Source organism: Nonomuraea sp. JJY05, from assembly GCF_043496855.1.
Lineage (GTDB): Bacteria > Actinomycetota > Actinomycetes > Streptosporangiales > Streptosporangiaceae > Nonomuraea.
On the sequence record NZ_JBIEIS010000044.1, the window covers coordinates 1 to 108,734 of the forward strand.

The following is a 108,734-nucleotide window of genomic DNA, read 5'->3' on the forward strand; positions in this document are numbered from 1 at the left end:
TCACCGGCTTCCACGGACCCCGCACCCCCGAGCAGGGCGCAGCCATCGCGATCCGGCTCGCCACGCTTCCCGACGGCGGCCCGACCGGTTCGTTCTTCGAGGACGACGGCGTCATCCCCTGGTAACCGCGAACCTGTCGCCCCCGCCTGGGGGCGCGGCGGTGACAGCGGCCAGGTGCAGGGTCATCGACAGCGCGCGGGCGTCACCCGGTGCTCCTGGCCGCCCCGGTCGGCGTGGTGCTCGATCGCCCAGGTTCGGGTGGTCTACTTGATCACATGGCACTGAAGGAGTTCTATCCGCCGATCGAACCGTACGACTCCGGCCTGCTCGACGTCGGAGACGGCAACGAGATCTACTGGGAGACCTGCGGAAACCCGGCCGGCAAGCCCGCGGTCTTCCTGCACGGCGGACCCGGCGGCGGCATCCTGCCCGGCTTCCGCCGGTTCTTCGACCCGGCCGCGTATCGGATCGTGCTGTTCGACCAGCGCAACTGCGGCGCCAGCCGGCCGAGCGCCGCGGACCCGGGGGTGTCGCTGCAGCACAACACCACCTCGCACCTGGTCGCTGACATGGAGCGGCTCCGCGAGCACCTGTCCGTCGACCGCTGGCTGGTCTTCGGCGGAAGCTGGGGCAGCACCCTCGCTCTGTCGTACGCCCAGGCCCACCCCGACCGTGTCGCCGAACTCGTGCTCCGCGGCATCTACCTCGTCCGGCCCTCCGACGAGGACTGGACGTTCACCTCCACCGGCGCGGCCCGCCTCTTTCCCGCCGAGTGGGCCGCGTTCCGCGACGCGATCCCCGCCGCCGAACGATACGACCTGGTCGCCGCGTACGGCCGCCGCATCGGCGACCCCGACCCTGCCGTCCATCTCCCGGCGGCCCGTGCCTGGATGGACTGGGAGTTCTCGGCCAACACCCTGCTGCCTGTCGACCCGCCGGAGCTCGACGACGGCGCCATCCTCCTTTTCGCCCGCATCACCCACCACTACATCAGCAACGGCGGTTTCCTCCCCGAAGAGGGCCTCCTGGCGGGCGTCGACCGCATCCGGCACATCCCCACCGTGATCGTCAACGGCCGCTACGACATGAAGACGCCGCCCGACCAGGCATGGGATCTGCACCAGGCCTGGCCCGAGGCCGAGTTCCACCTCGTCGAGGACGCGGGCCACGGCGGTTCCGAACCCGGCACCCGGCACCGCCTGATCGACGCCACCGACCGCTTCCGCCGGCGTTGACGGTCCGTCGACGGCTCCTTGCCGCTCCGGGCTCCGCGGGGTCTTCGACACCAGCTCATCGGGGGACGGTTGCATGAGCGTCCTTTGATCGGGTACGGCAGGCGCCATGTCGGTTTCGCGATATGAGGGCTGGTTGCTGGCCGGGCGCTACCGGCTCCAGGTCGAACTGGGGCGCGGTGGCATGGGCCGGGTCTGGCGCGGCCACGACGAGTTGCTGGACCGCCCGGTCGCCGTCAAGGAGGTCACCCTCGACGAGCGGCCGCCGTCCGAACGTGAAGCGCTGCTCGGCCGCACCATGAGCGAGGCCCGTCTGGCCGCCCGGCTGTCCCACCCGCACATCGCCACCGTCTACGACGTGGTGGAAGCCGACGAGCGGCCGTGGATCGTGCTCCAGCTCGTTTCGGCCCCCACCCTGGCCGACGTTCTCGCCGGGAGCGGGCCGCTGCCGCCCGCCGTGGTCGCCCGGATCGGCCTGCAGGTGCTGGACGCCCTGCGGGCCGCGCACGCGGCCGGGATCGTGCACCGCGACGTCAAACCCGCCAACATCCTGCTGGACGCCGGCCAGAGCCACGCCGTCCTCACCGACTTCGGCCTGGCCACCAGCCTGGAGCAGCCGGTGGATCACACCGGGGCGGGCCTCGTGGTCGGCACGCCCGCCTACATCGCCCCCGAACGCGCGCGCGGCGGCCCGCCGACACCGCAGACCGACCTGTGGTCGCTGGGCGTGACACTGTACGCGGCAGTGGAGGGGCACTCGCCTTTCGAACAAGGTGGCGCGCTGGCCACGGTCAGCGCCGTGCTGACCGCGGAACCACCCCCGTTCGAGCGCGCCGGACCGCTGGCTCCCCTTCTCACGGGCCTGCTGCAAAAAGACCCGGAGTGCCGCATGAGCATCGGCACCGCCCGCCGGCATCTAGAGCAGATCTCCGCCCCGCCCCCTGACGGCCTGCCACAAACCGGGGATCTCATGCCCGCCGCCGTACCGGCAGCCGGTGCGCCTACTCTGCCGTCCTCCTCCCCCGGCTTGCCCGCGGCGAGCGGTCGCGCCCTGCCTGACGTGGGCCGCGGCCGGTCCCGGCGCGCCCGCCCGGCCGGCCAGGAGCGGCGCGCGCAGGTACGGCACGTGGCCGTAGCGGCCGCGCTCACGATCGGCGCGCTGGCCGCCGGCTTCTGGCCGGACGCCTCACCCGGGCCACCCACGGGCGCACAGCAACCCGGCGACCGGCTCCGGTCCACGCCCGCGACGACACCGGCGCCCGAACCCACCACCCCGGTGGCGACGGCATCCCACCCCGGAGCGTTGCAAGCTCGGCAGGTCTCGATACGGCGCCGCGTCGCGAAGGCCGAGCACGACGGCGCACCCGCGGCGTCCTCGTCCGAAGCCTCGTTGCCGCCGGGCCAGGCCAAGAAGGCGACCACCGCCGACGGCCACCTCCCGCCCGGTCACAGCGCCGGGCACCCCGGCGAAGGCAAGGCCAAGGGGCGTCACTGACGCGAGGTGAGACGCCCGGCTCGGAGCTTCGCGGTTGGCCATGGCGTGGTCACTCACCGACTGGCACGATCAGCCTTTGTGGATCGCGCACGACGCTCAGGGCGCCACGGCCGCCGGCGTCGGCGTCGGCGCCTTACCGGGTGGGGGCCCGCCTCGTGGGCGGCCAGGATCAGACCGTCGGCCGCGACCGGGGCCAGCCGGGCCACCACGCCGGATTCGCGCTGCAGCCGCACGAGCCCGCCGGGAGTCGTGATCACGTGGCCGGAAAAGGATTGGACGGGATGACGCTCGGGCTTGTAGCTTGCAGGTGATCGTGACACCGCCCGAGGAGGTGAGACCCATGAACGCTGTATCGATGTGGGTGCTCCCCCTTCCCGTCACGGCCAGGCGATTGACGTAGGTGTCGCCGGGAGCGCCTCCCCAAACAAGGCACTCCCGAAAGGCAACACCTATGCACTCTCCGCAGGTCACCGCCGAGCCGCCGTCGAACGACAGGGTCGAGCGTGACTCCACGGTGGGCGACGTCCCCGGAGCTCTCCGGTCGCCGGCCTCCGGCGCCGGTCGCGCGCCCCTCATGTTCGACGTGATCATTGCCGGGTGCGGGCCGACCGGTTCGATGCTGGCCGCCGAACTGCGGCTGCACGACGTACGGGTACTCGTTCTGGAGAAGGAAACCGAGCCCGTGTCGTTCGTCCGCATAGTCGGTCTGCATATTCGCAGCCTCGAGCTGATGGCGATGCGCGGGCTGCTGGATCGCATTCGCCGGCATGGAAGACAGCGTCCGGCCGCCGGTTTCTTCGCCGCCATCCCCAAACCCGTCCCCAAGGGCCTGGATTCCGCGTACGCCTATCTGCTGGGCATCCCGCAGCCGGTCATCGAACGTCTGCTCGAAGAACATGCGATCGAACTCGGTGCGCAGGTCCGGCGCGGTTGCGCGGTCGCCGGTTTCGAGCAGGACGACGAGGGCGTGACCGTCGAGCTGGCCAACGGGGAACAGCTGCGTTCGCGCTACCTCGTCGGCTGTGACGGCGGGCGCAGCACGGTGCGCAAACGGCTCGGCGTCGGCTTCCCCGGCGAGCCCTCACGGAATGACACGCTGATGGGCGAGATGGAAGTGGGTGTGCCGCAGGAGGAGATCGCCGCCAAGATGACCGAGCTCGGCGAGACCCACCGGCCATTCTGGCTCCGGCCCTTCGGCAGAGGGATCTACAGCGTCGTGGTCCCCGCCGCGGGAGTCAGCGACCGCGCGGAACCGCCCACCCTCGAGGATTTCCAACAACAGTTGCGCACCGTCGCCGGAACCGATTTCGGCGTGCACTCCCCGCGCTGGTTGTCCCGCTTCGGGGATGCCACCCGGCTGGCCGAACGTTATCGGGTCGGGCGGGTGCTGCTGGCCGGCGATGCCGCGCACATCCATCCACCCATCGGCGGGCAGGGCCTCAACCTGGGCGTTCAGGACGCGTTCAACCTCGGCTGGAAACTGGCCGCACAGATCCGCGGCTGGGCGCCGGAAACACTGCTGGACACCTACCAGGCCGAACGTCATCCGGTCGCCGAGGACGTGCTGGACAACACCCGCGCCCAGACGGAACTGCTGTCCAGCGAACCGGGCCCGCAGGCCGTGCGCAGGCTGCTCACCGAACTGATGGACTTCGACGAGGTGAACCGCCATCTGATCGAGAAGATCACCGCGATCGGCATCCGCTACGACTTCGGCCAAGGCCCCGACCTGCTCGGCCGCCGACTGCGCGACCTCGACGTGAAACAGGGCCACCTCTACGATCTGCTGCATCGCGGCCGCGGCCTGCTGCTGGACCGCACCGAACGCCTGACCGTCGGCGGCTGGTCAGACCGGGTCGACTACCTCGCGGATCCCACCGCGGCACTGGACGTTCCGTCCGTCCTGCTACGCCCCGACGGCCACGTCGCCTGGATCGGCGAAGATCAGCAGGACCTGGACGACCACCTCTCCCGCTGGTTCGGCAAGCCCGCCCACTGATCTCGCCTGAGCAGTGGTCATCCACGTCGCCCGCGGATATTCTCTGCGGGCGACGTCAGCCCAGGTCGGCAAGGAGCCGCGCGCTCTGACCGGCCCAGTGGTCCAGCCCGTGGCGCAGGTGCGTCTCGTGCGCCTGCCGGGCGTGGACGCGCGCCTGCTCCACCTCCCCCATGGTCCTGGCCAGCTCGGCCAGGACCAGGTGCATGGAGCCCCAGCCCGCCGCACCCATGCCGCTGACGACCAGCCGCCCCGAGTACGGCGCGAGCCTGGCGTACAGGTCCGCCGGCTCGGGGACGCCGAGCCGGGCAGCCACGTACCCCCACACGACGGTCAGGAACTCCGTGGACCAGTCATGGCGGATTTCGGTGCCCCAGCGGGCGACCAGTTCACGCGCCAGAGCGCGGTCGCCCGCGTCGAGCGCGGCCAGCACCGCCACGGGCCGCAGCGGCACCATGCCGGGATGCTCGGCCCTCGCCACCAGCTCGCCGAGCAGCTCGCCCGTCCTTCCCCGCGCCCAGCGGCAGGTGAACAGGGTGATCAGGCCTGGGAAGTCGGGCGCCCACATGCTGGAGCCGTCCAGCAGCGCGGTGAACTCCCCGGCGAGCCGTTCGGCCTCCTCCCACCGGCCCTGGAGGGTACGGCCGGCGGCCGCGGCGATGCGCACCATCGCCTCCTGCTCGGGGCGGCGTACCTCACCCAGCAGGCGCTCGCAGCGCGCGAGGTCCCGCTCCCACTCCGCCAGCTCACCGTCCCTCAGCAGATGCGCCATGCGGAACACGCGCGCCACGACCTCCGCCCCCGCCGGCAGGCCGGGCATGGCCAGCATCTCCTCAGTGGCCCTCCTGCGCTCGCGCTCCCGCTCGGGCACCCAGGCGGCGATCACGTAATTGTTCAGCACGCGCGTCAGCAGGGCGGGATCCGCGACCCGGCGGGCGACTGCGACGGCCTCGGCGGCCAGCCGCTCGCCCTCGCTCCGCCGCGTGCCCGTGTAGTACAGCTCGACGCCGAGCGTGCCGAGCAGGGCGGCGCGGTCACGGTCGTCGAGCGGCTCAGCGAGGAGATCCTCCAGCAGGGCCGCCATGCGCTCGTCGGACTCCCCGTAGGCGCGCCAGTTCCACACCGCGACCTCGCCGAAGACGACGATCGCCGAGACCAGCGCCGCCCTGTCACCGAGGTCGGCGGCGATCCGGACGGCCTCGTCCAGCGCCGTCCGCGCCCCCTCCACGTCGCCCACGGCCCGCAACGCCCGCCCGAGCCCGATGAGCAGCTCATGGCGGCGGCGCACGTCGGCCACGTCCAGCACGTCGAGCGCCCTGCGCCAGAAGCCGACCGCCTCGTCGTAGGCGTGCTGGTCGGCCGAGCGGCGCGCGGCCCTGACCGCGTAGCCGACCGCCTTGGCCGCCCCTCCCACCCGGGAGGCCGCGCCGAAGTGGTGGGCCAGCACGGACGCCTCCACGCCGGGGAACGACTCCAGCGCCTCACCGGCCCGCAGGTGCAGCCGGGTCCTGCCCAGCCGGCCCAGCTCGGCGTACAGGGCGTCCCTGACCAGGGGATGGGAGAAGCGGTAGTCGAAACCGTCGGGCAGCTCCATCAGCAGCCCGCTCGCCACGGCCGGTTCGAGCAGCGACATGACCTCCTCGGGCGGCAGGGCGCCCACCGCCACCAGCACGTCGAAGCCCACGTCGCGGCCGAGGACGGCGGCGCGGCGCAGCAGGTCCTGGGTCGGCTCGGGCAGGCGCGCGACCCGGCGTCCGATCACCTCGCGCACCCCGGCCGGGACGCCCAGGGACGCGGCGTCCAGCCGGTGTTCGCTGTCCAGCAGGCGAAGCAGCTCGTTCAGGAAGAACGGGTTGCCGCCGGTCCTGTCGTGCAGCACGGCGGCCAGCGCGGGGTCGGTGAGGTCGCGCCGGGAGAGATAGGCCGAGACCTCCTCCCGGGTGAAGGGCGCCGGCGCCAGGCGCTCGGTGCCGGGCTCCCGCACCAGCCGGCCGAGGGTGTCACGCAGCTGCTCGGGATCGCCTCCCGGCTCGGGCCGCAGCGTCGCCAGGATCAGGACGGGGGCACGGTGCAGGTGGGCGGCCAGGAAGGAGAGCAGCCGCAGCGAGGAGGCGTCGGCCCAGTGCAGGTCGTCCAGCACGACCAGCCGGGGCTCGCCGGACGCGGTCAGCTCCTCCAGGACCCGCTCGTGCAGCCCGAACAGCGCCGTGTCGGGGTCGCCGCCGGCCGTCCGCGCCTCGCCGCTCAGCAGGCGCAGCGCGCCGGCCGTGTCCCGGCCGAACGAGCCCAGCACCTGCAGCCACGGCCAGAACGCGGGCGCGCCGGTGTCCTCGGCGCAGCGCCCCCACGCGGTGGCCAGCCCCCGGGCCTCGGCCTCGTCGGCGGCGGCCTGGGCGAGGCGGGTCTTGCCGATCCCCGCCTCCCCCGTGACCAGCAGGACACCGCCCCGGCCGCGCCGGGTCCCCGCGAGGCGCTCAGCGATGAGGCGCAGCATCTCCTCCCGGGCGATGAGGCCGTCCGTCGCCTGCGGCGGCGAGACGGCCGGCTCTCGCACCTCCACGCGGGCCGGTCCGGGCACGGCCGCGGCCAGCTCGGGAGACTGGGCGAACACCGCCTGCTCCAGCGCGCGCAGCGCCTCGCCGGGTTCGAGGCCGAGCTCGTCGGCGAGCAGGGCCCGGACCCTGCGCAGCGCCGCGAGCGCGTCAGCCTGGCGTCCGGCACGGTAGAGGGCGAGCACCAGAAGCCGCCACAGCCGTTCCCGGAACGGCTGCGCCTCCACCAGACGCTCCAGGTCTGGGACGCACGCCGCGTCCTCGCCGAGCGCGAGCCGCGCCTCGAACCGGTCCTCCATCGCCGTGGCGCGCAGCTCGCCCAGGCGCGCCGCGACCGGCTGGGCGAACCCGTACCCGGCGAACTCGGCGAGCGGCTCGCCGCGCCAGGTGGCCAGGGCCCGGTCGAGATGGCGCAGCGCCATGGCGTGCTCACCGAGGCCGAGCGCCCGGCTGCCGTCCTCGGCCCACGTGCTGAACCGGATGAGGTCCACCTGTCCCGGCGGGACGGACAGCAGGTAGCCGGGCTCGCGGGTCACGAGGACGGCCGCCGGCGTGCGGGGCGGCCGGTCAGGCTCCAGCGCCTTGCGCAGCTTGGCGATGTAGACCTGGAGCGACCCCATGGCGCTGGACGGCGGCTCGCCCGACCACAGCTCGTCGATCAGCCGGTCGAGCGACACGATCCGGCCCGGTTCGAGCGCCAGCATCGCGAGCACCGCACGCTGTTTGCGCGTGCCGAGCTCGACGGGCCGCCCTTGCGCGTCGAGGACTTCCAGCGGGCCGAGCAGGCGAAAGTCCATGGCTCCTCATCGCTCACGTTCATCCGGCGCACCAGGGTAAGGGGAGGTCCGGCCGAGAGGAAACGAACCGTCTGTCCGGAATGAAGCAGGCCGCCTGCGCGGGATGGGACAAGCCCGCGACAAGTCGCGGACAGCTCCTCCCCAAGTGTCGCGCCGCATCGTGGAGCGGCGACGACAACAGGAGGAACTGTGACATCTCACGAGACGGGTCTTCGGCGCGCGGTACGCGGTCAGGTGCTGATGCCGGGCGACGACGGCTTCGACGCGGCCCGGCTGCCCTGGAACCGGGCCGTCGAGCAGAAGGTGAGCGCGGTGGTACGGGTCGAGGACGCGGCCGACGCGGCGGCCGTGGTCAGCTACGCCAAGTTGGCCGGGCTGGGCGTGGCCGTCCAGCCCGGCGGTCACGGCGCCGGTGACGGGCTCGACGGCCAGATCCTCGTACGGACCGGCCGGATGCGCGGCGTGGACATCCGGCCGGGCGAGCGGGTGGCACGCGTCGAAGCCGGCGTCCAGTGGGGCGAGCTGCTGGCCGCGGCGGCCGAACACGGCCTCACCGGCCCGGCCGGCAGCTCCCCGTTGGTGAGCGTAGCCGGGTACACCCTCGGCGGCGGGATCAGCTGGTTCGGCCGCTCCTACGGCCTGGCGGCCAACGGCGTACGCGCCTTCGAGGTGGTCGACGCCGACGGCGCCCGAGCGAGGGTCACCGCCGGGTCCGACCCGGAGCTGTTCTGGGCGCTGCGCGGCGGGGGCGGGGACTTCGCGCTGGTGACGGCCATGGAGATCGGGCTGGTCCCCGCTCCGCACCTGTACGGCGGGGCCGTCATCTGGCCCGTCGCCCGCGCGGAGCAGGTCCTGGCGGCCTTCCGTGAGATCACGGCGACGGCTCCCGAGGAGCTCACCCTGTGGTTCACGCTCATGCGCTTCCCGCCGCTGCCCGAGCTGCCCGAACCGTTGCGCGGGCTGTCGGCGGTGGCGGTGCACGCCGCCTACCTCGGTGCGGAGGCGGCGGGCCGGGCCCTGCTCGCCCCGCTCGGCCGGGCCGGGGCTCCGCTCCTCGACACCCGCGGCCCGCTGCCGGCGCACGCGCTGGGCGCCATCGCCGCCGAGCCGACCGAGCCCAAGGCCGGTCTGCTGCGCGCGGAGCTCGTCACCGACCTCGACGACGCCTGCGCCGCCGCGCTGCTCGACACGGCGGCGGACGGGTCCGTCGCCCCGCTGACCGCCGTACAGGTGCGGCACCTCGGCGGGGCGCTGAGCCGTCCCGTCCCGGACGGCGGCGCCTGCGGGCACCTCGCCGAGCCGTACGCGCTGAGCATGCTGGGGGCCGCCGACACGCCGCAGCTCGCCGCCGCCGTCAAGGAGCGGCAGGTCGCGATCTCCAAGGCCATGGTCCCTCACACGAGCGGCCGCAAGCCGTACACGCTGCTCGGCCACGGGGAGAAGGCCGCGGCGGCGTTCCCTGGCGACGTGCTGGCGCGGCTGCGCGACGTCAAGCGCCGTCGCGACCCGCACGGCGTCTTCCGCAGCAACTTCCCCGTCCAGGGCTGACGCCGCCCTCCTGCTCCGCGTCCAGAACGCGCTGCGCTCGTCGATGGGGTCAGCGCCTCCTGAGCAGGGTCACAACCAGCAGAGCGATCGCGGCCATGAGCACGGCGCTGACGCACGCCGCCACGTGGAACCCGTCGATGAACGCGGCGCGGGCGGCGCCGAGCAGTTCCGCCGCGGATTCCGTGGGCAGGCCGGGCGCCAGCGCCACCGCAGCGCTGAGGCTGTCGCGGGCGCCGTCGTCAGGAACGGCTGCGGTGGACAGCTCCGCCCGGTAGGTCGCGGTGATCACGCTGCCGAGCAGCGCGATGCCGAGTGCGCCGCCGAGCTGGGGCGCGGTCGAGGAGATGGCCGCAGCCGCTCCGGCTCGCTCCGCGGGCGCCGAGCCCACGACCATGTCCGTGGCCAGCGCCATCATCGGCCCCAGCCCGGCCGAGACCACGACGGCCCCGGTGATCAGTACGGACAGCCCGCCGGTCTGCGTGAGCACCACGTACCCCACGGCGGACACGCCCAGGCCGACCCCGATCACCAGCGGCGGGCGCACCAGGCGGGCCACCCGGGGAGCCAGCGTCGAGCCGACGATGACGCCCACTGCGGGCGGGGCCGTCCACAGGCCCGCTTCCAGCGGCGACATGCCGTGCACGAGCTGGAGGTACTGAGCGATCGCGTAGTTCGAGCCCCACAACACGAAAATGCCGAGCGCCAGAGTGGCCGCCGCGACGCTGAACGTCCGGTCGCTGAACAGCCTCAGGTCGACGAAGGGATCGGCCAGTCTGCGCTGCCTGCCTATGAACACCCAGGCCAACGCCGCCCCCACCACGATCGCCGCGACGGACGGCGCCGTCAGGCCGTCGGCCGCGAGCTGCTTGAGCCCGTAGACGACCGGCAGCACCGCCGCCAACGACAGCAGCGCGCTGACCAGGTCGAGCCGCCCGGCGCCCACGTCGCGGTGCTCGGGCAGCAGCCACGGCCCCAGCGCCAGCAGCACGACCATCACCGGTACGGCCGGCAGGAACGCCGAGCCCCACCAAAAGCGGTCCAGCAGCCAGCCGCCCACCAGCGGCCCGATCGCCGTGCCGCCCGAGACGCTGGCCACGATGACCCCGATGGCCACCGCCCGCTGCCTGGCGTCGGTGAACATGGACGTGGCCAGCGAGAGCGTGGACGGCATCAGCGTCGCCCCTGCCATCCCCATCAACGCCCTGGCCACGATCAGGCTCCCCGCGTCGGGCGCGTACGCAGCCATCACCGAGACCAGACCGTACGCGGCCGCTCCGATCAGCAGCAACCGGCGGCGGCCGATCCGATCGCCCCACGCCCCCATAGTGATGAGCGAGCCGGAAAGCAGGAAGGCGTAAATGTCGACGATCCACAGTAGCTGCGTGCTGCTCGCCCCAAGATCCTTCCCGATGGCGGGCACCGCCAGGTTCGTGACCGTGAGTTCCAAGGACGCGAGCAGCGCGGGCAGCGCCAATACGGCCAAGCCGGTCCACTCACGTCTTCCGGCTTTGATCGTTGAAGTCGTCATGGATCAAGGATCAAACCTCAAGCACTCTTGAGGTCAAGACCGTCTGTCGGACCGCGTATTCCGTCGTCCAAGAGTTCAAGGACACCTTCCCGGGAGCCAGCGGGCTGCCTTCGCGCCGGGCCTTCCGGAAGGGAGAGGGTCTTGGAACTTTCCGGACCGGTCTACACGCACGCGCGTGTCACCAGGACCCCACGGCTGGGCGCCTGCCGTGGTCGCAGGCGCCCCTCATGCCATGGTCAGGCGCACCACCAGCGGATGCCCTGGCACTGGCGGGCCGTAGCGCTGCCACCACGAGGTCCTGCTCGAGTGCGCGGGCACGATCAGGCGGTCGGAGTCCGGCCCGCGCCGCTTGTTAGGTTTCCCGGGCCCGCCCGCGAACTGGTGAGCAGCGCCCTGGCGGACTTGCGGAACGCCGGCACCAGGCGGTTGCGGTCGCCGGTCCGGGTCGCCAGCACGACGTGACTCGGCTCGACGCCCTCCAGGGGAATCGAGGTGAGGTCCGGGCGGAGGTTGACGAAGATCGGGCCGGCCGCGATGGCCACCGCCTCCCCGGCGGCGATCAGCTCGAACTTGTCCTCGATGCCGGCGATGATCGGGCCGCCGGGGGCCGGGCGGCCGTCGGGCCTGGGATCGATGCGCCAGTACGCCTCCCAGGCCGGGTCCGGGTCGGCCAGCCGGGGCAGCGGCTCGTCGGCGATGTCGTCCAGCGTCACGGACGCCCTGCCCGCCAGGCGGTGGTCGCGCGAGAGCAGCAGCATGCGCGGCTCGTCGTACAGGATCGTCACGTCGAGCCCGTCGGTCGCGAACGGCAGCCGGGTCACCACCGCGTCCACACGGTAGTCGAGCAGGGCGGGGCGCGGCTCGTTCCAGGCCACGTGTGAGGTGCGTACGTCGGCGTCCGGGTGCAGGCGGCGCAGCTCGCGCACGGCCGGCGTGACGATGAGGCCCGTCGTGTACCCGATCGTGATCCGGCTGGGCCGAGCGGCGGCGCGGGTCTGCGCCGCCGCCTGGGCGGCCGAGCGCAGCAGCGTCTTGGCGCGGGGCAGGAAGACCTCGCCCGCCTCGGTGAGCCGCGTGCCCTGCGGGGTACGGTCGAGCAGGCGGGCGCCCAGTTGCCGCTCGAGGCCGCGGATCTGCCGGCTCAGCGACGGCTGGGTGATGTGCAGGGCCTCGGCGGCGCGGCCGAAGTGCCGGTGCTCGGCGACGGCCGCGAAGTAGCGCACGAGCCGCAGATCGAGGTCGGGCGAGTCGGGCATGCCCGCAGCCTACTGCGGTGATGCCTGAAACGTATTGCCCGTTGAGGAACAGGCTTTGGACGCCGTACGGCACCGGCTCCGACGATGGGAACACCGCTGAAGAAGGAGATCATCATGCGTGTTTTCGTCACCGGTGCCACGGGTTTCGTGGGTTCCGCCGTCGTTCGTGAGCTCGTCGAGGCCGGGCACCAGGTGGTCGGTCTGGCCCGTACGGACGAGGCAGCCGCCGCGTTGAGGGCCGCGGGAGCCGAGCCCCACCCCGGCTCGCTCGACGACCTCGCCGGCCTGCGCGACGGAGCCGCCGCCGCGGACGGCATCATTCACCTGGCCTTCGTGCACGACTTCGCGAACTTCGAGGCCGCCAACCAGACCGACCGGCGGGCCATCGCGGCGCTCGGCGAGGCGCTGGCGGGGTCCGGCCGGCCGTTCGTGATCACCTCGGGCACCGGCCTGCTCCCGCCCGGCCGCGTCGGCACCGAGGCGGACGAGCCGGGGACGCATTCGCCCCGGGGGGCCGCCGAGCAGGTGGCGCTGTCGTTCGTGGAGCGCGGGGTGCGGGTCTCGGTGTTGCGGCTGCCGCTGGTGCATGGGGAGGGCGACCCGGGGTTCGTCGCGACCGCGATCGGCGTCGCCCACGCGAAGGGCGTATCCGCGTACGTGGGCGACGGCGACCACCGCTGGTCGAGCGTGCACCGGCTGGACGCCGCCCGCCTGTACCGGCTGGCCCTGGAGGAGGCTCCCGCGGGCGCGCGGCTGCACGCCGTCGCCGAGGAGGGCGTGCCGGTACGCGACGTCGCCGGCGTCATCGGGCGCCGGATCGGCGTGCCGGTGACCGCGATCACCGCGCGGGAGGCGGGCGAGCACTTCGGCTGGCTGGCCTCCTTCGTCACGCTGGACATGCCGGCCTCCTCCGCCCTGACCCGGAAGCTGCTGGACTGGCGTCCCAGCCGCCCCGGGCTCATCGCCGATCTGAACGCGGGACACTACTTCGAGGGCTGAGCCCGCAGCTCCGCTCGGTGACCCCCGGGCAGCCGCAGGCCGCGCCGGACCGTCTCCCCCGCCGACGCCCACGGCCATCGCCGTACCCAGAGTCAGCATGACCAGTCGCCAGGATGGGGGCGGTTCCGGCGAAATTCGGTGGCTCCCGCGCGGTGTTCGTCGTTAGCGTGGCGCGGTGATCTACGAGCATCCTCTGGCGTACGTGCTCGGCCTGGAGGGCATCGCCCTGATGCGGGCCCACACCGGCGGGCACGACCGCGCGTTCGTCGAGGCGCGCCTGGCCGAGATCCGCAAGTTCCTCGATGACGACTCCCTGGCCGGCGCTGCCGTCGAGGTGGTTTCCGTGGACACCGTGGAGGGTTACCGGATCTGGTCGCAGACCTACGACGGGCACAACACCGCGTTCGACCTCGACGAGCCCTTCATCAGGGAGATCGTCGACGCGCTGCCGGCCGGAGACGCGCTGGACGCGGCGTGCGGCACCGGCAGGATGGCGGCTTACCTGGCCGGTCGCGGCCATCGGGTGCGCGGCGTGGACAGCTCGCCCGACATGCTGGAGCGGGCGCGTCAGCGGGTGCCGCAGGCGGAGTTCCGGCTGGGCGAGCTGTCTTCCCTGCCGGTCCCTGCCGAGTCCGTCGACGTGGTGGTCTGCTCGCTGGCGTTGACGCATGTGCCCGTGCTCGACCCGGTGCTGGCCGAGTTCGCCCGGGTGTTGCGGCCCGGCGGGCATGTGGTGCTCGCCGACATCCATCCCGAGGGCGTGGCGCGGGGGGTGGTCCCGCCCGTACGGCTGCCGGACGGGCGGCCGGGGAGGGTGGCCACCTATCGCCACCTGGTCGGGGACTACGTACGAGCCGCGCTGGCAGCGGGGCTGCAGCTGCGGCGCTGCGAGGAGCCACTGCACCCGCCAGGTGAGCCGCGCGAACGGACCGACGTCCTGCATCCGTGGGACGTGTGGCCGTGGGCCCTGTGGGACCTGGCGCCCGAGGCGGCGCACGCGGCCATCGCCGGGACGCCGTCAATGCTGTTCTGGCACTTTCAGCGCTAGCCAGTTCTCCACGGCCGCCCCATACCCAGTTCCGAGGCCAATCGCGTCGGCTACGGCGCGATGCGGCTGACCGCGATGCCCTGCTCCCGGCAGAGGTCCACCAACCCGCTCTCGTCGGCACGGCGGCCTTCGTCCCCTGCCTTCGCTCTGTCCGGCCTCCAGCGCGAGGCTGCCGCGGCGCAGGAGCAGGACGCGCGCGTCCACACGGTCGCCCGCGCCACGGCGCCACGCCCGCGCGGGTCCGCCTCGCCTGGACTCTGCTCCGAGGACCGCACGTACTGCCGGCCGGTGCCGGCGGTGGCACCGGCCGGTGAGGGAGGAGCGTCAGGTGGCGAGGGTGGCAACCGGCTCCAGGTCGTAGGTGCGGGCGTAGCCGTTCTCCATGCCCACGAGCAGGTCCACAACGTCGAAGTAGCGGTCCCAGAAGGGAGTTTCGCGCAGCGCGTCGATCAGCAGCCGGTAGGCGTCGTGGTCGTCCGCCTCCCAGACCCAGATGTCGGTGACCCGCGCCGAGTAGAACTCCGTGTCGTAGAAGCGGGAACGGACGCCGCGGGTGCGGGCCTCGATCACCGGTACGACTTGGGTGGTGAAGGCCTGGACGCGTTCGGCCACGGTCATCGCGAGCCACTCGGGCGTGGTCTTGACCAGCATGAACGCGGTGACCGGCGGCTCGGTTCGGTCAGTGGACATCGACTGCCTCCGGTGTGGCGAGGACGGCGGGCTTGAGAGTCTGCGCGCACCACTGCGCGAATCCGGTGGCCGGGCCCGCCTGCGGCGCGCGGTCGACGCCCGCGTCCAGGCCCTGGTCCTTGGCGCGCTTCATGTCGACGAGGCCCTCGACGAACGCCTCGTTGAGGCCGTAGCCGAGCAGGGTGGACCGCAGCTCGGCGAGCGGCTGGCGCCGGTAGCGGACCGGACGGCCCAGTACCTCGGTCATGATGCGGGCCAGGTCGTCGGGCGACAGGTCCTGCGGGCCGAGCACCGGAACGCTGCCGACGCCGGTCCAGGAGCGGTCCAGCAGCAGCCCGGCCGCCGTCGCGGCGATGTCGGCGACGGCCACCAGCGGGGCCGGACGGTCCGCGGCGACGGTGTCGGTGAAGACGCCGTTCTCGCGGATCGAGTCGGCCTCCTCCAGCAGGTTCTCGAAGAAGGACGGGCTGGCCAGGGCGCGGTAGGCGACGCCGGAGCCGGCGATCAGGTCGTCCATGGCCAGGGAGGCGGTGACCAGCCCGGCCCGCGCGGCCTGCGGGGTGCCGCGGCCGAGCGCCGAGACGCCGACGACATGGCCGACGCCGTGGGCGGCGAACGCCCGCGCGGCCGGGCGGGTGAAGCCGCTGAACGCCTCGTCGGGCGTGGCCGAGGCGTCCGGCGGCACCAGCCAGAAAACGGCGTCGGCCCCGGTGAAGGCGCGCTCGACGGTCGCGGCGTCGCCGTGCGAGCCGGTGACCACCTCGACCCGTCCGCGCACGGCCTCGGGAAGCCGGGCAGGATCGCGGACCACGACGCGCAACTCCTCTCCGCGTGCGGGCGCGGCCTCGACCAGCAGCGACAGCAGCCGCCGGCCGATGTTCCCGGTGGGGGCGGTAATGACGATCATGAAAACCTCGCGGTCTTTATCGGATCGGTACGACCCCTTGATCGTGCAGACCCGAACCGCATTGCCACAATGGGAACTTCAGCATCCAATCATTGCCCGAAACGGAATGATGCCGGTGAGCAGCCCAGCCCCGAACCTCGACGCCAACCTCGCCGTCGCCCTCGACGCCCTGCTGACCGAGCAGAGCGTCACCCGTGCCGCCGCGCGGCTGCGCACCTCCCCCGCGGCGATGAGCCGTACCCTGGCCCGGCTGCGCCGGGTGCTCCAGGATCCGCTACTGGTGCGGGCCGGACAGGCGATGGTGCCTACGCCCCGCGCCGAGGCGCTGCGGGACGAGGCCGCCGCGGTGGTGCGCCGGCTGGAGGCATTGCTCACCCCGAGCGGCAGGGTCGACCCCGCCGCGCTGCGGCGCACCTTCACCGTCCAGGCCTCCGACCTGGTCGGCGTGGCGCTGGCGCCGGGTCTGCTCGGGCTGGCCCGGCGCCGGGCGCCGGGCGTCTCGCTGCGGGTGCTGGCCGAGGAGTGGGAGGCGGGCCCCGCGCTGCGCGAGGGCCGGATCGATCTGGAGATCGGGGCCATCGGCCACGTCGACCCGGAGACCCGGGTCGAAGAGCTGGTCACGCTGCGGATGGCGGCCGGCGTCAGGGCCGGGCACCCGCTCGCCGAAGGAACCCTGACGCCCGCCAGGCTGGCCGCGGCCGAGCACGTGGCGGTCAGTCGCCGCGGACGCTTCATCGGCCCGCTGGACGCGGCCTTGGCCGAGCAAGGGCTCAGCCGGCGGGTCAGCGCCGTCCTGCCCGGACATCTGGCGGCGATGGCGCTGGCCGCAGTCGGCGACGTGGTCTGCCTGGTGCCGACCGCGCTGCCTGGCGAGCCCCCTTCACCGCTCAGCGACGCGGCGCACGCGCTGGGACTACGCCTGCTGGAAATCCCGCTGCCGATGCCACCACTGACGATCGGCATGGCCTGGCACCCGCGCCACACCGCCGACGGGGCCCACCAGTGGCTGCGTGGCGCCGTGCGCCGGCTCCTCCGTCCGGCCCGGGAGGAATAGCCCACGGCGCGGGTCCTGGGCGGTGAAGCAGCGGCAGCGGCTTTCCCGCGCCGATCGGGCGGCGGCCGGCCCCGCCCGGGCTCCGAGTTGTACGACGAGGCTGCCCTGGATGCTCGGCGAGTCCGGGTGCCCGCGCAGCCGACGCCGTACGAGGCCGATCTGTTGCGGCAGTGATCGTCTCGGCTGGGAGGGGATGCCGCTGAGAGGTAACAGCGCTCGGGGGGCTTGCGATGGGAGCATTGACGTGCTTCGCGGGATGAGGTGGCGCCGGTGCAGCTCAAATCCAAGGTCGGGGTGGTACGCGGTGCTTCTCGAGCGGGGCTGGCCGTCCAGAGCAACCACCCGCAGATCCGATCAGAGGATGCCCGGGCGCCGACGGAGGTCCTTTCCTCATGGAGAACACGCGCGAGAGCCGCGCCCGGATGGAGAGCCGAGGGCAGCCAGTGGTGACCGACGAACAGCATGGTGAGCTCTTCGCCGACCTCCTGACCCGCGCGCTGGGAGAGGCGGAAGTGCGGGCGAGCCTGGCGGATACCGCCGCGCCTTCGGCCGGAGAGCTGCGTACCGCGGCCATGGCCTACCGCGTCCCCATCATGAGCCAGGCACGCGGCGCCGAGGAGCAGTACCACCGAGCCGCCGCCGCACAACGGGCTCAGAACCGGACGCACCGGCGGTGGACGGTCGCCGCACTGATGTCCGGGTGCCTGATGACGCTGGTCTTCGTGGCCGCGGCCGGAGCGAGCGGCTGGGAGTCGGAGCTGCGAAGCGCGCTCACCGAACGCCGCGCCGTCTCTCTCGGCGGCATCTTGGCCTCCGGCGCGTCCTCAGCCGCGCTCTACCTGGTCACAAGCGCGTTCTGGGGTGGAATGATCTGGTTGTTGTTCTACGTGTTCTCGCCACGCCTTCGGGCGAAGGATCCGCGCGCTCGCGCCGCCCGGCGTGCCGTGAGCATCCTCGGGTCGGCGGCGTTCGCGGTGCTGACATCCTCGATCTTTCTCAGCTTCAACGCCGGGGCCATCACCTGGATCTACGCCCACGAGCGGTTACCCGCACCGGGGGAACGCTCCTACGGGTGGGAGGTGCCGCTCTTCGTCGGGACGAACTTCGTCCTGCTGCTGGCCGGCGTTACCTTCATCGTCTGGTACAACAGCCGCGCCGCCAGAGCCTCGCTCGGCGTCCATGTCGATCAGTTGCGGGGCCAATGGCACGACTCTCTGCACGAAAGCCTGCTGGGGTTCCTGCGCGCCAGGATCAGCGACGAGCTGAGCGAGCAATCGGCCCGCAGATACGCCACCACGCTCCAACTCGGCCCGGCCCCCGGCTTGCGCCGCGTCCGCGGCCTCGACTGGCACGTCGCCACACCTGCTGAAGAGCAGCTGGAGATGATCAGCGGCGGGATGGACGGCGGCAGCATCGCGCTGGCCGGACCCCGCGGAGTGGGCAAGACGGAGCTGCTCAGATCCTTCTGCGCCGGCGGCGAGGGCACCAGATTGGCCGTCGAGGTGAGCGCGCCCGTCAGCTACGACCGCCGCGAGTTCATGCTGCACCTGTTCGCCATGCTCTGCGAGCGGGTGATGGTCGCCGACCTCAAGGCCGCTCCCGAGGGCAGGGCCCATCTGGAGCACCTCCGCTACCTGCGTACCACCTCCAGAGAGGTGAACGCGGGCGGAGATTGGGGCGGATGGGGTTTGTCGGTCACCCGCGGCACCAGCCGGACCCGCCAGCCTCTCTCCTATCCGGAGATCGTGCGCACGCTCAGCGACTTCCTGGCCGTGGTGGCGAAAGAACTCGATGCCGCCGAACCCCGCCGGCGCCTGGTGATCGCCATCGACGAACTCGATCGGATCATCCCCGCCACCAGCGCCCGTGACTTCCTCAACGAACTGAAGGTCGTCTTCGACGTACCCCATTGCCTGTTCGTGCTGTCGGTCTCCGACGAGGCCCTGAAGGAGGCCGACCTGGCCGCCACGGGACGCCGCGACGCCTTCGACAGCGCCATCGACGAGGTCATCAGAGTCGAGCCACTCGACTACCGGACCGCGGTGAGACTCCTGAACACCAGGGTAATCGGGCTCCCGGAGCCGTTCGCGGCACTGTTCTACTGCCTGTCCGGCGGCATGCCACGCGAACTGCTCCGCACCGCCAGGGCGGCGGTCGCGCTGATCCCCCCGAACGGATCGCGCGAACTGGCCGAGATCACTGCGGCACTCGTGAAACGCGAACTCGCGCGCATCGCCAACAGCGCGGGCAACGGCACAGCGGCACCCGAGGAACTCCTGCAGTTCTTCCGCGTGGAGCAGGTCACGGAGCAGGGAGGGCTGCGCGCGCTGGGCGATCGGATCACCGAGCACGCCGTCTCGGTTCCGGACGGCGAACGGCTGGGCGCCACGCTCGCGAACCGCGCCTACTACCTCGACACCGTGCTGGCGATCTTCTCGGCGGCGCTGTCCGAGGAGCTCACCAAGAGGGCCTCGCGCCCCGGCCACCCTGGCTCCTTTCCCGCGTTGGCGCGCGCACAGCACGAGATCGGTACGGCCGACGGGCTGAGCCGGTCCACCCTTTCGGAGGTCAGGTCGGCTTGGAAGCTCGATCCTCTGCCACCGCTCACCCCACCCCACCCCACTGAAGCAAGCGTCCAACAACGGGATCGCTGGGTGGCTGGTCATCAGTCCGCTCAAGCAACCTGATCCGGCCCGGCGGGTAGGCGTCGGGACCGAAGCCGGCCGCCACCGCCGAAGGGATCGTGATTCGATCGCCGATCGGGGGCCCTGGTAGCGTGCCGCCGTGACGCCTGGCAACATCAGCGCCTCTGTTCCCCAGTACGTGGCCGAGGCGGTGCTGCGCGAACACGGCGTGGATCTCGCCGACGCCGAACGCGGGCGGGGCTGGACCAATGCCACGTGGCTGACCGATGAGTTCGTCGTGCGGGTGGCGAAGAGGCCGGGAGCCGCCGACTTGCTCCGCGAGGAGCGGCTGTTGAAGCTGCTTCCCGCGGAAGTCGGTTGTCCTCCTGTCGTCGCCGCGGGCGTCCGGCAAGGTCACGAGTGGGTGCTGTCGCGGCGGGTGGCCGGAGATAACCTGGAAGAGGTCTGGCCGTCGCTTGACGACGCGGCCCGGTCCCGCGCGATTGAGCAAATGTGGGAACGAGCCCGTCATGTCCATGGCGTCGACGTGGCCGCCGCCGTGGAGCACGCCCGGCCGCGATCGCCGTTCTTCCCGCCGGGTCGTGAGGAGGCGACGGCCGCTCTCGACCGGCTGGTGTCGTCCGGTGGGCTGTCCGACTCCCAGGCCAAGGGGCTCAGCCGGGGGCTCGACCGGTTCTGGGCCGTGCTGCCCGAGGCGCCCAGGGCGCTGAACCACGGCGACTTCTGCACGCCGAACACTCTCTGGCACGACGGCGGTGTCATCGCGCTGCTCGACTTCGAATTCGCCGTCGTCGCCCCCATCGCGATCGACCTGAACGAAGTCGTCAAGATGGCCTACGGACCGGGAGATCCCCGCGAACGCGCGCCGCTGCAGCCCACGGTCCGCCGCATTGCCGCATCGGCGCTGGAGGCGGCGGGCGGCGCCGATGTGCTTGTCGGCTACTCCATCATGCTCGAGATGTGGGTGCTGGAGCACGAGCTGGCGGCAGACGACCCCGACGAAAGCGACCGGGCCAACGCCACTGCGATGCTCGCCGCCTTCGCCGAGGGAGACGGCGGCTACTTCGCCCCACTTCTCACCGGCAGCTGACAGGTGGGGTGTCGAAGTCGCACCGACTCCGCAGGGATGTCCCGGGCCAAGATCGTCGTCCTCGGCGCTGCCGCGCGCGCTGGCTGTCCGCCGCAACAGCACCCCGAACACGCCTGCGTGCAGCGCCTCAGCCGGCGGTGAGCCAGGCGCGGATCTCGTCCATGAGCGGGACGGGGGCGTCGAGGTGGACCAGGTGACCGGCGGCGTCGATCAGCGAGAGCTCCGCGGCGGGGATCAGGCTCTGCAGCCGCCGGGCGATATCGGTGGGGATCCACGCGTCGCTGGAGCCCCACAGGATCCGAACCGGGATGCTGATGCGGCCTAGCGCTTCCTCGTTCTCTTCCAGGAAACGTTCGTCGTAGTGAGCGATCTGGCGGTAGAAGGCGGGCTGGCCGTCCTCCCCCGTCCACGGCTGCACCAGGGTGTCAAGATCGTCGTCGCGCAGGCCGCGATGGCTCGCGCCCTGGATGTAGGCCCGCACGATGGCGGTGTGGATGTAGGCCGGTAGCTGTGCCAGGACGTCAGGATGGTCCTGAACGAACGTGAAGAAGGGCGAGCCGCTGGGCGGGATGGCCACGACGTCGACGAGCATGAGCGAGGCGTAGTCGACGCCCAGGATCAGGTGCGTACGCAGGGACACCGCACCGCCGAAGTCGTGCGCGATCACGTGCGGCCGTTCCAACCCCCAGTGCGTGAGCAACGCCGCGAACGCATCGGCCTGCGCCCCGAAATCCACGGGATGCTCGGCCTGCTTGGACGAACGGCCATATCCGGGCATGTCCCACAGGTAGACGGTGAAGTCGCGGCTCAACGCCTCCGCGAACGGCTGCCACAACACCGACGAGAACGGCGTGCCATGACAGAACACCACCGCCGGACCGGCACCCGCGCGCCCCCAGGCGATCTGCCTCCCACGCCACTCGAATCGCTCCGTCAACTTCATGCCTACCCATGGTAGTAAGTCGCGCTCGGCTTCCCGGGGGACCTTACGACCGGCGCCCTCGACGACATGCCGATCATGGGCGGCGAACAAGGCCTGCGGCACCAGGTTGCCCCTCAACGGGGGGCAGGTCCTTCAGGCCGTTGGCGAACGCCAATCGGATGCGCCCCGGCCGTCATCGTCGCGGCTGACGGTGATGACAGGCGTCGAGGCAGGAAGTGGCGAAAAGCTCACCTACTCCCAGCCCTTGAGATGAGCAGTGGTGGTACGGCTGTGTCGGACCGCTGCCTGCGCTGCGGGCAGACAATTCAGGGCGGCCCGAGCACCTCGGGGGTGACCAAGGCCCGAGCGGCGGCGGCGAAATAATCCGCGGGGGCGGTGTCGGCGAGGCCGAGGATGACACCCTGGCTCAGGCCGACCAGGAGCGCGCGCAGCGCCGTGGCCAGGCGTTGTGCCTGGCCAGGTGTGAGTGCGTTCCCGTGGTGGGGTCTGCCGGACAGCAGCGTGGTCAGGCGTTGTTCGTGTGCCCGGACGGAGGCGGCGAGTTTGGGTGCCAGTTCGGGGTCGCGCAGGGCCAGGTCCTGCAGGCTGATCTCGAACGACAGGTGGCGCAGCGCGTCGGGGTCGTCGCACAGGCGGCGGTAGTGGCGGGCGAAGACCTCCACCGCCTCGATGAGGTCCATCCCGGCGGGGACGGCCTCCTCGATGCCGTCGTAGTGCGGGGCGAGGTAGTCGGTGACCAGGGAGACGAGCAGCCCGTTCTTGCTGCCGAACAACGAGTGGTTCAGATCGAGGGGCACGCAGAAGTCCTTTCACCAGACGTCGGGCTTGATGCCGAGGCCCTCAAGAACCTGCACGGTGCGCTCAGCGACGAATATCCCGACTGGGAGGTGTTCCTATCAAACATCCACGCTGAAGGACGCGTCGTCATCCGCTTCGTCATCGAGCACGCCGGCGGCGTCACGCACCTATAAGGCATCTCCACGGCCCGGTCGCCGCACGCGAGGCCCAGGCTCATGGACGGGGGCTGGCCCTCTTCATCGACGTCAACCACCTGAATCAGGAGTCTTGGTGCAAGACGCTGCCGGACGGCGAGACCGTAGCGCCCAGGGGTCACCTGTCATGCCATGGTGCCGGACCCTAGGATCCGAGGGTGGCCAGATACTTCGATCTTCATCCGGACAATCCCCAGCCTCGCCTGATCAGCCAGATCGCCGAGATCCTGCGGGCGGACGGACTCATCGCCTACCCCACCGACTCCTGCTACGCCCTCGGATGCCGACCGGGCAACAAGGAGGGCCTCGACCGGATCAGGGAGATCCGCGGCCTTGGCAGTGATCACCACTTCACCCTGGTATGCCGTGACTTCGCCCAGTTCGGTCAGTTCGTTCACCTGAGCAATGCGCTGTTCCGCCAGGTCAAGGCGGCGACTCCGGGCGGTTACACGTTCATTCTGCCCGCGACCAAGGAGGTGCCCAGGCGGCTGCTGCATCCCCGGAAGAAGACGGTCGGCGTCCGCATTCCTGATCACGTCGTCACCCAGGCGCTGCTGGCCGAGCTCGGCGAGCCGCTGGTGTCCAGCACCCTCCTGCTGCCTGACGAGACCGAACCTTCGACGCAGGGCTGGGAGATCAAGGAGCGGCTCGACCACGTGGTGGACGCGGTCATCGACTCCGGCGAATGCGGCGCCACTCCGACGACCGTCGTCGACTTCTCGCAGGAGGAACCCGAGATTCTCCGCCGGGGCACGGGAGACACGTCCCTGTTCGAATAGGCGGCGGCAGTGGTCTCGCCGACCGCATCTCGAGGCCGGAGTTCGATGCCTGAGGGGCCGGCTCCCAGGGCGCCCTGGGAGTGTCGCCTCGACAGTCGATTCGACGTTCACTAGAAAAGGACCAGGTCCGGCACCTGGGGGAATGGCGTGCAACGACCACCAGAAGACGTCACGCGGCCTTCCCCATGCTCGTCGAGCAGAGGTCGATCGGCTGCGGGATCGGGGGGCTGATGAACCCACTCTCCACGAGGTGGCCCCGGTACGTCTCCTTCATGCCGGCCGCCATGATCGCCATCGGCGCCGTCTTCAACCTGCTGTCCCCGCGCTACTACTGGGGCGACTACCTGCTGGGCGCCGCGGTCGTGGTGGCAGGGGCGCTGCTGTCGGGACGGCACACGATCGCGGCAGCCGCGGCCATTGTTCTGGTCCAGCTGGGATTGTTGATCAAGGATGGTTACTTCGGTCATGCCGTCGGCACCCTCTCGTTGATCAGCGCGGTGTTCACCGCGCTCGTGGGCCTCGGGGTGAACCGCGTGGTCGCCGGCCACAGCCACCGGCTGCAAGTGGTGCGTTCCGTCGCCGAGGCCGTCCAGCGCGCCGTGCTGCCCGCACCACCGGCACAGGTTGGTCGGCTGGCCATCGCCGCGGTCTACAAGGCTGCGCAGATCGAGGCCTTGATCGGCGGAGACGCCTACGCCGTCCAGGACACGCCGTACGGCACGAGATTGCTGATCGCGGACGTGCGGGGCAAGGGCCTGGACGCGGTCGGTACGGTGGCCGTCCTGCTCGGCACGTTCCGAGAGGCGGCAGACCAGGCAGCCGACCTCGTGGTGCTGGCCGAGCGTATGGAGCGCGCACTGATCAGAGAAGCCTCCTCGCGGGAGGAAAGCGTCCGGATGGAGGGGTTCGTCACCGCGGTGCTCGGCGAGATCACCTCGGACGCCGACCGGGTGCGCCTGCTGAACTGCGGCCACCCCTCGCCGTTCCTCCTTCAGGGTGACACGGTGACCTGTCTGGATCCCGGGGAGCCGAGCCTTCCCCTGGGCATGAACCTCCTGGGCCTACCGCGGGCACGACCCGACCACTGGCCCTTCCCAACCGGGAGCACGCTCCTGCTCGTCACCGACGGGGTGACGGAGGCCAGAGGGCGTTGCGGAACGTTCTACGACCCGGTAAGCGGGCTCGGCGGCCGAGGACCGTTCCGGCAGCCGGAGGAGGTGATCGAGGTGCTGGTGCGAGATGTCGAACGCTGGGCCGGCGGTCCGCGCGATGACGACATGGCGATTCTGGCGATCACCCGGCGCGCTGACGAACCGGCCCCCTGAAGGCTGGGTGAACAATCCCGGCTCGGTCTCGGCGAGACCGCACTCTGAGACGGCCCGTCCGAACGCGCCATCGGTGAGGCGTCGGAGCGTGCGTTGTTCCGTCGCTCCGATGCTCGGTGGCGCGCTGGTGAGCGTCACTCAGGGCGGTGCGGTTTGTCCGGTCAGGCAGTGCTGCACGAGCGGTCCGAACCGGCTGACCAGTTCGTCGACGGACGATGACGCGATCGGTTCGATCCGTACGATGTAGCGCGCCACGGTGAGGCCCAAGAGCTGGACGTTGACCATGCCGGCCCGGAATGCGGCGTCCGGTGTGCCGAGCAGTGTCGCCACTCGGCTGGTGATTTCCCGGTCGATGTATTCGCGAATCAGCGTTTCGGACTGGTCGTCGGTTCGGGCCGACCGGGTGAGCATCGCGAGCGGGGTGCGGCCTGATGCGTCGATGGTCTCCACGAGCGTCCGGATGATGCGCTCACCGATGCCGTCGAGGCCGTCGGCGAAGATCGATTCGATGGCCGGCGGGAGCTGGGCGGACATCTCGACAGCGGCGGCGAACAGGCCCTGCTTGCTGCCGAAGAAGTAGAACACCATCGCTGAATCGACGCCCGCGTCGGCGGCGACTGCGCGCACCGTGGTGCCGCCGTAGCCGTGCTCGCGGAACAGCGCACGTGCCGCGTCCAAGATCCGCTGCTTGCTCTCCGCGCCCGTTCGCCAGCGCCCGGGGCGAGCGGGGGAACTGTGTTCTGTCATGACCGGACGAGTCTATCGGGAGTTTCTTCATCCCCGATGGACTTTCGTGTCACACCCCGCTAGCTTGAACTTCATCAGCGATGAAGAAAGCGGGGCGCGATGAAGGTGATCGTGGTTGGCGCCGGTCTGGGCGGGTTGACGCTGGCACAGGGCTTACGTCGGGCGGGGATCGATGTCGTCGTGTACGAGCGAGACGGCGCGGGGGGACGTGCGCAGGGCGTCAGCCTGCATGTCGACGACCGAGGCGCCAAGGCGCTGCGAGCGTGCCTGCCTTCGGCGCACGCCGCGATGGCCGAGGCCACGATGGGCGGGCCGCGCGAGCGGACGCTGACGTTGTCCGAAGTGGATGGAGCGCTCACCATCGTGGGCGCCCAGCCGTCCGACGGCGCGGCGGGCCGGCCGCGGCCTGGGCGACAGGTTCATCGTCCGTTGCTGCGTGCGGTGTTGCTGACGGGGCTGGAGGACGTGGTTCGGTTCGGGGCGGAGTTCACGCGGTTCGAGCAGCGAGCCGACGGCACGGTCCAGGCGTGGTTTGCCGATGGCGGCACGGACACGGCGGACGTACTGGTCGGCGCGGACGGGATCGGTTCGGCGGTCCGCCGTCAGTACCTGCCGCACGCGCGGGTGGTCGATTCGGGACGGCGCATGCTCATGGGCGCGACCGCGCTGCGGGCGATTGCCGACACCGGGCTGCCCGGGCTGATCGGCGACAGCCCCGCCGGCGTGCGGGTGCACGGCACGATGATGGTGCTGGGCGTGCTGCGTTTCACCGAGTCGCCGGTGGCCGCGCGGCAGCGGTGGCTGCCTGCCTTGCCCCTCAGTGCGGTCGCCACGGTCGAGGACTATGCGATGTGGGCTTTGCCGATCACGCGGGAGCAGCTCGGCTCGGCCGGATCACCGGCTGCGATGTGGCGCCAGGCCAAGGAGCTGATCGTGAACCTGCCCTCGGCCCTGCGGTTGGTCGTCGCCGAGGCGTGGCCGGACATCACGGTCGCACTGCGCATCGGGACGATCCCGCCGATACCCGCCTGGCCCGCCGGCCCGGTGACGGTCATCGGTGACGCCATCCACCTGGCCCCGGGTTTCGGCGGCAACCTGGCGATGCAGGATGCGCACCGCCTCTGCGAGGCCCTGGTCGAGACGTACCGCGGCCGGCTTGACCTGATCGACGCGATCGACGCCTACGAAGACACGATGCGCCGGAACAGCTTCTCCGCGCCTGCCGCGGCGAAGGCGGGCACATGAGTCTCAACGTACTGACCCAGAAGTCGCTGTCCTTGTTCGCCGCGGTGGGCGGTTGGCGCACGGTCGCCGAAGGAGCCGCGTCCCGGGTGCTGTTCCTGGTCGCCTATCTGGTGACCGATCAGGTATTGACCTCCGCTCTGGTGGCGGTCGGTGGCGTGGTGGTGTTCGCCGTGGCTCGGGTGTTCACCGACCGAAAGTACTGGCAGGCAGCGGTCGGGCTGATCGTCGTGGGGGTCTCTGCGTTGCTGGCCGGGAGTACCGGGCACGCGGTCGACTTCTACCTTCCGACCGTGCTCATGCAGGCGGCTGGGGGTGCGGTGTTCCTGGTATCCATTCTGGTGCGGTGGCCCGTGATCGGATTGGCGGTGGGGGCGGCACGCGGTGAACGGTTCGGCTGGCGGCGAGACCCTGCACGGCGACGGCGTTATCAGGTGTGCACGGCGGTCTTCCTGGCGAAGTACGGCATTGCCACAATGGTGCTGGTACCTCTGTACCTGGCCGGGAAGGTGACTCCGCTCGGCATCGCCGCCACACTGCTGGGCGGTGCGCCCATGATGGGCGTCTGCATCTATCTGTGCTGGCGGATCCTGCGCCTCCAAGCGGACCCGACAAACCCGGCCCCGGCTCCGGCTGTCATCGGGCCGAACCGTTGAGAGGGCGTTCCGCGAGCTGACCTCCGGGGTCCTCCGGCACGTCGGCACGTGCCGTTGCGGTCCTGCCAGGCGCTGCATCTCCTCGTCGCTCAGGTCCGTCCCGTCCAGAACGACCGCGACCGGATTGCCGGATCAGGAGCTCGTGCGGGCGTGCCGGCTTGCGGAAGATGTGCTCAGGCTGCCGTCCTCGTTCCAGTCCGGCACGCGCCGCCCCTGCACCGGCCGCCCATCATCACCTGATCCAAGGCATCCTTGCCCCGGGACCACGACCCGCCGTCCTGCCCCTCCGGAACCGAGCGTCACGCCGGCGGGCGGTCGAGTTTGGCGGCCACGGCGTCGAGGACCCACTCCAGGCCGGTCGCGAAGGATGCCTCGGCGTCCACGTCGGTGCCGTCGTACACGGCCTTGGCCAGCGCCGGGAAGCGGCCCGTGGCCAACATTCTCGTCACGTGCGGGCCGGAGGCGCGCTGCCAGTCGCGCTTGGACAGGCCCGTGGCGCGCTCGGCCCGCAGGTTCGCTATCTCGCGCCTGATCGCACCAGTGAAGTAGGCGCTGACAGTCTCCACGGCGCGCACGACGGTGTCGATGTCGGCAAGACCGTCGAGGGCGGCCAGCTTGGCATCGGTCACGGCCAGACCGTTCGGACCCAGGGACGGGCGGCCGCCGAGCAGGTCGGCCAGCCATTCGTGACGGAGAGCGGCCTGCCTGGTGCGGTGGGCGAGGACGCGCAGCGCCTCCCGCCAGTCACCGGGCTGCTCCTCGGGGAGAATCTCGGCGTGGACCTCGTCCACCATGAGGTCGAACAGCTCCTCCTTGGTGGAGATGTATCCGTACAGCCGCATCGGGCCGGCGTCCAGCCGGGCGGCGACCTTGCGCAACGACACCGCCTCCAGCCCGCCCTCGTCGGCCAGAGCGATGGCGGCGGTGACGATCCGCTCCCGGTCGAGCGGCACGGGGCGAGTCGGCGGCTCAGGCCGATCCCACACAGTCATGGTCACACTGTACTGTTGCGATACATCGTCATGCGACAATACAGTGTATCGATATGAGACAACGCATCGCAGTGGTCGGAGGCGGCCCCGGCGGCCTTACCTTCGCCCGCGTCCTGCACCGCCATGATCACCCCGTCACCATCCTTGAACGCGATCCGGCCCCCGACGCCCGCCCCCCGGGCGGCACGCTGGACCTGCACAAAGGACTGGGCCAGCTCGCGCTGGACAAAGCGGGGCTGCTGGCGGAGTTCCAGGCGCTGTCTCGCCCCGAGGGGCAGGCCATGCGCATCCTGGACCCGGCCGGGACCGTACTGCGCGACTGGCGGCCCCATCCAGATGATCGGGCCAATCCCGAGATCGACCGCGGTCAACTCCGTGACCTGCTGCTCGGCCCCCTCGACGTCCGTTGGGGGCAGGGCGTGACACGGGTGGTGCCGGGGACCCGCGATGGCGTACTGGTGCATTTCGCCGACGGCCGACAGGAGGCCTTCGACTTCGTCGTCGGCGCCGACGGCGCCTGGTCCCGGACCCGCCCCGCAGTCTCGCCGGTGGCGCCGCACTACACCGGCATCACCGTGGTCGAGACCTGCCTGGACGACGTCGACACCCGCCACCCCGACCTCGCCCGGTTGATCGGCGACGGTTCCGTGGCCGTGTACGGCGTGAACCGAACTCTCGTCGCCCAGCGCAACAGCGGCGGCCACGTCAAGGTGTACGCCCGGTTCCGCGCGCCGCTGGACTGGCACACGAACCTGGACCTGGCCGACGCCGAGGCCGTGCGATCGAGCCTGCTGACTCTGTTCAACGGCTGGGCCGCACCCGTCCTCGACCTCCTCCACCACGGCACCGCTTTCGTCCACCGCCCCCTCTACGTCCTGCCCGTGCCCCACACCTGGCCCCATGTCTCCGGGGTGACGCTCCTGGGCGACGCCGCCCATCTGATGCCCCCGTTGGGGGTGGGCGCGAACCTCGCGATGCTGGAAGGCGCCGAACTCGCCGAGTCCATCGCCACCGGCCCTGCGGACCTCGACGAGGCCGTCCGCGCCTTCGAGGAACAGATGTGGGCACGGGCCGGCAGATGGGCGAAGATCACGATGGCCGGTCTGGAACGCCTCGTCAGCCCGGACCCCGCCCAAGCCCTCGCCCACTTCGAGCAAGTCCAGCCATCCTGACTGTCGAGCGCCGGCACCAGCTGGTCCGCCACGGCTTCACCGAGCATTCGGCACCGTCGCGGCCCCTTCCGGCATCGCTCGCCATACGGCGTTCGCCAGCCAGGGCGGGCGGGGTTACCGCCACCTGGCGGTATCTCTCCCGAAAGCAGCCCGCTGAAATTCCCCCACGGCTGAACGCCGACGCGGTGATGACCGGCCGGGGCCTGAGACCGTAACTGCTTGACCTACGCGTCTTGTGGACGACGCCGACCGAGACTTTGACGCCGGCGGCGATGGTGGGGATTGATTCTCCGCGCTCTCGCCGGGCCAGGATGGCGGCGCGCTTGTCGTCATCGACCGCCAGGCGCCGCCCTTCGACCCGGCCGCGGCGACGGGCTGCCTCCAGACCGTTTCTTGGCCTTGCAGACGATGTCGCGGCGCCGACCCTCCGACAGCAGTTCGGTCGGCCGGGGTATCTACGGTGATGGAGTCCTTGAGCTGGGCTTTGAGCGGTTGGGCGGCCTGGCCGGGACAACCGTAGGGCCGACTGGGGTTCTGCCAGTACCTGGCACACGCGCGTGACCTGCTGTTTCCTCGATATCGGTGGTACGTGGACAGCCACGGTTCGGGAACTGTCCGCGGCCGCGGGACAGGCCCGCCGCACGGGCGGTGCGAGCGCCTCACCCCTCGGCCTTGACCACCTGCTTACGTCACCCCGTGATGATGAAGGAGCACCCAAAAGTGAGTCCCACCTACGACTTCTCCGGGCAGGTGGCCCTGGTCACCGGCGCCGCCTCCGGCATGGGCCTGGCCGCCGCCAGTGCCTTCGCCGACTCCGGCGCCGCCGTGGTTCTGGCCGACCTCGACCACGATGCCGTACACAACGCAGCCGAGGAGATCACCGGCCGCGGGCGACGGGCGATCGGTGTCGTCTGCGACGTCACCGACGAACAGCAAGTGGAAGCGGCAGTGCGGCGCGCGGTGACGGAGTACGGCCGCCTGGACATGGCGTTCAACAACGCCGGCATCCAGGTGCCACCGACCGACGCGGCCGACGAGACGGCCGACTCCTTCGACCGGGTCAACGCCGTCAACCTGCGCGGCGTCTGGGCGGCGATGAAGCACGAACTGCGACAGATGCGAGGGCAGGGCAGCGGCGCCATCGTCAACTGCTCATCCCTGGGCGGGCTCGTCGGGCTGCCCGAGCGTGCGGCCTACCACGCCTCCAAGCACGGTGTCATCGGCCTGACCCGCAGCGCCGCAGTCGAGTACGCGCCCCGGGGCATCCGCATCAACGCCGTGTGCCCCGGCGTCATCGACACCCCGATGGTCGCCGACATGGTCGAGAACCAGGCCGAGGCCATGGCCGGGATCCTCAAGGAACAGCCCATCGGCCGACTGGGGAGAGCGGACGAGGTCGCAGCAGCCGTCCTGTGGCTGTGCAGCCCTGGCGCCAGCTTCGTCACCGGAACAGCTCTCCCCGTCGACGGTGGCTTCACCGCTCACTGATGTGAGTCTTGTTCATAGCCTAGAGGCGTGGCGGCAGGGGAAATCGGGGCTCATGTCGAAGGAGGCAGCAGTACGACCGGGATGTGTGTGAGGGGCTATACGGCGTCGGGCAGGCACTCGTCGTCGACATGCTGTCCCTGGTGGCTGAGGACAACGAGGTGGGTACCGCGCTCAAGCGTGACCCGGGCGCGGTCGGCCTGGACTCCCTGCTGACGCTGCGCCCAACACGGCGAAACCAGATCTGAGCTGCTCTAGCGCAATCGCGTGTACCGAGTGACAGCCACCTCAACTCCGAAAGGCCCTCGGCCCAAGGTGAGAACCTCGCACTACGACGACGCCTCGACCGCTACGAGCCCTCATGACCCCGTCATCAAGTTGGCACTAGGCGGGGGCGTGTGGAGCCTTGTCATCGGTTGAAGTGTCGTCTCCGGCCGTGGAGGCTTCTCCGGTGAAGTGGCGCAACTCTGGGCTGAGCGCGGCTACAGCGGCGGTCAGACCGAGCAGGCCGCCTAGCACGATGAGTGCCGCCGCGCCGCCCAGTGCCGCAGCCACTGCCCCGCCGAGGACTGGCCCGAGGGGCTTGAGCGCCATCCCGCTCATGCTCAGGACCGCGCCCATCCGGCCGAGCATCGCTTCCGGCACCATTCGTGCGATTACTACGTTCATCACCACGTTCAGTGAGGGCGTCGACAAGGTGATGAACACCAACGGGATCATCGGCCACCACGCCCCCCAGGGCAGTGCCGTGGCCGCCAGCGCGGCGCCGAAGACCGTCATGACGGCCAGCAGTAGTCTGCCGGGAGGCAGGAGCCTGCTGATGCGGCCCGACAGCAGCGCACCGATCAGTCCGCCGATACCGAGACCGGCCAGGGCCGTGCCGGTGATGCGCGCACCACCGCCGCGTTCGCCGACGAGCACGATCAGCGGGATCAGGAACGCTCCGCCCAGCAGGTTGAGGACCATCACCGCCGCGGTGACCTCTCGCAGGCCATGCCGGCGCCACAGCCATGCGATGGCCTCAGTCGCTTCCCGGCGCATGCTACGCCGGATTGGCCGCCGCTCCTCGCCATCATCTCGTCCAGAGGTTTGCGGCTCGTCCGCCGGGCGGCGCGGCACTTTCGCAAAAACGTAGAAAAGCGTGGCGGCAAGGAAAGTGATGGTGTCGACGACGAAGGGCACTGCCCGCCCCAGGCCGTACAGCAGGCCACCGAGCGGAGGGCCGATCAGCCCGGCCGCGTGGGTACGGGCCTCCTCCTGCGCATAGGCACTGTGCAGTTGGCCCGAGGGGACGATGCCGCGGATCGCCGTCTCTTGAACGGGACCGATGAACGCGGCGCACAGCCCATCCAGCACTGCCAGCGTGACGAACTGCCAGACCTGTACATGACCGGTGACGATCAGCGCCGTCAGCAGCGCGGAGACAACCGCCTGGAGGCCCTGAGCGGTGATGAGCGTGCGGCGGCGGTCCCACCGGTCCACCCAGACGCCGGCTGGCATCTGGACCGCAAGGAAGGCGACGGTCCGGGCTCCGGCGACGACGCCCGCCAATCCAGGCGAGCCGGTGAGCGCCAGCACCAGCAGCGGCATGGCGAGCCTGGTGAGCTCCGAGCCCAACTGGGAGATCGCGCTGCCGACCCACAGCAGTTGAAAACGCACATTCTTGCGCAGCGGGACGATGTCGGTCACGAAGCGTCTTCCTTTGGCCTGAGGTGCCACTTTCGGAGGCGAAGGCTGCGCCGGTTCCGGCTTCGGACAGGCACGGGCGGGACCCGGAGAAGATACCTACCGGAGATGACGCTGTCTACTGAAATAGAGCGGTCCGCCTACCCCGTGCTCGTCGACCGGTGCGGCTCGACCACCGTTCTCTTCGAGTGGGGTTATCTCGGGGCAAGCCCCGCCGTGCTCCGGCGGCTCAGTGAGGGAGCGCGCGTCTACAGCGCCTGGTGGAACGTCAACGCCAACAATCTGCTGAGCTTCGCGGTCGGAGGCGAACTCATCCTGACGATCGACGCGCTCTTCCCCGGGCGGCAGGAACACCATGCCGGCCTGACTCGATGGCCCGAGCTGCAGGCGATGACGGACTTCTTCGCCGAGCCCGCCTCCGAGGACCTCGACGAGGACGAGGATGAGGACGACCTCGATGACCGCGCCGACTACGACTGGAGAGCCGCCTGCCTCGCAGTCATCGACCACACCACCGGGGCACGGCTGGCCGGCGAGTGGCTGGAGCAGCCGCATCCCTACATGACGGTCCCCATGCCCGACGCGACCCGCTGACCCCTGAACAGTCAGCGCCCGGGCCGCGTACGCGGGAAGCGGTCATTCTCTTCTCGGGAAGCGATCTTCTCAGCCCCTCTTGCGCCCCAGGCCAGCCCTAATCGTGAACACCCCTCAATTGCCTGCCCGGTACGTCCGCGGTCGAGGGCTTCGCCACGCGCCGGCGCAGGCTGTGGCCCACGTACGGCCCCCGCACCTGGAGAGTCCGGGAAGTGCTTTCCCGCCCGACCCTCAACCCTGGAGATCTACATGCAGGACCGAAGCCGTCAGTCGGTGGGTTCGACGCCAGGCCGCGCGTCCTCCTCACCGGCGTCATGGGCCACCTCCCGCTGCTCCTTCTCCACCTTCTGCTCCGGGTCGGGTGGGGGTTCGACCGGTTCTGCCGGGATCGGGCGTGGCGTGTCCCGCACTTCGACGCCGGCGCGCTCGGCCAGCGTGTCGGACTCGCCGTTGACCCGGCCGACCGCGGGCGGCATGTCCTCGGGGCGTTTCTCGGCCTCGTTCATGACCGACAACTGCCCGAACGTTAACCCCCAAACCAGCCCTCAACTCCTGGAAAACCGACTCTCCGCCTCCCGGGAACCAAGCAGGTGCCGAGCACGGCACCCACCATCGGCTGATCCTCGAATACCGCGACTTCGAACTGCACGCCCTGTGGACTCAGAGCGGGGACGCCGCAACCGGCCCGATGTCGCTGGCGAAGACGCGCAAGTGGCTCGTCGAGAACGGCTACTACGACAGCCTGGGAAAGATCGCGGACCGTCTCGGGCTCCCCGCAATAAGGCTGACCCATCGCCATTGTGCGAGCTGCAAGTTGAGGTCCGCCGAGAAGTAGCAGCCCCCGAAGGCTTGCGGTGGCTCCCGGCGTACCCGTCAAGGGTGACGAGCGGGCCGTCCAGATGCAGCAACGCCAGTCAGGCCGCAGGTCCCGCGAGCGTTTTGATCGTGAAGTCGATAGCCGTGGCCAGCCGTTGGGCATCGTGTCCGGCGCGTTCGCGCACGCGGAGCCCGAGCACCGTCGTGAAGAGCGACTCCACTGCAGCGTCGACGTCCAACGTGGTGGGCAGGTCGCCGTCGCGGATGCCGCGGCGCAGGAGCGACGCGAGGGTCTTCCGGGTGCCTTCGAACGCGGCCTCGGTCCTTTGCCGGACCGCGGGGTCGGTGGCACCGAGCTCGGTGGCCGTGTTGACCACGAAGCAGCCACGACCGGCCTCGTGGTCGACCATCCAGATCAGCCAATCCCGCAGGGTCTGGAGGCTGGAGCCGGGGACGCTCAGCTGCTCTTCGGCTTGAGCGGACTCGGTAGCCCGATAGTGGTCCAGTGCCCGCAGGAACAGCGTGCGCTTGTCGGTGAAGGTCCGATACAGGCTGCTCTGCTTGAGGTCGAGCTCGGCGCCCAGGTCGCGGACGGACGTGGCGTTGTAGCCGCGGCACCAGAACAGGTGGGTCGCCTTGGCGACCACGTCCTGCTCATCGAACTCCCTGGGGCGTGCCATGGTCCCACCCTACCAATGTTGTGGAGCGAGCGCTCCCGTATTAGGGTGTGCCGCCATATGGGAGCGATCGCTCCCAAATGAGAGAGAGGATTCAACGTGACGGCAACGGACCCAACCCTGAGCGAGCGAGACACGTCACAGAAAAGTCATTGGATCGCCGTCTCCGCCGTAGCGTTCGGCACATTCCTCCTGGTCACGGCAGAGCAGCTCCCCATCGGACTGCTCACCCCCGTCGGATCGGCGCTGTCGGTGTCGGAGGGCGCGGCGGGGTTGATGGTCACGGTCCCCAGCATCGTCGCTGCCGTCGCGGCGCCGGCGGTCCCGCTGCTCGTCGGCAGGATGGACCGCAGGCTCTTGCTCGTCACCCTGATGGGACTCATGACGCTCGCCAACCTGGCATCCGCCCTGGCCCCTGGCTATCCGCTCCTGATCGCTGCCCGGGTGCTGGTCGGGGTGGCCATCGGCGGGTTCTGGGCCATCGCCGGAGCCTTGGCCGTCCGGCTCGTCCCAGCCTCACACGTGCCGCGGGCCACTGCGATCATCTTCGGCGGCGTCGGGGCCGCGAACGTCTTCGGCGTCCCCATCGGCACGGTGATCGGCGGGCTGGCGAACTGGCGGATCGCGTTCGGCGCGCTGAGCACCCTCGCGCTTGCCGTGCTGGTCGCCTTGCTGGCCGTGCTGCCACCGCTGGCGGCGGCTCAGCCCGTCGGCCTGCGGCGACTGGCCGGCCAGTTCCACAACCAGGGTGTCCGGGTCGGCATCCTGGCGACCTTCCTGATCGTGACCGGCCACTTCTCGGCCTACACGTTCATCAGCCCTGTGCTGCGGGACCTGTCCGCCATCGACGAACGACTTGTCGGGCCGCTGCTGTTCGGATTCGGCGTGGCGGGCATCGTGGGAAACTTCATCGCGGGCGCCGCCGTGGCCAAGAGACTCCATCGCACCGTCCTGTCCATATCCGCCGCCTTGGGCGTGACCGTACTGCTCTACCCCGTGGCAGGACTTACCGGCGCGGGCGGGGTGACGCTGCTCGTGGTCTGGGGCCTGGTGTACGGCGGGGTCTCCACGAGCCTCCAGACATGGATGATCAAGGCCGCGCCACAAGCGATCGAGGAAGCCTCCGCACTGTGGGTGGCGGTGTTCAACCTCTCGATCGGTCTCGGCGCGCTGGCCGGCGGCGCAGTCGTCGACACCCTGCCGCTCCAGGGCATCCTATGGCTCGCCGGGGGTCTCGTCTTGGCCGCTGGGCTGGTCGTGTGGAGTGCACGCCGAAACGAGAGCCTGCGATGACCTCAGGTGATCTCTGATCGCCTGAGTGCTGTTGCTGCTCACCGACGTTGCAGCGCCCGACCGCTGTCCGAACCGACCGGCAGCAAGATCAGACCACACATGGGTGCACTTGCTGAAGGAGCGCGTCCTGCTGCCGGGCATCAGCGTGCTGGTACGGCTGGCCGGCGAGGTACGGCGGGGGGAGAGCGAGCGGCTTCACGCGCTGGCGCCGGGCCGGCTGTCGGACGACATGCACCGGGCACGGGAGGGGCTGCCGGCCGTACCGGAAGGCAAGAGGTGTTCGGAGCTTGACCGGGAGATTGATCTCGGTGTAGCAGCCGTCAACCTTGGTCAGGTCGAAGTCCTCTTCCCTTCCTCCGGCTTGGGCCAGTTGACGGGCGGGTTGACTCGCAAATGGCCGTACTCCCAACCCGGCTACGCCTCGTCAAGGCAAGCGTGACCACATATGCGGACGGCCACCTAGGTCGTGCCGCAGTCGACCGTTTTCGGGACGGGTCCTTCAAGGAGCTCAGCGTCCGACTTCGCCAAAGGGCGGGACGGGCCTCCAGCCAGTCGCGCGGGCTGAACCCGCCCACCTCGCCGTCGCAGCCCAGAGTAATGATCTTGCCTCTCGCGACCCCGAAGCCCCCAGACCAGGACATCGGCGTGCACCGCAACTCGGCCATCGCCGCCTCGATCCAGCTTGTTCGGCGCGTACGGCCGGGCCGCCCTTGTAAAAGATTGTTGACATCATGTCTGCGCTGCTTTACCTTTGGCCATGTCAAACTTTTTATACATGGGAGTAGGGCATGTCCTCCGAAGAGAAACGTTCGTGGATCTACGTCGTGGTCGGCGTCGGCGTCGCCGCGGTCTACTTCATCACCGTCCTGTCGAAGGTGCCGGGCTCGGACGTCGCGCGGATCGCCTATGTGTGGCCGATGCTCATTGCCATCGGCGCCGGGATCGGCCTGAACATCGTCGCCGGCATCGCAGCCGCCATCGCCTCGCCGAGGGAAGCCGGCCGGACCGACGAGCGCGACCGGCAGATCCACCGGCTGGGCGAGTACGTCGGGTTCTACGTCATGAGCATCGCCGCGATCGTCCCGCTCGCCCTGGCCATGGCGGAGGCCGCCCACTTCTGGATCGCCAACACGCTGTACCTGGCGTTCGTCCTGGCCATGCTCGCCTCGTCGATCGTGAAGATCGTCTTGTACCGCCGGGGTTTCTAGCCATGGTCAAGCCCACGAAGGTCACGAACTCGATCCGAGCCCTGCGGTTCGCGCACGGCGAGATGACGCAGGCGCAGCTGGCCGACCGCCTCGGCGTAACCCGGCAGACCGTCATCGCCATCGAGCAGGGCCGCTACTCACCGTCGCTGGAGATGGCCTTCCAGATAGCCCGCGTCTTCAACGTGCCGCTCGACGACGTCTTCAGCTACCCCGACACCGACGCCTGACCCACCCCCAACCCGGCCCGGCGCGCGAGCCACCGCCTCGCGGGCCCGGCAAGCCACACCCTGCAAACCACCCGCCACCCCACGAAACCGGCTCGTGCTCACCGCCGCCCGAGCCGGGCGCGACCCACATCATCCGAGAGGACCACTCCCCATGACCAACCCGAAGATCACCCCCGCCATCGTCCGCCCGAGCACCCCGACCAGGATCGAGACGACCATGACGAAGACGACGATGATCGCGATCGCCCGCGACACCTACTGCGCACCGGCGCAGCTCGAGCTGCGCGACATGGCCGTCCCGACCATCGGCGCCGACGACGTGCTCGTCCGCGTCGAGGCCGCCGGCGTCGACCAGGGGGTGTGGCACGTCATCACCGGCCTGCCCTACGTGGTGCGCGCCGCCGGTTTCGGGCTGCGCCGGCCCAAGAACCCCGTCCCGGGCATGGACGTCGCCGGCCGCGTCGCAGCCGTCGGCGCCAACGTCACTCGGTTCCGTCCCGGCGACGAGGTCTACGGCACCTGCGAAGGTGCATACGCCGAGTACGCCCGCGCCCACCAGGACAAGCTCGCCCCCAAACCGGCCACCCTCACGTTTGCCCAGGCCGCCACCGTGCCCGTCTCCGGCTGCGCCGCCCTCCAGGGACTGCGCGACGCCGGCCGGCTCACCGCCGGGCAGAGGGTCCTCGTCACCGGCGCAGGCGGCGGCGTGGGCAGCTTCGCCGTCCAGCTCGCCAAGGCCTACGACGCCCAAGTCACCGGCGTGTGCCGCACCGCGAAGACCGACCTGGTCCGCTCCCTCGGCGCCGACCACGTCATCGACCACACCCACGAGGACTTCACCACAGGCACCGACCGGTACGACCTCATCCTCGACACGGCCGGCAACCGCTCCCTGACCCAATTACGCCGCGCCCTCTCCCCCCGTGGCACGCTCGTCATCGTCGGCGGCCCCGGAGAGGGACGCGTGCTCCAGGGCGCCGACCGCCAGATCCGGGCGATGCTGCTGTCCCCCTTCGTCGGCCAGCGCCTGACCGGCCTCATGTCCACCGAGCCCGCCGCCGACCTGCATATCCTGACCGACCTGATCGACTCCGGTGCCCTCACCCCGGTCCTCGACCGCACGTACCCCCTCGCCCAAACCCCCGACGCCATCGACTACCTCAAAACCGGCCGGCCCGCCGGCAAAATCGCCATCACCATCTGACCTCGGCCACCCGCCCGGCCCCGCGGCCCACCCACCGCGGGGCCGGCCCATCACAACACCGCAAACAGAGCCGAGCGCGGTACGTCTCCAGCGTCTTCACCCGGATGGCCAGGTCGTCGGCGAACAGCTGCAGCGATTCCAAGACCCCGACCGGCGTCTCGCCCCCAACAAGCAGCATCTCCTTCGCCCGGGCCGAAGGTCTGCGGCAGCTAGGCGAGATCCCCAAACGAGCCGCAGCTCCAATGACGCCCGTGCGGTCGCGGTGATCAGGTGGCCGGGCCGCGGGCGATGTAGAGGTTCATGTCGGTGAAGTCGAGGGTGAGGTTGTTCGGCTTGTGGAAGCTGCGGAAGAAGGCGGCCGGCACGTCGAACCCGTTGGGGGCGAGCACGGACTTCGGGTTCGTGTAGCAGTAGATGTCCTTGCGGACCTGCAACTGCTTGGCCGTTTCCCCTTACGATCCCGGCGACCTGGCTGTCTCCTCCGCAGAGCACGCCCACCACCCCGGTGCCGGAGCCGGCGACGCCGGCGACGCTGCCCCTGCTGTGGCACCCGTGCTCACGGGCCAGCCACAGCGGCAGGGGTGCTACGCCCACCCGTTCGGCGGCGGCGCGTACCTTTCTGGCCGTTTCGGGGGTGCTGCGGCGAAGGATCAGCTGCCGGCCCGCGTAGTCGAAGGTGGTCAGCAAGTGGTAGAAGACCCACGTGCCGAGCATGCCGTCGCTGTCAGTGTCGACATCTCCGCCCGACTCCCACTCCGACCAGCTCACGGGGAGGTTGCGCAGTTCGATGCCGCCCAGCTTGAAGGATTCCAGCACGCCGTAGTACGCCCATACGATGCCGTTCAAGAACTCCATCTTCTGACTGGTGACGGGGCGCAGCCCAGCCTCCTTGGCCACCGTCGCCGACACCGTCAGCGATCCGGTGCCGGTGTAGAACGTGAAGCTCTTCGCCGGTCCGCCGTTGACCGAGACCCCCTCTACCAGCGCCGCCTGACAGCGGCGCCGTCGCGGCCGCACCGGCCGGCACCGCAGCGCCTCGCAGCAGCGAACGCCGGCCCCATTGCCTGTCATCAACCATGTCTCCCCCTTACGCGATCATCTTCGCCGGAAGTTTCGTCCGACGGACGGTCACAGCAACCCCGGCCGGCTCATCTCGCCCTGCTTGCTGAGCGCGACGCCGGAGTCGGCCCGAGGCCACCCGGGCCCGCACAACATCGACCCGATGCGGACGGCCCAGCTCGGTGGTCTCGCGCCGGGCCGGGCCACCTTGACGGCCGGCCCGTCCGGCCTCGACCACTCGACCGGTACGGTCACCTGTGCCGTAATCCAGCTGCGGCTTGCCCGGGACACGGACGGTTCGGTCCGGGTCGGCTCAAAGCCCTCCCGCCCGGCCGGGTCATCCCCGATCGACAACACTCACGACAGGTCGCCGGGTTTCGCCGCACGTTCGGTGACTCACCCGCGGTTCGCCCGCGACCCCATCCACTGTCGGCCGGCCGTGTCCCCGCCTCGTCCGCGGCCTGTCATGGTCGTGTCACGGCCGCCACCGAGGGTGGCAGCCGTCAAGAAACCGCGGCATACGGGATTCCCCGTTATGGGCCCGATGAGTTTCGGGGCCGCGCGTGGTCAGAATTGGCGACATTCGTTTACCCCGAGGGAGACCGCGATGAGCAACGACCCCGCACTGCAGGCCCTGGCCCGGCTCGTCGGCACGTGGAAGATCACCGGCGGTCATGAGGGAATCGTCACCTACCGCTGGATGAACGACCACTTCCTCCAGCAGGACATCCAGCTCGGTGACACCTTCGGCATCGAGATCATCGGCCGGGAGCGCAAGCTGATGGCCGAACCCGGCGCCGACATCACCTCCCGCTACTACGGCAATGACGGCAGCACCCTGGACTACACCTACGAAATCCTCGGCGACACCCTCACCATCTGGGCCGGCGAGCGCGGTTCACCCGCCTACTATCAGGGCACCTTCAGCGCCGATGACACGACCCTCAACGGCGCCTGGGTCTACCCGGGCGGAGGCGGCTACATCTCCAACGCCGAACGCGTCTCCTAGGCATAGGCTCCATCCCCGAACAGCCGAGGCCCCGGGCCGGCGCCTGCGGGGGTCCAGCCCGGTGCCGAGGGAACTGGCGGAAGTCCCGCTCCACAGCTCCTGACGAGCACGGGCCAGGCCGGGTCATCGAGTGGCCAGTCCACCTTCCAGCTGAACGCAGGCGGCCTTGCCTCGGAGTTCAGGAGAAGTTGCCGGGGCCGAACGGTGGCAGACTGCACGCTGCCGCCTGCGCCATCGTCCGCCAGGTCGGGGTCTTCTCGATCGACCTGGTCCACGAGCATGTACGCACTGGGCGCGATCGAGGAGGTGGAGCGCAGTCGCCGCGAAACTGTCGTGCTGTCGGATCGCTGACGACCGGCGTCCCGGAAAATTCTGCAAAGAAGTCCGGGAGGAAGTGTCGGATCGGGGCGGTGGTGTTCGTAGCAGGGGTGAGGCCGCCCGCCGGTCGACTCGAAGGGCGTGACGATCCAGGTCTACCGGCCGGCCGGGCGCCCGCTGTATGCAGAGGCCTGAAGTCCCCACCACCGAACCACGCTGTCTTGACACCACAGGAGATGATTTTCGGATGCAGTATCTGATTTCCGTGATCGATGACAAGAGCAATCCCGGCAGCACGGACAGGCTGCCTGCCATCAGCGCGTTCAACGAACGACTGATCGCCGAGGGCTACTGGGTGTTCGCGGGCGGACTCGCGGACACCGACGCGGCCACGGTCATCGACAACCGGGGCGAGCAGGCGGTGTTCAGCGACGGGCCTTTCGTGGAGTCGAAGGAGTACCTCGCCGGCGTCTGGGTGTGGGAGGCCCCCGATCTGGATGTGGCGCTCAGGCTCGCCGCCGAGGCGTCGAAGGTCTGCGACCGGAAGATCGAGGTACGGCCGTTCCAGTGAGCGACGTCGAGGAGGCGATCACCCGCGCCCGCCACGACGAGTGGGCGCGGGTGGTGGCCGCCTGACCAGGCGCTTCGATGACCTCCACATCGCCGGGGAGGCAGCGGCCGAGGCGTTCGCGGCCGCCGTCGAGCGGTGGCCGGCCGACGGCGTACCGCCCGATCCGGGCGCGTGGCTGACCACCACCGCCAACCGCAAGGCCATCGGCCGGATCCAGCGCGACGACAAGCACAAGGAGGCCCAGATGCTGCACGACAACCCCCCACCCGAGCCGCTGGGCGCCATCGACGACGACCGGCTCCGGCTGATCTTCACCTGCTGTCACCCGGCGCTGGCGATGGAAGCGCGCGTGGCGTTGACGCTGCGCATGGTCGGCGGTCTGACCGTGTCCGAGATCGCCCGTGCTTTCCTGGTGCAGAGGACCCCGATGGAGCAGCGCATCACCCGCGCGAAGGCCAAGATCAAGGCGGCGCGCATCCCCTATCGGGTGCCGTCCGCCGACGATCTGCCGGCTCGTGTCTCCGGCGTCCTGGCCGTCCTGTTCCTCGTCTTCAACGAGGGCTACCTGGCCAGCGGCGCCGACACCGATCCCGTACGGCACGAGCTGACCGCCGAGGCGATCCGGCTCACCCGCCTGATCCGCGCGCTCCTGCCGCAGGACGGAGAAGTGGCCGGGCTGCTGGCGCTGATGCTGCTCATCGAGGCCCGCCGCGCCGCCCGGGTCTCGGCCGGCGGCGAACTGGTCCCCCTGGCCGAGCAGGACCGTGGAGCCTGGGACGCGGCACTGATCGCCGAAGGGCACCAGCTGGTGCGCGAGCGCCTCGCCGCTGCCGCCGCCGGGGTGACCCCGGGGCGCTACCAGATCCTCGCCGCGATCAACGCCGTACACGCCTCCGCCCGCGACATCCGCGACACCGACTGGTCGCAGGTCCTCGCCCTCTACGACCAGCTCGTCCGCCTCGACCCCTCGCCGATCATCACCCTCAACCGGGCCATCGCCGTGGCCGAGCTCGACGGGCCGGAGGTAGCGCTGGCCATCGTTGACCGCCTCGCCGAGGCGTTGGCCGGCTACCACGTCTACCACGCCACCCGCGCCGACCTGCTGCGCCGGCTGGGCCAGAGTCAGCAGTCCCGCGCGGCCTACGACCGGGCCATCGAACTGGCCGGCAACACCGGCGAGACCGCCTACCTCACCCGCCGCCGCGACCAACTTGCGCCCACGTTTGAAGAGCGCACTTGATACAGCGATGAAAGGCGACCGTAGAGACGCGGCCTGGTGCCGACCGGCCGCGACTCACGCGGTACTGCTCGGCGGGCTGGCGGCCGGAGCCGTCGGTGCCGGCTTCCTCCTCTGCGACAAAGCCCTCACCGCTCCATGCCGGAGATCCCGGAAAGTCGCACGCCGACGCCAATGCCGCTTGCTCCGAGCCACACGACCGCATCGGCCAGGCTCCTGCTCACAGGTGGGCAGCGGCGATCATCATACCGGGCCTGACGTGGGCGACCCGGAGAGCGCCGCGGCATCTCTGGCTGTCCCACGCGGCTGAGAGGCGTGCGTAGGTGCCTCCACACCACCGTGGTCGGTTCGCTGACGACACACGCGCCCGAAGATCTCGGCGAAATCTTTTGTGGGCGGTGTCGGATCGGGTCGGAGGTGTTCGTAGTGGGGGTGAGAGGCCGCCCAGGAGTGGCGCCCCGGTAAGGGAAGGACGTTCGTTCCTCATGACTACCTTGACGGAGCCGAGCACAGTCACCACACGCCGCTCCAGCCGCCTGATGTGGGCGATCCTGGGGCTGGTGCTGCTTGCCGACGCCCTCGACGTGATCGATGCAACCGTCACGAACATCGCCGCCCCCACCATCGCCCGCGAGCTCCACGGCGGTGAGAGTCTGATCAAGTGGTTGGGAACGGCGTACATGCTCGCCATGGGCGTCCTGCTCGTGGTCGGCGGACGGCTGGGCGACAAGTTCGGCCAGCGAAGGCTTTTCCTGATCGGCATGGGCGGGTTCACCCTGGCGTCGGCGATCGCCGGGTTCTCACCTGACCCGGCCCTGCTCATCGTCGCCCGGGTCGCTCAGGGAGCGTTCGGGGCCCTGCTCATCCCGCAAGGCATGGCGATCATGACGAAGGCATTCGACCGCGACATGCTCGCCAAGGCGTTCGGGCTGTTCGGCCCGGTTCTCGCTCTCTCCAGTGTCGGCGGCCCGGTCCTGGCCGGTTTCCTCATCAGCGCCGACGTGTTCGGTCTGTCCTGGCGCCCGATCTTCCTCATCAACATCATCCTTGGCGTTGTCGGGCTGATCATGGCCGTCAAGATCCTGCCGCGTGACGACGACGCCGACCGGTCCACCGTCGTCGACGGCTGGGCCTCCGGCCTGCTCGGGGTTGCCATGCTCGGGCTGCTGTACGGCCTGATCGAGGGCTCGACCAACGGCTGGGGCGTCGTCCCGATCGTCTCGACCGTCGTCGGCGTCCTGTTCTTCGCCGCCTTCGCCTACCGTCAGCGCACCGCGACCCACCCGCTCATCAAGCCCTCGCTCATGAAGAAGCGGGGTTTCACTTCCGGATTGCTCGTGTGCCTGGTCGCCGTCGCCGCCGGCGGCGGCCTGCTCCTCGTGCTGTCGCTGTTCCTGCAGGAGGGGCTGCACACGAGCCCGGGGGAAACCTCGCTCGGTCTGGTGCCGCTCACCCTGGGGCTCGTCGCCGCCGGGTTCGCCGCCATGGGTGGCCTGGTCGCCAGGCTCGGTCGCACCCTCGTCTTCCTCGGCCTCGCCGTCGTCCTCGTCGGTTGCGGTTGGGTCCTGGCCCTCGTCGATCACTCCGGGACGAACGTCAGCCTCTGGGCGCTGGCCCCGGCGTTGTTCGTCACCGGTATCGGCATCAGCCTCAGCTTCGCCACGATCCCCGTCGTCGCTCTCGACGACGCGAGCCCTGAGGAAGCCGGCAGCGCCAGCGGCTCGTTCAGCTCGATCCAGCAACTCGCATCAGCGATCGGCTCGGCCGCGGTCACCTCGATCTTCTTCCAGGCCGCGACCTCAGGACTGGGCCACGCGATGAAAGTCAGTCTCATCGTCGTTCTGGCCGTGACCGCCCTCAGCCTCCCGGTCGTCGCCCTGATGCCCCGCAAGGCACCAGATCATGGGCTTTTTGAGTAGGGCGAACGGTTACCGTGCGGGTCCACACCCGGGGCGGCCCGCAGCCCGGCGAGGGCCAGGGCGAAGACGCGCTCGCGCTGGGCGTCGTCGACGTACTCGATGGTGCTGACGCCGGAGAACATCCGCAGCGGGTCGTCGATCGTCGGCTCGGGACGCGCGCCGCCCGCGCGCTGTGCCCGCTCCAGCAGCGGACCGCCGGCATCGCGCATCGCCTTGCGGCAGGCCTGGAAGCTGTCGGTGGCGCGGTTGAGCGCGTCGGCGAAGGCCAGCTTGGTGCCGATGTAGTCGGCAAAGCGGCGCAGCCAGGCGGCCAGCGCCTCCCATGGGTCGAGGTCGCCGAACTCGGTGGCGGCGCGGCACAACTTCTCCACCTCCTCGCGGTGCACCTCCTCGACCAGATCTTCGCGGGTGGGGAAATTGCGGTAGAGGGTGGCGATGCTCACGCCGGCTCGCCGGGCGACGTCCTCCAGCGACGCCTGCGCCCCCTTCTCGGCGAACGCGTCGCGGGCTGCGGCGAGCAGGGCGCCGAAGTTGCGGGCGGCGTCGGCGCGCTTGGGACGCCGCGACGGAAGTACGGGCTGTATCTGGCCTTTCCAGTCGGCCCGTCAGCTGGCCGAGCGCGGCCTCACTGTGCTCCTCGGCAGCCGCGACGCCGGGCGCGGGGCGCAGGCCGCCGCCGACCTCGCCGCCGACCTCGCCGCCGACGGAATCACGGTGCGGCCCGTACGGATCGACATAACCGACGACGACTCCGTCAGGCAGGCGGCCGTGTTCATCGAGCGCGAATACGGTCGACTCGACGTCCTGGTCAACAACGCCGGCGTGCTCCGGCGCAGGGCCGCTGACGGCTCTCTGGGGGAGCGGGGGGCTGCCTGCGTCTTGTTCATCGAGGCGCTGTCGGGCCGGGACCGTCCGGTACAAGAGGATCCGCCGCTTGGCCGGGGTGACCGTGCTGGAGCGGCTGGTGGGCAGCGCGCGGGACGGTCAGGAGGGGTTGGACGGGCCGAGTGCACTCCTCGATGAGGGGGTGCTCCTCACCCCACACCAGCATGGCGTACAGGATGCCGCTGAGACTCCGGCCCTGTTCCGTGAGCTCGTAGACGACTCGGGGAGGTACCTCCGCGTACACCGTGCGAGTGAGGATCTGCTGGTTCTCCAGCATCCGTAGCCGCTCGGTGAGCGTCTTGGCGCTGGGGTCGCCCAGTGCCGAGCGCAGTTCGCCGAACCGCTTGGCGCCGGTCAACAGCTCACGGATGATCAGCGTGGACCACTTGCCGTCAAGGACCTTGAGCGTCCGCTCGACGCCGCACCCGCGCTGGGGCGCGGCGGCCAGGCGGGCGGCGACGTCCGGCCCATTAGTTCCCATTGGGAAACTATATTCCGTTCTAGGGACTACTTTTCCGTTGAAACTAATGTGCCGGTTCATGAACGCATCCATCATTGTCGTCCATGGAGCGACCGGCGCCCAGGGAGCCCCCGTCGTCCGACGGCTGCTCTCCGCGGGTCACCGCGTCCGCGCCGCCGTCCGCGACATCTCCACGCCCGGCCTGCCCACGGGTACCGAACCCGTCTTCGCCGACCTGTCCGTGCCCGAGTCCCTGACACATGCCTACGCGGGGGCCGACGCGGTCATCGTGCAACTGCCGCTGGTCTTCGCCGCCGACGCGGCCGTGCCGCAGGCCGAGGCGGTACTCGCCGCGCTCAAGGGCGGTGCGGTGCCCAGAGCGGTGCTCAACACCGGCGGCCCGACGCCCAGCGCGCCCATCGGCGTGCCCTTCGTGGACGCCCGAGTCCTGCTGGCCGCCGAACTGCCGGGCGTCGTGGACGCCGCAACCGTCGTCGCGCCGGCGTTCACGTACATGGAGAATCTGGCTGCGCCCTGGTCGCTCCCACGCGTGGCCGCAGGCGAGGCCGCCTACCCGCTGCCGGCGCACCTTCCGGTGCCCTGGCTGGCGCTCGACGACCTGGCCGACGTCGTCGCCGGGCTCGTCACCGACCCCGCTCCCCCGCCGGTACGGATCGTCGCCGGCCCGCAGGCCCTGACCGGCCACCAGGTCGCCGCGGAACTCGCCGCGGCACTGGGCCACGAGATACGGTGGCGGACGGTCGAGCCGAAGGAGTATGAGCGGATGCTCGCCCCGTTCACCGGTGCCGAGGCAGCCGCGGGCATCGCCGCCGCCTATACCCCGCCCCCGCCGGGATCACCGCCGCCTCCGGCGCCGGACTCAGCGGTGATCACGACCGGCACGACGACCCTGCGTGAATGGGCCACGCGGCAGGACTGGCAGCTCTGAGTGCCGTCGGGGACGCCGACGTCGGCCCCGATGTCGGCCAGCACCCCGATGGGCGGGAGACCCGTACGGCGGCCTCACATACTGCCGAAGAAGGCCCGTACGTCCTCGGCCAGCAGTTTCGGCTGCTCCAGCGCCATGTACGCGCCGCCGCGCTCCACCTCGGTCCACCGCACCACGTTGGCGTCGCGCTCAGCGAAGCGGCGGATCGTCACGTCGCCGGGCCCGACGAGAACGGCCGTGGGCGTCGTCGCGTACGCCTTCGGCCCCCACGCGCCCGGATCGTGCGCGCTGTCGTAGTAGAGCTGGGCGATGGACCCGGACGTACCGGTGAACCAGGTGAGGCTGACATCGGTCAGCGCCCGGTCGCGGGAGAAGGCGTCCTCGGGCAGCTCGGCGGCCGGATCCGTCCATTCCTTGAACTTCTCGACGATCCAGGCGAGCTGCGCGACCGGCGAGTCGTGCAGCCCGTACGCGATGGTCTGGGGGCGGGTGGACATCATGGCGTTGAAGCCGAACCCGTCCTTCATGAACCATTCGATCGCCGCCAGCCGCTTGCGCTCGGCCTCGTCCAGGCCCTCCTGGTCGTCGTCGGGGAAGGCGACGTAGGCGTTGACGTGGATGCCGGCCAGCCGGTCCGGCACCTGGCGGGCCAGCTCGACGGACAGGTTGGCGCCGCCGCCGCCTCCGTGGGCGCCGTACCGGTCGTACCCGAGGCGCGACATCAGCTCGGCGAAGGCGGTGGCGGTGCGCGGTACGGTCCAGCCGGTGCTGGTCAGCGGGCTGGAGAAGCCGACGCCCGGGTTGGTGGGCACGACCAGGTGGAAGTCGCGGGCCAGGAGGTCGATGACGTCGAGCAGGCCGATGTTGCCGCCCGGATTGTCGTGCATGAGGAGTAATGGCAGGGCGTCGTCGCGGTCCGCGCGTACGTGGCGGAAGTGCACGCGCTGGCCGTCGATCTCGGTGACGTACTGGGGCCAGCGGTTGAGCTCCGCCTCGACGGCTCGCCAGTCGTAGTCGTGCGCCCAGTAGTCGGCCAGACCCTTGAGGTAGTCGGCGGGCACGCCCCGGCTCCAGCCGGCGCCCGGGATCTCGGGGGTCCAGCGGGTACGGACGAGGCGTTCCCGCAGGTCATCGAGGTCGGCTTGAGGGATTCGTACGCTGAAAGGCTCCATGACTGGCAGCGTAGGAAATATCGATGCATGTCCGAATGAGTCATCGCATAGGTAATACGATTAGGGCGATGGTACCGACGCTGCGCGGCCGCGCCGAGGAGCAGGCCCGCCTGGAGCGGCTGCTGGCGCAGGCCCGGGAGGGCGCCAGCGGTGTCCTCGTGGTACGCGGCGAGCCCGGCATCGGCAAGACCGCCCTCCTGGACCACGCCGCCTCTTCCCCGCACGGGATGCGGGTGATTCGCGGCACGGCCGTGGAGTCGGAGGCGGAGCTGCCCTTTGCCGGGCTGCATCTGCTGTTCGGAGCCGCGCTCGACGTGCTGCCCGCGCTGCCGGGTCCACAGGCGGCGGCGTTGCGCGGCGCGTTCGGGCTCGGGCCGGCGACCGGCGACCGGTTCCTGATCGGGCTGGGCGTACTGTCGCTGCTGGCCGAGCTGGCCGGGGACGGCTCCCTGGTCTGCCTGGTGGACGACGCGCACTGGCTCGACCACGCCTCGGCCGACGCGCTGCTGATCGCGGCGCGGCGGCTGGAGGCCGAGGGGGTGGCCCTGATCTTCGCCGCCCGCAGTCCCGGCTTCCCCGCTCCCGGGCTCGCCGAGACGGTCCTGGACCGCCTGGACGACGCCGCCGCCTCCGCGCTGCTCGCCCACGTTCCCCTGCCGGACGAGGTGCGGCGCAGGGTGCTGACCTCGGCGGCGGGCAACCCGCTGGCGCTCATCGAGCTCTCCCACGCGGACTGGGAGCCGGATCCGGTCGAGGTGCCGCTGACCGACCGGTTGCAGCGGGCCTTTCTGCACCGGGCCGCCGCGCTGCCCGAGAACGGGCGTACGCTGCTCGCCGCCGCTGCCGCGGAACGAGCGGCCGACCTGCCGACGCTGCTCGACGCCACGAAAGGGCTCGGCGTGACCGCCGCGGACGTCGAGCCGGCGTGCGGCAGCGGGCTGGTCGTGCAGTCCGCCGGACGGCTGGAATTCCGGCACCCACTCATGCGCGCCGCCGTCTACCAGGGGACACCCCTGCCGCTGCGACTGGCCGTACACGCGGCACTGGCCGAGTCGCTGCCCGGCCCGGGCAACGCCGACCGCCGGGCCTGGCACCGGGCCGCCGCCGCGACCGCCCCGGACGAGCGGCTGGCGGACGAGCTGGAGCACACGGCCGTACGCGCCTCGAACCGCAACGGCTTCGCCGCCGCCGCGGCCGCGTACAAACGGGCCGCCGAGCTGGGCACCGACCTCGGCGCCCGGGCACGACGGCTCACGCTGGCCGCCGAGGCCACCGAGTACAGCGGCCGCTTCGACGAGGCCCGCCGCATCGCCGAACAGGCCGGCGGCCAGTGCACCGACCCGGGGCTGATCTCCCGGCTGGTCCGCGTGCGCGCCTGCTCCGACTACGGCCAGGGCCTGCTCCCCAGCGCCCACGCCCTGCTGTGCGTGGGCGTCTCCCACGTCATCGACTCCAACCCGCAGGACGCGGCCGGGCTGCTGCTGGACGCCTCGTCCCTGATCTGGCTGGACGGCGACAGGGACATGGCCGTACGCACGGCCGCCCAACTCGCCGAGCTGCGGCTACCGCCGGGCGACCCGATGACGGCCGTGTACCACCTGTGCCGCTGGTTCGCCGCCCTGGCCCTGCGCAAGCCCGTCACCGGCCTGCCTCCGCTGCCCGGCGTCGTGGCCCATGCCCGTGAGCCGGCCGGCATCGACCGCAGAGGACTCCTCCTCCTGGCCGGCCTCGGCCTGGCCGAACCCGACGCGAACACCCACGACCTGGCCGTATCGGCGGTCGCCGCCATTCGCGAGGAGAACCGCATCGGCCTGCTCCCCCAGGCCCTGACCTACCTTGCCGCGGTACAGCTCTCACTCGGCTGGCACGCCGACGCCCGGGCCCACGCGAACGAAGCCGCCCACATCGCCGCCGGCACCGCCCAGCCCCAATGGACCCGCCAGGCCCAGGCACTGCTGGCCCAATTGGCCGCCATCGAGGGCGACTCGGCCGGCTGCGCGGACTTCCCTGAGGCCAGGGCCCTCCTCGACCTCGGACTCGGCCGTACCGAAACGGCCCTGGTGGCCCTGGAGAACCTCGTCTACGGCCGCGCCCACAACCAGATCCCCGCCATGCGCCGCGTCCCCGACCTGGTGGAATCGGCGGTCCGCTGCGGCCGTCCGGCACGGGCCGGCGAGCCGCTGGCCCGGTTCGAGGAATGGGCCGCCCTCCTGGACCAGCGCTGGGCCCACGCCCTCACCGCCCGCTGCCGCGCCCTCCTCACCCCAGGTGACGAGGCCTTCACCACCGCACTCGACCTCCACGAACCGTCCCGCCCCTTCGAACGAGCACGCACGGAGCTCCTGTACGGCGAGTGGCTACGCCGCGCCCGCCGCCGCGTGGACGCCCGAGCCAGGCTCACCGCCGCCCTGGAGACCTTCACCCGCCTCGGCTCCACCCCTTGGGCCACCCGCGCCCGCACCGAACTGGGCGCCGCCGGCGTCTCCCCCTCCCCCATCGACGGCCACGACCCCCTGTCCGGCCTGACCCCTCAGGAGCGCCAGATCATCCAACTCGCCGCCCGGGGCCTGACCAACAAGGACATCGCGGCCCAACTGTTTCTGAGCCCGCGTACGGTGGGGCAACACCTGTACAAGGCCTTCCCGAAACTCGGCGTGACATCCCGCGCCGAACTCCCGGCCCTGACCTCCTGAAACCCCTCGACCACCGGGAGCCGACACCCGGGTGGCTGTAGCCGCCGACGCGGTCACAGCGTCGTCCTCCAGGCCCGCCGCCCTCATCGCCCGGCGAGCCGTCCCTCCGCCCACCCGGTGAAGGCGTGGGGCGAAGCCGGGTGTGACAGGTACGGTGGTCGCCGTGAGCCGACCCCGAGGGGACAATCCGTACGATCAGGCAGGTGCGCCCATGACGCCGGCCGGACTGGCCCGCCACCGCGCCGGCGCTGCCGGCCTGGGCAACGCGCAGCCGGCCGCGTTTGCCGGCGCCGCCGAGGTGGTCGGCTGGTTCGGCGCGCTGCAGTCGCAGGATTACCACCCGGCGAAGTGGGCGATCGGACAGCGGCTCGGCCCCGGCGTCACCGACGCGGACCTTGATCGCGCGTTCGACGACGGCGTCATCCTGCGTACGCACGTGCTGCGCCCGACATGGCACTTCGTGGCCCCCGCCGACCTGCGCTGGCTGCTGGAGCTGACGGCGCCTCGGGTGCACGCGCTCAACGCCTACGCCTACCGGCGCGGCGAGCTCGACGGCCCGCTGCTGGGCCGTACCACGGACCTGATCGCCGGCGCCGTCGCCGGCGGGAACCACCTGACCCGCGCTGAGATCGCGGAGCTGCTCGCCCGGCACGGCATCGTCGCGGAGGGGTTCCGGCTCGGCTACCTCCTCATCCACGCCGAACTGGAGCGAGTGATCTGCAGCGGCCCACTGCGCGGCCGGCATCACACGTACGCGCTGCTCGACGAGCGCGTCCCCCGGGCGGTGAGCCAGGAGCGCGAGGCGGCGCTGGCCGAGCTGGTCCGCCGGTTCTTCACCAGCCACGGTCCGGCGACGGTGAAGGACCTGGCGTGGTGGTCCAGCCTCACGCGCCCCGACATCGCCGCCGGGCTGTCACTCGCCGGCGACGCGCTGGAGAGCACCGACGTCGACGGCGTCACCTACTGGTCCGCGCCGGGGAACGCCCTCGCTCCGGCCCCGTCCCCGTCGGTGCGGCTGCTGCAGGCGTACGACGAGTACATCGTCGGCTACCGCCAGAGCAAGCACCTGCTCGACCTCGGCGGCCTGGCGGCGGCGGCGCCGGGCAAGCTCGCCCTGCCGAACGGCGTCATCGTGGTCGACACGCAGGTGGCCGGCCGCTGGAGGCGCCTGGTCCGGGCCGACGTCGTCGTGGTCGAGGCGGTGCTGTTCCGGCCGTTCGACGCCGCCGAGACCGCCGCGCTGCACGCCTCAGCCGACGAACTGGGCGCGTTCCTGGGCGCGCCGGCCGTCGTCGCGGCCAGCCTGATGGGCGCCGCACCAGCGGGGGCGGCCTGACGAGCTTGGTCGTACCTGTTGTCCACCGTCAGGTGGACAACAGGTACAACCGGACGATGCTCTCGGTGACACCTTCCATTCCGCAACGCTCTTCGTATGAGCGAACTAGCTGTGCGCGCCGCGCGCTGGAGCGCCCGCCACCCTTGGCGTGCCTTTGTTTCCTGGTTGGTGTTCGTGGTCCTGTGCCTGAGCATCGGCATGGCGGCCGGCACCAACAGCGCCGCCACCGAGGACTACCGGGTCGGCGAGGCGGGGCGTGCCGAGGCCATGGCGGCCGAAGGAGGGCTGCAGCGTAAGCCCGAGGAGCAGGTGCTGATCTCCCGGCGGGACGGGGAGCTTGCCGGTTCGGCCGGGCAGGCGGCCGCGGACGAGGTCAAGGTACGGATGGAGCGGCTGCCCGGGGTGGAGAGCGTGGCGGCGCCCGTGCGGTCCGCGGATGGCAAGGCGATCGTGGTCAGGGTGACCATGCGCGGGCCTGAGCTGGGCGCGCAGAAGCAGGTGGATCCGCTGATCGCGCAAACTGCGGCGGTGCAGGCGCGCCACCCGGATCTGCGTGTCGAGGAGACCGGTGCTCCCTCCATCGGCAAGGGGGTCAACGCCCAGCGTGGCGCGGACCTGGCGCGTTCGGAGGCGATCGCGTTGCCCGTCACCCTGGTGGTTCTGCTCTTGGTCTGCGGGTCGGTGGTCGCCGCTGCGATACCGCTGCTGCTCGCGCTGTCCTCGATCGCGGCGGCGATGGGCCTGGCGATGGTGGCCTCACATGTCTTTCCCGACGCCGGGGTGGGCACCAACGTGATCATTTTGATCGGCATGGCGGTCGGCGTCGACTACTCGCTGTTCTACCTCAAGCGGGAGCGCGAGGAACTCGCCCGATCCGGGGGCCGGGTCAGGCCTCAGGCGCTGGTGGAGGTGGCCGCGGCGACTTCCGGGCGGGCGGTCGCCGGCTCGGGACTGGCCGTCGCCGTCTGTGGCGCGACGCTCTATCTCGCCTCGGATGTCATCTTCTCCTCGCTGGCCACCGCCACGATCGTGGTCACGCTGGTGGCGGTGGCCAGTTCGCTGACCGTGCTGCCGGCGGTGCTGGTGCTGGTCGGGCGGCAGCGCGAGCGGCGCCGCGCGCGCCGCGCAGGCCGGGCCGGCGGGGGCGAGCTCGTGCGGGCCGGAAAGGAACCGGGCCGGGTGTGGGAGGTGCTGATGAGGCCCGCCAGCCGGCATCCCGCGATCACGCTGGCCGTATCGGTCCTGGTGCTGCTCGCCCTGGCCGCCCCGACGACGGGCCTGAAACTGACGGAGATCAGCCTGGAGACGTATTCGCGGCAGATCCCGGCCATGCAAGTTCGCGATCGGCTCGCCGCCGCGTTCCCCGAGATGAGGGTCACGCATCAGGTCGTGGTACGGGCCGAGGCCGCCCTGGCGGGTCAGGTGCGCAGAGGCCTCGCAGAGGTGATCCGGCGGACGCGGGCGGATCCCTCGTTCGCGGGCACACCACGCGTGCGCACGTCGGCCGATGCGCGTGTCAGCACCCTCGCGCTGTCGGTTCCGTATCGCAACGACTCGCCCCAGGCGCTCGCCTCGCTCGCACACCTCAGGAACGGCTACCTGCCGGCGGCCATCGGCGGCATACCGGGCGCCGAGTGGGCGGTCTCCGGCGACGTGGCCCGCTTCACGGACTACCCCGCCCATCAACGGGACCGGATCCCGCTGGTGCTCGGGGCCCTGCTGCTGGCCACGTTCGTGATGACGGTCCTGGTCTTCCGCTCGGTGGTGCTGGGCCTGCTCGGCGTCGTGCTGAACCTGCTGTCCACCGCTTCCGCGGTCGGCGTTCTCGTCCTGGTCTTTCAGGGAAGCTGGGCCGAGGGGCTGCTCGGCTTCACCTCCACCGGCTCGATCGGGTCGCGCGTACCGCTGTTCCTGATCGTGATCCTCTTCGGGCTGTCCATGGACTACCAGGTCTTCGTGGTGAGCCGGGTCCGAGAGGCGGCGATGAGCGGCCTGCCCGCGCGCCGGGCGGTCCTGGACGGCGTAACCGCTTCGGCGAGCGTGGTCACGAGCGCCGCCGTGGTGATGGTGACCGTGTTCGTCAGCTTCATCTTCGTCGACCTGATCGAGTTGAAGCAGATGGGCTTCGTGCTGGCGGCCGGCGTGCTGCTGGACGCGTTCGTCGTCCGCGTCCTGGTGCTGCCGTCGGCGCTGCTTCTGCTGGGACGCCTGAGCTGGTGGCCGTCACGGGGCGTGGCGCGGGACGGCCGAACCGGTGCAGGCACCGGCGACAAGTCTGAGAGCCGGGCCGCCGAAGTAGGTTGAGCCACATGACGTCGTGGCCGAGCGCCGGTGACCAGCAGACGCCGCCCGTCTGGGGCAGGGTGACCGGCACGTTCTGGGAAAAGACCCTCCAGCGGTGGAACGCTGTCTCCTGGCTGCTGTACGGGCTGTTCACGGCGGTCGTCGTGGCCCTCGATCCGCCCGGTGAAGGCAAGACCTGGTCCCTGGTCCTGCTGGGTGTCCTGGCCGCCTGCTATGCGGTCGTCATGAGGTGTCCGGGCAACCGGATGCTGCGGCCGTACGCGTACCTGTGGGTGCTCGTCCTGTCGTTGAGCGGCCTGTCCTATCTCCGTGACGGGTACGCGGCCCTGTTCATAGTGACGTTGCCGCACTTCTGGGTGCTGGCCAGATCGTGGCGGGAGTCGGTCGGCTTCAGCGCTGTGGGCGCCGTGGGCACGCTGGCCGGCAGCACGCTGCGGGCGGGCTGGAGCGCGGACTTCTTCAGCTCCAACGTGATCTCCACATTGATCGTCTACTCGGCGAGCGTGCTGATCGGGACCTGGGTGCACCAAGTGGTGGAGGAGAGCCACGAACGGGCTCGGCTGATCGGCGAGCTGGAGCGGGCCCAGGCGCAACTGTCGCAGGCGCACCAGCGCCAGGGCGCGGCCGACGAACGGGAACGGATGGCCCGCGACATCCACGACACCCTGGCGCAGGGCTTCGCCTCGATCATCGTGCTCGCCGAGGCCGCGCGCTCCGGGCTCGACTCCGCGCCGCACCGCAGCGAGCAGCAACTGCGCTCGATCGAGGCGACCGCGCGTGAGAACCTCACCGAGGCACGGGAACTCGTCGGCTCGGCACGCGAACCCGGACGGCCGGCCGTGGGCACGGTGGCTCAGACATTGAGGCGCACCCTGGACCGCTTCACCGAGGACACCGGGCTCGCCGTCATCGCCGAACTCGCCGACGTGGACTGCGACCAGCAGACCCGCATCGCGCTCCTGCGTTGCACCCAGGAGTCTCTGGCCAACGTCCGCAAGCACGCGCGGGCGTCCACGGTGGGCGTGGTGCTGGCGCGGCACGCGTACGAGGTCGAGCTGGAGATCACCGACGACGGCGTCGGCTTCGACGTGGGGCGTCCACCGGGGTTCGGGCTGGACGGGATGCGTAAACGCCTGGCCGAGCTGGGCGGCGAACTGACCGTCACCAGCTCTCCAGGAGACGGAACGAGGGTTCTGGCGATGATTCCCCTGGAGAGCGAGGTGCCGGTATGACCCGCGTGATCGTGGTCGATGATCACACCGTGATGCGGGCCGGGGTCATCGCCCTGCTGGCCGGTGAGCACAGCATCGACATCGTCGGCGAGGCCGGCGACGGCCGGGCGGCCCTCGCCCTGGTCGAGCGGCACGATCCGGACGTCGCGCTGGTCGACCTGCGCATGCCGATCCTGGACGGCGTCGCGACCACCGCCGAGATCGTCACCCGGCATCCGCGCACCCGCGTGCTGATCCTCACCACGTACGACACCGACGCCGACATCGAGCGCGGCGTCGAAGCGGGCGCCATCGGCTACCTGCTGAAGGACACCACCCGTGAGCAACTCGTGGACGCCATCCACGCGGCGGCACGCGGCGAGACCGTACTGGCTCCGCGCGTGGCGGAAAAGCTGATCGCCAAGCTGCGACGACCCGCTCAGGCGGCGCTGACGCCACGCGAACTCGATGTGCTCAACGCGGTGGCCGACGGCCTCACCAACGCCGAGATCGGCAGCCGGCTCGTCATCGCGGAGGCGACGGTGAAGACCTACCTGCTGCGGCTGTTCGCCAAGCTGGAGGTCAACGATCGCACGCATGCCGTCGTCACGGCCATGGAACGAGGGCTGCTGCGCCGGCCATGAGCGTGGGCGCTGCCTCACCACCGTTCCGTGCCGCAGACCTGCCTGTGCCCAGACCGTCAGCCGGCCGCTGGTACCGGCCGGGCTGAGCCACGTGAGGGCGGTCCGGAGAGCGTCCAGGTCTCGCCGCTCGCCGGCGCGGGTGACCCAGGCGACATGTCCGTCGGGACGGACGAGTACGGCGTCCGCGCCGAGCTCGGAGCCCTCGGCCGGACGGGAGCGAACGAGATCGACTCGGGCCGCCCAGCCGGCCACGACGGCGTCGAGCGGCGGGAGACCACCAAGATCCAGCAGAATCGCACGGGCACGGCGCAGAAGCTCGTAAACTCGGCCGCGGTTGAGGCCGAGATCCGGAACCCGCCGGCCGAGGAGGTCGTCCGTCCCCTCCATCGGATACCTGATGTCCGTCGCCGTGATCATTCCGGCCAGGCGCAACCGTACCTCATCGATGCCGATGAGATCGCCCAGCACCTCGCGAAGCGCGAAGGTGTGATCGTCCACCCGCCAGAGTGCGGTCTGGGCGCGGGTGTTGTGCAGGACGCGGGCGGCGACCGGGTGGCGTTCAGCCTGGTAGGTGTCGAGCAACAGGTCCGGAGCCTGGCCACGGACGACGGCGGCGAGCTTCCAGCCGAGGTTGACCGCGTCCTGCACGCCGGTGTTCAGGCCCTGACCGCCCGCCGGGAAGTGGACGTGCGCGGCGTCGCCGGCGAGGAGAACCCGGCCCGCGCGGTAACGGTCGGCCTGGCGCGCCGCGTCGCCGTGCCGGGAGAGCCAGCGCGGCGAGTGCATCCCGTAATCCGCCCCAGCGATCTTGAGCAGGGCCGTGCGGAGGATCTCCAGGGTCGCCGGTTCGCCCCGGTCGGCGACGTGATCGAACTCGTTGGTCAGCACCCGGTACCAGCCTGGCCGGTAGGCCAGCACCGAGAAAGGGTTGCCCGGGCGGCCCGTTGAACGACGGTTGTCCAGATGTTTCCGTTGAAGACCCGGCGCGTTGTCCAGCGAGGCATCCGGCTATCGTTTCTTGGAAAGAAGCCGTGGATCCTGAGCGTGTCCGCACCGTTCGCCCCACGTCCGTGAAAGGGCGTTCATGACAGCCGACCAGCCGGACATCTGCCCGACGTGCCAAGGCGTGACCCCCGCCACGCACCCCGCTGCCTACACCGCCGCCCGGGGACGGCTGATCGTCGCCAACGGGTACTGTCAAGGCCATGCCTCCGCCACAGCGCGCGATTCCGGGCATCCCGAGCCGACCGAGAGTGCAAGATCCTCACGCCGGTCGATGCCTGCGGTTTCCACGTCTGGAGGAGAGGTGAACGACCAGCTGTGTGGTCTGGGCATCAGGTTGCCGGCGCGCTCGTGTGCCTCTTCCGCCAGCCGATGTCGACCCGGCATCGGCCTGGCCCGGCTGTCCGGCCGGCACTCCGGCGAGCTGCTCGAGTTCACAACCGCCGAGCTGCCCGGCAGGCAGCGGACGCTGCACCAGTTACGCAGCGGCACTCGAGCCGAAAGCGCCCGCCTACGGCTGCTGATACGAACCGCGGCTGGTGCCGAGGCGGCCGACGCCGTCCACCCCGTCTGGCAGGTGCGTCACGGCATGTAAGGCTGCGCAGCCTGGAGTGTGAACCTGCGTGACGATCACCCCGTTATCCACCCAAAGCACCACGGCCATGCTTTCGGCGTTCCTGGGCGTCGCCTTGCAGGAGAAACACCAGCGCCTTTCCGTCTGGGGCCGATCAGCAGTCACGGCCACCGCCACCATGCGCGATCCGGAATATCACGTCCCCACGCTACGATCACCACGCCCATGCTCGGACCCGTTAGTGCTGCGGCCCTGCGATCGCGGCTTTGCGGCGTGTTGGCTCATCGGGAATGGGACGGAAATTGGCGCGTCAGAGACGCGTGGGCGTTTCAGGGTCGGGTAGGGCTCCGCTCGTGCGATGCCCAGCGTGCGGCTGGGCGCTTCCTTCGTGCGGGCCGGCCGCCCTGACGACGGCAGGGCGGCCTTCACATCCTCCAGCTGCGATAGCTGCACATGTCAGCGGGCCGGTTGGGAGCTGGTCTCAGCGCAGCAGGGGCTCGACTCCCATACGGCACGGGCTTCGCCCGTATGTCCTTCCAAAGGGTGGCCGCGACGTACCACCTCGACGATAGAGGAGACCACCGATAACGCGTCTACGGCCGAATCGCGCGGATCTTGCCATTCCGAACGGTGATCAGGTAAGCGGCGCCGTTGACGGTGACGATCGCCGCGTCCTGATTCGCGTCCGGCACCTCCACGGAGGCGTCCTCGACGGTGAGTCCGGCCTGCTCGGCGGCCGTCGTCCACTGTGAGGTGGCGGCCTCTGCCCAGTTCCACCCGCCGTCTTCGCCAGTGCGGTCGAGGTCGACAACGATGGCGGTCGGGTCGATGGGCGTTTGGCTCTCCGAACGTAGCGGAGCTGGCTGACAAGCGACGGGCTCCTGTGCGCGCGGTGGTCAGATCCACACCATTACCGACTCCGAGGCCAGCACAGCAAGGGAAGGCGTCTACACCGACGGCACAGCTGACGCGCTGGCCGCCGACTGCGCCCTGGCTCCTACGGATTGCCGGTCTCCCTGACAGGTCCCCAGCGCCCGGAGTCGGAAGGTTCGTTGTGGATTCGTGCGGGCACGAATGGAATCTCCCGGCGGGTCGGGCACAAGACAGGCGGCCCCGCGAAGACATTGAGATGAGGCGGACGAACACCATGGCGACCGACTACGACAGCCCACGTAAGATCGACGACGACTCCGGGGAGGAGAGCCTTCAAGAACTCCAGACTCGCCGCGCCGACACGTCGTCCGGCAGCATCGACGTCGACGAGACCGACCTGGCTGAGTCGATCGAACTGCCTGGCGCGGATCTGTCGAATGAAGAGCTGTCCGTGCGGGTGATCCCGCCTCAGGCGGACGAGTTCACCTGCTCGAGCTGCTTCCTGGTGCACCACCGTAGCCAGCGCGCCTCTGAGCGGAACGGTCAGCAGGTCTGCCTGGAGTGCGCCGCCTGACCGGGACGACGATGAGGCCACGGCCGCGCCGCCCATGGCCGCTTCCGGATCCACTCCAACGGCGATCGTGTGGACACCGAGGCGGCCGTCGGCACGTCACCGGCCCAACGTGCTGCCGCCCGATGAGGTGATCTTCAAGGTGCCTTCTTCATCCCTTGCGCCCTCGGTGGCGGATGCTGCGCCGTCGCCACTCCGTCGCCCGCCTATCGCTGGCAACGCCCGAAGTCGACAACGTACGTCCCGCCGCCTGCGGCCCCCGCGCCGGCCGGATCTGCCGGCCCGGCCGCGACCCCGATGCCGAGATCTGTCAGCGTCGGGCTCAGGACGATCTGGCGGTGGCCGTACGTGCTGACGTTCACCCACCAGTTGACGGCGGCCCGCGGGGTGCCGTAGCCGGTGCCCCAGCCCGTGTAGGTGGTCTCGGAGTAGGCCCACGACACCGGGTTCGGGCAGTAACCCGCGCCGGTGATACGGCTGTACGGCGTAGAGCCGGTCTGCGGGTTGGTGTGCGAGTCGGCGCCGGGCCGCCACCACTTCAGGCTCGCCGCCGCAGCGGCGTGCGACGTCGCCGCCGAGTCGAGCGAGTTGTTGCGAGTGAGCGCGGCCAGCCCGACCTTGGCGCGTCTGGCGTCGATGAGGCAGTGCACCGCCTGGCCGACCATGGCGAGGTTGCTGCTGGTCGGAGCCGCGTCGTAGTACGCTGCCGCGGCGGCGCACCCCTGCGCGGCCGCGTACGCCGGGGCGGCGCTCACAAACGGGACGGCCGTTAAGAGCCGACGTGGATGTAGGCGGCCCATAGGGTGGGGCTGGTGCGGTAGTCGGCGCGTAGCAGCCTGGTGGCATGGTGCAGGGCGTGAGCGGCGCGTTCGGTGCGGGGTGCGCGCGTCCCCCCTTCGGTGAGAAAGCTGTAAACGCCGTCGGCCATGCGGACGGCCGCCGCGTCGTTGATCGGCCACAGCGTGCCGATCACTCGCCGGTAGCCGGCGAGCTGGAAGGCCGCGGTGATGTGCACTGCTTCGTCGGCCATACGGAGGCTGGTGCTGGTCGTGTCGCAGGCCGATAGGTAGGCCAGGTCTGCTCCGGTCAGGTGGAGTCGCCACAGGTCCTCGACGGTGAGGGCGGCGGCGATGGCATGGTCATGCAATATCAGTGCGCTGGCTGCCGGATTCGCCCAGTTGCTGAGCCCGTGGCAGGCGAAGTGGGCGACGGGGTGGTCACGCAGGGCGGCGGTCACCGACGCGCGGGTGGCCTGCGGTCCGAGGAGGATCCGGGATCGGGGTAGCAGGGCCGCCAGCCGCTCGGTTTCGGCCAGGGCGCCGGGTAGTGGAGGAGCGTCCGGGGTGACGGGCATTGCGACGATCGCCGCGCACCCGTCGGCCGCCGGCGTCGTGACGGCTGTCGCGGTTTGGGGGGTCGGGCCGGTCTACGGGATCGTGCTGGGCATCGGGGCTCGCGGCGTCGCGCCGGTGTCCGGGGTTCGGCGGGGTGTCGGCTGTGACGGGCTCGCCCGTGGCGGTCTTGCCGTACCCGCTGGCGTGGATGACTTTGCCGTTTTTCGTGATCGCCACCGCGACGCCCGGCAGGCCAGTGGCCGCCCGGTATCGCTCGACGTAGGCGTCGATCGACGCTGAGGCCGGCGTGGAAATGTTGGGGACAATGGCGAGACAGATTGCGACAAGGGCGGTTCTGAGCACCTGCCGAAGCTACTGAGGCCCCTCACCCATCCACCATTGTGGGAACCCTGCGCGTTCGTTACGGGAAACCGCTATGAACGCCCAGGTGGTGTGATGCCTGGACTGCAGGCCGTGTCAGGTCGACGTGGTGCGCACAGTCTGGTGGGGCTTCTGGCGGGAGCGGTCCTTGGCGTGGTCGAGCTGGTGTTCCTCTACATGGCCGGGCCGGTCCGCCTCATCCGGGGTGTCGTTAAGAGTCGTGCCATCGGGTACACGCGATCGTGTTGACCCTGGTGACAGCTCTCGCAGCCCGCTGGGGTTCACCTGCAGAATGCCGATTCTGTCCCACCAGTCCGGCTCGTGACCTGCGCTCACGCAATCGCGTGTACCTGCTGACAGCTTCGATACCGACACCCCGAATAGGGGCGTGCGCTGATGGATCCGCTGCAGCCGGGTGACCCGTGCAGGTTGGGCCGTACCGGCTGACCGGGCGGCTGGGTGCGGGCGGGATGGGCCAGGTGTTCTTGGGGGTTTCCCCCGGCGGCCGGAAGGTCGCGGTGAAGGTGATCCAGGCCGAGCATGCTTCCAGTCCGCAGTTTCGGGCGCGGTTCGCCCGGGGGGTGCAGGCCGCGCAAAGGGTGGGCGGGTTTCATACCGCGCCGGTAGTCGATGCCGACCCCGATGCCGAATCGCCGTGGCTGGTGACCGCGTTCACCCCGGCCCATCCCTGCAGCAGGAGGTCAGCGAGCACGGCCCGCTGGAGCTGGGTGCCGCGGGCTGGGGGCAGGGCTGGCCGAAGGACTGGCCGCGATCCACGCCTGCGGAGTGGTGCACCGGGATCTGAAACCAGGCAATGTGATCATGGCTGAGGACGGGCCGCGGATCATCGACTTCGGCATCGCCCGCCCGGCCGACGCCAGCTCCCTGACCTCGACCGGCGTGGTCATCGGCACGTTCGCCTACATGTCCCCCGAACAAGTGCGCGGCGAGCGGACCGGGCCGGCCAGCGACGTGTTCTCACTCGGATGTGTGCTGATCTTCGCCGACACCGGGCAGGGGCCGTTCGACGCCGCGACCATTCCCGCGATCGTGCACCGCATCATCAGGGAGGAGCCCCGCCTGGGCGGCATCACCGGCGACCTCCGCGACCTGGCCGGCCCGTGCCTGGCCAAAACCCCCACCGACCGTCCCGGAGTTGAGGAAATCCTCCCCGGCTCGCGACCCGACCGCGAAGGCGCCGGCAACGAAGGCGCAGACGACGCCACCGGCCGGTCAGCCGGCCACCGCAGGTAGGCCGACCACACCCCAGCCAGCCCGGCCGCCGCATCATCAGCCTGGGCCGCCGGCGCGGACAGCCACCCCCACCCGGCCACTGGCCAATGACGGCGGCGCCGGGCCGGTCGACCCGGCGCAGACACCAGCGCCCACGCCCACCATGTTCACGCGATGCGCCCTCATCCTTGGCGCGCTCGGCAAAGCCGGCCTCGCCGCCATCTCTTACCCGATCATCCGTGTGCTCGAACCGGACAATCCTCCCACCGCCACCCTCACCGGCCACACCAGTAGCGTCGTCTCGGTGGCGTTCAGCCCGGACGGCCGCACCCTGGCCGGCGGTAGTACCGACGAGACCGTGCGGCTTTGGAAGATCCCCTGATCTGTCTTCATCAGTCCCGCGACGAGCGGGGGGCCCGTGCCGGGGATGGTGCCGCTCGCTGGGAATTGTCTATCCCCTGTCACGTCGCGGAGGGCGGTCACGGGTGGACCACACGACATCACGCAATAGGCCGTTGTCCGGGCCCGAGTTCTCGGGGCCCGGGCAACGGCCTTCATAGCGCCCGCCAGCGCATCAACCAACTGCCGAACCACCACGACAAGAACGCGGCAGAAAAAGCGACATTGACCGTGCCACGTCACAGACGAAGCGGAGGTAAAACGCGCTCAGTAATCGCTTGACCACTAGCGTGCGGAAGGGGCCTGGCCTTCAGGAGGGGGCGCCAGGCCCACTTCGAAGGGAGACTCGATTGCGTCGTGTGTCCCCGGCGCAGCTTGATCTGTCGGGTGTGCTTGTCCGCGCTACAGGGGGAAGCTCATGGTCGAACGTCACTCATCTGTGGGAGGCCGATCATCGAGAGCAGTCGCAGAGCCTCGCGGGCTGGCGTGCTGGGCTCGGCTTCGTTGGCTACTGGATCTTGGTGTCGGTCAGGTGGTTGGCTGGTGCGGCAGCGTCGCCGCGTGGGCGGCGAGGCCGTCGGCCATCTGCTGCATGACGCGTTGCATGACGCGCTTCATCAGCCAACCCAGCCCCCAGCGGGCGTTGTAGGTGCCGTGCCAGTGGATTGCCGTGCCGCCGTCGGATGTGGGCGTGAGGTCGATGACCGCCCGGTAGTTGCGGATGGAGGGGTTGAACGCGTCCTCGTAGGTCAGCTGCTTCTGCTCGACGAGCCCGGTCAGCCGTTCGCCGGTCACCGTCCGCCCGGTGCGGAACGCGCGGACCGCGCCAACGGGGTCGTGGCCGTCGGGATCGAGGCCGCTGGACCGTTCGACGACCAGGCTGTCCACGGCCGACCAGATGGGCCAGGTGCGCGCATCGACGAGCAGGCGCCACACGACGGCTGGAGGTGCGGTCGAGATCGCGGTCGCGTCGTAGCTCAACATGTCGTGAGTTCCTTCGTTCCTCGCCGCGCCCCTCGGAACTGCCCGACGGGGGCTGGGCGGTCATTTCGTAAGACGTCACCCCGAAACTAGGCGACCCGTGCGGTACGGGGACATGCGCCGGATTGGCGAGGTTCGATCAGATCTTGCGGTACACCGACGGACGGACGCCGACATGCCTCAGGAAGGCCGTCGACAGCGCGCCAGGACTGGCGAAACCGCAGCGCTCGGCGATTTGCCCGATCGTGAGGTCGCTGTCGGTCAGGAGTCCGCGTGCCCGTTCGATCCGGAGCCGGATGAGGTACCGGTAGGGCGTCTCGCCGGTCGCCGCACGGAAGACGCGGACGAAGTGGTACACGCTGAGGTGGGCTTCGGCGGCGATGTCGGCCAGTGTCAACGGTTCGGCCAGCCGGTCGTGCATCACGGCGATGCCGGTGCGGACGGCCGCGTGTTCGGGCCCCGGCAGGCGCTCGTGTCGGCCCTTGGTCAACAGATGGGTCGTGAGGAACTCCGCGGCGGACTCCGCGTAGACGTCGTCCACGCCACCGGCCGCGGGTAGTGCCCGCACGAGATGTTCGACCACGGGATCGCCGGCGGCCGCCACCTCTGCCGACAGCGTTTCGAAGTCCGGTGCTGAACCGCCGAGCCGGGCCGCTGCACGAGCCACGGTCGCAGAGGGGATGTGGACTTGGATGGTGCGCATCGCCGACGCCGTCCGATAGTCCCGCACGGTCTCCCGGCCGGGGACCATGAGTTCCAGAGCGCCCGGAACTCGGCGTCCGCGCACCGGTTTCCCGTCGGAACGCGTCCGCATGACCACATCCCCGGCCACGTAGAGCACCAGATGCAGGTCGGACACGCCGGGCAGTTGAACGTGGTCGGCCTCGGGAGCGTGGTCGAAGCACTGCACGAGCAGCGACCGCCAGCCCGCGCCGTCCCAACTGCAGAAAGTGCGCCGCACCAGCGCCGACGTATCCAACTCCGCGTACGGGGCGAGATCGAAATTGGGCGAGTCGAACACTTGTATCAGGCTTCCTTCCGGGGGGCCTGGTGGTGAATGCTTCTGGTCAGCCCGGCCGCGGTCAGGGTCAGATGCTGGGCCGGCGCGTCGGCCGCGGCATCGGCGTCGCGGGCCGGTGCCGCCTCCTCCAATCGACGATGCTCGGAAATGCCGTCCCGGCTGGGATTGCGCGGTGGATCACATCGCGCACGGTGTCCTCATCGGCCTGAACGAGTCGGGCGATGACCGGCACGGGCCCGCCGGACCATTGAGCCGGTTGTGCTGCGCGTGTCCATCGAGCGCGGCGACCTCGACTGGGAGGCGGTATGAGCCGCAAGTCCACGATGCCGGCGGTGCTTCCCGCCGCCGCTTCGACGCCTGACTCCTGCGGCCGACTTCCATGCTCAGCGTGACCAACCAGCGTGCTGAGTCACAAACCCCGGCCCGCCCGTGACAGATGATCTTCCGCATGATCAGCAGCTTCCACCAGGCGCCAGACCTTGGTCAATCCAGGCGTGGTCGCGGTGGGCCCGTCGCCACCAGCACTCAGCCAAGATCAGTCACTATCGGCGAAGACCGCCCGCGATCGCAAACTGCCCGCGGTGCCGATCATGGACGATGAGCGCTCAGCCGTCACTGGGGTGGGTGAGCAGGTGCGGAGCGTGCGTCGTAGGCCCGCTGCCGGGCGGCGATGTCGTCGGCGTGTTCGACCGCCCAGGTGTAGAGGTGCAAGAACGGCTCACGCAGCGACTCGCCGAGTGGCGTCAGCGAGTACTCCACCCCTACGGGCGAGGTCGGCAGGACGCGGCGTTCGATCATGCCGTTGCGTTCCAGGCGGCGCAGGGTATGGGTGAGCACGCGCTGGGTGACTCCTTCGAGCCGGCGCTTGATCTGGTTGAACCGTTTCGGCTCGGCCAGCACCGCCATCGTCATCATCGACCACTTGTCCGCGATCTGGTCGAGGATCGGTCGTGTCGGGCAGTCGGCGCGGAAGACCCACTCCGGCTCGCTGGTCTCGGTCACCTAGGTATCCTCCGCGATGCTTGAGATGCCAAAAGTGCGTTATTGACGCCGCTCGGCGATCACCCAATCATAGGTATACATCAGATACCTAGGGGCGCGGCAGCCACGTCGTATTGCCGTCGCCGCCTCCGGATAGGAGTCCCCCGGCGTGAGCCAGCCCACCTTCGCCACCCTGCACGTGACGCGCGACCGCGGCGTCGTCAAGGTCGTCATCGACAACCCACCCGTGAATGTTCTCAGCCTGGCGATGATGGCCGACCTGATGACGCTGCTGACCACGTTGCGGGAGGACGAGACGGCCAAGGTCGTCGTGTTCGAGAGCGCCGATCCGGAGTTCTTCATCGCCCACGTCGACATGACGCTCGTGGACGACGAGGACGCCGCCGCCGACCCGACAGCCGGGGCGCCGGCCGGGCTCAACGTCTTCCAGGCACTCGGCGAGGCTCTGCGCACCCAGCCCCAGGTGACGATCGTCAAGCTGACCGGGATGGCTCGTGGTGGAGGGGCCGAGTTCGTCGCGGCGGCCGACATGAGTTTCGCGGCGATCGGCCGGGCCGGGCTCGGCCAGATGGAGGTGCTGGGGGGCATCGTGCCCGGTGGCGGCGGCACGCAGTACCTGCTGAACCGGGCGGGCCGCAACCGCGCTCTGGAGATCGTCCTGGGTGCGGAGCTGTTCGACGCGCAGACGGCCGAACGTTACGGCTGGGTCAATCGCGCGCTGCCGGCCGACGACATCGACGCGTTCGTCGACCGGCTCGCCCGAAACATCGCGGACCTGCCGGACGGCACGATCGCGGCCGTCAAGGGTGCCCTGCCACCGCAGGACCTGGCCGCCGGGATGGTGCGCGAGCACGAGGCGTGGGCGAGCCAGTTCGCCCGGCCCGCCGCGAAGAAGCTGCTGCGTGGCGCGCTCGCGGCGGGCGCGCAGACCCGCGACGGCGAGCGGCGCCTGGAGCAACTGCTGCGCTCGGTCACGCTCTGAAGACCTCAGCCGATCGGCAGCCTGGCCAGAGCCGCGGACAGGACCGGGGCTCGCCGGGCGGGACATCGTGGCCTCGCTGCGCAGGACCCCTGACCGGCGACCCACAGCAGCTCCAGCAGAGCCGATCAATCTAGTCACACCGTTGCCGTGCGCAGCTCCTGCGGCAGGCCTGGCCTCTGTCCGCCGGGCCGGCTTGCGATCGGGGCAGCCGGTCTCGCCCGTCTGAGCGAGCCCGGCCGGTCAGGCGCCGCCATCCTGGCCGGATGTGCGGCCATGGAACTCAGATCTGGTTCAGGCCGCCGTCGACGTACAGGCTCGAACCGGTGATGAAGCTGCTCTGCTCGGAGGCGAGGAAGGTCACGGCGGCGGCGATCTCCTCCGGGCGCCCGAGTCGGCCCAGCGGCACCTGCGTAGCCAGGTGCCGCTTGAGGCCGGCGGCCTGCTCCGGGCCGCCGGCGAGCCCGGACAACCCGGGGGTGTCGGTCGGACCGGGCGTGATGGTGTTGACCCGGATGCCGCTCCCTTGAGTTCGTTGGCCCAGGTCCGGACGAACGGTCGGGTGGCGGCCTTGGTCGCCGCGTACACGCCGAACGCCTCATCGCCGACGTCCACATTGGTGGAGCCGTTCAAGATGACTGAGGCGCCGTCGTTGAGCAGGGGCAGTGCCTTCTGCACGGTGAACAGCGTGCCCCGGACGTTGATACCGAAGAGGGTGTCGAAGTGTTCCTCGGTGATCTGCTCGAGCTTCGCGAACGCGGCGACGGAGGCGTTGGCGAACAGCACGTCCAGGCCTCGTCCCCGGCTGCGGATCGTCTCATAAAGCCGGTCAAGGTCGGCCAGGTTCGAGATGTCGCCGATCATCGCGGTGGCCGCTGAGCCGATCGTTTCGACGGCCGCGTCGAGTTCGGTCTTGCGCCGACCGGTGATGAACACGTGTGCGCCTTCGGCCGCCAGTCGTACGGCACTGGCCAGGCCGATTCCGGTGCTGCCGCCGGTGACAAGAGCGGTCTTGCCTTCAAGTAGTCCCATGGGGACAACCTCCTTCGACTTCTGCAGCGATCGCTACAGAAGTCGAACGGTAGCACTTCTGTAGCGATCGCTGCAGAACGGGTAGGCTGCGGGCGTGAAGACCGATCAGAGCGGCCCCATGGGTCGGCCACGAGGATTTGACGCCGACGAAGCTCTCGAGCGCGCCATGCTGGTCTTCTGGGAGCACGGCTACGAGGGGGTCAGCCTGGCCAGGCTGACCGAGGCGATGGGCATCTCCACCACAAGCATGGATGCGGCCTTCGGCAACAAGGAGGAACTGTTTCGCAAGGCCCTGGAGCGCTACACCGAAGGCCCGAGCGCCTACCTGGCCCGGGCCTTGGAGGAGCCGACCGCCCTCGGTGTCGCCTCCGCGATCCTGACCGGCACCGTGCAAACCACCACCCGCCCGGCCCACCCCCATGGGTGCCTGGGCGTCCAGAGCGCCCTGGCCGCCGGCGACTCCGGGCTCGGAGTCCGTGACCTTCTCATCGCCTGGCGCAACAACGGCTGCTCCTGCGTCCGGGAGCGGTTCCAGCGAGCCGTCGACGACGGCGACCTGCCTCCGGAGAGCGATCCGGCGCTCCTGGCCCGCTATGTCACCACCTTGGCCTTCGGCATCGCCGTGCAAGCCGCGAGCGGTGTCGGCCGCGACGAACTCCAGGAGATGGCCGACGCCGCCCTCCGCAACTGGCCGCTCCCCTGAGAACCGCCCAGCGTTCCTCTTCGCGAGCAACGGCGCGCCGTAATGGCCGGTTCTCAACAAACCAACAACCATTTCTGCGATCACGAACTGTAACTGCACTCACTCAGAGCTGCATTGCGCTCCGGTCGCTTCGGCCCGATCCTGGGCCTTCGAGGTCGGCTTCTCCCCATCCAGTCATGGGTATCAGCCTGGCCGGCGGGCACAGGATGCCATTGCTTACATCGCCCCGCGATAACCCACAGTGCTGTGCCGGCCGAAAGTATCTTCGGCCGGTGCAGCACAACAGCCGCACTCAGGTGATCTGTCCGGTCGGCGGGATGGTGATCTCGGTGAGGTTACGTGCTTGGGTACCGCCGCGATGAAGGCCACCGTCTCGGCGATGTCGTCCGACTGCAGCACGTCGGTCTCCTTGACGCGGTCGGCCTTCAGCCGGCTCGCGTCGGCGTCGGTGACGTGGTCCGGCAATTCGGTGTCGGCCATGCCGGGCTCCACTGCCGCGACCCGCACCTTCTTGCGGCCGAGCTCGGTGCGCAACAGCCGGGTCAGATCCCAATCCTCGACCGCCAGGTCCCCGATGCGCTTACACCTGGTCGGCGACGTCGACGCGGCCCCTGCGGAGCCATCAGCAGGCCGCCGGGGCCCAGTCGGAGACGAAGATCCGCTTTCGGTCGGAACCGAACTACCCATGGCTACGAGCCCAATCTTGAACGCTGGCGGGGCGGGCTTCCACCGTCTGAGGGCGTAAGCGGCCCGTCCGGGCTGCTATCCGTTATCGCGCGATGTGCCGCTGCTCTCCAACTCGTGGCTTCTCCCGGGTGCAGACACCGACAGCGGCCGTCCGGTGTCCGCGGTGTCGTGAGCCGAAGTCGACCCAGGTTGGGGGTGGGTGGCCAGGTGGGCTTCGGTGGTGCCTTGTGGGCCGTTTAGCTCTGGGGGCGTTCAGCGGTTGATGTCGTCTAGCTCGGTCAAGTCCTCATGCCGAAGGTCCCCAGCCCATGTGGTTGAGGTGAGGAGTCTTAACCACATGATCGAGCCCCGGAGATAGAGCCCGGCCTCGTAGCTTTCCGAGGCTTTGTCGTAGCGAGTCGCCAGGCCACGCCAGGCCTTGATCTTCTGGAAGCAGCGTTCGACGGTGTTGCGCTGCCGGTAGCGCTCCGGATTGAAGGCGGCAGGCCGCCCACCGGCCGAGCCCTTCTTCTTCCGGTTGGCCTGCTGGTCACTCTTCTCCGGGATGACCGCGCCGATCCGGCGGCGGCGCAGATAGGCACGGTTGGCCTTGGAGGAATAGGCCTTGTCCGCGGCCACCGCAGCCGGGCGGGTCCGTGGCCGGCCCACCGGTCCGGCCACGCGGATCTTGTCCAGGACAGCGGTGAATCGCGGGCAGTCGGCGGCTTGGCCGGGCGTGAGCACGAAGACCAGCGGCAGCCCGGCGGCATCGACCGCGGCATGGATCTTGCTGCTCAGCCCACCTCGGGATCGGCCCAGCGCGGCAGCCTTCGCTCGCGCCTTGCGGCGTCGCCGGGTGGCGGCGCGCTCGTGCGGCGGCGACGCGCCGGCCTCGGGTGTCGCCTGGGGCGCATCACCCGCAGCACCGGCGGCTGCTCCGGCAGCGGAGCCCCCTTTTCCTCGGTCAGCGCCAGCTCCAACGCATCCAAGGTCTCCCCGGCGACAGCCAGCCCGGCCGATTCCTGATGCGCCCGCACGATCGTGGAGTCCACGCTGACCAACTCCAGCCCGACCTGTCCACGCGATGCGGCCTCGGCGATCAGTGCGTCCATCAGCCCTTGGAACACCCCGGCTTTGGCCCAGCCGTTGAACCGGGAGTAGACAGTGGACCACGACCCATAGCGTTCCGGCACGTCACGCCAGCCGGATCCGGTACGAAACCGCCACAAGATCCCATTGAACTGATCACGCACCCGCCGCGGCAGCGGCCCGGTAGCCGCCAACGGCAGATGCGGCTCGATCAAAGCCCACTCGGCATCGGTCACATCGAAGCGCGCCACATCCGAGTTCTACCAGCCACGGCCAGCCCACCACCGACCCTCACCAAGATCCGAACCCCAAACAGCTCCTCTAGGGGCTGTATGGAATTCGGATCTTCAGAGGAGTTGGAGGCATCGGATCCACAAGATGGCTCCGCGTAGATGAAGGCCGGCGAGGTAGCTGCCGGGAGTCTTTTCGCAGTAAACGGCGGCTGACGACGGGCGTACGAAAGTGTCGCGTGAACTTTCTGGCGGGATGCGTCGTCGTACTCCCCACGATCAACATCGCCGGGATCCGGGGGTTCACCATGAGCTCACTACGCGTGATCGCGCTGTCGGCCGCTGTGCTGGCCGCGGTCGGCTGTTCGGCCCAGACAGCCGAGCCACAGCCTGCCATCACCCAGACCGTCGCACCGCAGAGTCGCGCGACTGCCCCGGCCGCGCTGCCGCAGCAGCCCGTCCCGGCGTCCTCCTCCCTCTCACCTCCGGCCAACCTTCCCAAGCCGACGGCGACCACCGATATCGGGCCCCGTCCGCGCCCCAAGATCTGCGATCGTCGCGGCGAACACCGCGTACCCGTCCGCGACGTGCTGACCATCAGCGGCATCAGTGTCGACGGCGATCGTGTGGTGCTGAAGGCCAGACCCTCCACCCTGGTCTGCGGCCCTAGGGTCGCCGACGACGGCTATTACGAGCCAGTCTCCGGCCCCGCCAAGACCTATCGGCTGGCCCGGCGAGCCACGGTCATCCTCATGAACATGAGCAATGGCCCCGTGCCTGCGCGCTACAGTGTCGCGGCGTTCATCAAGCTGCTGCGCGCCACGCCCGAGCTGAACTTGGAACGTGGCGGTCTCGACCCGCATTTCCGCTCCTTCAAGACCATCTCCGTCGACCCATCGGACGGTATGGAGATCACCACGCTCTCTCAGCATTACCACCCATGACCGGCGACCTGGTTCATAGCCAGCACCGTGACGACCATCGCTAACTGTTCTCGGTCAACATGCTGGCCTGCTGCGCGGCTATGGCTCCGCGTAGGTGAAGGCCGGCGAGGTAGCTGTCGGGATTCTTGTCGAAGCGGAAGGCCAGTCCACGCCACTCCTTGATCCGATTAATGCAGCGTTCCGCCGTGTTGCGCTCTTTGTAGAGATCTGGATCATGGCTGATCGGGCGGCCGCCGCAGGAGCCGCGCTTCTTGCGGTGGGCGTGGTCGATCTTCTCCGGGAGGACCGCCTTGATGCCGCGTCGGCGCAGGTAGGCGCGATTGCCGCGAGAGGAGTACGCCTTGTCAGCGGCCACCGCGCGCGGGCGGGTGGGCGGGCGGCCGACAGGCAGGCGGACCTGGACGCGGTTCAGCACGGCGCGAAACTGCGGGTTGTCGCCGACCTGGCCTGGGGTGAGCACGAAGGACAGCGGACGGCATCGACGTTCGGGGACAGGTGGACCTTGCTGGTCAGCCCACCCCGCGAGCGGCCCAGCTTGGCTGCCTTCAGCCGTATTCTGCGCCGCAGTCGTAACCGCCGGCGTCCGCCCATATCCCCGTCCCCGTCTTCGTCGGGTCCGCCGCCCTGACCTTCTTGGGGGGTGCCCCTTTGGCGCAGCCCCTTTTCCTGCTCGGCGGCCTCCTCCAACGCCTGCACCAGTTCACCGTCCAGGACCATCCCGGCGGCGTGGTGGTGGGCACGGGCGGTGGTGGAGTCCACGTTGACCAGGTCAAGGTCGACCTGCCCTCGGGCAGCCGCCTCGGCGATCAGCGCCTGCATCAGCTGCTCGAAGACGCCCGTCTTGGCCCACGACCGGAACCGGTCATAGGCGGGTGGACCAGGGCCCGTACTCGGTGGGCAGATCCCGCCACGGGCTGCCGGTACGGAAGCGCCACATCACGGCGTTGAACTGCTGTCGCAGGTCCGGGATCGGGCCTCGCTCACCCAGAGGCAGGTGAGGCTCGATCAAGGACCATTCCTCGTCGGTGAGGTCTCCTCGTGGCATGGCGATGGCCTACCAGGATCCAGGCCAAGGTGCTCGGCATCGGTGGGCTGCTCGGCGGTTCTCTCTGGGGACTGTGAGGACAGTGGGGGCGCGCAATGATTTCAGTGCAGCAGAATGCGGTGACGCAGGAGGTCGAACCCCGCCCAGCCGTGCATTTGCCGCATGATTCTCTTCGTTCGCGTGTTGCCACCTTCCGTCCGGCCGTTGTGATGCGGCAAGGTGATGGCGGCGTTCACAGCCTCGCGGTCGAGCCCGAGGCCGTTGGCGAAGCCGGACGGCCGGGGCGAACTTACGGCAGCTCAGCAGCGTGCTCGGGCGGCGACTCGTGTCTGTGGAAGGTGCGCCGATAGGCCATCGGCGAGACGCCGATCGCCGCGTGCAGGTGGTGACGGAGCGAAGATGTTGTGCCAAAGCCGGTCTCGTGGGCGATGAGGTCCACGGGCAGGTCGCTCGCTTCCAGCAGATGACGAGCCCTGTCCACGCGCTGCCGGATCAACCACTGCCCCGGCGGCATGCCCACCTCCTCGCGGAAGCGGCGGATGAACGTGCGTACACTCATCCGCGCATGCGCGGCCAACTCCGGCAGCGGCAGCGGCTCATGAAGGCGCTCCAGGGCCCAGGCGCGGGTGTGCGCAGTACTGGCCGTCGACGGCGCCGGCACAGGCCGTTCGATGTACTGGGCCTGGCCACCCTCGCGCCAGGGCGGGACGACACAGCCACGAGCCACCTTGTTCGTCACCTCGCTGCCGTGGTCGCGGCGGACGATGTGCAGGCACAAGTCCACCCCGGCCGCCGCGCCCGCCGAGGTCAGCACATCGCCATCGTCGACGAACAGCACGTCTGGATCCACCCGTACGCGGGGGAAGAGCCGCTGGAAGTGTTCGGCATGGCCCCAGTGCGTGGTCGCCGGCCGGCCGTCGAGCAGACCCATCGCCGCCAGCACGTACGACCCGACACAGATCGACACCATGCGGGTGCGCGGCCGCACGGCCGCGAGCGCGGCGTGGAGCGGGTCCGGCAGCCGTCCCAGTTCGTGGATCATCTCGCAACCGTAGGCGGCGGGGATGATCAGGGTGTCCGCGGTCGCGAGGGCTTCGGCTCCGTGCTCGACGGCGATGGTGAAGTCCGCCGTGGTCCGTACGGGGCGGCCGTCGACGGTGCAGGTGATGACTTCGTACAGCGGTTCGCCGTTCGGGCCCTCGGCGATGCCGAAGACGCGGGAGGGGATGCTCAGCTCGAACGGGATCACGCCATCGAGGGCGAGTACGACGACGCGATGCATGGCGTGATCCTTGCGCACAATGGCAATCATGCCACTTCTTCCGGGCCCGTCCATCGCGGAGGCTGGTCACCGGCGCCGCAGTCGGCGGCGCACTCATCCCGGCTTTGAAGGAGCGTTCTTCCCATGAGCGAAGACACGACGGCGGCGCGGATGCGCGCGATCATCCAGGAGTCTGCGGGCGGCCCCGAGGTGCTGACCCTGGCCGAGGTGGACCGTCCTGAGCCGATGCCGACGGAGGTCCTGGTCCGGGTGCACGCGGCCGGCGTTAACCCGACGGACTGGAAGTCACGGACGCACGGCAGGCTGCTGAGCGATCCGCCCGCCATCCTCGGCTGGGATGTGTCAGGGGTAGTCGAGGCGGTGGGCTTGGGGGTCACTCGCTTCCGGCCGGGTGACGAGGTCTTCGGTATGCCACGTTTCCCGCACAAGGCGGGCGGCTACGCCGAGTACGTGACCGCCCCGTCGCGGCACTTCACCCGTAAGCCGGCCGGGCTCGACCACGTGCACGCCGCGGCGCTGCCGCTGGCGGCGCTCACCGCGTGGCAGGTCCTGTACGACACTGCGAACGTGCAACCGGGCCAGCGCGTGTTGATCCATGCCGCAGCCGGCGGGGTCGGCCATCTGGCCGTGCAACTCGCCAAGCATCTCGGCGCGTACGTGATCGGTACCGCTCGTAGGAGCAAGCACGCCTTCGTGCGTGAGCTGGGTGCCGACGACGTGATCGACTACACCGAGAGGGACTTCGCCGAGACGGTCCGCGACATCGACCTGGTCATCGACAGCATCGGTGGCGACTATGGGATGCGTTCCCTGCGGACGCTACGCGACGGTGGCGCCCTTGTCCGGCTCGCTTCGGAGCCTGACGAGGACCTCCTCCGGCAGGCCGGGGAGCGCGGCATCTGGGCGGGCTCCCTCCTCGTCGAGCCCGACAACGCCGCGATGGCAACGATCGCCAAGCTTGTCGATACGGGGCGGCTGCGCGTCGAGGTCGACACCGTCCTGCCGTTCGAGCAGGCGGCCAAGGCTCACGAGCTCGGCGAGACCGGCCGCACCACCGGAAAGATCGTGCTCACGGTCGCAGGATGACCTCACCGGCGGCAGGTCCCCGGGGTGGAAGTTTCAGAATCCCCTCGGTCATGACGAAGTGATGCGACCGGCCGATCAAACAGGGCCGGCAGGCACGGGAGGCTCGAGGAGCGAGCAGCCGCCCGGCACCTGACAAGTGGCTGGTTCTCATGAATGCTCGATTCCGCCACCACGACGAATGGCCTGCGCATCGCGTCGGGCCATCGTCAGTTCCGGAGCACACCCATCTTGGCCGTGCGGCGCGCTGGTCGGGGCTGCGTGGTCGCCCTGGTCGGCGACATGACTGTCTCTTTCTCTCGTACTCGGTCTGCCGCCCTGTGAGGTTCGGCGTTGCCCATATTATTCAGCCCGGCTTATCAATCGTCTCGTGCTTCGCGCTTGTTCCTCCGTCCCGGTACCGAGATGGTGGGGGCATGCCTTCTTGCGAACTCGTCCAGGTCAGCCCCCAGGTGGAGCTGTGCGTCCAGGCGTTCGGGCGCCGCGACGGTCCGGCGGTCCTGCTCATCGGCGGCGCGAGCCGGTCGATGGACTGGTGGGACATCGGCTTCTGCGAGCAGCTGGCCGAGGCCACGGGCGGGCTCGTCATCCGCTACGACCACCGCGACACGGGCGAATCGACCTGGTACCCGCCGGGTCATCCTGAGTACACGTTCGCCGATCTGGCCGCCGACGCCATCGCGATCCTCGACGCGCTCGGCCTGGCGCGGGCGCACCTGGTCGGCCTGTCCATGGGCGGCCAGCTCGCGCAGGTCGCCGCCCTTCGCAGCCCCGGGCGCGTCGCGTCGCTGACCCTGATCGCCACCAGCCCGGAACCACGCGCCCCGGATCTGCCACCGACCACCGGCCCGCTGCAGGCCCACTACGACACCGCCGTGCCACCGGACTGGACCGACCACGCCGCCGTCATCGACTACGTCGTCGCCCAGGACCGCGCCTACGCCGCGGCGTGGCCTGAGCAGGAGGAGGCCGTCACCCGCGAACGAGCGGCGGCCGTCGCCGACCGTACGGCATGCGTCCAGGCCAGCCACACCAACCACTACGCGATGCGCGGCCACGCCCGCTGGCGCGACCGGCTGGGCACCCTGCGCATGCCGGCCCTGGTCCTCCACGGCACCCGCGACCCGCTGTTCACCATCGAACACGGCATCGCGCTTGCCGCCGAAATCCCCGGCGCCCGCCTGCTGCGACTGCCCGGCATCGGCCACGAACTCCCGCGCCGCTGCTGGGACACCGTGATCCCGGCGATCGCCGCCCACATCACCGACTCAACGAAGCGAATGGACCACAGATGACCCACCGCATCGGCACCCGGGACGAATGGCTGAGTGCCAGCCGCGCTCTGCTGGAGCGCGAGAAGGAACACAGCCGCAACGGTGACCATCTGGCACGCCTGCGCCGCGAGCTTCCCTGGGTGCCCGTCACCAAGGACTACACCTTCACCACCGATGACGGACCGGCGACGCTGGCCGAGTTGTTCGACGGACGGTCCCAGCTGCTGGTCAAGCACTTCATGTTCCATCCCGACGCCGACGCGGGATGCCCCAGCTGCTCACTCACCGCCGACCATTTCGACGCCGCGATGCCCCACCTCAACAGCCGCGACGTGACCCTCATCAGCGTCTCCCGCGCGCCGCTGGAGAAGATCAACGCCTACAAGCGGCGGATGGGCTGGCGGTTCAGCTGGGTCTCCTCCCACGGCAGCGATTTCAACTACGACTACCGCGTCTCGTTCACGCCCGAGCAACAGGCCAACGGCGCCACCCCCAGCTCGACGTCCAACACCAGCAGCCGGTCCAAGTCCGCCCGCATCGGCCCGGTCAGCAGGTGATCGGCCTTCTCCAACGTCAACGCCCCCGCCGCATTACGCGCCGAGCCGACCATCTTCATCAGCACGACCACACCCGGCCGCACCACTTTCGAGCTGACCAGATGCTCGGCCGCCTGATGGAACAGCAGCGACGGCGTGTCATGCACCATCACCCGATCAAGCAGGAACTGCTCCAGCTCCTTCAGCGTCTCGCCTCTGGTCGGAACCGGTTTCCAGCCCAGATACTTCAGCACCAGCTTCAAATGATCGCTACGGGTCTGCGCCCGCCGCCCATACTGCTGCAGGGCCCCGGAAACACCGCCAACTGGTTCGCCAGCCGCTGCACCGCCGCCTGCGGAACCGACCAGATGTCGTCCGGCACGAACCATCGGCCAGCCAGTCACGCAGGTCGGCAAGCAGGGTCAGGTCGGCCAGGGCCTCATCACCAAAGGGCCGCGGGTTGGACTCGGAGCGGTGCGGGCTGGTCAGCACGTGCACCTTGGCGACCTTGCCTGCGTCGTGCACGGCGAACCCGGACGGCACGAAGCGCGTGTTCGGGCTCCTCCTCCCCCAGGAAGCGGCGGGCGTTGTGGGGGATCGGTGAGGTCGTAGGCGCGGGGCGCACGGGTACGTCTTTCGGGGTCGGCCGCGATGTCGTCAGCTCATCGCCGGGTGAGACTGTCTCAGCGCCGGTGAGACAGGACACGTGCGCAGCTTACTGCTTGAGTCGGGTCATCCGGCAGCGGGCGTGGAACCGGAGGCATCGTGCACGTTGCGTGGGAGGCGAAGCACGAAGCGGGTGCCCCGGTCGCTGTCCTCAATCCGCAGGCTACCCCCGGCCGCCTCGGCGATCTGCCGGGCGATCGGCAGGCCCAGCCCGCTGCCTCCGGCGTCCTTGTTGCGGGCGGAGTCCAGCCGGGTGAAGCGCCGGAACACCAGCTCACGCTTGTCCGGATCGATGCCCGGCCCGTCGTCCAGCACCTCCAGCACCGCGACGCCGCCCGGCCAACGCTCATCGTCCTCGTGCCGCAGCTGGACTGTGATCGTGCTTTCCGCGTGCCGGTCGGCGTTGTGAAGAAGATTGGTAAGCAGGCGGCCCAGGCGCTGCCGGTCAGCACGCACCTCCACGCCGGACTCAAGGCGGCATATGAGCCGCTTGGACCTCTGAGGATGCATCCGACACTCCTCGCTCACCAGCTCGCCCAGGTCGATCGTGGTGAGCACGGTGGGCGCGCCTGCGTCCAGTTTGGTGAGGGTCAGCAGGTCGGAGACGATCGACTCCAACCGTTTCAGGCTGGGCAGAAGGGTGTTGCCCAATCTGGTCACGGTGGTCGCCTCGGGCGCCAGCAGGGCGTCCTCCACTTCCGCGCGCATCGCGGCGATGGGGCTTCTCAGGTCATGAGAGGCATCGGAGGCGAACTGGCGCTGCTGGGTCATCGCGGCGTCGAGGCGGGCCAGGGTGTGATTGATGCTATCGGCCAGGTCGCTGATCTCATCGCGGCTGGGCGGCAGCGATACCTGGCGAGAGGGGCAGGTGGCGTTGATCTCGTCCAGCTCACTGCGGATGGCCCTCACCGGACGCAGCGACGCGGACACGATCCGGTTGCCTAGGCAGGTGATGGCGACCGCTAGCACGACCGCGGAGCCGATCACCAGGGAAGCCAGCCGGGGCTCGACCCACGCGGGGACCACGGGCGAGGATGCATAGACGGTCCAGTTCCCCTCCGGCCGGTCGGCCGACTGGGCGATCACGATGTCGCACTGTTCATGCCCGAAGACTCCGCCGCACACCACTCCGTCCCTGGTGTTCATGCCGTCCGGGGTGAACGTCGCCATCGGTGGCTTGCCACGCAGCGCCGGGGTCGACGCGACGACGCGCCCCTGGTGGTCGACGACCTGGACGTTGCGGCCTGGGTGCTGCGCAAGGGGGCCGCTTACCCTACCCAGGTCTTCCACGGTGATGGCTACACGGCCGCCGGCCGCGCGGATCTCCGAGCTGAGCGCGCTGGTGGCGTAGCGATGGATGGCGATCAGCAGGACTGTGGCCAGCAGCGTGCACAGCAATGCCGATACCGCGGCGGTGAACAGGGTGATGCGCCCGGTGATCGAGATGTTCCTGCTTATGGTCATCGTCCGTCTCCCTCGGCCGGTTCACAACCATGGCTGTTGTGACGTGTGCGGGGGAGGATTCTGATCTGGGCCCGTGGATGAACGAAAAAGACAAGTGGCCCCAATTACGACACTACGGATCATATCTACAAGCCAGAAATGGCACACGGGGGGCGTTGTCGGCAGGCCGCTCATAGCGGGGCTTTGTCGTGGTGGTTCAGCGGAGCTCCAGGGCGGATCTTGCCCGCGACAACGGCGCTTCCCGCAAGCTCCCGGCGAGTAGAGCGCCTCAAACGACCTGGAAAACAGGAACCGTCGGCCCGTGGCCAGGGGTTCCCGGCGGCCAGTACGCTGCCCGGAAGGTGGTGGGCGGGCCCGGTGGAGGGACTCATGGAGACTGTGCTGGTAGCCTCGGAGGTGGCCGCGCTGGTACCGGCCAAGGACCTTGATTACCTTCGCGACGCCGCCATCACCTCCTACACCTGCGCGGCATGCGGCGAGGCCGGCCGCGTACCCGAACAGCCAGCCGCGGTCGTTCTCCTGCGTGAGGGCTCGTTCAGCATGGCCACGCTTACCCACCGCGCGTGCGCCCCCAGCGCCGTGTTCGACATTCCCGGCTTGCAGGCCCGGATCATCGCCGAGGAAGAGACGACAACGAGTCGGGTGTTCTCCGCGTGGCTGCCTTACCCCGCCCTGCTGCTGGAGCCCGTCTCCAGGGTGTCCGTGGGCGAGGGTGACCAAGTGCACGGCGACCGGGTAGACGGCCTGGCGTCCTGGCTGCTGGGCCACGGCCTGCACCTGGTGGCCACGCCCGCTGTCGAGCCGCCTGCCGCGCCCGGCTGGGCCGCCGAGCTGGACGGCCTGGACGGCCTACGCGTGCTCAGCCCCACCGCCGAGCTGATCTACGACGGCACGCTCGGGCCTGACGAGTCCTGGCGCGCCGCCGTCACCGACCAGGGCGCGTGCGTGCTGCTGGCGGGCGCCGGTCTTGACCTCCATCGAGCGCCGGCCACGGCGGAGGAGCTCTACGCCCGCCTGGTGGCCGTAGCCGCCGCCGGCCGCCTCGTGGGCGGCACGGTCACCGTGCGCCCGGCCGGCCAAGGTTGACCGGAAGGTGCCCCGCGATGACGGGCATACGCGGGCGGGGCCGACATGATGGGCTCACCATGATGTGGTGCGTGGGCCTCGCCGCTGTTCACCATGAGGCCCACCAGCATGTCGTGATCCGCCCTGTGGTCGGTACATCGGACCGTAGCTGTTTCCCGAGGACGGGCCCAGCCGGGGGACGGCAACCTGGAGGAGCCGTGTCCTGGCTGGGCCCGCCGCCAACGGCACTCACATAGCCCGACACCGCGGCGGCCGAAAGGCCTCGCCGGCGCCGAGCTCGGCGCCAGAGCGTCCCTGGTCGTTGACAGGGGGCTTGACCGGCACCCTTTACATCGCGTGCTTGCCATGCTCCGCAGGGTGCGCGCATCATGCTGGGACGGGCAAATGGGATCCTAGTTACAAAAGTGGTGGCGAGGCGGGGACGCATCCGCGCAGGAGACCTCGAACGGGCCGCTGGAAATGTTCGCGGTTCGCACGCTGTACGACCAGTTCGGGCGCGAGATTTACGCACGCGCGGCCGCCGACCCGACCTTCAGCGCGGCGATCAGCGCGCAGGTAGCGGAGTTGCGGGAGCTGGAAGAGAGCGAGCCGCAGCTGTCCAAGCTTCTGTCCGGTAAGAGCGGCAAGGTCGCCCTGGACTTCTACCTGCTGGGCGACACCCACGCCGTCCTCACCGGCTTGCTGGAGGCCGCGCTACGTCCGGACGCCCGCACGCCGGCCTCGGTCGACCCCGACTTCGCGGCCGTACGCCTGGGCGCGGTGTTCCCTCTGGCCTTCGACGGCGGCCGTCCTCTCCGGCCGCCCCTGCCTGACGACAGATGTTCCACCGCCCGGCCGGGCACGCAAAGGCGGCCTGGCCACCACATTCACCGTTGCCTGGTCAGCGGTCTGACGGATCCTCAACAGATCCTCAACACGACCGATCTACCCTCCTCCCATACCGATCGATGGGAAGTGGTCATGGGGAAGCTTTCGCGGTTCGGGCTCGTCGTCGCAGGCGTGGTGGTGGGCGGCGCGCTCGCCTGGGGCGGGGTCGCGGCGGCGGGCCGGCTCTTGGGGCCCACGGTCACCGTCGTGAAGGAGAGCAGGCAAGTCCCCAAGGGTTATTTCGGCACGAACGTGGTGTGCCCGGAGGGGCAGCAAGCCATCGGCGGCGGCTACGCCTACCACGGAGACCACAGCCTGGAGAGTCCTGTGACCGTCGAGGTGAACGCGCCCGAGACCACCAGCGACAAGCCGGGGAGCGTGGCCGACGCCTGGGGTCTGTTCTTCCTCAACCCCAAGAGCAAGACGATCACCGTCGAGGTTTCGGTGATCTGCGCCCCCATCGGGTAGGGAGGATGTCGGGTCGCCGGGCTGGAACGGTGCGAGCGCAGGACGCGCCGAACGACCGCCTCGCTGAGCTGAGAGCCAAGCCGCACCAGTTCCCCGTGCACCCGTCGATGGCCCCATCCAGGGTTCTCCCACGCCAGGCGACTGATCAGGTCCCGAAGCTCCGGCGTCGTTCCTGGATGCCCGGGTCGATGCGGGTAAGTCCAGGCCCGTCGCCATATGCGACGATGCCACGCCAGCAACCGTGCCGGAGTGACAGCCGATGACCGCGCAGCGCCGCCGGTAACCATTGGGCCGGTCCGGCTTCGGCCGTCCGACCTGCCGCCACAGCACCGCCACCTCGTGCGCAGCACGGCAGCGGCGGGCGGCGCCTCGCCTCCTGAGGCACGAGCTGACAGCCGTAACAAGATCGCCACCGCGTGCGCCGCCTGGCGAGCCTCCGGCCGGGACCCGAGCAAGTCCTTTGGCAGTGGGTGCGTCCCGCACAGCGGATCGCTGTGCAGCGCTTTGCGACCATCGCGCAGCGCGCGACCGTGCTCACCATCGCTGGCGGGATCCGCGGTTCGCAGATCCCAGACTTCAGCCCCGCCTCATGTATCCATAATAATGTCTGTACCGTGATTCCCTCGGTTGCTAATATTATACCAATCACCAAAATCCGAGGCGTCGTCGTTGATATGCCCCGACTCGCGAGGAAGTGCGGTACGTGAGCGCAGCGCATTACGCATTCGCTCGGGGAGTTCACCTGCCATTCCAGCCCTTGGAGGTAGGACGATATGCAGGGTGTCCGGGGTGTTCTCCCAGAATCTCACGCTTACCCCCTCGAGGGGGTCCGGCCGCACATCCTCCGCTCGGTAGAAGCTGGATCGGACTTCTCTGATCAGGTTGTCCGTGTCGTTGATGAGGCGCTGTCGTATCTCATCGTTGCCCGTCGCCAGTGCGGCCAACTTGAGCAGGAATTTGTTATCATATCGAGGATCCTGCCAAGACAAACTATCGAACCAGTTTCGCAGTGCCAGCGCGTCGTCCTCATTCACCGGGTTATGACTACGAGTCGACCCCGGCGATCCCTTTTCGTCGTGGTTGGTACCCATTAGCTTCCTCCTTGGTTTTCGCGGATGATCTGGAGTAGGCCTTCGCCGACGAGCCTGATCACCAGGTCGAGCTTTTCTTGAGTATCTAGCGCTCCAGGAATTTCATGTACTGCGAAACGGTGATGTTCCGCGATGAATTTGAATGTCGGCTCCAGATATGCGGGACCGGCGACGAAATTGGTGGCGAACTCGATTCGGGCTTCGCTGGAGGTCGACAGTACCCTGCAGAAGAGGCTGGGGGTGCGAAAGAGCACGGACTCCGCATTCAAGCTGGGGATGGAATCCAACGAACGAAAATGGCCCGATCCCACCGCCTTTGCTTCCTTGAACAGTTTGTCGCTGAGACGTGCCTTCACCCGTTCGGCGAACGCTCCATTCTGAATAGCGTCCGCGAAACCATGGAAAATGTCTGCCATACGCTCCGTTTCGAACGAGCCGTCGAGGAAGCCGGGTGGAAGCGCTCCCCTGAGTTGCGCCTCGTCGTCGGCCATCACGCTGAGAGCTTCGATCATGAAGTCGACCCAACAATAGGCGTGGATGCCAACCGTTAGGTGAAGAGACGAAGAATGCGACGTGATGGCGTCATGGGGAAATCCGCGCGGCAGGTAAAGGACATCGCCCGGATTCAACGTGTGCTCCGAGTAATCGATGAGGTCAACGGAGTCATTCTCCGAGCCCGGGAGCGGAAGGTCCTTCGACGGAGTTCCCACGCGCCAATGCTTGACTCCATGCAGCTGCAGGATGAAGACGTCATGGGTGTCGACATGCGGGGCGAATCCCTGACTGTCCTGTGTGTGAGATACAGGTTTACGCCCACCCGATGATGAAGAGCGCCTTCAAGGTTCCGGCTGAGGTTTGCAATGGCTGCAGACCTCAGATGAACACCATTGATGACGACCGAGTATCCGTCTTGATATGCGCGATAAATAGCCTGAATATCCGGAGTGCCGTTACCGTGCTGTCGGACTTTCAGTTCGGACCGGTTCCCTCCTCGATCGGTGCGAGTGAGGCGCACATCTGGCTGGGTTCGAGTATTCCCGTCACATGTCGCGGTAATCAGTTCATCAACCGCATCCAGCCCCGGTAGATTGCCGAAATAATCAGTATGCTGTCTGGCGATCAGGAGGGGATGACTTTCCCAGTGGGATTGAAAAAAACCTGATGGAGTAATCGGATGCAAAAGCCAATCGAGGCTAAACTGCCGCGATACGGCCACGTTACAGACTGTCACGTTAAGAACCATATTGACAGCCCCTGTCGATTGCAAGGATCCGGTAGTCCAAAATAATAGAAAGTCCCTTGACCAAGGCCTGCCTCAAGGGCGGTGAGCCAGTCGTTGACGGCAGCGATATGCCCGGTCGCTTCGTAGCCGACGGCGAGTTTGTCGAATCGGGTGGCTGCGCCACGGTGACGTTTGAGCTGGTTGATGCTGCATTCCCACCGCCGAGCGGGCGCGGTAGTCGACCAGGTCGAACGCCGGCAGGCGGCCACCGCGGCTGCCACACCGCGGTCGGGCGGCAACACGATCGGCCGGTTTGGGATCAGGCCGCCGACGAGAAGTGCTCACCAAGACGATCGCCCGCTACGGCCGCGTCGACCTGCTCTGCATCGACCTATGCCGACATCGTGACTATGCCGAGTGCCGAGCTCCTCTTCCAGGTTCTGACCGAGCGGGAGGAGAAGAACAGCGTCGCCATCGCGTCCAACGAGTCGTTCTCGAAAGCGCACATGTTCGCGCGAATATGTGCGAGGTGCTGCCGAAGCAGCACGGGTTCCTGTCCGGGGGCGCCTGGTGAGCGTGGGCGTCGTTGTCGGTCATGGTCGTTACGCTCCTGGTCATGACGATCAGGTTCACCGCCCGAGTTGCGGGCGTGGAGGAGGAAGCCGACGATTGCCTGACGGTGGGTGTCACAGAGGGTAAAGACGGCGCTGGCATGGTGCTGCTGTTCATGTGTGGTCTGTTCGAGCCCGATGAGCAGGACATTGAGCTTGGGATGGACACCTATTGCCTGGTCACCGCAGATCAGGGCACCGCTTATGGCGTCATTGAAGAGGTGACGCTCCGTGACAGGCTACTGCGCGTCAAGGTGGCTGCCGACAGCCTGGATGCGTTGGGGCTGGACGACCACGAGATCGAGGCGTCCCTGGCTGTGGAGGATGACGCCATCGACCAACTGCGCGATGGACTGTTGCGTGTTTTGACCTATGGTCGGCCCGAAGCCCGTCCGTCAGTGATCGAGCTGTGATTGGCCAGCGAGTAGGAGCGGTACAGCGAACCGGGGTTACTGTCACATCTGTTGACATCGATGGCTGACCAGGCAACTCTTGGCGGGTGGCTGAGTTCGAGGGCGTGGCGTTCATCCGGTCGGATGTCGAGCGATTCTGCGGTGAGCCGGTGGGGCTGGCTCCGGCGATCCGGTTGCGGCGGCTCGCGGAGCTGCGGGTGATGTTGGCGGCGGTTGTCGCGGATGCCTCGACGGCCGCGATGGCGGACGCGCGGGGCGAGGGGTGGGGGCTTCGCCGGATCGGCCAGCATGTGGGGCTGTCGCATGAGCAGGTCCGGCGGATGTTGGCCGATACGCCGTCTGCGGGTGAGGTGGGCCGATAGAACCGGGGGCATGGCTTTGGCTCCGGAGCAGCGCACTTTGATCGGTGTGATCCGCGGTAGACGGTCACGCTCCACAACCAGTACCTGGCGGTCTGGCGGGAATGAGGGCTGCGAGGATTGGATGGTTGGCGCCGGGGGCTGCCGGGATACCTGGACGTGCTGCAGACCCCTGCACGGTGGCGCGTGGTCAAGTCGGCGACCGCGGTCAGGCGGTGGCGGGCGGGCTGGGAGCCGCGCGTCGCGTTGGCAGACCTGGGCGCCGTCCTGCGTCGGATGCTGTTCTTCCAGGAGCTCCTGGCCACGCTTGCACCCGCGTGAAGTTCGTGGACCGGGTCGGTTATTGGCCGGGCTGGGGGGTGCGCAGGGGCCGGAAATTGCCCGCGCGGACGATGTCGGGCAGGGAGAAGTTGTAGCGGCCGAGCATGTTGAGGTGCTCGAAGCCGAGGGGGCTGAGCCGGGCGATGTCGGCGGTGGAGACCTTCTTTCCCTCGGCGCGGATGGCGTCGATGGCGCGGCCGTGTAGATCGTGTTCCACAGAATGCAGACGTTGGTCATGAAGCCGAGCGCTCCGAGCTGGTCCTCCTGGCCTTCCTTGTAACGCTGACGGAGTTCGCCCTTCTGTCCGTGGAAGATCTTGCGGGCGAGGCGGGCTTCCTGGCGGTTGAGCTGGGTGTTGACGCGGCGGCGCAGAAGTTCGTCGTCGAAGTAGCAGGGCAGGTAGGTGGAGCGGTCGAGTTTGCCGAGTTCCATGAGGGCGCGGCCGATCAGGGTGGGGGTACCGCCGCCGGCGAAGTAGCGGAACAGCTCGGCGGGCCGGACGGCGCCGGTGCGCAGGGAGCCTGCGACGCGCAGGAGCTCGTCCCACTGGTCGGCGATGAGCCCGGTGTTCACGCGGGATCTGATCAGGTTGTCGAGGCTGCCGTAGTAGGCGGCGGGGTCGGCCCGGTAGAGGGTGGAGCTGCCGATGTCGGCCAGGCGCGGGGAGACTGCCAGCCGAGCAGCGAAAATCCGGAAGGCGATCTCGGAGGCGCCTGCGGTGTCGGAGACGATCTCGGTGGGCGGGAGGGAGGTCTCCTGCTCCAGGAGCCCTTCGAGGATGTAGTACCAGTCCTTGGGGTGCCGGGGATGACGATGCCGTGGAAGCCTGTGAACTGGTCGGAGGTGAAGTTGTCATAGGTGACGCCCTTGGCACCCTTGCCCTTGCCGAAGTACTTGGTGTTCGGCCCGGTGTTGATGGTCTTGATCCGTACGACGAACCGCAGCCCGTCGGCGGAGGCCAGCTCGCCGCCACCCCAGGTTTGCAGATCTCTTGCTGGGCGTGGTAGTCGACCAGGGCGGCGTTGGCGGCGGTCAACGTTGCGGCGCGGATGTAGTTCTGCTCGGCCCAGAACAGCCGGTCCAGGGCGAGCGCGGGTTCCTTGTTGTTGACCTTGGGCCGCATCCCGACGTTCATGGCCTGGGCGACGAGGACCGCGGCGATCGTCTTGATCATATCGTCCCTGCGGGGCGGCACGTCGCCGGACACGTGGGTGAAGGCGTCCAGGCAGCCGGTCCAGGAGTGCGCCTCCAGGAGCGCCTCGGGCAGGTCGACGATCGGCATCCGGGCGTCGACGTCGTTGCGCAGCGCGGTCAGGGAGGCGGGTTCGTCGAGTTTCTCAAGGCCGGTGAGGACCAGCCGGTCCTTGCCCTCGGATTTCTCGATCCGCAACCACTCATTGCGGGCGGTGTCGTCGTCGCCGGACAGGCCTGCGGCGAGCTGTTTGTAGGCCGAGTCCTGGGTGGCGGCCCACCGCTGCACGTCCACGCCGGGTTCGGGTGACAGGCCCAGGTCTCGGCAGACCATCGGGCGGGCCTTCTCCCATGCCTGCCCCGACAGGAGCCCGCGGTGGGGTCGCCCCACTTGGGCAGGCCCGGCACGAACAGCTCCTGGCGGCGCAGGCAATCGCGCAGCCGTTCCACGGTGGCGACGGTGTAGGCGAGCTTGTCGAACCCGCCCGCATTGGGGCCGCGTTTGGGGAACACCCGCCGGTGCCAGGCGGAGGTGAGGATCGCGGCGGGGACCTCCTTTGGCAGGATGGGGGTGCGGCGCCGTTCGATGCTCTTGAGGAAGTCGATCGCCTCCAGCACCTCGAAACCGCGTCGGTTGCCCTGGCCGCGACCCTCGACGGCGCCGGCGTGGAAGTCGACGGTCTTCATCAGCTTGGACAGGAACCGGCGGATGGTGGCGTACCGGTCGAGCAGCTGGTCCTGGAAGTCCTCGTCAGGTTCCTGGGCGACTTCGCCGCTGGTGTCGGCGGCGGCGGCATGGATCGCGGTAACATCCATCGCGTCCCGGGCGGCCCGCAGGTCGCCGTCGGGGTCGGCGGCCACGTCCCTGATCTTCAGCCACACCTCGCGCAGCACGATCGCCGCGGTGTCGAGGTCCTTGATCGTCCGCAGCCGCTCCTTGCCCGCCTTGAACGCCGAAGTCCGCACCAGGCCGCCGATGACCAGGTCGAAGACTTCGATCGCCTCGTCCGCCGAGCGCGGCTCGAAGGTGGCGGCGAACGCCACCAGGGTGGCGAGCTTGCGGTCGTCGGCCAGGTCCGCGACGGCCTTGGCGCGGGCGGCCTGGGCGAACCGGGCCAAGGCGGCGACCTTGCCGGCTGGAACCCCGGACAGGTCCCAGGTCGAGGCGCCGAGCGCCCGCAGCTCCACGTGCCGGTCCAGCGCCTTGACCACGCCGCCGCTGGACACGTCGGTGGGGCTCTTGCGGAGCCGGTCGAGCTTGGAGGCCCGCTGCCCCTCGGTCACGGTGACCAGGTCCTCCAGCGCGGCCTTCTGTGTTGGACTCGGCAAGGAGGCGAGGATCTTGTGCTGGCGGTGGGCGACCCGCTCTCGCACCTCGGAGATCACCCGTTCCAGAGTGCTCACCCCTGGCAGCAGGATCTTCGCCTCGACCAGGCGGTGGGTGACCAGGTCGAACAGCACGATCGGGCGTTCGTTGTTCGACCACGCCCGCCGGTACACCCAGCACGCTAACGGGATCGAGTGGTCCTCGAAGTTGTGGTAGCCGTAGGCCTCGCGGATCAGCTTCTGGTGATCCCAGCGCGCCCCCTTCTCCCCGAACCCCTTCAGCTTGGAGGAGTCGAGGCCGAGCTGCTCGGCGACGTAGTCGACCACCGCGGGCCGGAACGTCCTCGGGATCGGTGAGGAAACAGCCCAGGAAACGGGCCGTTCCAAGCTGAACGGCATAGCCGAGCTGGTTGCGGGCGCCGTTGCAGGCCATCGCCGGCTGCCGGGCGGCCGCGTCCAGGTGGAAGAACCCGCCCAGCTGGGTGATGTCGGGGACCTCGTTGAACCGGCCCCACCGGCTGCGCTGCTCCTCGGTGAGGAAGCTGACCGGCATCACGAACCCCCGCACTCCAGTGAAGACCGCGTATCACGGCCGCTACCGGCGAGATTCTCCCAGGATCAAGATCCTTTTCATGATGATCTCACCCTGTCCGGGCGACACCGATCGCCAATCGTGACGTTGCGGCAAGGCCGAGCAGGTGTTCGCCGCCACCGACGAAGTGCGGACCCGAGGGCACCGACAACCTGCTGGCGGCTGCAGCGGAAACCGGGTGGGTGGACCTGCAACGGAACCGGTTCGTACGGAAAGCGTCTTCCCGGGCAGCGGGTTCTCCACGCCATCGGCAAGCTCCAGCAGCGCGACGAACTCGGTGCCACCGACTCTGCACAGGTAGGCGTACCGGATGGCCATGAAGCGTGGCGCGAAGAACTTCAGCCTGACAGCGCGGCGTATCAGCGCCGCAGGTCGCGCCCCGCGAAAATGAGCCAGAGGTACGGCAGGGGCAGCATCGCCAGCCAGAACAGGTGCGCCTGATCCCAGTACCCGAACCCGCAGGTCGGCGGCCAGAGCCGGACCTGCTGCGGCAGCAGGATGGTCCCCAGCACCATCGCCAGCTGGACCACGACCGCAGCCATGGCGGCCTGCCGTCCGGGTGCGAACCGCACGGCGGTCGCCGCAGCGGCCAGCGCGATGCCGAGGCAGACGCCCGCCTCGATGAGCAGGTCGCCGATCGGGAACAGGGCGCCCTCCGGCAGGCGGGTCAGGATGTAGGAGAAGGCGGCCAGCCAGATCGCGATCGCGGCGCCACCGGGCAGCAGGCAGCGCAGCGCCTGCCGGACCCATCGGGGGACCGCGGCGGCGCCGAGGTCGGCGGACATGGCATCGACCAAGCCGAAGGCCGCCGCCGCGCCGAGCAGGGTGCCACAGATGCGCATGAGCACGAGCGCGTCGCCCCCGGGCAGTGCCTCCCCGTACTCCACCAGGCTCACCAGCCCGGCTGTGAAGGCGGCGACCATGACCAGAGGCCCCCAGTCGATGGCCCGAGCGAGGGGGCGCACCAGCAGGAGCGCCAACCGCCAGCGGGATGGTGGCGGGGTAGGGACGGCCGTGGTGGGTGCAGCCGCGGTGGAGGAGGCGGTCCGGGGGCGGGCGGGCAGTGTCACAGGCATGGCGTGGCTCCCGTCGGTGCGTTGAACTCGCGTTCCAGCCCGAGCAGCGGCAGGGCCTGGCCGATCGTGGTGGTGGGCTTGACGAGCGTGTCCCAGTTGGCCTGGACCTTCTCGCGGGCGTCAGGGGAGGCCAGCAGCAGCTTGGCGTAGCCGATCTCGGCCGGGCCCCAGTCCAGACCGGACAGGCGTCCGCGATCATCGTCGACATAGAGCTGCCGCCGGGCCTCGGGGATGGCGACTTGGCCGATGAGCCAGAGTGCCACCACCGTGCGGGCCTGACCGCGCACGTCGCACGGTGCGGCGCGCCGGGAGGGGTTGAAGTGCTTGGTGGCCGAGTCGTACAGCCCGGTCGCCCAGAAGGCCACGTCCTCGGCCAGCATCCTGCGCTGGTCGGGATGCCCCCAGCTCATCGGCGGCCGGATCACGCCCGAATCGTCGGCGTAGCTCCAGGTCGGGCTCATCTGCCGCACCTGGGGCGCCCGGGCCCGCAGCGCGGCGGGCAGCACCGCCACGAGCGGCTGGACCGCTTGTTCCCACAGCGGGATCCACGGTTCGTAACCAGGAAAGGCACAGTAGGTGAGCCCTTGGCGCTCCGTGCAGCGGTAGGCATCGGGGCCGAAGTAGCGCTCACGCACGCGGGAGTCCACATGGTCGACAGTCAGCTCCACGTTCGTGGGAAACCTGCTCGGTGGCCGGGTAGATGCCGCGATGGCCCCCGAGGGCACCGCGACCGCCAGCGCCACCACCACCGCCACAGCGGGTGCCGGCCGTACCCGATGCCTGAGCAGCGCGATCCCGCCGAAGACGGCGGCGACGGCGAGCACGTACACCAGGTGAACCAGCGACGGGCGGTCGGGCCAGTCCGGCTGGTGGACCTGCATCACCGGCAGCAGCCAGCGGGCCTGTCCGTTGGCCGGGTTCATGTAGATGAAGAAGCCGAGCACGGCCACCACCAGCGGCCCGGCGATCAGCCACCGCGTCCAACGGCCGACGGCCACGCCCAGTGTCGCGGCGAGGACTGCGGCGGCAACCGCCGTCAGTGGCTCCCACACGTCCAGCCGCCCTCCGGCGGGGCCGCTCAGCAGCCGGATCGCCAGGTAACCGCCTACGGCCACCGTCGCTGCGAGCGCCGCGACCAGCGGTGTGGCCAGCAGCAGGGCGCACGTGCGGTGCTCGGCCCGCCCGGGCAGGCCGGCGAGGCTTTCCGGCATGCCGTGCCGCCCGTCGCGCGAGGTGGCCAGACTCGCCACGAGCAGGACCGCCGAGGCCAGGCAGGCGGCCAGCCCGCTGGCGTTGACCGGGTCCATCGTGAGGTCGGGCTGCTGATCCCAACTGAGGAAGGTCTGCAGCGCCAGCACCAGGACGGTCGCGCCCCACACGAGCGGATGCCGCACCAGCCTGCGCGCCTCGAACAGGAACAGCCGCCGCGTCACGCCGCCTCCCCGAGCAGCACGAGGTAGCCGTCCTCGACACCGGGCGCTACCGCGTCTGCCGCCGGCGGCCGTCCGCCGAGCGTTCGGTAGCGGCCGTCGGCCGTCCGCCAGAACAGCTCCGACGTGGAGGGCGGCGCGTCCGACAACCACACCCGGCCGTCCGCGACAGCCGCGAGCTCGCCAGGGGTGCCGTCGAAGACTGCCCGACCGTCCCGCATGACGACCACCCGCTCGCACAGTGCGGCGACATCCTCGGTCTGGTGCGTCGACAACACGACGACACGGCCCTCGCCCAACCGCGAGACCAGCGCGCGAAACACCATCCGCTGCTCCGGGTCCAGACCCACGGTCGGCTCGTCAAGGATGAGCAGATCCGGCTCGCCCAGGAGCGCCTGGGCCAGCGCAAGCCGCTGACGCATGCCGCCCGACAGCTTGCGCACCTTCGTCCCGGCCTGATCGGTGAGGTCCACCTCGGCCAGTACCCGGCGCACCTCGGCGTGCCGGTGCTTTCGGTCGGTCAGCTCCTTGAGGATCGCCACGTAGTCCACGAGGTCGAAGGCGGTGAAATGCGGGTAGGAGCCGGGGCTCTGCGGCAGGTAGCCTAGCCTGCGCCGCAGCGCGGTCCGCTGCACGCGATCGGCCGGGTCCAGGCCGAAGGCATCCACCGCGCCGCCGTCGGGAGCGAGGGTGGTCGCCAGGCAGCGCAACAGGGTGGTCTTGCCGGCGCCGTTCGGGCCGAGCAGGCCGGTCACGCCGGTGCCGAGCGTCAGGTCGAGGCCATCGAGCGCCCGTTTGGCCCCGTAGGTCTTGGTCAGTTCCTTGATCTGGATCATCTGGTGCTCACTTTGTAGAAGCGGTACATCAGCAAGAGAGCGGCCACGCCGTACCCGATCTGCGGGGCGGGACCGAAGACGGCCAGCCAGCTGCCGATGAAGCGGCCCGTGCCGACGATGGCCAGCCACGCACCGCCCACGGCGAGGGCGGCGATCGGCACCGGCAGCCGGCTCGACAGGGCCAGGCAGCCCGAGGCGGCGGCCAGCGCGGGCAGCAGCCAGGCGGCGGCCAGCCCAGGTGGCGCCGGCAGCAGCGGTGAGGCGAGCCCGGCCAGCACGACCGACACCGCCAGCACCGCCGTGGCCCTGGTCAGCAGCAGTCGCGGCCCTGACAGGGGGGTGGCAGCCACCAGTTCGTGGGCGGGATCGACGCGCGGCCCGTAGGCCAGCGCGATGCCCGCCAGCGGCAGCACCGGCGCGACGATCAGGAATGCGGGCAGCAACTCGGCCTGCTCGCGCGCGGCCACCACCGCGAACGCCAGCACCGCCACCACCGCGGCCAGCCAGGTTCGGCTCAGCGTCGGCGTCGCCGACAGCAGCCTGGCCAGGTGGTCAGGCACCCCGCCGTGCCGCAGGAACCGCTCGGACAGGCTCGGGCGCGGCGTGATCAGCTCGGCCTCCAGCCTCGCCCAGGACGCTGCGAGCCAGTCCTTGTCGTACGGCACCGCCGCCCGGCAGGCAGCGCAACGACCGAGATGCGCGTCCACGGACATGGCCAGAGCCGCTTCGAGCCTGCCTTCGAGGTAGCGCTCACGCAAGTCATCGGGGATGTGCCAGCTACTCATGACAGCTCCTCGCGCAACCGGGCCCTGGCCCGCATCGCGCGGGTCTTGACCGTGCCTTCCGGAATGCCCAGGAGACCGGCGGCCTCCTTGGTGGTGAGGCCGTCGAGGACAGTCGCCTCGATGACGGCGCGCAACTCTGGGGAGAGCCTGTTCAAGGCGGCGCCGAGGTCACCGTGCTGCACGCTCAGCAGGACCACGTCCTCGGCCGAGGCGACCGGCGAGCTGCCGTCCGGTTCGATGCCGGAGCCGACCCAGCGCGAGCCGCGCCCACGCAGAGCGGAGATCAGACGGCGGACGGCGATCGTCCACAACCAGCCGGCCGGGTTATCGCCGCGGAAGCCGCCCGCCGAGCGCCACACGGCCAGAAAAGTCTCCTGCAGCGCGTCGTCGATGGCGTCCGCGTCGGCGCAGCGGCGGGCCAGCCGGGCACGCAGCCAGGGAGCGTGGCGCTGGTGGAGGATGCGCAGGGCGACGGTGCTCCGCGCGGCGACAGCGGTGATGAGGTCGGCGTCATTGCTTTCCGCAGTGACGTCCGGGGCCGCGCGTCGCCGGAAGGGAAACGGTCTCACGGTGTATCTATCGCACGACCCGCACGGGACGGTTCTCCGGGATCAACTCTTTCGTGATTCAGGGCGCGGAGCCCTCCACACGCACCTGTTCACCGCAAGGAACATCACAAAGGCGGCTGCCGGCGCCAACCCTGCCAAGAGGCCTGTACAGGCTCCCCGCAACAGTGTCGACAAACAGGTTGTTTGCCGACACTCACGAGGGTCGATCAAGAGCCCAGGTCAGATGTGTCGGTAACTCGTGTCGGGTTTCAATGTCGGATAACACTACTAGGAGTAGATTTCGACACATGCTTTTCGGCTACGCGCGGGTCTCGACCGCGGACCAAAATCCCGATCACCAGATCGACGCTCTCCTGCGCGCCGGAGTGGCGCGAGAGAACATCCACATCGACAAAGCCTCCGGTGTGAAGGCCTCGTGGCCGAAGCTCGACTTGGTGCTGCAACTGCTGCGCGAGGGCGACAGGCTCAAGGTCACCCGGTTGGACCGGCTGTCCCGGTCGGTCCACCACCTGATCGACCTCGGCGCCGACCTCCGGGAGCAGAAGATCGGCCTGCATGTGATCGAGCAGGGCATCGACACCGACACCGCCGAGGGCCGCGCCATGTTCGGGATGCTGTCGGTGCTGGCCGAGCTGCGGCGCGAGCTGATCATCGCCAGCACCCTCGACGGCCTGGCGGCCGCACGGGCCCGCGGGAGGGTCGGCGGACGGCGGCCGCGGTTGACCCCCGAGCAGGCCGCGCTCGCGCAGGAACTGTACGACGCGCGGGTCAAGACCGTCCAGCAGATCGCCGATCTGTTCGGCGTCCCCCGATCCACCGTCTACGGGCACCTGGACAAGGACACCACGGCGCCCCGGCAGCCGAAGAAGAAGATGCCAGCGAAGGCGTAGCAGTCAACCAATCAGGTACTCCAGGCAAACGCGGCGCTGGCGCACCATGAAGCCGCCGAACTTGGCGATCAGGGCCACGGAATCAGTAGCCGTCAGCAGGGTCAGACCTCGACCGCCACCAGCAACCGCTGGCGCTGCAGCTCACCCGATCCGCCCACCCGGCGCTTCTCAGCCACCCCGCAGGTCGCCATCAAAGCGGCGACCCTCGCCGGCCCGTTGCCCGGCAGCGCCCGCAGGATCTGCGAGACCCGCGTTCGCTTCACCAGTTCCTCGCCGCCGGCCGCCCGATCGAACACCTCGGTCAGGGTCGTCTCGCCCGACCGCAACCCCTCAAACAGCTCCCCACGAGCCTTCCGCGCCGCAGCAGCATTCTCCAACGCCTGCGCCCGCTGCTCTGCGGTCAACGCCGGCAACGCCATGAAGGAGCCTCCCAAGATCGGATTCTCTGTGCTCCCGCCACCTCAGCAGGGCACCGCCCCCATCAGGGACCATCTCTGTCAACAGATGTGACACCAACCCCGGTTCGCCGCACCGCTCCTACTCGGAGGCCTACTTGGTGGCACCTACTTAACGGCAGGTCGAGGAGGGGGCGGGCGGCAGCCAAGGCTCGCTGACTGCTGTGCCCGGGATTACCGGCGCAGTGCGTATTTGTGCGCCGACCGACCGGCCCTGCGGCGTGTGTACTTTCCGAGGCCCGCAATCCGGCGGGCCGCGTCATCAAGGGGATATATGTTCGAATCACAAAGACTGAGACGTGCCGCTGCGTTCGCCGCCGCCATGTGCGCGGCCGGAATCGTTGCCGCGCCCGCCTCGCCAGCGCAGGCCGCCACCGTGTACAAGGAGCTCGAATACCGCGGCAACGCCTCCAAGCTGGTCCTGACCGCGGAAGCGAACTTCAACGGCTCCTTCGTCCTCCTCAAGGCCGACACCAACAGCACGCTCGGCCAGTGGGAGCAGACGGCGACCGTCTCCTCGGGCGGCGGGCAGTCCGCCTTCATCTACACGCTGCGGGCCAGCCTGGAGACGGGCTCTCCGCTGTGCCTGACCGCCAAGAACACCGTGGATGTGGTCGTGGCCGCATGCAACAACACCGACAGCCAGAAGTGGTTCCACCCCACCGCCGTGTCAGGCCCTGGCGGCACCCTGCCGACCAAGAACGTCGCCAACCTCCGGCACCTGGGGCAGAGCCAGTCGTCCTCGGCAACATCGCTGTCGCTGTTCGGGCCGATCGGCGTGCACTTCTGGGCCAAGCGCACCGCCTGAGCCGCTGGGGCGCGACCAGGCGCAGGACCCGGCACCGCGAAAGCCTCCGACCTTGGCACAAGGTCGGAGGCTTGATCAATCTGGCCTGCCCTTAACGAAGCTGTCACCAGGTACACGCGATTGCGTTGTCCCTGCTCAAAACCGCCTGAACTTGGAGATGGCCAACTGTGCGATCAACGCGCCGCTCGGTCGCGGCGGCGTCGGGCGGCGCGGATCTCGGCGTCGGCGACCTTGTCGTCGAGCAGCGCGTACAGCTGCGTCGTCTCGGTGGAGGCGTGTCCGAGGCGGCGGCGCACGGCCTCGATGGAGACGCCGGCGTTGATGAGCTCGCTGGCGTGGGCATGACGCAGCCGGTGGATGTCGATCTCGACTCTCGCGGCGGCGCAGTAGGTCTGCCAGCGGTGGTGGGCGGCGTCGTAGGACAGAGGTCCGCCGCGGCCGTTGATGGACGCGCGGAACAGCGGCCCGGCGCTGTAGCCCGCGCGGGCCAGGTAGAGCTTGAGCAGGGTGACGTAGCCGCGGTCGTCGAGCAGGACGGTGCGGACGCTGCCGCCTTGCTGTGGACGCGGACGTGTTCGTCGTCCAGGCGCAGGCCGAGGTCCTCCACATACAGGCCGCACACCTCCGAGGCGCGGGCGCCGCACACATAGGCGGTCTCGAACAGCACCCGATCCCGCAGCCGGTCCAGCGGCAGGTCCTTACGCGGCCGCCGCGAGCAGATCACCGCCAGCACTTTAGCCACGTCGGCGGCCACGGCCGGGCGGGGCAGGCTCTTCGTCACCTTGACCGTGTCGATGCGGTCCATCGGGTTGGCGGCCAGGAGGTCGTGGCGGACCGCCCACTTGGCGAAGGAGGCGACGGCGGCTCGCTTGCGGCTGGCCGGTGACAGGTCGGCGAGCTCGGCCAGGAAGGCCCGGATCGGCGCGGCGGTCAGTGCGCCGATCTCCTCGCCGTGGTGGGCGGCGAAGGCGATCAGGTCGCCGCGGTAGGCGCGCCGGGTGTGGACGGAGGCGCCGGCGTTGGCCAGGTCGGTGAGGAAGTCGTCGAGGTGGCGGGCAAGCGGGTGTGTGCGGCCGAGCTGCTCAGCGATGACTGGATCCATCGTGCCGACCCCCGTCCGCCGAGTTGCCGGATAACCGGGAAACGAAGCCTCCGCGCCGGACGACAGCCGCCCAGCTCGCCCTACCCCGATGATCGCTATCTTGCCGGATAACAAGGGTTATGCCGCAACCCTTCCGCACGTCTCTGGGATCCCGAAACGACAGCCCTTGGTCAGTGTCCGCACCGAGAATCTCGCGCAGCATGCTCCCGAGCGCGGGCATCGACCAGCACGTCCATCCCTGCCAGCGGAACCCGAGGGGTAGTGCCTACACCTGCCGCTTGCGGGCGGCGGCATCACATTTCCACCGTGTCACAGCTTTTGGGGAACCAGGTGACGCCCTTCGGGAGACAGCACGGTGAAATACCTACTCACGAAGGAGAGGCGTTGAGTGCTGAGACGGTCGAGATCGACGACGGAGAACTGATCCGTCGTTCGGCGCACGACCCAGAGCAGTTCGCGGCGCTGTTCGACCGCTACGCCCAGCAGATCCATCTGTACGCGGCTCGGCGGCTCGGCGCGCAGGCCGCCGACGACATCGTGGCCGAGACGTTCCTGGCGGCCTTCCGCAGGCGCGGGACGTATGACACGTCGTTCGCGCTGGCCAGGCCTTGGTTGTACGGGATCGCCACCACGTTGATCGCCAGACATCGGCGGCAGGAGGAACGGCTGCTGCGGGCGCTGAGCCGCACCGGGGTGGACCCTCTGCCGGAGGCACTGGACGACACCGTGGCGCGCCGGGTGGCGGCGCAGGGCAGGGAGCGTGAGCTGGCGGGGGCGCTGGCGTCGCTGCCCCGTGGGCATCGGGACGTGCTGCTGCTGGTGGCGTGGGAGGACATGTCGTACGAGGAAGTGGCGCGGGCGCTGGACATCTCTGTGGGGACTGTGCGGTCACGGCTGCACCGGGCGCGGAAGAAGACCAGGAACGTGCTAGGGGATGAGGAGCTGTAGTGAACGAGCTGAAGGAGTTTCGCCGGAACACCCCGGCGATGACTGACAACGCCGCGACTGCTGCCAAGGCGCGGCTGATGACAGCGATCCACGAACCGGAGGTCACACGCAAGTCGGCCGCGTCCGGCACGAGAAGGTTCGGCTGGCGGATCGCGGTGGCGGCGGCTCTGGCCCTGGTCGTCGGCGGGACCGTCGTGACGCTCAGGGACGAGCCGGGCATGGCACCGGTGGCCAGCGTGACCGAGCTGGGCGAACGCGCCGCCCGTGCGGCCGAGAACGACCCCACGCCCGCCCCGGGCCCCGGACAATGGCTCTACACCAAGGAACTGCAGCTGACCGGGGTCGAAGGGGACGTCGACCGAGACCAGCGTGACACCTGGGAACGGTGGACAAGCGTGGACGGCAAGCGGTCGGCCTGGTACCAGGGCAGCAAGCTGATGTTCCAGGGCAGCGCGATTTTCAACCCGGCTGAGCTGGCCAAACCGCCTGTCACCCCGCCGGGGGTGATCGCCAAGATCAAGGCGGCCATCCTCGACGAGGACCGCCGGGGGCCGCAGGAGCTGAACGGCCACGTCCCGCCGGTGAGGCTCTTCATGGAGATCAACCAGCTCATCTCCGAGCAGTGGCTCGCCCCCGAGGTGCGGGCCGCGCTCTACCGCGCGCTGCCCACGATCAAGGGCGTCACGGTGACCCAGGATGTGCCCGTCGCCGACGGACGGCGAGGCGTCGCGTTCAGCATCACCGAGGCCGAGGCACGGAGCTATCTCGTCCTGGACCCGCAGACCTTCCGGTATTTGGGCACCAACTCGACGCGGCTGCAGGATCGGACCTACGAGTGGGCCGATGGCAGTAAGGAGACCTTCAAGGCGGGCACGGTGGGCCTGACGGCGCAGCTGGAAGCCACGATCGTGAACCAGCCCGGCCAACGCTCCTGATCGCAGCAGAATCAGGCCTGACGACGATGACCAGGGCGGCGGTCCAACCGACGCCCTGGTAGACAGCATTGTCAGGAAGACCAGGGAGACCCCGGTGCTGCAGTGACCTGGCGTCAACGCAGTCTCCGAGCCTCTTCATACCTCCGGAGGAGGCGGTGGCCCGGTCAGGTCCAGCCGCCGGTCGCGGCGCAACTGCACCGTCCCGTACGGCGTCATGTTCGTGGTGAGCAGCGGAGTCAATCCGCGGCGGTCGACGTCGGTGAGCACCTCCGCCCACTCCGGCTCAGCAAGGCAGTCTTGAATCATCAGGGTATTGATGTAGCCGAGGCTACTCTGCAAGATCATCAAGCAGAGCATCGCCACCTCCTGCTCCTCGCGCCTATTTGAGGCCGGCTCCCCGCGCTTACCGAACCGGATGTAGTCGTTGACCCCGTTGTAGTTCTCCACCAGGTTCAGCCCGGACTCGGTCTCATGCTGCAGGTCCCGTCACGGAGCCACGGTCGGCGCCGCCGTACAGATGGTCGTGCTCTCGCCTGGCAGGAATGAGGCGGTCGAGGCCATAGGAAAGACGATCGTATGGACAGTGGCTGCCGCGAGTATCGGCCCAATCATCGTCTGTTTCCTCCTGGAGCGACGTCGGCGCTCTCTGGCAGCTGCGGAGTCGCCGTAAGGCTTATGCGCACTATTCCTTGTCGCTCGTCTCACAGGCGGGGGCGAGGATCGAGCCAAGGCATTGTCCCCGACCCCCACCGTCAAGGGCTGGTTACCAGGCCGCATGGATCTCTGGTAGGAATCCCAGGACATCAGGAGATCCGAGGGGGATCAAGGACGTGACCCGTCCGTCGTCGACCCTGCTCAGTGGATCGAAGTTCCCCGCGAGCAGCAGATGGTTCCCGGTGCCGTCGTAACGGATCAGGTTCCAGCGCGCGATGCTGTTGCCGTCGTGGCTTCTGCTCAACAGGGTGCGAATCTTGCGTCCGTCTCGGATGGAGTACTCGTCTATGGTGTAGCGATGCGGTTGCCGACCGTCGGACAGTTGGGTGTGGCCGATCAGCATGCTGCGTCCGTCCGGGTTGATCGTCGAGGTGGTGGCGTCGTCTCCTGGAGCTATGACCTGGCTGGCTGCGAGGGTGGTGCCGGAGGCGGTCGTGTCCAGAACCCGAGCCTCAGATTTGACCATGAGACCGAGCGTGCGGCGATCGGCCGCCCAGGAAAGGCTCTGGATCTGTCCTGCGTTGGTCGTCCATGTTCGTGTCGTTCCCGTGGGCAGATCGACGACCGTGAGCTGGGCCCCGGGGCAGAAGCGCAACGTTTTCCCTTGACCGCACACCTTGCCGTCGAGACTGTAGGCAAGTCGAGTGCCGTCACCGGTAACGGCGAGGGAGCTCGCTGTTGTACCGATCACCTTTGGGATCACGTCGGGAACCAACTCGGCTGGTTTGCCTTGTTCATCGACCCGAGCTCGGTAGAACCTCGTGCTGCTTACCTGTGTCTCGCGGGACTTCACACTCTGGGCGATATAGAAGGTCTCGCCGTCGCCGGCGCCCGCGAGCAGGTAACCACCGGGCTCCCGGAAGCTTCCCTCCGGGGTCGGAGGCAGCCCGAGTCGGCTCGCGACCTTCCCGGTACGGGCGTCGTGGACCGTCACGCCGTCATTGCCGGCGATCAGCAGGAAACGCGGACCACCCAGGGTTTGCGTTGCGGGCCTGGTTGGAGTCGTGCCTCCTGTTCCGGCCACCATGGCGGCGACTGTGCCGATGACCACGACGACGAGCGCGGCCGCGAGCGGAACCGCCAGGGCGAACCGGCGCGTGGGAATGCTCTTCGTTCGCGCCGCCTGTTCGGCAGGGCGCAAGGTTTCCGGGCGAACCTGTTCGGCGTCGGCGGTGAGGGCATCCCGGAGCTGATCTTCGAGCCATGACGTCATCGCTTTCCCTCCAGTTTGACGGTGAGTGCCTTCAGGGCTCGAAAGACGGTCGATTTCACTGTGCCACGGCTGATTCCCATGGCTTCGGCGATTTCTGCCTCGGACAGGTCGAGGTAGTAACGCAATACCACGGCTTCTCGCTGGCGGCGGGGTAAGGCGCGTACTGCCTCGGACACCTCCCGGCGTGTCTCTCCGAGCAGCGTGGCAGCCTCCGCCGACCGAAATGGCGTCTGCCGCTCGCCGGTGAACCTGCTCATGATGGACCGGCGCCGGTGAACCATGCGGCATCCGTTCAGGACACTCGCCCGTAGGTAGGGAAGGACTCGATCATGGTGGGTCAACCGGCTCCACCGGCGGTGCAGCGCTGCGAAGGCGTCCTGGACGATGTCCTCGGCCGTTTCCTGATCGCCCACCAGCAAGAACGCCAACCGGACCAGGCCCAGCCGTTGAGTCAGGAACAGTTCGGCCACGACAGCCTCATCCATGGCCGCAGCAGGCGGCGCTCCCTGTGGCGATGGTGCTGGTTCTTCCACCGCTCGTTGAATCGCGAATCGCATACCTCTTCCATGCATACTCGCTGTCCAGGTTGCCTTATGAGACGGAAGTCACATTTGCTGAGAAGCTGGTCCAGCAAAGGCTCACGCTCCACCGCCGGCTCGCCCGCGACTACGAGACACGGCCCGACCATGCCGCGGCCATGATCCGCCTGGCCTCCATCGACAACCTCACCCGACACATAACAGGCGAAACCACCCCAACCTGGCGAGACGCGCAACCGGCAAACAACCACAAACTACGCTCTTCAGACGCCCTCTGAGACGGCCGCCCGCGCCGAGCGCCTGGCCTGGCAGTGCCTCCGGCATTGGGTCATCGCGGAGGCACTGCCGAGGCCGACATTGGGAAAGCATCCGTCCGGAGAATCGCTGGATCCGTAGAGGGATCTGCTCGCTCGCTGGGCTAGTAGGGACTTACCTGGATATAGAGATCCACCCAGCTAGTGCCAGGCCTGCAGTCATAGTCATACCATTCACCTCTCTGCAGCCCGAGATTTCCGCGCTGAGAGCATGACCACCAAGGATTCGGCCCGTAGAAGGTGTCGTAGTAACGGAAGGGCGACATCGCGCTGACAGAAGTAGCGTTTGCCGTTGCCGCGTGAGCGGGTGCGGTCGCGAGGAGACCGGCCGCCAGGATGGCGCTCACGCCCGCGAGCGCCAGGGACTTCTTCATATAGATCTCCAAATTCGTACGTGCTTTGTGAATTCACAAAAGCGCTTCCACCAAGCATTATCGCCGTGGCCCGAATCCTGCCGCGAGAACTTCGGGTGAATACGGGGGGAATATTGATTATGCATGCTTTGCGTACATCCCCAAGGTCGGATGCGTCGGCATCTCAGTGAGCCCTCTCTCGAGAGCCATCCGATAAGCGCAATAAGGTTCTCGTATTCTGGATCGCAATAATGTGGAGTTGGTAGGTATAGTGCCGCGGGCGAGTGAGGGCTCGACAGGAGGTTCGCCCTGGGTCCTGCCGATCTGCTGCCTCACCGTCATCTTCGATGGTTACGACCTGATCGTGTACGGCACCGTCGTCCCGGACCTGCCGGCTTACGAGGACTGGTGCCTCACCCCGCGGAGGCCGGACACATCGGCAGCCTGGCCCTGTCCGAGATGGCCGGTTCCTTCCCGACGAGCCGAGCGACACCTCGGCCGGCTGAGACTGAGCTTCCCCCTGTCGGGTGCTGCCGCCCGACGGGCTCAAGGACCTGTACAACGACGGCTACCCCACCTGATCGGCTTCACCTGGGATATACCGGCGACATACCGGAGCTCGCTACGGTGACGGGCCTGTACCTGATCATGTCCGAAGGAACTAACGTGATCCGTCTCGCGCTCGTGACCGTCTTCGCCGTGTTGCTGTCGATGATTTCCGGCGTGTCCCACGCCATGGTTCCGGGCGCGCTGGGCACGGCGGGCAACCTCATGCGTGAAGAGCAGCCGCGCGCCGACGGGATCAGGCACGTGGACACCAAGGCGATCATCGCGGGGCTGGAAGCACTCAACGCGAACACCTACGTCTATCCGATGGCCGGTGACAACGTGCACTGGACCGACCTGCGGGATGAGTTCCTGCCCGCGGCGGCCGCCGCCGGGATCGACGTCTGGGTGCTGGTGTACTCGCCGAGCCAGGAAAGCTGCTGCGTGTCCCGGCCGTTCGGGCACGACTACGTTGCCTGGTCTCGCGAGGTCGCCACCCTCGCCAAAGATCACCCGAACCTGGCCGGCTGGACGGTGGACGACTACGCCTACGATCTCAAGACGTTCACCCCCGCCTACGTCGGGCAGATGCGGTCGGTGGCCAAGGCGATCAGCCCCGCGCTCAAGTTCGTCCCGACCGTCTACTACGTCCAGTTCACTGACGCGTTCATCGCCGAGCAGATCCCGCTGGTGGACGGCGTGGTCTTTCCCTTCCGTGACGAGCCGTACCGGGACACCTCCTGGTCGTGGAGCGTGTCGTACCAGGTGCAGCAGCTCGCCAAGCGGCTGCCCGGCACCGAGGTCTACCTGATGCCCTACGCGTACCCGCTGAGCCACGCCGCCCAGAAGCCGACGGTGTCCTACGTCGAGGCGGTCACCAAGAAGGGGGTCGAGCACGTCCGTAGCGGTGAACTCGCCGGGGTCCTGCAGTACAAACTTCCGTTCGTCTCCCGCGACCAGGCATGGACGCGCCCCGCGGCCGACAACCTGGCCCGCACGGGCGACGGGCGGCTGAGCTTCGTCGTCCAGAAGCAGACAGCCACCAAGGCAGGCATGTCGTGTGGCGCGACGCGGAGAATCGTCCTGACCTCAGGGGCGACCACGCGGGTGGTGAGCTTTTGGCACCGCGACGCCCGCGGGCCGAAGCATCCGGCTGGATACCACGTCAAGCAGCTCCTGCTCAACGGCAAGGTGATCTGGGAGCAGGACGTCGCCGCCGACGCGGCGGACACCTGGGTGAAGGCGACGGTCGACCTCACGGCCAAACTGAGCGGGGCGACGAGCGCGACGCTGCAATGGCGCCTGTACGAGCGCAGGGGCGTGAGCGACTACTTCATCGACGTCAGCGTGGACGACATCGCGCTCACTGGCCTGGCGATGAGCGACCCGGGCGTGGAAAACGCCACCGTCTGGACGCCTACCCTGGCCCGCCAGGGCGGCGCGGTCTATTGCTCCGCCCAGGTCTACCACGAGAACTACGGCGCCGACCTCGGTGCGCGCATCGCCAAGCTGTATGCCACCGGGTGAATCCGAACTCGAGCCGGAGGACTACGCCGCGGTGATGGAGCACGTGAGCGGCGCGGCCGCCGCTCCCTCAGGCTGGCGGGGCGCGCCCGCGCCATGGGCCCGTCCGACGCACACCGTCGATATCGGCATACCTTCGTTATACCGCCGGACGATACAGTTCCCGCCTCGATGATCGTCACCAAGGGAACCAAGCTTATGATTCGCTACATCGGCTGCGTGCTGTTACTGGTAGCGGCGCTGTTCGGCCCGGCAAGTCCGGCAAGCGCCGCCGCACTTCCTGGAGAGAAGACGAACTACGTCGTCTCCTTCGGATCACTTCACGAAGCGTCCGGAAGCAACTGGGTGCGCCTGGGCACCTACACATTCACCTCCAACGGCCGGGTCCGTAGCGACACCTGGGCCTGGAGCCAGACCGCACCGGCCGCGCGCGTCGGCACGGGCACCGTTCCTGGGGGAAAGTGCTCCGGCACGTCGACCACCGTAAGGCCGTGCGACATCAAGACCGCCAACGGGTTTCTCACCCCCGCGACAGAGGTCAGGGCGGGATCCTTCACGATGCACGCCGACGCTTCCGGACGTCAATACGTCAACATCGCCTGGGACCAGACCGCGTGGCGCACCGAGGAATGGTGGGTCGAAACCGCGCCTGACGGTACGTACGCGCGCCTGACGTTCAAGTACGCCCGCAAATTCACCCACGGTTACGGCTACGGCAGCAACGCCGGATTGACCGTGCGGCGGCCGATGGAGGCGGTGCTCGGGCATGACGCGCCGCTGACCATGACCTATCACCGCGCGACCAAGGGGAGCATCGCGTACGTCGACAGGACCTGGAACATGGGCCAGTACATTCGATGCACCGACACGACCTGGTGCCTGACCTACAAGACCGCATCGACGAGCAACTGCAAGTGCGCGGCGCCGTACGACAAGGACCAAAGCCTGCAGAACTACATTCAGCAGGTGACCAGCAAGGACCGCCGTGACACGCACTGGCACTGGTGCAGCTGCCTGGCGAAGGGCAGCCAGTGCTACAAGGGCAACTCCCATGTCTACCCGTTGCTGCAGATCATCGATGACGAAGCCAGGTGGCGTGGCTGGGTCGGCGTCGAGGCTTCCTTCTACCCGTACAACGACCAGGCGGATCCTCGTCGGAACGACATGCTCTCGGTCTTCCGCGTCACCGAGTGGGCTTGACGTTGTCCGCAGGTGGGAGCGTGATCCTCCATCGGTGTAACTCTTGCTCAGTGGCCCAAACGATCACGCGGTCAGCGCGGAGTTTCAACCCCGCTTCGGCGCCGGTCAGGCCCCAGCGTGCTCCGGCGAGGTCGAATCGGTCGGTGATCAGGTGGCGGCAGGCGCCTTCGATCACGCCGGTCGCGATCGGCCATCCCGCTTCGAGCGCTTGGTCGTCGCGCAGGTGTTCGGCGTTGTCGGTCAGGTAGCGGACGCGGGCGTCGACGCGGGCCCGGCCGTCACCTCCGCGTGGGAGGGGGACGTGGTCCACAGGGCCGTGTTCCCCGCCTTCCCTGCCCAGCAGGCGAGATGGTGTCAGGGTGTTCGGTGCCGTGCCCAATCGGCTGGCCTGCTCCAGTGACAGCTCGGGCGGCCTGGACGCGCAGGTGGCGTCGTGCCGTGCCCAGCGGCACGTCCAGGATCTGCTTCAACGCGTACGTTCCGCGGCCGCCGGCGTGGCCAGCTTCGTGGCGGCGCGCATGAGCGCTGCCCTGGCCGTGCCCGGAGTCGCCGGATCGTCGGCATGCATCATGCGGGCCATCTGCGGAACCGCGTACCACCAGCCCGCGAGGGCCAGGATGAGGAAGGCGAGGTCGGCGCCCGGTACGTCGTCGCTGATCAGGTTCGCCTGCTGGGCTCGGGTGAAAGCCGCGACCTTGGTGCGGTAGTAATCGGTGCGGGAATCCTCGTCGGGCACTTCCGGGAGATCGAGCAGGCCCTCCCACAGCAGCAGCCGGGTCAGCTCGGGGTGCTCTGCGTGGTAGTCGTACACCGCGGCGGCGTACGCGGCGACGGCTTCCGGTCCGTCCAGGCTGTCCAGCGGAACGGCCGCCGCGACCTTGTTCAGCTCGTCCGCGAGCACTGTGGCGAAGAGCTGGGATTTGTCGCCGAAATAGGTGTACAGGCGTTCCTTGTTGATCCCCGCCCGGCGGGCGATGCGCTCCATGGTGGTGCCACCGATGCCATGCGCGGCGAACTCGGCGACCGCCGACTCCTTGAGTCTGCGTTTGGTCTCGGCGGTGTTCCAGGCCATGTCCGACAGCATATCCAACGCTTGCGTTGCAAATCTCCCGATGGAGCGTTAGCGTAATATCCAACCCAAACGTTGGAGTTGGAGTTTGCCCAGCATCATGAACTTGCCGCAACGCCCCATAGCCGTGCGGCCAGGCAGCGTCCCCCTGCTCGTCGGCACCGCGCTCGTCGTACTCGTTCAGCTCTACGCGGCCATCCCGCTTCACCAGCTCGTGGCCGACGATTTCGGCTCCTCCGACGTAACCACCGCGCTGGCCGCCGGATACTCATTCGCCTACGCACTAGGGTTCCTGATCTACGGGCCGTTGTCGGATCACTACGGCCGCCGGCGCATTCTCGTCTCCGGCCTCGCGGCTCTTACGATCGCGACGCTCGCGGTGAGCCTCGCCCCCTCGACGGGGGCCCTGGCCGTCTTGCGAGCCATACAGGGCTTGGCGGCTGCCACGTTTGCGCCGACCGCCCTGGCGTACCTCGGGGAGGCGCTGCCCCCTCCGCGGCGTGCCACCGCGATCGGCGCCATCTCGGTAGCCTTCCTCGCCGCGGGAATCCTCGGACAACTGGCCGCCACCGCCATCGCCACCGCCGCAGGCTGGCGCGGGACCTTTTCCATCGGCGGCATCCTGCTCGCCGCCCTCACCCTCGCGGCCTTCGTCATCATCCGCGAACCCGAGGCCAACCGGCTCCACCAGCCTCTTCCGGCACGCTACGCCGGTCTCCTCCGGCTCGCCCTCCGGCCCCGTTCCCTGCTCCTCGCGCTCGGACATCTGGTCGTGCTGGGCGGTTTCGTCGGAATGTACAACCTGCTCGGCACGCATCTGACCTCGGCCGGTCTTTCCGCCACCGAGATCATGCTCGTCCGCACGGCCGCCCTGCCGTCGATGCTCTGCTCTCTGCTCGCCGGGCCACTGGCGGCACGCCTCGGTTCGGCACGTACCGCACTGACCGGCTTCATCCTCGCGGCCGCGGGCCTGGCAGCCGAATCCGTGCTGGCCGACGCACTCACAGGCCTCCTCGCCGCCAGTGTCATCTTTGTAGCCGGCGTCGCTGTCCTCGTCCCCACGATGATCACTCTGTGGGGCGAAGCCGCGCATCCCGCGCGAGGCGTCGGGATGGCCGTCAACGGGTTCGTCCTTTTCCTTGGAGCCGGTCTGGGCTCCTATGCCATCGAGCTACCGAGAGGTTTTGGCGGCGCGCTCGGCGTTTTGTCCGGGTTGTACGTCGCCGCAGGCGCCGTCGTCTATGCGGCCTGTGCCCTGAGGGGCCGCCAGCGACCGTGACCATCCCATGTCGTTTGCCGCCGAGTACACGCCCGTATCGCCACGTGAGGAGTTGTGTCATGCCTCGTCTGAATTCCGTCGTCCTTTCCGGGGTCGCCGTTGCGGTCCTCGCCACCTCCGGAGCGGCCTACACCGCGACCACCCGCGAGATCCCGCCGACAGCCGCCGAGCCCAGGACCGGCCGACAGGAGATCACCATGTCGCCCGCCACCGAACCTCCGACCGCCGGCGTCAACGGCGCCCGACGCCTGGAGGCCGATGCGCTGAACGGTACCGGTCTCCGCATCCCCCGCGGGTGGGAGATCGTCAGGGTGCGCGAGGAACGGCACGACGATCGCGATGTCACCGTGATCCGCCACCAGCCCGACGGTTACCGCCTCGGCAGCCCCCACACCAGCCTCGTCCTCGACGCCGATGGCACGATTCTGGGATTCACCCGCCTCCAGAACGGCAATCACGGCCCGCTCCTCCACGCACGTCGCGCCGAGGAGATCGCTCTGCGCTTCCTGCGGCAGGTGGCGCCCGACCATGCCGAAGGGCTCAGCGTCAACTGGGTCGCGCAACACGATGAGACCGTGACCCGGCCCGATGGCACCACCGAGACGATCTCCGGGATGAAAGTGAAGATGCATCACGACAACGGCCTCTATACCTGGGTCATCCTCGGCCCCGACGAGACCGTGCTGACCTATGAGCGCGACATCACCTGGGACTCCAGTCGGGGACGCCGAGGAACCCAGATGTGGCTCCACGACTCCTGGATCGCCGCCTACGAGGGAACCGGCCCGCAACCCGCCTCCATCGCCTCGGCGGCGGAGCGGGAGGTGGTCGAACCGCATCGGCTTGTCCTTGCGAGGAGAGGAGGTCATCGGGTGTCAGCGGTCTGCGCCGGTGCGTCCTCGGGATCGTAGGCGTAGATCCAGCCGTTGGCCACCAAGGGGTCCGCGTCGGCGAAGGACTTGTCGCGGGCCTGTTGTTCCGGCCCGTCGGGCAGGTGGTTGACGTGGGACCTGGCGTGGCTGACGTCCTGCAACCGGCTGGTCCGGGGGATCCGCAGCGTCTCGTAACGCCGCAGGGCCCGAGCCGGATCGTCGAGGTCGTCGGGCCAGGCAGCGGGCGAGGACGGCGGCGTCCTCGACGGCCTGAGCCCCCCCGCGCGAAGAAGGGGACATCGGGTGGGCCGCGACTCGACGGTATAGTCCCCCGCCGGGCGAACGCGACGAGGTTCACGAACCGTCCAGCGGAGACGGGGTAGTGCACCAGATGGTGACCGGGCCCGATCCAGAGGTCTGGGCGTTGCGCCGGGAGAAGGCCGACGCCTGCCCAGCCGGCGCGGTAGCAACGCCTATGAGCCGGTGCCGGGGCAAATGGCCGGATGGCGGGCCGCGCACGATCTGTCGTGCGCACGCCTGGCATTACACCGCGCCGTTCGGTGATGAGGCAGCCTGGACCTGCCCGTCCACAGCCGGGCTGGGGGGCTCACCCCGAGGTGTGGACACCGATTGTCATGCGGCGAGCAGCACCTTATCGATGGTTTGCTGCTCGTAGTCCATCGGGCTCAGATAGCCCAGGGTGGAATGTCTCCTGCGGGTGTTG

The 108,734-nt window shown here is 69.2% G+C and carries 98 protein-coding genes and 14 pseudogenes; 58 read left to right on the plus strand and 54 right to left on the minus strand.

From position 1 onward, the window contains the following. Positions 1-281: 281 nt before the first annotated feature. The 3 genes from pip (at position 282) to rox (ending at position 4,726) form a co-directional block, all read left to right on the plus strand. Entirely contained in the window at positions 282-1,235 is a 954-nt protein-coding gene (gene pip, locus ACFKCF_RS47350; protein ID WP_394502141.1) for a prolyl aminopeptidase, read from the plus strand. A gap of 106 nt (positions 1,236-1,341) precedes the next feature. Beyond that, the gene (locus ACFKCF_RS47355) at positions 1,342-2,727 is read left to right on the plus strand and encodes a serine/threonine-protein kinase (RefSeq protein WP_394501987.1); all 1,386 of its coding nucleotides are present in this window, start codon (positions 1,342-1,344) and stop codon (positions 2,725-2,727) included. Between the two features lie 574 nt (positions 2,728-3,301). Further along, positions 3,302-4,726: a rifampin monooxygenase gene (gene rox, locus ACFKCF_RS47360; protein ID WP_394501989.1), complete on the plus strand. Its 1,425-nt coding sequence runs from the start codon at positions 3,302-3,304 to the stop codon at positions 4,724-4,726. Positions 4,727-4,781: 55 nt separating this feature from the next. On the opposite strand, the gene ACFKCF_RS47365 is transcribed toward rox, so the two are convergent. Beyond that, positions 4,782-8,072 carry a BTAD domain-containing putative transcriptional regulator gene (locus ACFKCF_RS47365; protein WP_394501991.1) on the minus strand — a complete coding sequence of 1,097 codons (3,291 nt, stop codon included), beginning with the start codon at positions 8,070-8,072 and terminating at the stop codon, positions 4,782-4,784. Positions 8,073-8,261: 189 nt separating this feature from the next. Here ACFKCF_RS47365 and ACFKCF_RS47370 point away from each other — a divergent pair, with 189 nt between their 5' ends. Further along, positions 8,262-9,620: an FAD-binding oxidoreductase gene (locus tag ACFKCF_RS47370; RefSeq protein ID WP_394501993.1), complete on the plus strand. Its 1,359-nt coding sequence runs from the start codon at positions 8,262-8,264 to the stop codon at positions 9,618-9,620. A 49-nt stretch (positions 9,621-9,669) separates the two neighbouring features. Here ACFKCF_RS47370 and ACFKCF_RS47375 read toward each other — a convergent pair whose 3' ends face one another. Both ACFKCF_RS47375 and ACFKCF_RS47380 read right to left on the minus strand, forming a co-directional pair. Further along, positions 9,670-11,148: an MFS transporter gene (locus tag ACFKCF_RS47375; RefSeq protein ID WP_394501995.1), complete on the minus strand. Its 1,479-nt coding sequence runs from the start codon at positions 11,146-11,148 to the stop codon at positions 9,670-9,672. Between the two features lie 320 nt (positions 11,149-11,468). Continuing rightward, a complete protein-coding gene (locus ACFKCF_RS47380; protein WP_394501997.1) occupies positions 11,469-12,404 on the minus strand; it encodes a LysR family transcriptional regulator in 936 nt (311 codons plus the stop codon). Positions 12,405-12,518: 114 nt separating this feature from the next. Between ACFKCF_RS47380 and ACFKCF_RS47385 the strand changes: the two genes are divergently transcribed. Beyond that, positions 12,519-13,403, plus strand: a complete 885-nt coding sequence (locus tag ACFKCF_RS47385; RefSeq protein WP_394501999.1) for an SDR family oxidoreductase — start codon at positions 12,519-12,521, stop codon at positions 13,401-13,403. 175 nt (positions 13,404-13,578) lie between these two features. Then, positions 13,579-14,451 (plus strand): class I SAM-dependent methyltransferase, encoded by an 873-nt coding sequence (locus tag ACFKCF_RS47390; RefSeq protein ID WP_394502001.1) that lies wholly within the window; start codon positions 13,579-13,581, stop codon positions 14,449-14,451. Between the two features lie 324 nt (positions 14,452-14,775). Here the strand turns inward: ACFKCF_RS47390 and ACFKCF_RS47395 are convergent, their stop codons facing one another. Together ACFKCF_RS47395 and ACFKCF_RS47400 are read right to left on the minus strand one after the other, a co-directional pair. After that, the gene (locus tag ACFKCF_RS47395) at positions 14,776-15,141 is read right to left on the minus strand and encodes a darcynin family protein (RefSeq protein WP_394502003.1); all 366 of its coding nucleotides are present in this window, start codon (positions 15,139-15,141) and stop codon (positions 14,776-14,778) included. Next, positions 15,131-16,048 carry an NAD(P)H-binding protein gene (locus ACFKCF_RS47400; protein ID WP_394502004.1) on the minus strand — a complete coding sequence of 306 codons (918 nt, stop codon included), beginning with the start codon at positions 16,046-16,048 and terminating at the stop codon, positions 15,131-15,133. The genes ACFKCF_RS47395 and ACFKCF_RS47400 overlap by 11 nt, the downstream gene beginning before the upstream one ends. A 115-nt stretch (positions 16,049-16,163) precedes the next feature. Between ACFKCF_RS47400 and ACFKCF_RS47405 the strand changes: the two genes are divergently transcribed. The 3 genes from ACFKCF_RS47405 to ACFKCF_RS47415 all read left to right on the plus strand — a co-directional run bounded on the left by ACFKCF_RS47405 (position 16,164) and on the right by ACFKCF_RS47415 (position 20,837). Next, complete coding sequence (locus ACFKCF_RS47405) at positions 16,164-17,102, plus strand: LysR family transcriptional regulator (protein WP_394502006.1); 939 nt, start codon at positions 16,164-16,166, stop codon at positions 17,100-17,102. Between the two features lie 392 nt (positions 17,103-17,494). Next, positions 17,495-19,789 (plus strand): P-loop NTPase fold protein, encoded by a 2,295-nt coding sequence (locus tag ACFKCF_RS47410; RefSeq protein ID WP_394502008.1) that lies wholly within the window; start codon positions 17,495-17,497, stop codon positions 19,787-19,789. Between the two features lie 97 nt (positions 19,790-19,886). Beyond that, complete coding sequence (locus ACFKCF_RS47415) at positions 19,887-20,837, plus strand: phosphotransferase family protein (protein ID WP_394502010.1); 951 nt, start codon at positions 19,887-19,889, stop codon at positions 20,835-20,837. Between the two features lie 127 nt (positions 20,838-20,964). On the opposite strand, the gene ACFKCF_RS47420 is transcribed toward ACFKCF_RS47415, so the two are convergent. Both ACFKCF_RS47420 and ACFKCF_RS47425 read right to left on the minus strand, forming a co-directional pair. Further along, positions 20,965-21,780 (minus strand): alpha/beta fold hydrolase, encoded by an 816-nt coding sequence (locus ACFKCF_RS47420; RefSeq protein WP_394502012.1) that lies wholly within the window; start codon positions 21,778-21,780, stop codon positions 20,965-20,967. A 305-nt stretch (positions 21,781-22,085) separates the two neighbouring features. Continuing rightward, on the minus strand, positions 22,086-22,577 hold the full coding sequence (locus tag ACFKCF_RS47425) for a TetR/AcrR family transcriptional regulator (protein ID WP_394502014.1): 492 nt from the start codon (positions 22,575-22,577) through the stop codon (positions 22,086-22,088). On the opposite strand from ACFKCF_RS47425, the gene ACFKCF_RS47430 reads away from it, so the two are divergent. The 3 genes from ACFKCF_RS47430 (at position 22,557) to ACFKCF_RS47440 (ending at position 24,876) form a co-directional block, all read left to right on the plus strand. Beyond that, positions 22,557-22,751 (plus strand): hypothetical protein, encoded by a 195-nt coding sequence (locus tag ACFKCF_RS47430; protein WP_394502016.1) that lies wholly within the window; start codon positions 22,557-22,559, stop codon positions 22,749-22,751. The two genes, ACFKCF_RS47425 and ACFKCF_RS47430, sit on opposite strands and share 21 nt — an antisense overlap. A 179-nt stretch (positions 22,752-22,930) precedes the next feature. After that, on the plus strand, positions 22,931-23,551 hold the full coding sequence (locus ACFKCF_RS47435; RefSeq protein ID WP_138714148.1) for an L-threonylcarbamoyladenylate synthase: 621 nt from the start codon (positions 22,931-22,933) through the stop codon (positions 23,549-23,551). Positions 23,552-23,781: 230 nt separating this feature from the next. Then, entirely contained in the window at positions 23,782-24,876 is a 1,095-nt protein-coding gene (locus ACFKCF_RS47440; protein WP_394502017.1) for a PP2C family protein-serine/threonine phosphatase, read from the plus strand. A gap of 138 nt (positions 24,877-25,014) precedes the next feature. On the opposite strand, the gene ACFKCF_RS47445 is transcribed toward ACFKCF_RS47440, so the two are convergent. Further along, the gene (locus ACFKCF_RS47445) at positions 25,015-25,554 is read right to left on the minus strand and encodes a TetR family transcriptional regulator (protein WP_394502019.1); all 540 of its coding nucleotides are present in this window, start codon (positions 25,552-25,554) and stop codon (positions 25,015-25,017) included. A gap of 168 nt (positions 25,555-25,722) precedes the next feature. Between ACFKCF_RS47445 and ACFKCF_RS47450 the strand changes: the two genes are divergently transcribed. Together ACFKCF_RS47450 and ACFKCF_RS47455 are read left to right on the plus strand one after the other, a co-directional pair. Next, the gene (locus ACFKCF_RS47450; RefSeq protein WP_394502021.1) at positions 25,723-26,868 is read left to right on the plus strand and encodes an FAD-dependent oxidoreductase; all 1,146 of its coding nucleotides are present in this window, start codon (positions 25,723-25,725) and stop codon (positions 26,866-26,868) included. Further along, positions 26,865-27,521: a DUF3159 domain-containing protein gene (locus tag ACFKCF_RS47455; protein ID WP_394502022.1), complete on the plus strand. Its 657-nt coding sequence runs from the start codon at positions 26,865-26,867 to the stop codon at positions 27,519-27,521. The genes ACFKCF_RS47450 and ACFKCF_RS47455 overlap by 4 nt, the downstream gene beginning before the upstream one ends. Before the next feature lie 299 nt (positions 27,522-27,820). Here ACFKCF_RS47455 and ACFKCF_RS47460 read toward each other — a convergent pair whose 3' ends face one another. Beyond that, a complete protein-coding gene (locus tag ACFKCF_RS47460; RefSeq protein WP_394502024.1) occupies positions 27,821-28,513 on the minus strand; it encodes a TetR/AcrR family transcriptional regulator in 693 nt (230 codons plus the stop codon). 53 nt (positions 28,514-28,566) lie between these two features. Between ACFKCF_RS47460 and ACFKCF_RS47465 the strand changes: the two genes are divergently transcribed. From ACFKCF_RS47465 to ACFKCF_RS47475, 3 genes are all read left to right on the plus strand, one after another. Beyond that, the gene (locus ACFKCF_RS47465; RefSeq protein WP_394502026.1) at positions 28,567-29,685 is read left to right on the plus strand and encodes an FAD-dependent oxidoreductase; all 1,119 of its coding nucleotides are present in this window, start codon (positions 28,567-28,569) and stop codon (positions 29,683-29,685) included. Positions 29,686-30,405: 720 nt separating this feature from the next. After that, complete coding sequence (locus ACFKCF_RS47470) at positions 30,406-31,173, plus strand: glucose 1-dehydrogenase (RefSeq protein WP_394502028.1); 768 nt, start codon at positions 30,406-30,408, stop codon at positions 31,171-31,173. Between the two features lie 83 nt (positions 31,174-31,256). Then, positions 31,257-31,418 carry a hypothetical protein gene (locus ACFKCF_RS47475; RefSeq protein ID WP_394502029.1) on the plus strand — a complete coding sequence of 54 codons (162 nt, stop codon included), beginning with the start codon at positions 31,257-31,259 and terminating at the stop codon, positions 31,416-31,418. A gap of 136 nt (positions 31,419-31,554) precedes the next feature. Here ACFKCF_RS47475 and ACFKCF_RS47480 read toward each other — a convergent pair whose 3' ends face one another. Next, complete coding sequence (locus ACFKCF_RS47480) at positions 31,555-32,859, minus strand: MFS transporter (protein WP_394502031.1); 1,305 nt, start codon at positions 32,857-32,859, stop codon at positions 31,555-31,557. 105 nt (positions 32,860-32,964) lie between these two features. Between ACFKCF_RS47480 and ACFKCF_RS47485 the strand changes: the two genes are divergently transcribed. Beyond that, a complete protein-coding gene (locus tag ACFKCF_RS47485; RefSeq protein WP_394502033.1) occupies positions 32,965-33,450 on the plus strand; it encodes a DUF6461 domain-containing protein in 486 nt (161 codons plus the stop codon). 266 nt (positions 33,451-33,716) lie between these two features. On the opposite strand, the gene ACFKCF_RS47490 is transcribed toward ACFKCF_RS47485, so the two are convergent. Together ACFKCF_RS47490 and ACFKCF_RS47495 are read right to left on the minus strand one after the other, a co-directional pair. Next, positions 33,717-33,956 (minus strand): hypothetical protein, encoded by a 240-nt coding sequence (locus tag ACFKCF_RS47490; protein ID WP_394502035.1) that lies wholly within the window; start codon positions 33,954-33,956, stop codon positions 33,717-33,719. Positions 33,957-34,364: 408 nt separating this feature from the next. Next, complete coding sequence (locus ACFKCF_RS47495; RefSeq protein ID WP_394502036.1) at positions 34,365-34,946, minus strand: TetR/AcrR family transcriptional regulator; 582 nt, start codon at positions 34,944-34,946, stop codon at positions 34,365-34,367. A gap of 96 nt (positions 34,947-35,042) precedes the next feature. On the opposite strand from ACFKCF_RS47495, the gene ACFKCF_RS47500 reads away from it, so the two are divergent. The 5 genes from ACFKCF_RS47500 to ACFKCF_RS47520 all read left to right on the plus strand — a co-directional run bounded on the left by ACFKCF_RS47500 (position 35,043) and on the right by ACFKCF_RS47520 (position 38,875). Beyond that, positions 35,043-36,236 (plus strand): MFS transporter, encoded by a 1,194-nt coding sequence (locus ACFKCF_RS47500; protein WP_394502038.1) that lies wholly within the window; start codon positions 35,043-35,045, stop codon positions 36,234-36,236. A 25-nt stretch (positions 36,237-36,261) separates the two neighbouring features. Continuing rightward, positions 36,262-36,675, plus strand: a complete 414-nt coding sequence (locus tag ACFKCF_RS47505) for a hypothetical protein (RefSeq protein WP_394502040.1) — start codon at positions 36,262-36,264, stop codon at positions 36,673-36,675. 349 nt (positions 36,676-37,024) lie between these two features. Then, positions 37,025-37,444: a hypothetical protein gene (locus ACFKCF_RS47510; protein WP_394502042.1), complete on the plus strand. Its 420-nt coding sequence runs from the start codon at positions 37,025-37,027 to the stop codon at positions 37,442-37,444. A gap of 2 nt (positions 37,445-37,446) precedes the next feature. Then, the gene (locus ACFKCF_RS47515; RefSeq protein WP_394502044.1) at positions 37,447-37,671 is read left to right on the plus strand and encodes a helix-turn-helix transcriptional regulator; all 225 of its coding nucleotides are present in this window, start codon (positions 37,447-37,449) and stop codon (positions 37,669-37,671) included. A gap of 151 nt (positions 37,672-37,822) precedes the next feature. Further along, positions 37,823-38,875, plus strand: a complete 1,053-nt coding sequence (locus ACFKCF_RS47520) for an NAD(P)-dependent alcohol dehydrogenase (protein WP_394502045.1) — start codon at positions 37,823-37,825, stop codon at positions 38,873-38,875. Here the strand turns inward: ACFKCF_RS47520 and ACFKCF_RS47525 are convergent. The 4 genes and pseudogenes from ACFKCF_RS47525 to ACFKCF_RS47540 all read right to left on the minus strand — a co-directional run bounded on the left by ACFKCF_RS47525 (position 38,865) and on the right by ACFKCF_RS47540 (position 40,189). Beyond that, positions 38,865-39,053, minus strand: coding sequence for a hypothetical protein (locus tag ACFKCF_RS47525; protein WP_394502152.1), 189 nt, complete (start codon positions 39,051-39,053; stop codon positions 38,865-38,867). The two genes, ACFKCF_RS47520 and ACFKCF_RS47525, sit on opposite strands and share 11 nt — an antisense overlap. An 88-nt stretch (positions 39,054-39,141) precedes the next feature. Further along, on the minus strand, positions 39,142-39,309 hold the full coding sequence (locus ACFKCF_RS47530; protein WP_394502154.1) for a hypothetical protein: 168 nt from the start codon (positions 39,307-39,309) through the stop codon (positions 39,142-39,144). Between the two features lie 280 nt (positions 39,310-39,589). Continuing rightward, positions 39,590-39,946: pseudogene (locus tag ACFKCF_RS47535) on the minus strand (aspartyl protease family protein); the annotation flags it as partial. 57 nt (positions 39,947-40,003) lie between these two features. Continuing rightward, positions 40,004-40,189, minus strand: a complete 186-nt coding sequence (locus ACFKCF_RS47540) for a hypothetical protein (protein ID WP_394502047.1) — start codon at positions 40,187-40,189, stop codon at positions 40,004-40,006. 352 nt (positions 40,190-40,541) lie between these two features. Between ACFKCF_RS47540 and ACFKCF_RS47545 the strand changes: the two genes are divergently transcribed. The 4 genes from ACFKCF_RS47545 to ACFKCF_RS47560 all read left to right on the plus strand — a co-directional run bounded on the left by ACFKCF_RS47545 (position 40,542) and on the right by ACFKCF_RS47560 (position 44,988). Then, entirely contained in the window at positions 40,542-40,943 is a 402-nt protein-coding gene (locus ACFKCF_RS47545; RefSeq protein ID WP_394502049.1) for a hypothetical protein, read from the plus strand. A gap of 565 nt (positions 40,944-41,508) precedes the next feature. Then, the gene (locus ACFKCF_RS47550; protein WP_394502051.1) at positions 41,509-41,832 is read left to right on the plus strand and encodes a YciI family protein; all 324 of its coding nucleotides are present in this window, start codon (positions 41,509-41,511) and stop codon (positions 41,830-41,832) included. Positions 41,833-41,872: 40 nt separating this feature from the next. Continuing rightward, the gene (locus ACFKCF_RS47555) at positions 41,873-43,072 is read left to right on the plus strand and encodes an RNA polymerase sigma factor (RefSeq protein WP_394502052.1); all 1,200 of its coding nucleotides are present in this window, start codon (positions 41,873-41,875) and stop codon (positions 43,070-43,072) included. Positions 43,073-43,554: 482 nt separating this feature from the next. Then, complete coding sequence (locus ACFKCF_RS47560) at positions 43,555-44,988, plus strand: MFS transporter (protein ID WP_394502054.1); 1,434 nt, start codon at positions 43,555-43,557, stop codon at positions 44,986-44,988. Here ACFKCF_RS47560 and ACFKCF_RS47565 read toward each other — a convergent pair. Then, on the minus strand, positions 44,970-45,509 hold the full coding sequence (locus ACFKCF_RS47565; RefSeq protein ID WP_394502143.1) for a TetR/AcrR family transcriptional regulator: 540 nt from the start codon (positions 45,507-45,509) through the stop codon (positions 44,970-44,972). The genes ACFKCF_RS47560 and ACFKCF_RS47565 overlap by 19 nt on opposite strands. Between ACFKCF_RS47565 and ACFKCF_RS47570 the strand changes: the two are divergent. Further along, positions 45,424-45,816: pseudogene (locus tag ACFKCF_RS47570) on the plus strand (SDR family NAD(P)-dependent oxidoreductase); the annotation flags it as partial. The gene ACFKCF_RS47565 and the pseudogene ACFKCF_RS47570 overlap by 86 nt on opposite strands. Positions 45,817-45,871: 55 nt before the next feature. On the opposite strand, the gene ACFKCF_RS47575 reads toward ACFKCF_RS47570, so the two are convergent. Continuing rightward, on the minus strand, positions 45,872-46,354 hold the full coding sequence (locus ACFKCF_RS47575; RefSeq protein WP_394502056.1) for a winged helix-turn-helix transcriptional regulator: 483 nt from the start codon (positions 46,352-46,354) through the stop codon (positions 45,872-45,874). Between the two features lie 58 nt (positions 46,355-46,412). Between ACFKCF_RS47575 and ACFKCF_RS47580 the strand changes: the two genes are divergently transcribed. Next, complete coding sequence (locus ACFKCF_RS47580; protein WP_394502057.1) at positions 46,413-47,282, plus strand: SDR family oxidoreductase; 870 nt, start codon at positions 46,413-46,415, stop codon at positions 47,280-47,282. A gap of 74 nt (positions 47,283-47,356) precedes the next feature. Here the strand turns inward: ACFKCF_RS47580 and ACFKCF_RS47585 are convergent, their stop codons facing one another. Beyond that, on the minus strand, positions 47,357-48,454 hold the full coding sequence (locus ACFKCF_RS47585; protein WP_394502059.1) for an epoxide hydrolase family protein: 1,098 nt from the start codon (positions 48,452-48,454) through the stop codon (positions 47,357-47,359). Between the two features lie 68 nt (positions 48,455-48,522). Between ACFKCF_RS47585 and ACFKCF_RS47590 the strand changes: the two genes are divergently transcribed. From ACFKCF_RS47590 to ACFKCF_RS47610, 5 genes are all read left to right on the plus strand, one after another. Next, positions 48,523-51,147 (plus strand): AAA family ATPase, encoded by a 2,625-nt coding sequence (locus ACFKCF_RS47590; RefSeq protein WP_394502060.1) that lies wholly within the window; start codon positions 48,523-48,525, stop codon positions 51,145-51,147. Positions 51,148-51,358: 211 nt separating this feature from the next. Next, positions 51,359-52,483: a winged helix DNA-binding domain-containing protein gene (locus ACFKCF_RS47595; RefSeq protein WP_394502062.1), complete on the plus strand. Its 1,125-nt coding sequence runs from the start codon at positions 51,359-51,361 to the stop codon at positions 52,481-52,483. Between the two features lie 96 nt (positions 52,484-52,579). Beyond that, positions 52,580-54,787, plus strand: a complete 2,208-nt coding sequence (locus ACFKCF_RS47600; RefSeq protein WP_394502064.1) for an MMPL family transporter — start codon at positions 52,580-52,582, stop codon at positions 54,785-54,787. Positions 54,788-54,792: 5 nt separating this feature from the next. After that, positions 54,793-56,019, plus strand: a complete 1,227-nt coding sequence (locus ACFKCF_RS47605) for a sensor histidine kinase (protein ID WP_394502066.1) — start codon at positions 54,793-54,795, stop codon at positions 56,017-56,019. Further along, positions 56,016-56,642 (plus strand): response regulator, encoded by a 627-nt coding sequence (locus tag ACFKCF_RS47610; protein WP_394502068.1) that lies wholly within the window; start codon positions 56,016-56,018, stop codon positions 56,640-56,642. The genes ACFKCF_RS47605 and ACFKCF_RS47610 overlap by 4 nt, the downstream gene beginning before the upstream one ends. Before the next feature lie 147 nt (positions 56,643-56,789). Here the strand turns inward: ACFKCF_RS47610 and ACFKCF_RS47615 are convergent. Continuing rightward, positions 56,790-57,560, minus strand: a pseudogene (locus tag ACFKCF_RS47615) (FAD-dependent monooxygenase); the annotation flags it as partial. 388 nt (positions 57,561-57,948) lie between these two features. Between ACFKCF_RS47615 and ACFKCF_RS47620 the strand changes: the two are divergent. Together ACFKCF_RS47620 and ACFKCF_RS47625 are read left to right on the plus strand one after the other, a co-directional pair. After that, on the plus strand, positions 57,949-58,239 hold the full coding sequence (locus ACFKCF_RS47620; RefSeq protein WP_394502070.1) for a hypothetical protein: 291 nt from the start codon (positions 57,949-57,951) through the stop codon (positions 58,237-58,239). Positions 58,240-59,365: 1,126 nt separating this feature from the next. Next, positions 59,366-59,665: a DUF4193 domain-containing protein gene (locus tag ACFKCF_RS47625; protein WP_364043071.1), complete on the plus strand. Its 300-nt coding sequence runs from the start codon at positions 59,366-59,368 to the stop codon at positions 59,663-59,665. 203 nt (positions 59,666-59,868) lie between these two features. On the opposite strand, the gene ACFKCF_RS47630 is transcribed toward ACFKCF_RS47625, so the two are convergent. The 3 genes and pseudogenes from ACFKCF_RS47630 to ACFKCF_RS47640 form a co-directional block, all read right to left on the minus strand. Next, positions 59,869-60,417 (minus strand): CAP domain-containing protein, encoded by a 549-nt coding sequence (locus tag ACFKCF_RS47630; RefSeq protein ID WP_394502071.1) that lies wholly within the window; start codon positions 60,415-60,417, stop codon positions 59,869-59,871. Positions 60,418-60,431: 14 nt separating this feature from the next. Beyond that, positions 60,432-61,016: a CHAT domain-containing protein gene (locus ACFKCF_RS47635; protein ID WP_394502073.1), complete on the minus strand. Its 585-nt coding sequence runs from the start codon at positions 61,014-61,016 to the stop codon at positions 60,432-60,434. Positions 61,017-61,206: 190 nt separating this feature from the next. After that, a pseudogene (locus ACFKCF_RS47640) lies at positions 61,207-61,359 on the minus strand (serine hydrolase); the annotation flags it as partial. A 768-nt stretch (positions 61,360-62,127) separates the two neighbouring features. Here ACFKCF_RS47640 and ACFKCF_RS47645 point away from each other — a divergent pair. Both ACFKCF_RS47645 and ACFKCF_RS47650 read left to right on the plus strand, forming a co-directional pair. Further along, a complete protein-coding gene (locus ACFKCF_RS47645) occupies positions 62,128-62,631 on the plus strand; it encodes a serine/threonine-protein kinase (protein WP_394502145.1) in 504 nt (167 codons plus the stop codon). A gap of 142 nt (positions 62,632-62,773) precedes the next feature. Beyond that, on the plus strand, positions 62,774-62,992 hold the full coding sequence (locus ACFKCF_RS47650) for a WD40 repeat domain-containing protein (RefSeq protein WP_394502075.1): 219 nt from the start codon (positions 62,774-62,776) through the stop codon (positions 62,990-62,992). Between the two features lie 545 nt (positions 62,993-63,537). Here the strand turns inward: ACFKCF_RS47650 and ACFKCF_RS47655 are convergent. From ACFKCF_RS47655 to ACFKCF_RS47665, 3 genes are all read right to left on the minus strand, one after another. After that, positions 63,538-63,993 carry an SRPBCC family protein gene (locus ACFKCF_RS47655; protein ID WP_394502076.1) on the minus strand — a complete coding sequence of 152 codons (456 nt, stop codon included), beginning with the start codon at positions 63,991-63,993 and terminating at the stop codon, positions 63,538-63,540. Positions 63,994-64,129: 136 nt separating this feature from the next. Continuing rightward, entirely contained in the window at positions 64,130-65,011 is an 882-nt protein-coding gene (locus ACFKCF_RS47660; RefSeq protein WP_394502078.1) for a helix-turn-helix domain-containing protein, read from the minus strand. A gap of 612 nt (positions 65,012-65,623) precedes the next feature. Further along, positions 65,624-66,013 (minus strand): winged helix-turn-helix transcriptional regulator, encoded by a 390-nt coding sequence (locus tag ACFKCF_RS47665; RefSeq protein ID WP_394502080.1) that lies wholly within the window; start codon positions 66,011-66,013, stop codon positions 65,624-65,626. Positions 66,014-66,161: 148 nt separating this feature from the next. Here ACFKCF_RS47665 and ACFKCF_RS47670 point away from each other — a divergent pair, with 148 nt between their 5' ends. Then, entirely contained in the window at positions 66,162-66,995 is an 834-nt protein-coding gene (locus tag ACFKCF_RS47670) for an enoyl-CoA hydratase/isomerase family protein (protein WP_394502081.1), read from the plus strand. A gap of 280 nt (positions 66,996-67,275) precedes the next feature. On the opposite strand, the pseudogene ACFKCF_RS47675 reads toward ACFKCF_RS47670, so the two are convergent. Continuing rightward, positions 67,276-68,024: pseudogene (locus tag ACFKCF_RS47675) on the minus strand (SDR family NAD(P)-dependent oxidoreductase). 94 nt (positions 68,025-68,118) lie between these two features. Here ACFKCF_RS47675 and ACFKCF_RS47680 point away from each other — a divergent pair. Beyond that, positions 68,119-68,727, plus strand: a complete 609-nt coding sequence (locus ACFKCF_RS47680; protein WP_394502083.1) for a TetR/AcrR family transcriptional regulator — start codon at positions 68,119-68,121, stop codon at positions 68,725-68,727. A gap of 216 nt (positions 68,728-68,943) precedes the next feature. Here the strand turns inward: ACFKCF_RS47680 and ACFKCF_RS47685 are convergent, their stop codons facing one another. Both ACFKCF_RS47685 and ACFKCF_RS47690 read right to left on the minus strand, forming a co-directional pair. After that, complete coding sequence (locus ACFKCF_RS47685; protein ID WP_394502085.1) at positions 68,944-69,261, minus strand: hypothetical protein; 318 nt, start codon at positions 69,259-69,261, stop codon at positions 68,944-68,946. Positions 69,262-69,666: 405 nt separating this feature from the next. Beyond that, positions 69,667-70,733, minus strand: a pseudogene (locus ACFKCF_RS47690) (IS5 family transposase). A 218-nt stretch (positions 70,734-70,951) separates the two neighbouring features. Here ACFKCF_RS47690 and ACFKCF_RS47695 point away from each other — a divergent pair. Next, entirely contained in the window at positions 70,952-71,656 is a 705-nt protein-coding gene (locus ACFKCF_RS47695; RefSeq protein ID WP_394502086.1) for a hypothetical protein, read from the plus strand. A gap of 40 nt (positions 71,657-71,696) precedes the next feature. Here the strand turns inward: ACFKCF_RS47695 and ACFKCF_RS47700 are convergent. From ACFKCF_RS47700 to ACFKCF_RS47710, 3 genes and pseudogenes are all read right to left on the minus strand, one after another. After that, a pseudogene (locus ACFKCF_RS47700) lies at positions 71,697-72,701 on the minus strand (IS5 family transposase). Positions 72,702-72,802: 101 nt separating this feature from the next. Beyond that, positions 72,803-72,970, minus strand: a pseudogene (locus ACFKCF_RS47705) (ISL3 family transposase); the annotation flags it as partial. Positions 72,971-72,990: 20 nt separating this feature from the next. Then, complete coding sequence (locus ACFKCF_RS47710; protein ID WP_394502147.1) at positions 72,991-73,983, minus strand: GlxA family transcriptional regulator; 993 nt, start codon at positions 73,981-73,983, stop codon at positions 72,991-72,993. Between the two features lie 123 nt (positions 73,984-74,106). On the opposite strand from ACFKCF_RS47710, the gene ACFKCF_RS47715 reads away from it, so the two are divergent. The 3 genes from ACFKCF_RS47715 (at position 74,107) to ACFKCF_RS47725 (ending at position 76,897) form a co-directional block, all read left to right on the plus strand. Continuing rightward, entirely contained in the window at positions 74,107-75,069 is a 963-nt protein-coding gene (locus ACFKCF_RS47715; protein ID WP_394502088.1) for an NADP-dependent oxidoreductase, read from the plus strand. 413 nt (positions 75,070-75,482) lie between these two features. Beyond that, positions 75,483-76,361 carry an alpha/beta fold hydrolase gene (locus tag ACFKCF_RS47720; protein ID WP_394502090.1) on the plus strand — a complete coding sequence of 293 codons (879 nt, stop codon included), beginning with the start codon at positions 75,483-75,485 and terminating at the stop codon, positions 76,359-76,361. Beyond that, on the plus strand, positions 76,358-76,897 hold the full coding sequence (locus ACFKCF_RS47725; RefSeq protein WP_394502092.1) for a DUF899 domain-containing protein: 540 nt from the start codon (positions 76,358-76,360) through the stop codon (positions 76,895-76,897). The genes ACFKCF_RS47720 and ACFKCF_RS47725 overlap by 4 nt, the downstream gene beginning before the upstream one ends. Here the strand turns inward: ACFKCF_RS47725 and ACFKCF_RS47730 are convergent. Continuing rightward, a complete protein-coding gene (locus tag ACFKCF_RS47730) occupies positions 76,786-77,280 on the minus strand; it encodes a DUF4158 domain-containing protein (protein WP_394502094.1) in 495 nt (164 codons plus the stop codon). The genes ACFKCF_RS47725 and ACFKCF_RS47730 overlap by 112 nt on opposite strands. A gap of 328 nt (positions 77,281-77,608) precedes the next feature. Next, entirely contained in the window at positions 77,609-79,006 is a 1,398-nt protein-coding gene (locus ACFKCF_RS47735) for a sensor histidine kinase (RefSeq protein ID WP_394502096.1), read from the minus strand. Positions 79,007-79,375: 369 nt separating this feature from the next. On the opposite strand from ACFKCF_RS47735, the gene ACFKCF_RS47740 reads away from it, so the two are divergent. Both ACFKCF_RS47740 and ACFKCF_RS47745 read left to right on the plus strand, forming a co-directional pair. Next, entirely contained in the window at positions 79,376-80,092 is a 717-nt protein-coding gene (locus ACFKCF_RS47740; RefSeq protein WP_394502098.1) for a hypothetical protein, read from the plus strand. 459 nt (positions 80,093-80,551) lie between these two features. Continuing rightward, entirely contained in the window at positions 80,552-81,427 is an 876-nt protein-coding gene (locus ACFKCF_RS47745; protein ID WP_394502100.1) for a hypothetical protein, read from the plus strand. A 587-nt stretch (positions 81,428-82,014) separates the two neighbouring features. Here the strand turns inward: ACFKCF_RS47745 and ACFKCF_RS47750 are convergent. After that, positions 82,015-82,518 carry a hypothetical protein gene (locus ACFKCF_RS47750; RefSeq protein ID WP_394502102.1) on the minus strand — a complete coding sequence of 168 codons (504 nt, stop codon included), beginning with the start codon at positions 82,516-82,518 and terminating at the stop codon, positions 82,015-82,017. After that, positions 82,518-83,300: pseudogene (locus ACFKCF_RS47755) on the minus strand (JmjC domain-containing protein); the annotation flags it as partial. The pseudogene ACFKCF_RS47755 and the gene ACFKCF_RS47750, both read right to left, overlap by 1 nt. A gap of 1,056 nt (positions 83,301-84,356) precedes the next feature. Here ACFKCF_RS47755 and ACFKCF_RS47760 point away from each other — a divergent pair. The 3 genes from ACFKCF_RS47760 to ACFKCF_RS47770 all read left to right on the plus strand — a co-directional run bounded on the left by ACFKCF_RS47760 (position 84,357) and on the right by ACFKCF_RS47770 (position 85,444). Beyond that, entirely contained in the window at positions 84,357-84,764 is a 408-nt protein-coding gene (locus tag ACFKCF_RS47760) for an Imm10 family immunity protein (RefSeq protein WP_394502105.1), read from the plus strand. Positions 84,765-84,850: 86 nt separating this feature from the next. Next, positions 84,851-85,126: a hypothetical protein gene (locus tag ACFKCF_RS47765; RefSeq protein WP_394502149.1), complete on the plus strand. Its 276-nt coding sequence runs from the start codon at positions 84,851-84,853 to the stop codon at positions 85,124-85,126. Between the two features lie 117 nt (positions 85,127-85,243). Next, positions 85,244-85,444, plus strand: coding sequence for a hypothetical protein (locus ACFKCF_RS47770; protein ID WP_394502155.1), 201 nt, complete (start codon positions 85,244-85,246; stop codon positions 85,442-85,444). A 19-nt stretch (positions 85,445-85,463) separates the two neighbouring features. On the opposite strand, the gene ACFKCF_RS47775 is transcribed toward ACFKCF_RS47770, so the two are convergent. The 9 genes and pseudogenes from ACFKCF_RS47775 to ACFKCF_RS47815 all read right to left on the minus strand — a co-directional run bounded on the left by ACFKCF_RS47775 (position 85,464) and on the right by ACFKCF_RS47815 (position 93,249). After that, complete coding sequence (locus ACFKCF_RS47775; RefSeq protein ID WP_394502157.1) at positions 85,464-85,661, minus strand: Tn3 family transposase; 198 nt, start codon at positions 85,659-85,661, stop codon at positions 85,464-85,466. A 41-nt stretch (positions 85,662-85,702) separates the two neighbouring features. Further along, positions 85,703-86,726: pseudogene (locus ACFKCF_RS47780) on the minus strand (Tn3 family transposase); the annotation flags it as partial. Between the two features lie 29 nt (positions 86,727-86,755). Then, on the minus strand, positions 86,756-88,288 hold the full coding sequence (locus tag ACFKCF_RS47785; RefSeq protein WP_394502107.1) for a DUF4158 domain-containing protein: 1,533 nt from the start codon (positions 88,286-88,288) through the stop codon (positions 86,756-86,758). A 16-nt stretch (positions 88,289-88,304) separates the two neighbouring features. Then, positions 88,305-88,514, minus strand: a pseudogene (locus ACFKCF_RS47790) (DUF4158 domain-containing protein); the annotation flags it as partial. Between the two features lie 398 nt (positions 88,515-88,912). Then, the gene (locus tag ACFKCF_RS47795) at positions 88,913-89,629 is read right to left on the minus strand and encodes a hypothetical protein (RefSeq protein ID WP_394502108.1); all 717 of its coding nucleotides are present in this window, start codon (positions 89,627-89,629) and stop codon (positions 88,913-88,915) included. After that, complete coding sequence (locus ACFKCF_RS47800) at positions 89,620-91,062, minus strand: hypothetical protein (protein ID WP_394502110.1); 1,443 nt, start codon at positions 91,060-91,062, stop codon at positions 89,620-89,622. The genes ACFKCF_RS47795 and ACFKCF_RS47800 overlap by 10 nt, the downstream gene beginning before the upstream one ends. Next, positions 91,059-91,895 carry an ABC transporter ATP-binding protein gene (locus ACFKCF_RS47805; protein WP_394502112.1) on the minus strand — a complete coding sequence of 279 codons (837 nt, stop codon included), beginning with the start codon at positions 91,893-91,895 and terminating at the stop codon, positions 91,059-91,061. The genes ACFKCF_RS47800 and ACFKCF_RS47805 overlap by 4 nt, the downstream gene beginning before the upstream one ends. Continuing rightward, positions 91,892-92,680: a zf-HC2 domain-containing protein gene (locus tag ACFKCF_RS47810; RefSeq protein ID WP_394502114.1), complete on the minus strand. Its 789-nt coding sequence runs from the start codon at positions 92,678-92,680 to the stop codon at positions 91,892-91,894. Before ACFKCF_RS47810 ends, ACFKCF_RS47805 begins: the two co-directional genes overlap by 4 nt. Next, the gene (locus tag ACFKCF_RS47815; protein ID WP_394502115.1) at positions 92,677-93,249 is read right to left on the minus strand and encodes an RNA polymerase sigma factor; all 573 of its coding nucleotides are present in this window, start codon (positions 93,247-93,249) and stop codon (positions 92,677-92,679) included. The genes ACFKCF_RS47810 and ACFKCF_RS47815 overlap by 4 nt, the downstream gene beginning before the upstream one ends. Positions 93,250-93,536: 287 nt before the next feature. Between ACFKCF_RS47815 and ACFKCF_RS47820 the strand changes: the two genes are divergently transcribed. Further along, a complete protein-coding gene (locus tag ACFKCF_RS47820; protein WP_394502117.1) occupies positions 93,537-94,139 on the plus strand; it encodes a recombinase family protein in 603 nt (200 codons plus the stop codon). Between the two features lie 101 nt (positions 94,140-94,240). On the opposite strand, the gene mihF is transcribed toward ACFKCF_RS47820, so the two are convergent. After that, positions 94,241-94,558: an integration host factor, actinobacterial type gene (mihF, locus tag ACFKCF_RS47825; protein WP_394502119.1), complete on the minus strand. Its 318-nt coding sequence runs from the start codon at positions 94,556-94,558 to the stop codon at positions 94,241-94,243. A 310-nt stretch (positions 94,559-94,868) separates the two neighbouring features. On the opposite strand from mihF, the gene ACFKCF_RS47830 reads away from it, so the two are divergent. Beyond that, entirely contained in the window at positions 94,869-95,402 is a 534-nt protein-coding gene (locus ACFKCF_RS47830; protein WP_394502121.1) for a hypothetical protein, read from the plus strand. Positions 95,403-95,575: 173 nt separating this feature from the next. On the opposite strand, the gene ACFKCF_RS47835 is transcribed toward ACFKCF_RS47830, so the two are convergent. Further along, positions 95,576-96,022 carry a tyrosine-type recombinase/integrase gene (locus tag ACFKCF_RS47835; protein WP_394502123.1) on the minus strand — a complete coding sequence of 149 codons (447 nt, stop codon included), beginning with the start codon at positions 96,020-96,022 and terminating at the stop codon, positions 95,576-95,578. Positions 96,023-96,291: 269 nt separating this feature from the next. After that, positions 96,292-96,504: pseudogene (locus ACFKCF_RS47840) on the minus strand (site-specific integrase); the annotation flags it as partial. Positions 96,505-96,888: 384 nt separating this feature from the next. On the opposite strand from ACFKCF_RS47840, the gene ACFKCF_RS47845 reads away from it, so the two are divergent. Continuing rightward, complete coding sequence (locus ACFKCF_RS47845; protein WP_394502125.1) at positions 96,889-97,452, plus strand: RNA polymerase sigma factor; 564 nt, start codon at positions 96,889-96,891, stop codon at positions 97,450-97,452. Continuing rightward, positions 97,452-98,387 (plus strand): CU044_5270 family protein, encoded by a 936-nt coding sequence (locus ACFKCF_RS47850; RefSeq protein WP_394502127.1) that lies wholly within the window; start codon positions 97,452-97,454, stop codon positions 98,385-98,387. The genes ACFKCF_RS47845 and ACFKCF_RS47850 overlap by 1 nt, the downstream gene beginning before the upstream one ends. Before the next feature lie 135 nt (positions 98,388-98,522). On the opposite strand, the gene ACFKCF_RS47855 is transcribed toward ACFKCF_RS47850, so the two are convergent. The 3 genes from ACFKCF_RS47855 to ACFKCF_RS47865 all read right to left on the minus strand — a co-directional run bounded on the left by ACFKCF_RS47855 (position 98,523) and on the right by ACFKCF_RS47865 (position 100,784). Then, entirely contained in the window at positions 98,523-98,867 is a 345-nt protein-coding gene (locus ACFKCF_RS47855) for a Tn3 family transposase (protein WP_394502150.1), read from the minus strand. Positions 98,868-99,150: 283 nt separating this feature from the next. Continuing rightward, positions 99,151-100,314 (minus strand): hypothetical protein, encoded by a 1,164-nt coding sequence (locus tag ACFKCF_RS47860; protein ID WP_394502129.1) that lies wholly within the window; start codon positions 100,312-100,314, stop codon positions 99,151-99,153. Continuing rightward, on the minus strand, positions 100,311-100,784 hold the full coding sequence (locus ACFKCF_RS47865) for a SigE family RNA polymerase sigma factor (RefSeq protein WP_394502131.1): 474 nt from the start codon (positions 100,782-100,784) through the stop codon (positions 100,311-100,313). The genes ACFKCF_RS47860 and ACFKCF_RS47865 overlap by 4 nt, the downstream gene beginning before the upstream one ends. A gap of 167 nt (positions 100,785-100,951) precedes the next feature. Between ACFKCF_RS47865 and ACFKCF_RS47870 the strand changes: the two are divergent. The 3 genes and pseudogenes from ACFKCF_RS47870 to ACFKCF_RS47880 all read left to right on the plus strand — a co-directional run. Continuing rightward, positions 100,952-101,131, plus strand: a pseudogene (locus ACFKCF_RS47870) (hypothetical protein); the annotation flags it as partial. A gap of 1,055 nt (positions 101,132-102,186) precedes the next feature. After that, complete coding sequence (locus tag ACFKCF_RS47875) at positions 102,187-103,593, plus strand: hypothetical protein (RefSeq protein WP_394502132.1); 1,407 nt, start codon at positions 102,187-102,189, stop codon at positions 103,591-103,593. Positions 103,594-103,761: 168 nt separating this feature from the next. Next, positions 103,762-104,790, plus strand: a complete 1,029-nt coding sequence (locus ACFKCF_RS47880) for a hypothetical protein (protein ID WP_387564581.1) — start codon at positions 103,762-103,764, stop codon at positions 104,788-104,790. Here the strand turns inward: ACFKCF_RS47880 and ACFKCF_RS47885 are convergent. Both ACFKCF_RS47885 and ACFKCF_RS47890 read right to left on the minus strand, forming a co-directional pair. After that, a pseudogene (locus ACFKCF_RS47885) lies at positions 104,774-105,064 on the minus strand (hypothetical protein); the annotation flags it as partial. The gene ACFKCF_RS47880 and the pseudogene ACFKCF_RS47885 overlap by 17 nt on opposite strands. A gap of 192 nt (positions 105,065-105,256) precedes the next feature. After that, a complete protein-coding gene (locus tag ACFKCF_RS47890; protein WP_394502134.1) occupies positions 105,257-105,862 on the minus strand; it encodes a TetR/AcrR family transcriptional regulator in 606 nt (201 codons plus the stop codon). 85 nt (positions 105,863-105,947) lie between these two features. On the opposite strand from ACFKCF_RS47890, the gene ACFKCF_RS47895 reads away from it, so the two are divergent. Next, positions 105,948-107,138 carry an MFS transporter gene (locus ACFKCF_RS47895; RefSeq protein ID WP_394502136.1) on the plus strand — a complete coding sequence of 397 codons (1,191 nt, stop codon included), beginning with the start codon at positions 105,948-105,950 and terminating at the stop codon, positions 107,136-107,138. A 197-nt stretch (positions 107,139-107,335) separates the two neighbouring features. Then, positions 107,336-108,049 carry a hypothetical protein gene (locus tag ACFKCF_RS47900; protein WP_394502137.1) on the plus strand — a complete coding sequence of 238 codons (714 nt, stop codon included), beginning with the start codon at positions 107,336-107,338 and terminating at the stop codon, positions 108,047-108,049. On the opposite strand, the gene ACFKCF_RS47905 is transcribed toward ACFKCF_RS47900, so the two are convergent. Further along, a complete protein-coding gene (locus tag ACFKCF_RS47905) occupies positions 108,004-108,171 on the minus strand; it encodes a hypothetical protein (RefSeq protein WP_394502139.1) in 168 nt (55 codons plus the stop codon). The genes ACFKCF_RS47900 and ACFKCF_RS47905 overlap by 46 nt on opposite strands. Between the last annotated feature and the right edge of the window lie 563 nt (positions 108,172-108,734).

Bases quoted from the DNA above. Each gene is read 5' to 3' on its own strand.
- ACFKCF_RS47655 (WP_394502076.1), bottom strand. From the start codon at position 63,993: ATGTTGAGCTACGACGCGACCGCGATCTCGACCGCACCTCCAGCCGTC.
- ACFKCF_RS47795 (WP_394502108.1), bottom strand. From the start codon at position 89,629: ATGCCTGTGACACTGCCCGCCCGCCCCCGGACCGCCTCCTCCACCGCG.
- ACFKCF_RS47525 (WP_394502152.1), bottom strand. From the start codon at position 39,053: ATGCTGCTTGTTGGGGGCGAGACGCCGGTCGGGGTCTTGGAATCGCTG.
- ACFKCF_RS47585 (WP_394502059.1), bottom strand. From the start codon at position 48,454: ATGGAGCCTTTCAGCGTACGAATCCCTCAAGCCGACCTCGATGACCTG.
- ACFKCF_RS47595 (WP_394502062.1), top strand. From the start codon at position 51,359: ATGACGCCGGCCGGACTGGCCCGCCACCGCGCCGGCGCTGCCGGCCTG.
- ACFKCF_RS47760 (WP_394502105.1), top strand. From the start codon at position 84,357: ATGACGATCAGGTTCACCGCCCGAGTTGCGGGCGTGGAGGAGGAAGCC.
- ACFKCF_RS47545 (WP_394502049.1), top strand. From the start codon at position 40,542: ATGAGCAACGACCCCGCACTGCAGGCCCTGGCCCGGCTCGTCGGCACG.
- ACFKCF_RS47400 (WP_394502004.1), bottom strand. From the start codon at position 16,048: ATGATCGTCATTACCGCCCCCACCGGGAACATCGGCCGGCGGCTGCTG.
- ACFKCF_RS47485 (WP_394502033.1), top strand. From the start codon at position 32,965: ATGACGCTGTCTACTGAAATAGAGCGGTCCGCCTACCCCGTGCTCGTC.
- ACFKCF_RS47550 (WP_394502051.1), top strand. From the start codon at position 41,509: ATGCAGTATCTGATTTCCGTGATCGATGACAAGAGCAATCCCGGCAGC.
- ACFKCF_RS47455 (WP_394502022.1), top strand. From the start codon at position 26,865: ATGAGTCTCAACGTACTGACCCAGAAGTCGCTGTCCTTGTTCGCCGCG.
- ACFKCF_RS47495 (WP_394502036.1), bottom strand. From the start codon at position 34,946: ATGGCACGCCCCAGGGAGTTCGATGAGCAGGACGTGGTCGCCAAGGCG.
- ACFKCF_RS47710 (WP_394502147.1), bottom strand. From the start codon at position 73,983: ATGCATCGCGTCGTCGTACTCGCCCTCGATGGCGTGATCCCGTTCGAG.
- ACFKCF_RS47515 (WP_394502044.1), top strand. From the start codon at position 37,447: ATGGTCAAGCCCACGAAGGTCACGAACTCGATCCGAGCCCTGCGGTTC.
- ACFKCF_RS47605 (WP_394502066.1), top strand. From the start codon at position 54,793: ATGACGTCGTGGCCGAGCGCCGGTGACCAGCAGACGCCGCCCGTCTGG.
- ACFKCF_RS47890 (WP_394502134.1), bottom strand. From the start codon at position 105,862: ATGGCCTGGAACACCGCCGAGACCAAACGCAGACTCAAGGAGTCGGCG.
- ACFKCF_RS47420 (WP_394502012.1), bottom strand. From the start codon at position 21,780: ATGAAGTTGACGGAGCGATTCGAGTGGCGTGGGAGGCAGATCGCCTGG.
- ACFKCF_RS47830 (WP_394502121.1), top strand. From the start codon at position 94,869: ATGTTCGAATCACAAAGACTGAGACGTGCCGCTGCGTTCGCCGCCGCC.
- ACFKCF_RS47580 (WP_394502057.1), top strand. From the start codon at position 46,413: ATGAACGCATCCATCATTGTCGTCCATGGAGCGACCGGCGCCCAGGGA.
- ACFKCF_RS47810 (WP_394502114.1), bottom strand. From the start codon at position 92,680: ATGAGTAGCTGGCACATCCCCGATGACTTGCGTGAGCGCTACCTCGAA.
- mihF (WP_394502119.1), bottom strand. From the start codon at position 94,558: ATGGCGTTGCCGGCGTTGACCGCAGAGCAGCGGGCGCAGGCGTTGGAG.
- ACFKCF_RS47520 (WP_394502045.1), top strand. From the start codon at position 37,823: ATGACCAACCCGAAGATCACCCCCGCCATCGTCCGCCCGAGCACCCCG.
- ACFKCF_RS47740 (WP_394502098.1), top strand. From the start codon at position 79,376: ATGGAGACTGTGCTGGTAGCCTCGGAGGTGGCCGCGCTGGTACCGGCC.
- ACFKCF_RS47625 (WP_364043071.1), top strand. From the start codon at position 59,366: ATGGCGACCGACTACGACAGCCCACGTAAGATCGACGACGACTCCGGG.
- ACFKCF_RS47635 (WP_394502073.1), bottom strand. From the start codon at position 61,016: ATGCCCGTCACCCCGGACGCTCCTCCACTACCCGGCGCCCTGGCCGAA.
- ACFKCF_RS47375 (WP_394501995.1), bottom strand. From the start codon at position 11,148: ATGACGACTTCAACGATCAAAGCCGGAAGACGTGAGTGGACCGGCTTG.
- ACFKCF_RS47450 (WP_394502021.1), top strand. From the start codon at position 25,723: ATGAAGGTGATCGTGGTTGGCGCCGGTCTGGGCGGGTTGACGCTGGCA.
- ACFKCF_RS47385 (WP_394501999.1), top strand. From the start codon at position 12,519: ATGCGTGTTTTCGTCACCGGTGCCACGGGTTTCGTGGGTTCCGCCGTC.
- ACFKCF_RS47900 (WP_394502137.1), top strand. From the start codon at position 107,336: ATGTCGCCCGCCACCGAACCTCCGACCGCCGGCGTCAACGGCGCCCGA.
- ACFKCF_RS47600 (WP_394502064.1), top strand. From the start codon at position 52,580: ATGAGCGAACTAGCTGTGCGCGCCGCGCGCTGGAGCGCCCGCCACCCT.
- ACFKCF_RS47725 (WP_394502092.1), top strand. From the start codon at position 76,358: ATGACCCACCGCATCGGCACCCGGGACGAATGGCTGAGTGCCAGCCGC.
- ACFKCF_RS47720 (WP_394502090.1), top strand. From the start codon at position 75,483: ATGCCTTCTTGCGAACTCGTCCAGGTCAGCCCCCAGGTGGAGCTGTGC.
- ACFKCF_RS47510 (WP_394502042.1), top strand. From the start codon at position 37,025: ATGTCCTCCGAAGAGAAACGTTCGTGGATCTACGTCGTGGTCGGCGTC.
- ACFKCF_RS47410 (WP_394502008.1), top strand. From the start codon at position 17,495: ATGGAGAACACGCGCGAGAGCCGCGCCCGGATGGAGAGCCGAGGGCAG.
- ACFKCF_RS47745 (WP_394502100.1), top strand. From the start codon at position 80,552: ATGTTCGCGGTTCGCACGCTGTACGACCAGTTCGGGCGCGAGATTTAC.
- rox (WP_394501989.1), top strand. From the start codon at position 3,302: ATGTTCGACGTGATCATTGCCGGGTGCGGGCCGACCGGTTCGATGCTG.
- ACFKCF_RS47610 (WP_394502068.1), top strand. From the start codon at position 56,016: ATGACCCGCGTGATCGTGGTCGATGATCACACCGTGATGCGGGCCGGG.
- ACFKCF_RS47820 (WP_394502117.1), top strand. From the start codon at position 93,537: ATGCTTTTCGGCTACGCGCGGGTCTCGACCGCGGACCAAAATCCCGAT.
- ACFKCF_RS47860 (WP_394502129.1), bottom strand. From the start codon at position 100,314: ATGACGTCATGGCTCGAAGATCAGCTCCGGGATGCCCTCACCGCCGAC.
- ACFKCF_RS47465 (WP_394502026.1), top strand. From the start codon at position 28,567: ATGAGACAACGCATCGCAGTGGTCGGAGGCGGCCCCGGCGGCCTTACC.
- ACFKCF_RS47365 (WP_394501991.1), bottom strand. From the start codon at position 8,072: ATGGACTTTCGCCTGCTCGGCCCGCTGGAAGTCCTCGACGCGCAAGGG.
- ACFKCF_RS47650 (WP_394502075.1), top strand. From the start codon at position 62,774: ATGTTCACGCGATGCGCCCTCATCCTTGGCGCGCTCGGCAAAGCCGGC.
- ACFKCF_RS47715 (WP_394502088.1), top strand. From the start codon at position 74,107: ATGAGCGAAGACACGACGGCGGCGCGGATGCGCGCGATCATCCAGGAG.
- ACFKCF_RS47735 (WP_394502096.1), bottom strand. From the start codon at position 79,006: ATGACCATAAGCAGGAACATCTCGATCACCGGGCGCATCACCCTGTTC.
- ACFKCF_RS47395 (WP_394502003.1), bottom strand. From the start codon at position 15,141: ATGTCCACTGACCGAACCGAGCCGCCGGTCACCGCGTTCATGCTGGTC.
- ACFKCF_RS47355 (WP_394501987.1), top strand. From the start codon at position 1,342: ATGTCGGTTTCGCGATATGAGGGCTGGTTGCTGGCCGGGCGCTACCGG.
- ACFKCF_RS47590 (WP_394502060.1), top strand. From the start codon at position 48,523: ATGGTACCGACGCTGCGCGGCCGCGCCGAGGAGCAGGCCCGCCTGGAG.
- ACFKCF_RS47575 (WP_394502056.1), bottom strand. From the start codon at position 46,354: ATGGGAACTAATGGGCCGGACGTCGCCGCCCGCCTGGCCGCCGCGCCC.
- ACFKCF_RS47380 (WP_394501997.1), bottom strand. From the start codon at position 12,404: ATGCCCGACTCGCCCGACCTCGATCTGCGGCTCGTGCGCTACTTCGCG.
- ACFKCF_RS47805 (WP_394502112.1), bottom strand. From the start codon at position 91,895: ATGATCCAGATCAAGGAACTGACCAAGACCTACGGGGCCAAACGGGCG.
- ACFKCF_RS47460 (WP_394502024.1), bottom strand. From the start codon at position 28,513: ATGACTGTGTGGGATCGGCCTGAGCCGCCGACTCGCCCCGTGCCGCTC.
- ACFKCF_RS47560 (WP_394502054.1), top strand. From the start codon at position 43,555: ATGACTACCTTGACGGAGCCGAGCACAGTCACCACACGCCGCTCCAGC.
- ACFKCF_RS47440 (WP_394502017.1), top strand. From the start codon at position 23,782: ATGAACCCACTCTCCACGAGGTGGCCCCGGTACGTCTCCTTCATGCCG.
- ACFKCF_RS47490 (WP_394502035.1), bottom strand. From the start codon at position 33,956: ATGAACGAGGCCGAGAAACGCCCCGAGGACATGCCGCCCGCGGTCGGC.
- ACFKCF_RS47750 (WP_394502102.1), bottom strand. From the start codon at position 82,518: ATGGGTACCAACCACGACGAAAAGGGATCGCCGGGGTCGACTCGTAGT.
- ACFKCF_RS47880 (WP_387564581.1), top strand. From the start codon at position 103,762: ATGATCGTCACCAAGGGAACCAAGCTTATGATTCGCTACATCGGCTGC.